Source organism: Nocardioides marmotae (genome assembly GCF_013177455.1).
In the GTDB taxonomy this organism is placed as follows: Bacteria; Actinomycetota; Actinomycetes; order Propionibacteriales; family Nocardioidaceae; genus Nocardioides; species Nocardioides marmotae.
In genome coordinates this window covers 1,808,013-1,922,158 of the sequence record NZ_CP053660.1, presented here as the reverse complement: position 1 = coordinate 1,922,158, position 114,146 = coordinate 1,808,013, and the positions used below count along the sequence as shown (strand labels likewise).

Annotated in this window: 109 protein-coding genes (2 of these 109 cut by a window edge); 31 read left to right on the top strand and 78 right to left on the bottom strand. The window is 72.7% G+C overall.

From position 1 onward, the window contains the following. A protein-coding gene (locus tag HPC71_RS09270) for an NAD-dependent epimerase/dehydratase family protein (protein ID WP_154614510.1) crosses the window boundary here: on the bottom strand, positions 1–347 show its start. It extends 562 nt beyond the left edge of the window; the window shows 347 of its 909 coding nt (coding positions 1–347); it begins with the start codon at positions 345–347; its stop codon lies off the left edge, out of view. Positions 348–403: 56 nt separating this feature from the next. After that, on the bottom strand, positions 404–1,831 hold the full coding sequence (locus tag HPC71_RS09265) for a WS/DGAT/MGAT family O-acyltransferase (RefSeq protein ID WP_154611799.1): 1,428 nt from the start codon (positions 1,829–1,831) through the stop codon (positions 404–406). Positions 1,832–1,941: 110 nt separating this feature from the next. On the opposite strand from HPC71_RS09265, the gene HPC71_RS09260 reads away from it, so the two are divergent. Continuing rightward, complete coding sequence (locus tag HPC71_RS09260) at positions 1,942–3,186, top strand: alpha/beta hydrolase (protein WP_154611800.1); 1,245 nt, start codon at positions 1,942–1,944, stop codon at positions 3,184–3,186. A 415-nt stretch (positions 3,187–3,601) separates the two neighbouring features. Here the strand turns inward: HPC71_RS09260 and HPC71_RS09255 are convergent, their stop codons facing one another. Beyond that, positions 3,602–4,741, bottom strand: a complete 1,140-nt coding sequence (locus HPC71_RS09255; protein ID WP_154614511.1) for a CDP-glycerol glycerophosphotransferase family protein — start codon at positions 4,739–4,741, stop codon at positions 3,602–3,604. Positions 4,742–4,804: 63 nt separating this feature from the next. Further along, positions 4,805–6,886 (bottom strand): acyl-CoA dehydrogenase family protein, encoded by a 2,082-nt coding sequence (locus HPC71_RS09250; RefSeq protein ID WP_154614512.1) that lies wholly within the window; start codon positions 6,884–6,886, stop codon positions 4,805–4,807. A gap of 79 nt (positions 6,887–6,965) precedes the next feature. Here HPC71_RS09250 and HPC71_RS09245 point away from each other — a divergent pair, with 79 nt between their 5' ends. Continuing rightward, complete coding sequence (locus HPC71_RS09245; protein ID WP_253943970.1) at positions 6,966–7,661, top strand: class I SAM-dependent methyltransferase; 696 nt, start codon at positions 6,966–6,968, stop codon at positions 7,659–7,661. Here HPC71_RS09245 and HPC71_RS09240 read toward each other — a convergent pair. Genes HPC71_RS09240 through HPC71_RS09230 form a run of 3 tightly spaced genes read right to left on the bottom strand, consistent with a single transcriptional unit; the run spans position 7,620 to position 10,738 of the window. After that, a complete protein-coding gene (locus HPC71_RS09240) occupies positions 7,620–8,717 on the bottom strand; it encodes a prenyltransferase (RefSeq protein ID WP_154614513.1) in 1,098 nt (365 codons plus the stop codon). The two genes, HPC71_RS09245 and HPC71_RS09240, sit on opposite strands and share 42 nt — an antisense overlap. After that, a complete protein-coding gene (locus HPC71_RS09235; protein ID WP_171896599.1) occupies positions 8,710–9,468 on the bottom strand; it encodes a class I SAM-dependent methyltransferase in 759 nt (252 codons plus the stop codon). The genes HPC71_RS09240 and HPC71_RS09235 overlap by 8 nt, the downstream gene beginning before the upstream one ends. Next, positions 9,455–10,738: a glycosyltransferase family 4 protein gene (locus HPC71_RS09230; RefSeq protein WP_171896598.1), complete on the bottom strand. Its 1,284-nt coding sequence runs from the start codon at positions 10,736–10,738 to the stop codon at positions 9,455–9,457. Before HPC71_RS09230 ends, HPC71_RS09235 begins: the two co-directional genes overlap by 14 nt. A gap of 217 nt (positions 10,739–10,955) precedes the next feature. Here HPC71_RS09230 and HPC71_RS09225 point away from each other — a divergent pair, with 217 nt between their 5' ends. Continuing rightward, complete coding sequence (locus HPC71_RS09225) at positions 10,956–11,558, top strand: TetR family transcriptional regulator (protein WP_154611804.1); 603 nt, start codon at positions 10,956–10,958, stop codon at positions 11,556–11,558. Between the two features lie 182 nt (positions 11,559–11,740). On the opposite strand, the gene HPC71_RS09220 is transcribed toward HPC71_RS09225, so the two are convergent. From HPC71_RS09220 to HPC71_RS09150, 15 genes are all read right to left on the bottom strand, one after another. Then, entirely contained in the window at positions 11,741–12,211 is a 471-nt protein-coding gene (locus HPC71_RS09220; RefSeq protein WP_253943969.1) for a pyridoxamine 5'-phosphate oxidase family protein, read from the bottom strand. A 43-nt stretch (positions 12,212–12,254) separates the two neighbouring features. Next, the gene (locus HPC71_RS09215) at positions 12,255–13,034 is read right to left on the bottom strand and encodes an SDR family NAD(P)-dependent oxidoreductase (RefSeq protein WP_154614515.1); all 780 of its coding nucleotides are present in this window, start codon (positions 13,032–13,034) and stop codon (positions 12,255–12,257) included. 11 nt (positions 13,035–13,045) lie between these two features. Beyond that, complete coding sequence (locus tag HPC71_RS09210) at positions 13,046–13,954, bottom strand: 3-oxoacyl-ACP reductase (RefSeq protein WP_154611807.1); 909 nt, start codon at positions 13,952–13,954, stop codon at positions 13,046–13,048. Between the two features lie 4 nt (positions 13,955–13,958). After that, entirely contained in the window at positions 13,959–14,153 is a 195-nt protein-coding gene (locus tag HPC71_RS09205; RefSeq protein ID WP_154611808.1) for a ferredoxin, read from the bottom strand. Then, positions 14,150–15,208, bottom strand: a complete 1,059-nt coding sequence (locus tag HPC71_RS09200; RefSeq protein WP_253943968.1) for an NAD(P)/FAD-dependent oxidoreductase — start codon at positions 15,206–15,208, stop codon at positions 14,150–14,152. Before HPC71_RS09200 ends, HPC71_RS09205 begins: the two co-directional genes overlap by 4 nt. A gap of 72 nt (positions 15,209–15,280) precedes the next feature. Beyond that, positions 15,281–16,036: a hypothetical protein gene (locus HPC71_RS09195; RefSeq protein ID WP_154614516.1), complete on the bottom strand. Its 756-nt coding sequence runs from the start codon at positions 16,034–16,036 to the stop codon at positions 15,281–15,283. Next, positions 16,033–16,581, bottom strand: a complete 549-nt coding sequence (locus HPC71_RS09190; protein WP_154614517.1) for an Rv1363c family protein — start codon at positions 16,579–16,581, stop codon at positions 16,033–16,035. The genes HPC71_RS09195 and HPC71_RS09190 overlap by 4 nt, the downstream gene beginning before the upstream one ends. Further along, positions 16,578–17,810 (bottom strand): MlaD family protein, encoded by a 1,233-nt coding sequence (locus HPC71_RS09185; protein ID WP_154611811.1) that lies wholly within the window; start codon positions 17,808–17,810, stop codon positions 16,578–16,580. Before HPC71_RS09185 ends, HPC71_RS09190 begins: the two co-directional genes overlap by 4 nt. A 13-nt stretch (positions 17,811–17,823) precedes the next feature. Further along, positions 17,824–19,035: an MCE family protein gene (locus HPC71_RS09180; RefSeq protein WP_154614518.1), complete on the bottom strand. Its 1,212-nt coding sequence runs from the start codon at positions 19,033–19,035 to the stop codon at positions 17,824–17,826. Beyond that, on the bottom strand, positions 19,032–20,201 hold the full coding sequence (locus HPC71_RS09175; RefSeq protein ID WP_154614519.1) for an MCE family protein: 1,170 nt from the start codon (positions 20,199–20,201) through the stop codon (positions 19,032–19,034). Before HPC71_RS09175 ends, HPC71_RS09180 begins: the two co-directional genes overlap by 4 nt. 3 nt (positions 20,202–20,204) lie before the next feature. Beyond that, on the bottom strand, positions 20,205–21,188 hold the full coding sequence (locus tag HPC71_RS09170; RefSeq protein ID WP_154611814.1) for an MCE family protein: 984 nt from the start codon (positions 21,186–21,188) through the stop codon (positions 20,205–20,207). A 13-nt stretch (positions 21,189–21,201) separates the two neighbouring features. Beyond that, the gene (locus HPC71_RS09165; RefSeq protein ID WP_171896597.1) at positions 21,202–22,263 is read right to left on the bottom strand and encodes an MCE family protein; all 1,062 of its coding nucleotides are present in this window, start codon (positions 22,261–22,263) and stop codon (positions 21,202–21,204) included. Continuing rightward, positions 22,260–23,573, bottom strand: a complete 1,314-nt coding sequence (locus tag HPC71_RS09160) for an MCE family protein (RefSeq protein ID WP_171896596.1) — start codon at positions 23,571–23,573, stop codon at positions 22,260–22,262. Before HPC71_RS09160 ends, HPC71_RS09165 begins: the two co-directional genes overlap by 4 nt. A 6-nt stretch (positions 23,574–23,579) precedes the next feature. After that, positions 23,580–24,419: an MlaE family ABC transporter permease gene (locus HPC71_RS09155; RefSeq protein ID WP_154611815.1), complete on the bottom strand. Its 840-nt coding sequence runs from the start codon at positions 24,417–24,419 to the stop codon at positions 23,580–23,582. Between the two features lies 1 nt (position 24,420). Continuing rightward, positions 24,421–25,194, bottom strand: coding sequence for an MlaE family ABC transporter permease (locus HPC71_RS09150; protein WP_154614520.1), 774 nt, complete (start codon positions 25,192–25,194; stop codon positions 24,421–24,423). Between the two features lie 137 nt (positions 25,195–25,331). Between HPC71_RS09150 and HPC71_RS09145 the strand changes: the two genes are divergently transcribed. Together HPC71_RS09145 and HPC71_RS09140 are read left to right on the top strand one after the other, a co-directional pair. Next, the gene (locus tag HPC71_RS09145; protein ID WP_171896595.1) at positions 25,332–25,901 is read left to right on the top strand and encodes a DUF1707 SHOCT-like domain-containing protein; all 570 of its coding nucleotides are present in this window, start codon (positions 25,332–25,334) and stop codon (positions 25,899–25,901) included. After that, positions 25,898–26,629: an ion channel gene (locus HPC71_RS09140; protein ID WP_253943967.1), complete on the top strand. Its 732-nt coding sequence runs from the start codon at positions 25,898–25,900 to the stop codon at positions 26,627–26,629. Before HPC71_RS09145 ends, HPC71_RS09140 begins: the two co-directional genes overlap by 4 nt. 27 nt (positions 26,630–26,656) lie before the next feature. On the opposite strand, the gene HPC71_RS09135 is transcribed toward HPC71_RS09140, so the two are convergent. The 6 genes from HPC71_RS09135 to uvrB form a co-directional block, all read right to left on the bottom strand. Continuing rightward, the gene (locus HPC71_RS09135; RefSeq protein WP_171896594.1) at positions 26,657–27,016 is read right to left on the bottom strand and encodes an MmcQ/YjbR family DNA-binding protein; all 360 of its coding nucleotides are present in this window, start codon (positions 27,014–27,016) and stop codon (positions 26,657–26,659) included. Between the two features lie 17 nt (positions 27,017–27,033). Further along, the gene (locus HPC71_RS09130) at positions 27,034–27,537 is read right to left on the bottom strand and encodes an FBP domain-containing protein (protein WP_171896593.1); all 504 of its coding nucleotides are present in this window, start codon (positions 27,535–27,537) and stop codon (positions 27,034–27,036) included. Continuing rightward, a complete protein-coding gene (locus tag HPC71_RS09125) occupies positions 27,534–28,106 on the bottom strand; it encodes a TetR/AcrR family transcriptional regulator (RefSeq protein ID WP_154614522.1) in 573 nt (190 codons plus the stop codon). Before HPC71_RS09125 ends, HPC71_RS09130 begins: the two co-directional genes overlap by 4 nt. 42 nt (positions 28,107–28,148) lie before the next feature. After that, positions 28,149–28,922, bottom strand: a complete 774-nt coding sequence (locus HPC71_RS09120) for a class I SAM-dependent methyltransferase (protein ID WP_171896592.1) — start codon at positions 28,920–28,922, stop codon at positions 28,149–28,151. 98 nt (positions 28,923–29,020) lie between these two features. Then, positions 29,021–30,307: an MFS transporter gene (locus HPC71_RS09115; protein WP_253943966.1), complete on the bottom strand. Its 1,287-nt coding sequence runs from the start codon at positions 30,305–30,307 to the stop codon at positions 29,021–29,023. A gap of 61 nt (positions 30,308–30,368) precedes the next feature. Then, positions 30,369–32,495 (bottom strand): excinuclease ABC subunit UvrB, encoded by a 2,127-nt coding sequence (gene uvrB, locus HPC71_RS09110; RefSeq protein ID WP_154614523.1) that lies wholly within the window; start codon positions 32,493–32,495, stop codon positions 30,369–30,371. Between the two features lie 90 nt (positions 32,496–32,585). Between uvrB and HPC71_RS09105 the strand changes: the two genes are divergently transcribed. Beyond that, positions 32,586–33,848, top strand: a complete 1,263-nt coding sequence (locus HPC71_RS09105; protein WP_253943965.1) for a phospholipase D-like domain-containing protein — start codon at positions 32,586–32,588, stop codon at positions 33,846–33,848. Between the two features lie 132 nt (positions 33,849–33,980). Here the strand turns inward: HPC71_RS09105 and HPC71_RS09100 are convergent, their stop codons facing one another. Further along, positions 33,981–34,313, bottom strand: a complete 333-nt coding sequence (locus tag HPC71_RS09100) for a hypothetical protein (RefSeq protein ID WP_154614524.1) — start codon at positions 34,311–34,313, stop codon at positions 33,981–33,983. Between the two features lie 269 nt (positions 34,314–34,582). After that, positions 34,583–35,518: an SCP2 sterol-binding domain-containing protein gene (locus HPC71_RS09095; protein WP_154614525.1), complete on the bottom strand. Its 936-nt coding sequence runs from the start codon at positions 35,516–35,518 to the stop codon at positions 34,583–34,585. A 74-nt stretch (positions 35,519–35,592) separates the two neighbouring features. On the opposite strand from HPC71_RS09095, the gene HPC71_RS09090 reads away from it, so the two are divergent. Both HPC71_RS09090 and HPC71_RS09085 read left to right on the top strand, forming a co-directional pair. Beyond that, the gene (locus HPC71_RS09090; protein WP_154611820.1) at positions 35,593–36,513 is read left to right on the top strand and encodes an SDR family oxidoreductase; all 921 of its coding nucleotides are present in this window, start codon (positions 35,593–35,595) and stop codon (positions 36,511–36,513) included. Continuing rightward, positions 36,510–37,049 (top strand): carboxymuconolactone decarboxylase family protein, encoded by a 540-nt coding sequence (locus tag HPC71_RS09085; RefSeq protein WP_171896591.1) that lies wholly within the window; start codon positions 36,510–36,512, stop codon positions 37,047–37,049. Before HPC71_RS09090 ends, HPC71_RS09085 begins: the two co-directional genes overlap by 4 nt. A gap of 192 nt (positions 37,050–37,241) precedes the next feature. On the opposite strand, the gene HPC71_RS09080 is transcribed toward HPC71_RS09085, so the two are convergent. The 11 genes from HPC71_RS09080 to HPC71_RS09030 all read right to left on the bottom strand — a co-directional run bounded on the left by HPC71_RS09080 (position 37,242) and on the right by HPC71_RS09030 (position 49,330). Continuing rightward, positions 37,242–38,777, bottom strand: coding sequence for an acyl-CoA carboxylase subunit beta (locus HPC71_RS09080; RefSeq protein ID WP_216656582.1), 1,536 nt, complete (start codon positions 38,775–38,777; stop codon positions 37,242–37,244). 32 nt (positions 38,778–38,809) lie between these two features. After that, on the bottom strand, positions 38,810–39,901 hold the full coding sequence (locus HPC71_RS09075) for an MlaD family protein (RefSeq protein ID WP_154611821.1): 1,092 nt from the start codon (positions 39,899–39,901) through the stop codon (positions 38,810–38,812). Continuing rightward, positions 39,898–41,109, bottom strand: a complete 1,212-nt coding sequence (locus HPC71_RS09070; protein ID WP_154614526.1) for an MCE family protein — start codon at positions 41,107–41,109, stop codon at positions 39,898–39,900. The genes HPC71_RS09075 and HPC71_RS09070 overlap by 4 nt, the downstream gene beginning before the upstream one ends. Continuing rightward, on the bottom strand, positions 41,106–42,191 hold the full coding sequence (locus HPC71_RS09065) for an MCE family protein (RefSeq protein ID WP_154611823.1): 1,086 nt from the start codon (positions 42,189–42,191) through the stop codon (positions 41,106–41,108). Before HPC71_RS09065 ends, HPC71_RS09070 begins: the two co-directional genes overlap by 4 nt. Next, complete coding sequence (locus HPC71_RS09060) at positions 42,188–43,162, bottom strand: MCE family protein (RefSeq protein ID WP_154614527.1); 975 nt, start codon at positions 43,160–43,162, stop codon at positions 42,188–42,190. Before HPC71_RS09060 ends, HPC71_RS09065 begins: the two co-directional genes overlap by 4 nt. Beyond that, positions 43,159–44,187 (bottom strand): MCE family protein, encoded by a 1,029-nt coding sequence (locus HPC71_RS09055; protein ID WP_154614528.1) that lies wholly within the window; start codon positions 44,185–44,187, stop codon positions 43,159–43,161. The genes HPC71_RS09060 and HPC71_RS09055 overlap by 4 nt, the downstream gene beginning before the upstream one ends. 1 nt (position 44,188) lies before the next feature. Continuing rightward, complete coding sequence (locus tag HPC71_RS09050) at positions 44,189–45,247, bottom strand: MCE family protein (protein WP_230084159.1); 1,059 nt, start codon at positions 45,245–45,247, stop codon at positions 44,189–44,191. A gap of 2 nt (positions 45,248–45,249) precedes the next feature. After that, complete coding sequence (locus HPC71_RS09045) at positions 45,250–46,077, bottom strand: MlaE family ABC transporter permease (RefSeq protein ID WP_171896590.1); 828 nt, start codon at positions 46,075–46,077, stop codon at positions 45,250–45,252. A gap of 1 nt (position 46,078) precedes the next feature. Continuing rightward, entirely contained in the window at positions 46,079–46,840 is a 762-nt protein-coding gene (locus tag HPC71_RS09040) for an MlaE family ABC transporter permease (protein ID WP_253943964.1), read from the bottom strand. Between the two features lie 65 nt (positions 46,841–46,905). Then, on the bottom strand, positions 46,906–48,372 hold the full coding sequence (locus HPC71_RS09035) for an alpha/beta hydrolase (RefSeq protein ID WP_154614530.1): 1,467 nt from the start codon (positions 48,370–48,372) through the stop codon (positions 46,906–46,908). Between the two features lie 25 nt (positions 48,373–48,397). Continuing rightward, complete coding sequence (locus HPC71_RS09030) at positions 48,398–49,330, bottom strand: DNA-3-methyladenine glycosylase family protein (RefSeq protein WP_253943963.1); 933 nt, start codon at positions 49,328–49,330, stop codon at positions 48,398–48,400. 105 nt (positions 49,331–49,435) lie between these two features. Here HPC71_RS09030 and HPC71_RS09025 point away from each other — a divergent pair, with 105 nt between their 5' ends. Next, on the top strand, positions 49,436–50,206 hold the full coding sequence (locus HPC71_RS09025) for an enoyl-CoA hydratase/isomerase family protein (protein WP_154614531.1): 771 nt from the start codon (positions 49,436–49,438) through the stop codon (positions 50,204–50,206). 222 nt (positions 50,207–50,428) lie between these two features. On the opposite strand, the gene HPC71_RS09020 is transcribed toward HPC71_RS09025, so the two are convergent. Next, positions 50,429–53,656 (bottom strand): M36 family metallopeptidase, encoded by a 3,228-nt coding sequence (locus tag HPC71_RS09020; protein WP_171896589.1) that lies wholly within the window; start codon positions 53,654–53,656, stop codon positions 50,429–50,431. Between the two features lie 154 nt (positions 53,657–53,810). Between HPC71_RS09020 and HPC71_RS09015 the strand changes: the two genes are divergently transcribed. The 3 genes from HPC71_RS09015 (at position 53,811) to HPC71_RS09005 (ending at position 56,294) form a co-directional block, all read left to right on the top strand. After that, a complete protein-coding gene (locus HPC71_RS09015; protein WP_171896588.1) occupies positions 53,811–55,358 on the top strand; it encodes an ATP-dependent DNA ligase in 1,548 nt (515 codons plus the stop codon). Continuing rightward, entirely contained in the window at positions 55,355–55,540 is a 186-nt protein-coding gene (locus HPC71_RS09010; RefSeq protein WP_154611831.1) for a hypothetical protein, read from the top strand. The genes HPC71_RS09015 and HPC71_RS09010 overlap by 4 nt, the downstream gene beginning before the upstream one ends. A gap of 67 nt (positions 55,541–55,607) precedes the next feature. Further along, a complete protein-coding gene (locus tag HPC71_RS09005) occupies positions 55,608–56,294 on the top strand; it encodes a TetR/AcrR family transcriptional regulator (RefSeq protein WP_154614534.1) in 687 nt (228 codons plus the stop codon). On the opposite strand, the gene HPC71_RS09000 is transcribed toward HPC71_RS09005, so the two are convergent. After that, a complete protein-coding gene (locus HPC71_RS09000; RefSeq protein WP_154614535.1) occupies positions 56,254–57,720 on the bottom strand; it encodes a sensor histidine kinase in 1,467 nt (488 codons plus the stop codon). The two genes, HPC71_RS09005 and HPC71_RS09000, sit on opposite strands and share 41 nt — an antisense overlap. 94 nt (positions 57,721–57,814) lie before the next feature. Beyond that, positions 57,815–59,095, bottom strand: a complete 1,281-nt coding sequence (locus HPC71_RS08995; protein WP_154614536.1) for an acetyl-CoA C-acetyltransferase — start codon at positions 59,093–59,095, stop codon at positions 57,815–57,817. Between the two features lie 96 nt (positions 59,096–59,191). On the opposite strand from HPC71_RS08995, the gene HPC71_RS08990 reads away from it, so the two are divergent. Both HPC71_RS08990 and HPC71_RS08985 read left to right on the top strand, forming a co-directional pair. Then, complete coding sequence (locus tag HPC71_RS08990) at positions 59,192–60,535, top strand: 3-oxoacyl-ACP reductase (RefSeq protein ID WP_154614537.1); 1,344 nt, start codon at positions 59,192–59,194, stop codon at positions 60,533–60,535. Beyond that, positions 60,535–61,419, top strand: coding sequence for a MaoC/PaaZ C-terminal domain-containing protein (locus HPC71_RS08985; RefSeq protein WP_154614538.1), 885 nt, complete (start codon positions 60,535–60,537; stop codon positions 61,417–61,419). The genes HPC71_RS08990 and HPC71_RS08985 overlap by 1 nt, the downstream gene beginning before the upstream one ends. Before the next feature lie 149 nt (positions 61,420–61,568). Here HPC71_RS08985 and HPC71_RS08980 read toward each other — a convergent pair whose 3' ends face one another. From HPC71_RS08980 to HPC71_RS08965, 4 genes are read right to left on the bottom strand one after another with little or no spacing between them, the layout of a single operon-like run. After that, positions 61,569–62,420 (bottom strand): acyl-CoA thioesterase, encoded by an 852-nt coding sequence (locus tag HPC71_RS08980; RefSeq protein WP_154614539.1) that lies wholly within the window; start codon positions 62,418–62,420, stop codon positions 61,569–61,571. Beyond that, positions 62,417–63,280 (bottom strand): acyl-CoA thioesterase, encoded by an 864-nt coding sequence (locus tag HPC71_RS08975; RefSeq protein WP_171896587.1) that lies wholly within the window; start codon positions 63,278–63,280, stop codon positions 62,417–62,419. The genes HPC71_RS08980 and HPC71_RS08975 overlap by 4 nt, the downstream gene beginning before the upstream one ends. Beyond that, entirely contained in the window at positions 63,281–64,252 is a 972-nt protein-coding gene (locus tag HPC71_RS08970; protein WP_253943962.1) for a PAC2 family protein, read from the bottom strand. Positions 64,253–64,261: 9 nt separating this feature from the next. Continuing rightward, positions 64,262–65,740: an amino acid permease gene (locus HPC71_RS08965; RefSeq protein WP_257866181.1), complete on the bottom strand. Its 1,479-nt coding sequence runs from the start codon at positions 65,738–65,740 to the stop codon at positions 64,262–64,264. Positions 65,741–66,129: 389 nt separating this feature from the next. Between HPC71_RS08965 and HPC71_RS08960 the strand changes: the two genes are divergently transcribed. Both HPC71_RS08960 and HPC71_RS08955 read left to right on the top strand, forming a co-directional pair. Further along, on the top strand, positions 66,130–67,398 hold the full coding sequence (locus HPC71_RS08960; protein WP_154614540.1) for an HNH endonuclease signature motif containing protein: 1,269 nt from the start codon (positions 66,130–66,132) through the stop codon (positions 67,396–67,398). Positions 67,399–67,807: 409 nt separating this feature from the next. Further along, positions 67,808–68,227, top strand: a complete 420-nt coding sequence (locus HPC71_RS08955) for a PLD nuclease N-terminal domain-containing protein (RefSeq protein WP_171896585.1) — start codon at positions 67,808–67,810, stop codon at positions 68,225–68,227. Here the strand turns inward: HPC71_RS08955 and HPC71_RS08950 are convergent. From HPC71_RS08950 to HPC71_RS08930, 5 genes are read right to left on the bottom strand one after another with little or no spacing between them, the layout of a single operon-like run. Next, complete coding sequence (locus HPC71_RS08950) at positions 68,131–69,582, bottom strand: peptidase MA family metallohydrolase (RefSeq protein WP_154614541.1); 1,452 nt, start codon at positions 69,580–69,582, stop codon at positions 68,131–68,133. The two genes, HPC71_RS08955 and HPC71_RS08950, sit on opposite strands and share 97 nt — an antisense overlap. Continuing rightward, entirely contained in the window at positions 69,563–71,467 is a 1,905-nt protein-coding gene (dxs, locus tag HPC71_RS08945) for a 1-deoxy-D-xylulose-5-phosphate synthase (RefSeq protein WP_154614542.1), read from the bottom strand. Before dxs ends, HPC71_RS08950 begins: the two co-directional genes overlap by 20 nt. Before the next feature lie 17 nt (positions 71,468–71,484). Then, the gene (locus tag HPC71_RS08940) at positions 71,485–72,426 is read right to left on the bottom strand and encodes an SMP-30/gluconolactonase/LRE family protein (RefSeq protein ID WP_154614543.1); all 942 of its coding nucleotides are present in this window, start codon (positions 72,424–72,426) and stop codon (positions 71,485–71,487) included. After that, complete coding sequence (locus tag HPC71_RS08935; protein ID WP_154614544.1) at positions 72,423–72,857, bottom strand: NUDIX domain-containing protein; 435 nt, start codon at positions 72,855–72,857, stop codon at positions 72,423–72,425. The genes HPC71_RS08940 and HPC71_RS08935 overlap by 4 nt, the downstream gene beginning before the upstream one ends. Continuing rightward, positions 72,850–73,242, bottom strand: coding sequence for a hypothetical protein (locus HPC71_RS08930; protein WP_154614545.1), 393 nt, complete (start codon positions 73,240–73,242; stop codon positions 72,850–72,852). The genes HPC71_RS08935 and HPC71_RS08930 overlap by 8 nt, the downstream gene beginning before the upstream one ends. 327 nt (positions 73,243–73,569) lie before the next feature. On the opposite strand from HPC71_RS08930, the gene HPC71_RS08925 reads away from it, so the two are divergent. Then, positions 73,570–74,862 (top strand): HNH endonuclease signature motif containing protein, encoded by a 1,293-nt coding sequence (locus tag HPC71_RS08925; RefSeq protein ID WP_154614546.1) that lies wholly within the window; start codon positions 73,570–73,572, stop codon positions 74,860–74,862. A 62-nt stretch (positions 74,863–74,924) separates the two neighbouring features. Here the strand turns inward: HPC71_RS08925 and HPC71_RS08920 are convergent, their stop codons facing one another. The 7 genes from HPC71_RS08920 to HPC71_RS08890 form a co-directional block, all read right to left on the bottom strand. Next, positions 74,925–75,329: a YjbQ family protein gene (locus HPC71_RS08920; protein WP_154614547.1), complete on the bottom strand. Its 405-nt coding sequence runs from the start codon at positions 75,327–75,329 to the stop codon at positions 74,925–74,927. A 29-nt stretch (positions 75,330–75,358) separates the two neighbouring features. Next, complete coding sequence (locus HPC71_RS08915; protein ID WP_154614548.1) at positions 75,359–76,006, bottom strand: thioredoxin-like domain-containing protein; 648 nt, start codon at positions 76,004–76,006, stop codon at positions 75,359–75,361. A gap of 71 nt (positions 76,007–76,077) precedes the next feature. Then, complete coding sequence (locus tag HPC71_RS08910; RefSeq protein WP_154614549.1) at positions 76,078–76,380, bottom strand: thiamine-binding protein; 303 nt, start codon at positions 76,378–76,380, stop codon at positions 76,078–76,080. Next, complete coding sequence (locus tag HPC71_RS08905) at positions 76,377–76,898, bottom strand: SigE family RNA polymerase sigma factor (protein ID WP_171896584.1); 522 nt, start codon at positions 76,896–76,898, stop codon at positions 76,377–76,379. The genes HPC71_RS08910 and HPC71_RS08905 overlap by 4 nt, the downstream gene beginning before the upstream one ends. Beyond that, a complete protein-coding gene (locus HPC71_RS08900; protein WP_154614550.1) occupies positions 76,885–78,201 on the bottom strand; it encodes an NHL repeat-containing protein in 1,317 nt (438 codons plus the stop codon). The genes HPC71_RS08905 and HPC71_RS08900 overlap by 14 nt, the downstream gene beginning before the upstream one ends. 72 nt (positions 78,202–78,273) lie before the next feature. Next, a complete protein-coding gene (locus tag HPC71_RS08895) occupies positions 78,274–78,969 on the bottom strand; it encodes a sulfite exporter TauE/SafE family protein (RefSeq protein ID WP_257866182.1) in 696 nt (231 codons plus the stop codon). 40 nt (positions 78,970–79,009) lie between these two features. Continuing rightward, positions 79,010–81,871 carry an aconitate hydratase gene (locus HPC71_RS08890; protein WP_171896583.1) on the bottom strand — a complete coding sequence of 954 codons (2,862 nt, stop codon included), beginning with the start codon at positions 81,869–81,871 and terminating at the stop codon, positions 79,010–79,012. A gap of 402 nt (positions 81,872–82,273) precedes the next feature. On the opposite strand from HPC71_RS08890, the gene HPC71_RS08885 reads away from it, so the two are divergent. Continuing rightward, positions 82,274–83,851, top strand: a complete 1,578-nt coding sequence (locus tag HPC71_RS08885) for an ABC transporter substrate-binding protein (RefSeq protein ID WP_154614551.1) — start codon at positions 82,274–82,276, stop codon at positions 83,849–83,851. Positions 83,852–83,945: 94 nt separating this feature from the next. Here the strand turns inward: HPC71_RS08885 and HPC71_RS08880 are convergent, their stop codons facing one another. From HPC71_RS08880 to HPC71_RS08845, 8 genes are all read right to left on the bottom strand, one after another. Next, entirely contained in the window at positions 83,946–85,352 is a 1,407-nt protein-coding gene (locus HPC71_RS08880) for an amidase (RefSeq protein ID WP_171896582.1), read from the bottom strand. A gap of 2 nt (positions 85,353–85,354) precedes the next feature. After that, positions 85,355–86,347, bottom strand: coding sequence for an oligopeptide/dipeptide ABC transporter ATP-binding protein (locus HPC71_RS08875; RefSeq protein WP_171896581.1), 993 nt, complete (start codon positions 86,345–86,347; stop codon positions 85,355–85,357). Then, entirely contained in the window at positions 86,337–87,359 is a 1,023-nt protein-coding gene (locus HPC71_RS08870) for an ABC transporter ATP-binding protein (RefSeq protein WP_171896580.1), read from the bottom strand. Before HPC71_RS08870 ends, HPC71_RS08875 begins: the two co-directional genes overlap by 11 nt. Continuing rightward, on the bottom strand, positions 87,356–88,420 hold the full coding sequence (locus HPC71_RS08865) for an ABC transporter permease (protein WP_216656580.1): 1,065 nt from the start codon (positions 88,418–88,420) through the stop codon (positions 87,356–87,358). The genes HPC71_RS08870 and HPC71_RS08865 overlap by 4 nt, the downstream gene beginning before the upstream one ends. Next, entirely contained in the window at positions 88,401–89,360 is a 960-nt protein-coding gene (locus tag HPC71_RS08860; protein WP_216656579.1) for an ABC transporter permease, read from the bottom strand. Before HPC71_RS08860 ends, HPC71_RS08865 begins: the two co-directional genes overlap by 20 nt. A gap of 20 nt (positions 89,361–89,380) precedes the next feature. After that, the gene (locus HPC71_RS08855; protein ID WP_171896579.1) at positions 89,381–90,634 is read right to left on the bottom strand and encodes an NADH:flavin oxidoreductase; all 1,254 of its coding nucleotides are present in this window, start codon (positions 90,632–90,634) and stop codon (positions 89,381–89,383) included. Further along, positions 90,631–92,226 carry a steroid-24-oyl-CoA synthetase gene (gene casG, locus HPC71_RS08850; RefSeq protein ID WP_154614553.1) on the bottom strand — a complete coding sequence of 532 codons (1,596 nt, stop codon included), beginning with the start codon at positions 92,224–92,226 and terminating at the stop codon, positions 90,631–90,633. Before casG ends, HPC71_RS08855 begins: the two co-directional genes overlap by 4 nt. Positions 92,227–92,390: 164 nt before the next feature. Further along, positions 92,391–93,026, bottom strand: a complete 636-nt coding sequence (locus HPC71_RS08845; RefSeq protein WP_171896578.1) for a TetR/AcrR family transcriptional regulator — start codon at positions 93,024–93,026, stop codon at positions 92,391–92,393. A 146-nt stretch (positions 93,027–93,172) separates the two neighbouring features. Between HPC71_RS08845 and HPC71_RS08840 the strand changes: the two genes are divergently transcribed. Genes HPC71_RS08840 through HPC71_RS08830 form a run of 3 tightly spaced genes read left to right on the top strand, consistent with a single transcriptional unit; the run spans position 93,173 to position 95,420 of the window. Then, entirely contained in the window at positions 93,173–94,312 is a 1,140-nt protein-coding gene (locus HPC71_RS08840; RefSeq protein WP_154614554.1) for a 3-ketosteroid-9-alpha-monooxygenase, oxygenase component, read from the top strand. After that, positions 94,309–94,623, top strand: coding sequence for a ferredoxin (locus tag HPC71_RS08835; protein ID WP_154614555.1), 315 nt, complete (start codon positions 94,309–94,311; stop codon positions 94,621–94,623). Before HPC71_RS08840 ends, HPC71_RS08835 begins: the two co-directional genes overlap by 4 nt. Next, the gene (locus HPC71_RS08830) at positions 94,620–95,420 is read left to right on the top strand and encodes an SDR family NAD(P)-dependent oxidoreductase (protein WP_154614556.1); all 801 of its coding nucleotides are present in this window, start codon (positions 94,620–94,622) and stop codon (positions 95,418–95,420) included. Before HPC71_RS08835 ends, HPC71_RS08830 begins: the two co-directional genes overlap by 4 nt. A gap of 7 nt (positions 95,421–95,427) precedes the next feature. Here HPC71_RS08830 and HPC71_RS08825 read toward each other — a convergent pair whose 3' ends face one another. Continuing rightward, positions 95,428–96,237, bottom strand: coding sequence for an IclR family transcriptional regulator (locus HPC71_RS08825; RefSeq protein ID WP_216656578.1), 810 nt, complete (start codon positions 96,235–96,237; stop codon positions 95,428–95,430). Positions 96,238–96,439: 202 nt separating this feature from the next. Here HPC71_RS08825 and HPC71_RS08820 point away from each other — a divergent pair, with 202 nt between their 5' ends. Continuing rightward, positions 96,440–97,309, top strand: a complete 870-nt coding sequence (locus HPC71_RS08820; RefSeq protein ID WP_154614557.1) for an LLM class F420-dependent oxidoreductase — start codon at positions 96,440–96,442, stop codon at positions 97,307–97,309. After that, the gene (locus tag HPC71_RS08815) at positions 97,306–97,764 is read left to right on the top strand and encodes a nuclear transport factor 2 family protein (protein ID WP_171896577.1); all 459 of its coding nucleotides are present in this window, start codon (positions 97,306–97,308) and stop codon (positions 97,762–97,764) included. Before HPC71_RS08820 ends, HPC71_RS08815 begins: the two co-directional genes overlap by 4 nt. Before the next feature lie 25 nt (positions 97,765–97,789). On the opposite strand, the gene HPC71_RS08810 is transcribed toward HPC71_RS08815, so the two are convergent. Beyond that, positions 97,790–98,257: a nuclear transport factor 2 family protein gene (locus HPC71_RS08810; RefSeq protein ID WP_154611857.1), complete on the bottom strand. Its 468-nt coding sequence runs from the start codon at positions 98,255–98,257 to the stop codon at positions 97,790–97,792. Between the two features lie 151 nt (positions 98,258–98,408). Next, positions 98,409–99,341, bottom strand: a complete 933-nt coding sequence (locus tag HPC71_RS08805; protein WP_195849510.1) for a restriction system modified-DNA reader domain-containing protein — start codon at positions 99,339–99,341, stop codon at positions 98,409–98,411. Positions 99,342–99,545: 204 nt separating this feature from the next. On the opposite strand from HPC71_RS08805, the gene HPC71_RS08800 reads away from it, so the two are divergent. From HPC71_RS08800 to HPC71_RS08790, 3 genes are all read left to right on the top strand, one after another. Next, positions 99,546–100,754 carry a hypothetical protein gene (locus HPC71_RS08800; RefSeq protein ID WP_154614558.1) on the top strand — a complete coding sequence of 403 codons (1,209 nt, stop codon included), beginning with the start codon at positions 99,546–99,548 and terminating at the stop codon, positions 100,752–100,754. After that, a complete protein-coding gene (locus tag HPC71_RS08795) occupies positions 100,751–101,827 on the top strand; it encodes a hypothetical protein (protein WP_154614559.1) in 1,077 nt (358 codons plus the stop codon). Before HPC71_RS08800 ends, HPC71_RS08795 begins: the two co-directional genes overlap by 4 nt. A gap of 336 nt (positions 101,828–102,163) precedes the next feature. Further along, complete coding sequence (locus tag HPC71_RS08790) at positions 102,164–102,559, top strand: hypothetical protein (RefSeq protein ID WP_154611860.1); 396 nt, start codon at positions 102,164–102,166, stop codon at positions 102,557–102,559. A 6-nt stretch (positions 102,560–102,565) separates the two neighbouring features. Here HPC71_RS08790 and HPC71_RS08785 read toward each other — a convergent pair whose 3' ends face one another. From HPC71_RS08785 to HPC71_RS08775, 3 genes are all read right to left on the bottom strand, one after another. Further along, positions 102,566–103,657 carry a hypothetical protein gene (locus tag HPC71_RS08785; protein ID WP_154614560.1) on the bottom strand — a complete coding sequence of 364 codons (1,092 nt, stop codon included), beginning with the start codon at positions 103,655–103,657 and terminating at the stop codon, positions 102,566–102,568. Continuing rightward, positions 103,654–104,136, bottom strand: coding sequence for a SigE family RNA polymerase sigma factor (locus tag HPC71_RS08780; protein WP_154611862.1), 483 nt, complete (start codon positions 104,134–104,136; stop codon positions 103,654–103,656). The genes HPC71_RS08785 and HPC71_RS08780 overlap by 4 nt, the downstream gene beginning before the upstream one ends. Before the next feature lie 341 nt (positions 104,137–104,477). Beyond that, the gene (locus HPC71_RS08775) at positions 104,478–105,272 is read right to left on the bottom strand and encodes an ERCC4 domain-containing protein (RefSeq protein WP_253943961.1); all 795 of its coding nucleotides are present in this window, start codon (positions 105,270–105,272) and stop codon (positions 104,478–104,480) included. 391 nt (positions 105,273–105,663) lie between these two features. Here HPC71_RS08775 and HPC71_RS08770 point away from each other — a divergent pair, with 391 nt between their 5' ends. Further along, positions 105,664–106,557 carry an alpha/beta fold hydrolase gene (locus HPC71_RS08770; protein WP_171896576.1) on the top strand — a complete coding sequence of 298 codons (894 nt, stop codon included), beginning with the start codon at positions 105,664–105,666 and terminating at the stop codon, positions 106,555–106,557. After that, positions 106,554–107,426 (top strand): alpha/beta fold hydrolase, encoded by an 873-nt coding sequence (locus HPC71_RS08765; protein ID WP_154614562.1) that lies wholly within the window; start codon positions 106,554–106,556, stop codon positions 107,424–107,426. Before HPC71_RS08770 ends, HPC71_RS08765 begins: the two co-directional genes overlap by 4 nt. A 180-nt stretch (positions 107,427–107,606) precedes the next feature. Here HPC71_RS08765 and HPC71_RS08760 read toward each other — a convergent pair whose 3' ends face one another. From HPC71_RS08760 to HPC71_RS08750, 3 genes are all read right to left on the bottom strand, one after another. Continuing rightward, entirely contained in the window at positions 107,607–108,164 is a 558-nt protein-coding gene (locus tag HPC71_RS08760; protein WP_154614563.1) for a hypothetical protein, read from the bottom strand. A 190-nt stretch (positions 108,165–108,354) separates the two neighbouring features. Next, a complete protein-coding gene (locus HPC71_RS08755) occupies positions 108,355–109,560 on the bottom strand; it encodes a class I SAM-dependent RNA methyltransferase (protein ID WP_154614564.1) in 1,206 nt (401 codons plus the stop codon). Further along, the gene (locus tag HPC71_RS08750) at positions 109,557–111,602 is read right to left on the bottom strand and encodes an APC family permease (protein WP_253943960.1); all 2,046 of its coding nucleotides are present in this window, start codon (positions 111,600–111,602) and stop codon (positions 109,557–109,559) included. Before HPC71_RS08750 ends, HPC71_RS08755 begins: the two co-directional genes overlap by 4 nt. 79 nt (positions 111,603–111,681) lie before the next feature. Between HPC71_RS08750 and HPC71_RS08745 the strand changes: the two genes are divergently transcribed. Next, positions 111,682–112,344, top strand: a complete 663-nt coding sequence (locus HPC71_RS08745) for a potassium channel family protein (RefSeq protein ID WP_171896575.1) — start codon at positions 111,682–111,684, stop codon at positions 112,342–112,344. 6 nt (positions 112,345–112,350) lie between these two features. After that, positions 112,351–113,022 carry a potassium channel family protein gene (locus HPC71_RS08740; protein WP_154611868.1) on the top strand — a complete coding sequence of 224 codons (672 nt, stop codon included), beginning with the start codon at positions 112,351–112,353 and terminating at the stop codon, positions 113,020–113,022. Between the two features lie 19 nt (positions 113,023–113,041). Here the strand turns inward: HPC71_RS08740 and HPC71_RS08735 are convergent, their stop codons facing one another. After that, positions 113,042–113,776, bottom strand: a complete 735-nt coding sequence (locus HPC71_RS08735) for a DUF1275 family protein (protein WP_154614566.1) — start codon at positions 113,774–113,776, stop codon at positions 113,042–113,044. 162 nt (positions 113,777–113,938) lie between these two features. Between HPC71_RS08735 and HPC71_RS08730 the strand changes: the two genes are divergently transcribed. Beyond that, on the top strand, positions 113,939–114,146 hold the start of the coding sequence (locus HPC71_RS08730; protein WP_154614567.1) for an exonuclease/endonuclease/phosphatase family protein. The gene runs 1,697 nt beyond the window's last position; the window shows 208 of its 1,905 coding nt (coding positions 1–208); its start codon is at positions 113,939–113,941; its stop codon lies off the right edge, out of view.

Genomic DNA, 114,146 nt, shown 5'->3' with positions numbered 1-114,146 from the left:
GCGGCCGTCGAGACGTGCACCAGGCGGCGTACCCCGGCGTCGCGGGCGGCCCGGGCGATCGTCGTGGTGCCCTCGACCCCGACGCGGTGCTGGGTCTCGCGGTCCGCGGCCATCGGGTGCACGGTCGTGACGACCGCGCTCGCGCCGTCGACCACCGACGCGGCGAACCCGGGGTCGGAGAACTCTCCGACCCGCTCCTCGACGCCGGACGGCGCCGTCCCGGCCCGACGTACGACGCCGCGGACCCGCGCGCCGCGCTCGACCAGGGCCGCGCAGGTGGCGGCCCCGACGAAGCCGTTCGCGCCGGTCACCACGACGACGGGGGCATCTGCTGCTTGCTCGCTCATGGCGGCCACGATGGCACGCCGCGCCAGGCGCCGCCGGGTCAGCCGGGTCAGCCGGGTCAGCCGACCGAGCTGGTGCCCGACCGGGCGACCGCGGCGCGCAGCGCGTCCAGCTCGACGGGGAAGCGCTGCACCAGGTCCTCGGGGTGCGGCACCGACTCGCGGCACGCGATGACCCCGACGTGCAGGTGGCCGTGGTTCGACATCACCGTGATGTTCAGGCCCGCGCCGTGGAAGACCGGGCCCAGCGGGTAGAGCCCGAGCACCTCGGCCCCGCAGAAGTAGAGCGGCACCGGCGGGCCGGGCACGTTGGAGATCACCAGGTTGTGCACCACGGGGTGGCGCTCGGCCAGGCGCAGCCCGGCGTAGGTCCGCATCGCCAGGCCGAAGGTCCGCGGCGCCGCGAACTCCGCCCAGTCCTGCAGCGCGTCGGCGCTGATCGCGTTGTGGTGCTCCTTGGCGTGCTTGTTGCGGGTCGCCATCTCCTCGAGCCGGACCAGCGGGTCCTCCTCGTCGGTGCCGAGCTTGGCGAAGAGCGCGGAGACCTTGTTGACCCCGGCGGAGCGCTGGGAGGTGCCGTGGACCGAGACCGGCACGGTCGCCAGCAGCGAGTCCTCCGGCAGCTCGCCGCGGTCGGCGAGGTAGGAGCGCAGCGCGCCGCCGGCCACGGTGAGCACCACGTCGTTCACGGTGGTGCCGGTCGCGGCCTTGACCTCGCGCACCTGCTCCAGCTCCATGTCGACCAGCGCGATCGTCCGGTGGCTGGTGATGGTGCCGTTGAAGGAGGTGCGGGGCGCGGTCAGCGGGGCGGCCATGGCGGTGCCGGCCCGGGCCCGCCCGATCGTGCTGGCCACCGACCGCACCGACGGGGTGAGCAGGCGCGCGGCGTGCAGCGGCTTGGTGACGTTGGAGAGGACCGCCCGGCCGAGCAGCTCGAGGTGGTCGGCGTCGCGGCCGTAGCGCTGGTCGTCGGCCGTGCCCAGCGGCGGGGCCTCCGGCTCGAGGCTGCACAGGTGCGAGACCAGGTTCGCGCCGGAGACGCCGTCGACGGTGGCGTGGTGCATCTTCATGAACACCGCGACCAGGTCGTGGCCCAGCCCGGCGTCGTACCCCTCGATCACCCACATCTCCCACAGCGGCCGCGAGCGGTCCAGCGGCAGGCCGGCGAGGTGCCCGGCCAGCTCGGTGAGCTCGGCGAGGCCGCCCGGGCGGGGCAGCGCGAGGCGGTGCACGTGGCGCTCGATGTCGAACTGCTTGTCGCGCACCCAGATCGGGTGGTCCAGGCCCAGCGGCACGCGGCGCAGCTTGCGGGTGAAGGCGGGGGTGTCGCGGACCCGCTCGTCGATCGTCGCCTGGAGCCGGGCGAAGGAGTACTCCTCGGGCATCGTGGACGGGTCGAGCAGGATGAAGCCGCAGACGTGCATCAGCTGCGACGGCGTCTCCAGGTAGAGGAAGCTCGCATCGAGCCCCGACAGCCGGTCGAACATCGCAGGTCCCCCTCGGATAGAACGTGTTCTCAGTGTGCAACGCGCCGCGGCGCGACACGTCACGCGGTCGTCCGCGTGACGCACCTCAATTGCGGACTACTCTCGTCGGCATGTCGTTCCTGCGCCGTCAGATCGTGACCGCCGCGCTCACCGCGAACGCGATCCGGCCCCTGCCCGGCTTCCGCCCCGGCATCCCCGCGTTCATGGCCGGCTGGCTGGTCGGGGAGCTCGCCCCGCACGCGCTGGCGCTCACCGTCGCCGACGCCGCCGCGCACGCCCGCGGCCCGCGGCGCGACGTCCGCGGGCTGGCGCTGGCGGCCGCGAGCACGGCGGGCCTGTCCTACCTCGTCTGGCAGGCCCGCAAGGTCCAGCACCAGGCGGAGGACAGCCTGGTCGAGGCGCTCGGCGCCGACTACGTCGAGCAGCTCGACGCCGAGCCGACGCCCGCCGACCTGGCGGTGCCGTGGCGGCGCCTGGTCAACCCCTTCCGCATGCGCGACGCCCGCGTCCGGGTCGAGAAGAACATCGCCTACGACCCCGCGATCGGGAAGCGCGGTCTCCTCGACGTCTACTCCCCCGCCGACGGCGTGCCCGACGGCGGCGCACCGGTGCTGATCCAGGTGCACGGCGGCGGCTGGACGATCGGCAACAAGGACCAGCAGGGCATCCCGCTCATGCAGCACCTGGCCGGCAAGGGCTGGGTGTGCGTGGCGATCAACTACCGGCTCTCCCCGCGCGCGGAGTGGCCCGCCCACGTCATCGACGTGAAGAAGGCGATCGCCTGGGTCAAGGCCAACATCGCCGAGCACGGCGGCGACCCCGACTACATCGCGATCACCGGCGGCTCGGCGGGCGGCCACCTCGTCGCGCTCGCCGCCCTCACGCCCGGCGACGCGGCGTACCAGCCCGGCTTCGAGGACGCCGACACCTCCGTGCAGGTCGCGGTGCCGCACTACGGCGTGTACGACTTCGCCGGCTCGACCGGCACCCGGGCCGCCGAGCAGCTGCGCGACCTCTTCCTCGCCCCGCGCGTGCTCAAGACGACCTTCGCGGCGGACCCGCAGGCCTTCGAGGACGCCTCGCCGATCCTGCGGATCACCCCCGAGGCGCCCGACTTCTTCGTCCTGCACGGCGCCTACGACACGCTCGTCCCGGTCGCCCAGGCGCGGGCCTTCGTCGAGAAGCTGCGGCGGATCTCGAAGCGTTCGGTGGTGTACGCCGAGCTGCCCGGCGCCCAGCACGCCTTCGACATCTTCCCCTCGATCCGCAGCTCCCACGTCGTCCGCGCCATCGACCGCTACCTGCACTGGCACTGGAACCAGTACCGCCGCGAGCGCGGCCGCGTCGCCGGCTGACGCCCCAGCCACCCGCGGCCGGTTGAGCAGCGAGCGCCAGCGAGCGTGTCGAAACCCCGCGAGAGACCCACCACCCCAGGCCCCGCACACCTCACCGGGCCTCGACACGTCAGGCCCGGCGGCCCTCCCGCCCCACCCCCGCTGGTTGAGCAGCGAGCGCCAGCGAGCGTGTCGAAACCCCGCGAGAGACCCACGACCCCAGGCCCTGCCGACCTCACCGGGCCTCGACACGTCGGGCCCGGCGGCCCTCCTGCTCGACCAGCAGTACGCCCGCGACCCCCGCTGGTTGAGCAGCGAGCGCAAGCGAGCGTGTCGAAACCCCGCGAGAGTCCCACGACCCCAGGCCCTGCACACCTCACCGGGCCTCGACACGTCGGGCCTGGCGGCCCTCCCGCTCGACCAGCGGTGCGGACGCTCAGGCGGTGATGGCGGCGCCGGGGGCGGACTCACCGAGGAGCGCGTCGCGGCGGGCGACGAGCTCGGCGACGGCGTCGAGGAAGCGGACCGTGCTGTCGCCGACGGCGAGGTCGTCGAAGTAGTGGTGCCGCATCGCCACCCGCGCCAGGTGGTGCTCGTCGTGCGCGAGCCGGGCGGTGAGCAGCTCGGTCAGCGCGGACACGTCGACGTCGTCGAGGACGTCGGCGCAGCGGCTGACCGGGACCTCCTGGCGCAGCCGCTCGGCGTCGTGGTGGCGGTCGGTGATGAAGATCGGCCGCTCGGTGCGCAGGTAGAGCCAGTCCAGCCCGACCGAGGAGACGTCGGTGACCATCGCGTCGCAGTCGGGCATCACCGCGAGGATGTCGCCGAGGAGGATCGCGACGTGGCCGGCGTCCGGCTCGCGGCGTACCGCCTCGTCGAGCAGCGCGAGGATCGCGCGGTGCCCGTCGCGCACGCCCGGGGTGGTGCTGGTGACGACCTTGGGATGCGGCTTGTAGACCAGGCGCACGTCGGGCACGGCGAGGATCGCGCGGACGACGTCGGGGCCGATGGTGTCGACCGAGGTGTAGTCGTTGTACTCGGCGTCGCCCTCCCAGGTCGGCGCGTAGAGCACGGTGCGCCGGTCGGTGGGCTCGAGCAGCGGCTCGAGGCGGAGGTCCAGCTGGGGCCGGCCGGTGCGCACGAGGCGCGAGGTGTCGAGCTCCAGCAGCCCTGCGACGTGCCGCTGGACGGCGGCCTCGCCGGCGACGAAGACCCGGTCGTAGGCCTTGGCGTTGTTGCTGGCCATGCTCTGCTTGTCGCTCTCGCCGTGGTTGATGTGCACGTGCAGCGCCCGGCCGTGGAGCAGCGACTGGAAGTTGAGCATGGAGTTGTTGCAGTACAGGACGACCTTCGGGTCGACCGCGGCGTACAGCTCGGTCAGCTCGGGGAACGACACCGCCAGCTCGACGGGCAGGGACGTGTGCGCGGCGAGCAGCTCGGCCGCCGCCGGGTCCCGCGCGACGACGGCCACCGGGTGCTGCTCCTGGAGCAGCTCGAGCACCGGCAGCCACTGCACCAGCTGGTAGGTGCGGGTGGTGTCGTCGGCGAAGTAGGCGAGGATGGCGGCGTCGTGCACCGGAGGATCGTACGGGTCCGCACGACCCGCGCAGAATCGGCCGAAAAGGTGGCCTGACCTGCGCTATCGCGGCAGTCCGAGGATGCGTTCGCCGGCGACGTTCCGCAGCACCTGGGTGGTGCCTCCGGCGATCGAGAGGCACCGGGTGTTGAGCATCTCCCAGACGTCGGCGCGGACGTCCTCGGCGTCGGTCAGCGCCCGGTCGCCGTGCAGCGAGACGACCAGCTCCGAGGCGTCCTGGCGGTTGCGGACGCCCAGCAGCTTGGCCACGCTCGACTCGGGGCCGGGACCCTGGCCGGCGAGCGAGCGCAGCGTCGAGCGGACGCCGAGCAGCGAGCAGACCGTCGAGAGTGCGACCGCCTGACCCACCCGCACCTCCTGGGCGGCGGTGAGGCCGACAGCGGCGAGCTCGACGGCGCGCTCGGTGCTCTTGGCGAGCCGGCTGCCGGCCATGGCGACCCGCTCGTTGGCCAGCGTGGTCCGGGCCAGCCGCCAGCCGTCGCCGGGCTCGGCGACCAGCATGTCGTCGGGCACGAACACCTCGTCGAGGAAGACCTCGTTGAACAGCGCCTCGCCGGTGATCTCGCGCAGGGGCCGCACGTCGATGCCCGCGGAGCGCATGTCGACGAGGAAGTAGGAGATGCCCCGGTGCTGGGGCGCGTCGGGGTCGGTGCGCGCCAAGCAGATCCCCCAGTCGGCGCGGTCGGCGACCGAGGTCCAGACCTTCTGCCCGGTGAGCCGCCAGCCGCCCTCGACCTTCTCCGCCCGCGTGCGCAGGGAGGCGAGGTCGGAGCCGGAGCCGGGCTCGGAGAACAGCTGGCACCAGACCAGCTCGCCGCGCAGCGACGGCGCGACGAACCGCTCGCGCTGGGCGTCGGTGCCGTGCTCGAGGATGGTGGGCAGCGCCCAGCCGGCGATGACGATGTCGGGCCGGGTGACGCCGGCCCGCGCGAGCTCGGTGTCGATGACGAGCTGGGTCACCGCGTCCGCGCCGATGCCGTACGGCGCCGGCCAGTGCGGCATGAGGTAGCCGGCGTCCACCAGGGCGGCCCGCCGCTCGTCCTCGGGGCGGGCCGCGATCGCCTCGACCCGCGCGCGGACGTCGGCCCGGACCGCCTCGTCCCGCCCCTCCAGGTCGACCTCGAGCCGGCGCCGGGTGCCGCCGACCGCGCGGGCGGTGAGCCGGCGGGCGGCCTCGTCGGTGCTGCCGAGCAGGCTGCGCAGCGCGACCGCGCGACGCAGGTAGAGGTGGGCGTCGTGCTCGAAGGTGAACCCGATCCCGCCGAGCACCTGGATGCAGCTCTTCGCGACCTCGACCGCGCCGTCGAAGCAGGTCACCGCGGCGACGTCGGCGGCGAAGGCCCACTGGTCGTCGTCGGCCCCCGCCGTCCCGGGCCGCGCGGCGGACGCGACGTCCCAGGCGGCCCCGGTGATCGCCTCGACGGTCTCGAGCATCTGCGCGCACAGGTGCTTGACCGCCTGGAAGGCGCCGATCTTCTGGCCGAACTGCTCGCGCACCTTGGCGTACTCCACCGCGGTGTCCAGGCACCAGCGGGCCAGCCCGGCGGCCTCCGCCGCGGCGTACGTGACGGCCGTGCGGTGCAGCAGCTCGCGGGAAAGCCCCGGCACCGCGACGCCGGCCGCGGGGTCCTCGACGGTGACGGCGCCGTAGCGGCGGCTGAGGTCCAGGCCCGTGCCGGGGGTGACGGTGACCGCCTCGACGGGCAGCACCCGCCACCCGTCCGCGACCTCGGCCAGCACGTGCGTGGCCGAGGGGACGTCCCAGACCAGGTCGGAGAGGCCGATCGCGACGACGGCTCCCCCGCCGATCGCCGCGGCGACCTCGGTCTCCCCGAGCAGCGCCTGCGCGACCACCGGGCCCAGCAGCGGGCCGGGCACCAGCTCCCGGGCGCAGGCCTCGAGCGCGACCGCCTGGTCGAGCTCCGAGCCGCCCCCGCCGCCGGCCGCCTCGGGCAGCCCGATCGTCGCGACGCCCATCTCCGTCACGGCCTGCCAGGTCGCGGCGAACGGCTCGGCCGCCTCGCCCTCGGCGGCCCGGACGAGCGCCGGCCCGTCCAGGCTCGCCGCCCACTTGCGCAGGCTGTCGGCCAGCTCGACGTGCTCGTCGGAGATCCCGATCGACATGGGTGTCCTTCCAGGCGGTGCGGCCGCCGACGGCCGGGTGCAGAACTAGAACGTGTTCCAACCCTACTAGTCTGGCGCCGTGACGAACACGGCCGACCACGCGACCGCCCAGCCCACCGACGGGCCCACCGACTGGCTCGGCCACGCCCTCGCCGCCAAGGGCTTCATGCCCGAGGACGAGGGCATGCTGCTGCACCGGGTGGCGCTCGAGCGCCTCGCCCACGGGCCGGCGCTGGAGGTGGGGACCTACTGCGGCAAGTCGGCGATCTACCTCGGCGCCGCGGCGCGCGAGGTCGGCGGCCCGCAGGCGGTCGTCTTCACCGTCGACCACCACCGCGGCTCGGAGGAGAACCAGGCCGGGTGGGAGCACCACGACGCCAGCCTCGTCGACCCCGAGCTCGGCGTGATGGACACCCTGCCGACCTTCCGCCGCACCCTGCGGCTGGCCGGCCTGGAGGACCAGGTCGTCGCCGTCATCGGCCGCAGCACCACGGTCAGCGCGCACTGGCGCACCCCGCTGTCGATGCTGTTCATCGACGGCGGGCACGCCGAGGAGCACGCGCAGAACGACTACGCCGGCTGGGCCCGCTGGCTCGAGGTCGGCGGCCTGCTGGTCATCCACGACGTGTTCCAGCACCCGGCCGACGGTGGCCAGGCGCCGTACCACGTCTTCCTGCGGGCGCTGGCGTCCGGCGCCTTCGAGGAGGTCGAGGCGCTGGGCTCCATGCGGGTCCTACGACGGACGGCCGGCGCTCCGGGCGAGCTCGTCGGCTGAGGCGCAGCCGCATTCCAGCGCCAGCTCGGAGAAGTGCGGGGCCAGCGAGGTCCCGCGCATGATCCCCGACCCGGCGCTCGCGTGGCCGGCGACCTCGCCGAGCGCGTCGACGGCGAGGACCACGGCGGCGGCGGTGTACGTCGTCCACTCGTGGGGCCAGTTGACGTCGTCGCCGAAGACCCAGCCGGTCCAGTACTTGCCGTCCTCGGCGCGCAGGTGCTGCATGTCGGCCAGCAGGCCCATCGCGCGGCGGTGGTCGCCGATCGCGTCGAGGGCCATCACCAGCTCACAGGTCTCCGCGCCGGTCACCCACGGGTTGGTGTCGACGCAGCGGATGCCGAGGCCGGGCACGACGAAGTCGTCCCACCGCGTCTCGAGCAGCGCGAAGGCCGCGTCGCCGCGGACCGCGCCGCCGAGGACCGGGTAGTACCAGTCCATCGAGTACGTCGCCTTGTCCAGGAACAGGTCGCGGTGCTCGCGCACGGCGTGGCCGAGCCGGCCGCCGGCCAGCTCCCACTCCGGCTGCGGGTCGTCGAGCAGGTCGGCGAGCGCGACGCCGGCCCGCAGCGACTGGTAGATGCTCGAGGAGCCGGCGAGCAGCGCGCCCTCCTCGGTCGGGGTCCACCGGATCCCGCCGAAGGGCAGCTGCTGGCCGACCACCCAGTCCAGGCCGGCGCGCACGCTCGGCCAGAACCGCTCGACGAAAGCCAGGTCGCGGCGGACCAGCCAGTGGTGCCAGAGGCCGACGGCGAAGTACGCCGACATGTTGACCTCGCCGCGCTCGTCGTCGACCTCGCCGGCCACGATCTTCATCGGCCACGAGCCGTCGGCGCGCTGCATCGTCGGCACCCAGGCGTAGGCGCGCTCGGCGGCCTCGACCTGGCCGCCGACGAGCATCGCCATCGCGGCCTCGACGTGGTTCCAGATGTCGACGTGCTCACCCGTCGTCCACGGGACCGCACCGGAGGCCTCCTGCATCGCCGCGATCGAGGCGGCGGTCTCGGCGACCTGGGAGGCGCTGAGCACGCCCTCGACGTACGGGAGCAGCTCAGACATCGGCACCCGCGGCGGGCTTCTGGAAGTAGAGCACCATGCTCTTGCCGATGAGCGGGTCGAGGACCTTGCCGGCCACCTTGAGCGCGGTGGGCTGCTTCATGATCTCCCAGACCAGCAGCTTGTGGTACGCCTTCGCGAGCGGGTGCTCGTCGTTGGTGACGCCGACCGCGCACTTGATCCACCAGTACGGCGTGTGCAGGCCGTGGGCGTAGTCCTTGCCCAGGAAGACCATCGCGTCGCCGGGGGTGCCGTCGTTGGGGCGGCCGGCCTTGGTGACCTTGTCGATGAGCTCGTGGTCGGTGTAGATGCGGATGTGGCCGCCCTCGGCGTTGTGGTAGTCCGAGGAGAGCTTCCAATTGACGACCTCCGGCAGCCAGCGGGGCACCGAGATCGCCAGGGTGCCGCCGGGCCGCAGCACGCGGACCATCTCCTTGATCGCGTCGACGTCGGCCCAGATGTGCTCGAGGACCTCCGCGGCGACGATCCGGTCGAACTCGCCGTCGGCGAAGGGCAGCTGGAGCGCGTCGCCCTCCTTGACGTCGGCCTCGGCACCCTCGGGCACCTCGCCGGCCTCCTTCATCGCGACGAAGAGGTCGCGCACGTTGGCCAGCTCGTCGGCGTCCATGTCGAACGCGATCACGTCACCGCCGCGGCGGTACATCTCGAAGGCGTGCCGCCCGGCGCCGCAGCCCATGTCGAGCACGCGGTCCCCCGGGCGCAGCCCGAGGCGGTCGAAGTCAACGGTGAGCACGGTGGTTCCTCTCGTCCGACGGACCCGCGGCGCGTTCGCGGCGGTAGTCCTCGATCACTTCCTCGTACGCCGCGGCGACCTTGACCGCCACGGCACGCCAGCTGAACATCTCCTCGACCCGGCGGCGACCCGCGGCACCCATCCGGGCGCGACGCTCGGGGTCGTCCAGCAGCGCGCCGAGCGCGTGGGTCAGCTCGCCGACGTCGCCGGGGGTGACCAGGTCGGCCGCCTCGCCGTCGGGGCCGGTCACCTCGGGGATGGCGCCCGCCCGCGAGACCACCAGCGGCGTGGCACAGGCCATCAGCTCGGCGGTCGGCAGCGAGAAGCCCTCGTAGAGCGAGGGCACGCAGGCGACCTCGGCCGAGCCCATCAGGTCGACCAGCTCGGCGTCGCTGACGCCGCTGACGAACCGGACGCTGTCGCCGATGGCGTACTTGTCGATCAGCTTCTCGGTCGTGCCGCCCGGGCGGGGCTTGGTGATGAGCACCAGCTCCACGTCGCGCTCGGTGCGCAGCTTGGCGAAGGCCTCCAGCAGCGTGGCGATGCCCTTCATCGGGGCGTCGGCGCTGGCCATGGCGAGGATCCGGCCCGGGACCCGCGGCTTGGTCGGCGGCTTGAAGCCGTCCTCGACGCCGAGCAGGATCACCTGCATCCGGGCCGGGTCGACGCCGAAGTCCTTGGCGATGTCGCGCTTGGAGGCCTCGGACGGGGTGAGGATCTTGCGGGCGGCGCGGGCGACCTTGGCCTGCATCCGCAGGAAGCCGTACCAGCGCCACAGCGTGAACTTCCGCCACGGGTTGCGGGTCTGCGCGATGTCGATGCGCCGGTCGAAGGTGATCGGGTGGTGCAGCGTGGTGATGAGCGGCAGCCCCATCTTCTCGATGTCGAGCATGCCGTAGCCGAGCACCTGGTTGTCGTGCACGATGTCGAAGTCCTCGACGCGGTCCCGCAGGACCCGCGCGACGCGGGAGCTGAAGGTCTTCGGCTCCGGGAAGCCGGCCGCGCACATTGTGAGGAACTCCTCGACGTCGATGCGGTCGCGGAACTCGTGCAGCTTGGGCACCCGGAACGGGTCGGGCTGGCGGTAGAGGTCCAGGCTGGGGACCTTGGTCAGCCGTACGTCGGGGTGGTCGAGCTCGGGGTAGGGCTGCCCGGAGAACACCTCCACGTCGTGGCCGAGGTTGGCCAGCTCGCGGGTCAGGTGCCGCAGGTAGATGCCCTGCCCACCGGTGTGGGGGGCGCTGCGGTAGGACAGCATCGCGATCCGCACGCGTCACGACCTTTCTCGACGTTGCCGTTGCCGACATCCGGACACACGCCGGATGCTTGACACGCCGGGCCGGACGAACTGGAACGTGTTCCTATCATGGACTACGTACCGGTAGCCTAGTGCCACATACCGGCGGTCGGGTTCCGGTTCCGCATCACGCCGGTCTAGGCAGGACAATGGGCGTCATGACCGTCACGAGCACCCGAGGACAGCGCCGATGAGCACCATCAACTCCCTCAACGTGGAGGATCTCGGATCCGCCGCGCAGCGCGACCGCCGCAAGCGGATCCTCGACGCCACGATCGACCTCGCCACCAAGGGCGGCTTCGACGCGGTGCAGATGCGCGCCGTCGCGGACCAGGCCGAGGTCGCCCTCGGCACGCTGTACCGCTACTTCCCCTCCAAGATCCACCTGCTCGTCAGCGCGCTCGGCCGGGAGTTCGAGCGCACCGAGGCCGCCCGCCGCGACGTCGAGGTCCCCGGCGACACCGCCTCCGAGCGGGTCATCAACGTCCTCAAGGGCACCACGCGCGGCCTGCAGAGCAGCCCGCACCTGACCGAGGCGCTGACCCGCGCGTTCATGTTCGCCGACGCCTCGGTCCAGGCCGAGATCCACCAGGTCGGCATGCTGCTCACCTCGATGCTCACCCGGGCCATGCACCCCGAGCAGCCCGAGCCCACCGACGACGACATCGCGATCGCCCGTGTGATCGGCGACGTGTGGCTCTCCGCCCTCGTCGGCTGGGTCACCGGCCGGATGACCGCCGCCGAGACCGGCGCCCAGATCGAGCGGGCCGTCCACCTGATCCTGCGCGACTGACGACGTTTTATCGGCCGGCCGATAGAACTGTCGCCGGGCCGATGAAGCTTCAGCGGCCAACCGGCAGCTTTGTCGGCCGGCCGCTGAAGCTGTCGCCGGGCCGATGAAGTTTCAGCGGCCAACCGGGAGCTTCAGCGGCCGGCCGATGAAACTTCCCGTTCCAGGACGATCAGGCCGGCGGGTCAGTCCAGGAACGCGGCGGTGGAGCCACCGAGCTCGAGGGGGTCCAGGCCGAGCTTGCGGTGGTCCCAGCTGCGGACCCGGTCGACGTCGAGGCGGACGACGACGCGGTTCTTGGCCATCAGCTCCACGAACGGGCGGAGCTCCTCGGTGTACGGCGCGTTGTAGCGCTCGAAGACGTTGACGCAGACGTCCCAGACGGTCTTCTCGTCGTCGACCACGACGCCGTTGCCCTCGAGGGAGACCCCGCGCAGCTGGTCGTAGGTGTGGCCGGTCTCGACGAGGAAGCTCATCCGCGGGTCCCGGCGGAGGTTGACGACCTTCTGCGACTTGGCCTTGGTCTCCAGCCAGACGTGACCGTCGAGCCAGGCGTACCACATGGCCACGAGGTGGACCTGGCCGTTCGGGCCCATCGTGGCGACGGTCGAGCTGCGTTGCTGGGTGAGGAAGGTGTCCACCTCGTCGGGGGACATCACTACTTGGGAGCGCTGGTTTGCCATGCCCAGAACCTAGTGCTCAGCCACCGAACGCGTGGGTGGACGTCACACCGCCGTCGATGGCGATCTCGGCGCCGTTGACGTACGCCGACTCCTCGGAGGCGAGGTAGACGTACAGCGGGGCGATGTCCGCAGGCGTCCCGACCCGGCGCAGCGGCACCTTCGAGGCGCCGTACTCCATCGCGGCGTCGCCGCCGTGCACGCGCGTCATGGGGGTGTCGATCATCCCGGGGTGCACCGAGTTGACCCGGATGCCGTGGGGGCCGAGCTCCATCGCGGCGCACTTGGTCATGCCACGGATCGCCCACTTCGTGGCGGCGTACGCCGCACAGCCCGCCATGCCGGCCAGGCCCTCGACCGAGGAGGCGTTGATGATCGAACCGCCGCCGTTCGCGCGCATGGTCGCGGTGACGGCCTGCATGCCGAGGAAGCAGCCGAGCTGGTTGACCCGGAAGAGCAGCTCGACCTCGTCCTGGGGCATCGTGGCGATCTCGCCGAAGCGCAGCAGCCCGGCATTGTTGGCCAGCACCGAGACCGGCCCGAAGCGCGCGTTCGCGTCCTCGACGACCGAGGCCCACGAGGCGGCGTCGCCGACGTCGTGGTGCGCGAAGTGCGCGCGACCGCCGGACTCCCCCGCCACCTGGCCCGCCAGCTGGTCGGCGAGCTCCTGCCCGGCGTCCTTGGCGATGTCGGCGAGGACCACCGCGGCGCCCTCGGCGACGAAGGCGCGGCTGATCGCGGCCCCCTGGCCCATCGCGGCACCGGTGACGATGGCGACCTTCCCGGCGAGACGTCCCATGACCAGCCTCCTCAGACCGTCAGCTGCATGATCGAGTCGGCGGCGAACCCGACCGCGGGGTCGCGGCCGTCGAAGTAGCCGCCGACCTGCTTGGCGAGGTCCTCGAGGTCCCAGACCGACCCGGAGGCGTCGAAGCGCTGCTCGACGACCGGCGCGGCGACGAGCGCCACCATCCCGCCGTACACGACGAAGACCTGGCCGGTGATCGCCTCCGCCGCCGGCGAGGCGAGGTAGGCCACGAGCGGCGCGACGTGGTCGGGCGAGTAGGGGTCGACCTCCTGCCCGGAGGTGTCCTCGCCGAAGACGCCGGCGGTCATCGCGGTGCGGGCACGCGGGCAGATCGCGTTGGCGCGGACGCCGATCCTGCCCAGGCCGCGGGCGGTCGAGAGCGTGAGCGCGGCGATGCCGGCCTTGGCGGCGGCGTAGTTCGGCTGGCCCGGCGAGCCGCCGAGGAAGGCCTCGCTGGCGGTGTTGACGACCCGCCCGTAGACGGGGCCGTCGATCTCCTTCGACCTGCCCCGCCAGTACGCCGCGGCGTTGCGCGAGAGCAGGAAGTGGCCGCGCAGGTGGACCCGGATGACCGCGTCCCACTCCTCGTCGGACATGTTGAACAGCATCCGGTCGCGCGTCATGCCGGCGTTGTTGACGACGATGTCGAGCGAGCCGAAGCCGTCCACGGCGGCGGCGACCATCGCGTCGGCGGTCGAGCGCTCCGCGACGTCGCCCTCGACGACGGTCGCCTCGCCGCCGCGGGCACGGATCTCCTCGACCGCCTCGTCCGCGGCGCCGGGCAGGTCGTTGAGCACGACCTTCGCCCCGGCGGCCGCGAGGGCGAGCGCCTCGGCCCGGCCGAGCCCGGCGCCGGCGCCGGTGACGACGGCGACGCGGCCGTCGAGGGAGAGGTCCTCGCTGCTGGTCATCGGGTCAGCCCTCCAGGGAGATCGCCGCGCGCGGGCAGGCCGCCACGGCTCGTCGGACGTCGCCCTCGGTCTCGGGCGTGGTCTCGTCGGCCTTGACCAGGAGGTAGTCGTCGTCGTCGAGCTCGAAGACCTCCGGTGCCATCGCCTCGCACAGCGCGTTGGACTCGCAGAGGTCGAAGTCGACCTTGATCGTGCTCATGACTGGTTCCCTTCACTGGAGTGGCCGGGGAAGACGTGGGCGGTCGGGTCGATCGCCACCGTCGCGTTGTTGACGGCGGTCGCGGCCTCGCCGAAGCCGACGGCGATCAGCCGGACCTTGCCGGGGTACTCGGTGATGTCGCCCGCCGCGAAGACGCGCGGCAGGTTGGTGCGCATCGCGGAGTCGACGACGACGTGCCGCTTGCGCACCTCGATCCCCCACTCCTGGAGCGGGCCGAGGTCGGCGAGGAAGCCGAGCGCCGCGACCACCGCCTGGGCGGGGTACGTCGTGGGCTCACCGTCGACGGTGATCTCGACCGACTCCAGCGCCCCGGCGCCGTGGAGCGCGGTGACCTCGGCGCGGGTGAGGATCTCGACCGAGGAGTCCCGGACCTGCTGGACGGTCCGCTCGTGGGCGCGGAAGGCGTCGCGGCGGTGCACCAGCCGCACCGAGCCGGCGACCGGCTCGAGGTGCAGGGCCCAGTCGAAGGCGCTGTCGCCGCCGCCCACGATGACGACGTCCTTGCCGGCGTACGGCGCGAAGCTCGGCACGAAGAACTCCAGCCCCCGCCCCAGCCAGCCCTCGCCGGCCGGCAGCGCCCGCGGGCTGAACTTGCCGATGCCGGCGGTCACCAGCACCGCCCCGGCGCTGACCCGGGTGCCGTCGTCGAGGTGGACGACGACCCCGTCGTCGTGGTGCTCCAGGGTGGTCGCGGTGCGGGCCAGCAGGTACGTCGGGTCCGCGGTCGCGGCCTGCTCGACGAGACCGGCCACCAGGTCGCGGCCCTTGACCGCAGGGAACCCGGCGACGTCGAGGATCATCTTCTCGGGGTACATCGCCGTCACCTGGCCGCCGAGCTCCGGCAGCGAGTCGACCACGGCGACCCGGTGGCCGCGGAAGCCGGCGTAGTAGGTGGCGAACAGCCCGGTCGGGCCGGCGCCGACCACGACCAGGTCGACCTCGACCAGCGGTCGGTCAGCGGTCGCGGCGGCGGTCGGGGCGGGGGTCGGGTCGGGGGTCGGGTCGGGGGCGTCGGTCGGCGTGGTGGCGGTCACGGCGGCGATCCTGCTCCTCCCGCCCGAGGGGGTCTACTAGAACGTGTTCCAGTTCGGTCGGGGACAGTTCTATCAGAGCGCGTCGAGGTCCGTCACGACCCAGTCCCCCGCGTCGCGGTGCAGGGTCACCACGACCCGATTGAGGTCGGCCCGCGGCTGCTCGGCGTTCTTGCCGGTCGTGGACTGGTTGACGAACAGCAGCGCCTTGACGTCGTGCTCGCTGGCCGAGATCGCCGAGGCCGCCACGACGCTCGCCTCGACCTTCGCCTCGTTGCGCACGGTGTCCTCGCGGATCGCCTCGAGGGTCTCGCGGTACTCGGTCTGCATCTTCGGCGCGAGCAGCGGCAGCGCGGCCGCCATGTCCTCATCGAGGGTGGCCGCGGAGTACGACAGCACCTTCTCCGCCGCCTCGGACGCCGCGCTGAGGCCGGCCGACTTCGCGCCCTCCGAGGCGAACACCACGCCCCCGGCCAGCGGGGTGGTGCCGGCCGGTACGTCGCCCTCGGGCTCGTCCACGGTCAGCATCCGCACGAAGACCACCGCGAGCGCGACCACCACGACGGCCAGCACGCCGGCGGGCCAGCGGCGGGGGCCGGGGGTCGAGCTGGTGGCGATCGCCGGTGGCGCCGCCACGTCCTCGGCGCGCGCGGCCTCGACCGGCGGCTCCGCGACCGCCTGCTCGACCGGCGGCTCGGGATCGAGGTCGGAGCCGCAGTAGCGGCAGCGGATGGCGGCGGCCTTGATGGTCTCCGCGCAGTACGCGCAGGTCTTGGTGTCGGGGTGGGCGTCGGGCTGGGTGTCGGGCTGGGTCACGGTCGGCTCTCTCATCCCACGAACTGCACGTTGGAGGCCAGCCACTGGCCGTCCTCGCGGACCATGTCGATCTGGAGGCGGTAGTAGCGGGGCTGGCTGGTGCCGTCGGTGGTGACGTTCTGGACCTCGCTGTCGGCGGCGACGTAGACCAGCGCGGAGTCGGCGTCGAGATCCCCGACGCCGAGGGCGACCACCTCGCCGGTGCTGACGGACTTGTTGCGCTTCGCGGCCTCGATGAGCTGCTCGACGTTCGCGGCGTACTGGTCGGCGAACTCGCCGGTCGCGAGGGCCAGCACGTCCTCGGTCAGCGGCTCCATGTCCGCGTGGTCGACCTCGAGGAAGGCCAGCGTCAGGTCGCGCGCGGCCTCGGCGACCTCGCGGTGGGCGGCGGTCAGCTCCGCGTCGCCCCGGCCGGCGCTGCCCGTGACCGCCCGGTCGAGCGCGTCCCGGCCGTCCTCGGAGCGCAGGGCGGTGACCGCGATCGCGGCCGCCAGCCCCACGGCGAGCACGGCCAGCACGGCTGTGAACAGGGTCCATCTCGAGCGCACGGTGGCCCTCACATCCCTTCCTGGGGTCCGATGAGCATCCAGCGCCACGCGTCGTCCCCGAAGACCTCCTGCAGGCCGCCCCGGCTGCCGACCGTCACGGCCGGCTCGTCGGCGAGGGTAGCCCCCGGCGCGACCCGGCTGGTGCTGCCGCCGAAGCGCGGCGCGTACTTCGGGCCGCGCTGGTTGTACGGCGCCCCGGAGCGGCAGGTCGCCGGGTAGGTCTCGTTGTCGGCGAGGTCGCTCGCGGGCCGCCACTGGTCGCTGGGCATGAAGCCCTCGCGGCACGGCCCGGGATTCTGCGCGAGCTGGAGGTTGATGTGGCCGTAGCCGTCCCCGGGCGTGCCGGTGAAGCCGTTGGCGACGATCTTGGGGAACGTCACGAGCAGTTGCTCGACGGCGGGCAGCCGGGTGGTGACGATCTGGTTGAGGGTGACCAGGTTGCCGATGAAGACCGGCATCGTGGGCTCCAGGCCGGCCATCAGCCGCTCGACCTCGCGCACGGCGCTGGCGCCGCCCTCGAGGACGGTGCGCAGCTCGGGGTCCTTGCCGCGCAGGGTGCCGGTCAGGTCGGCCAGCGAGCGGGCGAAGGTGCGGATGTCCTCGCGGTGGCGCTGCTGGGTCTGCAGGACGGTCCGGCCGTTGTCGAGCAGGCGGAAGGTCGCCTCCTCGTTGGCCAGGGCCGCCTCGACGAAGCGCGAGCCGCTGTCGACCATCTCCTCGAGCGGGCCGGCGGTGTCTTGGAAGGCCAGGCCGAGCTCCTCGATGACGGTGGAGAGGTTGCCCTTGTCGACCGAGGCGACCAGGGCGTCGAGGTCGACCAGGAGCTCGTCCTCACCGATCGGCAGGCTCGCGTCGTCGCCGACGAGGACGTCCCCGTCCTCGGCGTACGGGCCCCGGCCGTCCTCGGGGACGATGTCGAGGTACTGCTCGCCGACCGCGGAGAGGTTGTGGACCTCGACCCGGGCGTCCAGCGGGATCCTGGTGCCCTCCTCGAGGGCGAGCTCGGCCTCGAGACCCTCGCGGGTGACCTCCATCGAGGCGACCTTGCCGATCTTGACGCCGCGGTAGGTCACCTCGCTGCCCACGAACAGGCCGCCGGAGTCCGGCAGCGTCGCGGAGATGGTCAACCCGCGGCCGAGCACCCGGTCGACCAGGCCGAGGTAGGTGCCGGTGATGTAGACGATGCCGACGGCGGCCAGCGCGACGAAGAGCGCCAGGCGGACCTTGACCCCGCGCGTCATCCCTTGTCCCCCATCAGCCCAGTCCCCCTGCCAGCAGCCCGCCGCCGGTGCCGACCGAGGCGTCGTGGGTGTAGCCGTCCGTGGCGGTCCGGCCGAGGCCGGGCAGCGTCGGCAGGCCCGGGATGTCGGGCAGCGGGATGTCGGGCAGGTCCGGGAGCCCGGGGATGTCGGGCAGCGGGATGCTCGGCCCGTCGCCGGGCTGCTCGATGAGCTGGGTCAGCCCCTCCAGCGAGACATCGAGGGCGAACTTGGCGTTGGCGTAGTCGCCCTTGACGATCTCGCTGGCCTGCTCGGGGAACGGGAAGCTGATCAGCAGCGACAGACCGCGCGGCAGGGAGTCGCCGGTCTCGTTGAGCCGCTTCAGGATCGGGCGCAGGTGGTCGAGGTCGGCCAGCAGGTTCTCCTTGGTGCCGTTGATGACCCGGGTGCCGACCTCCCCGAGCTCGTCGAGCTGGCCCAGCATCGCGACCAGCTGTTCGTGCTGCTGGTTGAGCACCTCCAGCGCCGGCCCGGTCGCCTCGATCGCGTCGGTGATCGTGCGGGACTCGCGGTTGAGGGTGGCGGCGAGCCGGTTGAGCGACTCCATCGCCGAGACGATGTCGTCCTTCTGCTCGTCCAGTCCGCCGACGAGCTCCTCGAGCTGGCCGAAGAGCGAGCGGACGTCGTCGGTGCGGCCGGAGAGCATGTCGTTGACCTCGTCGCTGATCTGCTTGATCTGGCCGACGCCGCCGCCGCTGAGCAGGAACGACAGGGCGCCGAGCACCTCCTCGACCTCCGGGTTGCGGCCGGTGTCGGCGAGCTCGAGCCGGTCGCCGTCCTCGAGCCGGCCGCGGGCCCGCCCGGTGGGCTCCTCGAGCGCGACGTACTTCTCCCCCAGCAGGCTGGTCTGCCGGATCTCCGCGACGGCGTTGTCGGGCAGCTCGATGTCGCTGCGGATCTTGAGCCGTACGACGGCGTTCCACCCGTCGCGGTCGACCTCGTCCACCTCGCCGACCACGACGTCGCTCACCATCACCGGCGAGCGGGGCACGACGTTGAGCACGTCGTGGAACTCCGCGGTCACCGTGAAGGTCTCCTCGCCGCTGACCGGGCTGCCGGGCAGCGGCAGGTCGTAGGCGCCGTCGAAGTCGCACGCGGCCAGCAGCGGGACCGCCGCCGCGAGCGAGGCCAGGCCGACCAGGGCCCTCCGCTGACGCGGGCGGGATCGGGGGCGGGGACGGGTCATCGGGGACCACCTCCGAGCAGCTCGCGCAGGTCCTGGGCCGGGACGGCCTCGCCGGGCACCCGGGTGTCGGGGGCGGCGGCGCGCGCCGGCCCGGTGGGCAGGCCCAGCCCGAGCGGCTCGAGCAGCGACTCCAGCAGCCGGCAGACGGTGCGCGCGGCCGGGACGCCGGCGTTGGTGACGATCGCGCAGAGGAACCCGTCGAGGTCCTCGACGTTCGGGCCGACCTGGATCCGGGCGTTCTGCGAGCCGGTCTTGGTGTCGAAGCCGAGCGCGAGGTTGCCGAGGCCGAGCGGGCCCTTCTCGATCGCCATGGTCAACGACTCCTGCTCGGCGACGAGCACGTCGAGCACGTCGGTGAGGTCCTCGACCTCGCCGACCAGCGCCTTGCGGTTGTCCTTGACGAAGGCCTCGACGGTGCCGACCGCCCCGGCGAGCGCCTCGAGCGCCTGGCCGAGCTCCTGGCGCTCCCCGGAGAGCTGGTTCGTGGCCCGGGCGAGGTCGCCCATGAACTCATCGACCAGCCCGTCGTTGCGGGCCAGCGTGCGGGTGAAGGCGTCGAGCTGCCGGACGGTGCCGAAGAGGTCGCCGCTGTTGTCGCCGAAGGTGGTCGCGGCGGCGGAGAGGTCGCGGATCAGCTGGTTGGCGGTGCGGCCCTGCCCGTCGAGCGCCTCCGCGCCGGAGGCGAGCAGCGTGTCCAGCGAGCCGTTCCTGTTGGCGCCGTTGGGTCCGAGCGCGTTGGCGAGGGTCGAGAGGCTCTCGTAGATGCGGTCCAGCTCGACCGGACTCGCGGTCTCCGCGAGCGGGATGTCGGCGCCGTCGGCCAGCACCGGGCCCTCGGTGTGCACCGGGGTGAGCTGGACGAACCGGTCGGCCACCAGCGTCGGGGTGACGATGACGGCCCGGGCGTCCGCGGGCACGTCGTAGGAGGCGTCGTACACCATGTCGACGCGCACGGACGTCCCCTCGGGGACCACCGCGGTCACCTCGCCGACGGGCACGCCGAGGATCCGGACCTCGGTGCCGGGATAGATGCTGACGGCGCGGGCGAAGTGGGCGGTCACCTTCTTCTGGCCACCGCCGTCGCCGCCGACGAGCACGAGCACGGTGCCGACCAGCAGCAGCGCGGCGACCAGGGCGCCGGCGGCGCGGAGGGTCAGTCGGGGCACGGGTCAGCTCCTCCGTCCGGGGACGAACTCGCCGGCGAGGCCGAGCAGGTTGACGAGGTAGGCGTCGAACCACGGACCGGTCCCGACGATGTGGCCGAGGATGTCGGCGTAGGGGCCGACCGCCTTGGCGGTCTCGCGCAGCTGCCCGCGCCGGTCGCGGAGCATGGTGGTCACGGTCCGCAGGTCGCGCAGCGCGGGGCCGATCTCGTCCTCGTTGTCCTGGGCGAGCCCCTTGAGCTGCACCGCGAGCGTCCGGGCGTTGACCAGCAGCCGGTGGATGGCCTCCTCGCGCCGGTCGAGCTCGTCGAAGACCTGGCTGCTGCTCGCCATCAGCTCCACCAGGTCGCCGCGGCGGTCGGCGAGCAGGCCGGTGACCGACTCCGCGCGGTCCAGGAGCCCCGCCAGGTCCTCGTCGCGGGTCGCGATGGTGCGCGAGAGCCGGGAGAGGCCGGTGAAGCTCTGCTGGATCTCCGGGGCGGCGCCGTCGAGGGTCTCGGAGATGACGTCCAGCGCCTCACTGAGCTGCTGGTCGTCGATCGACTCGGTCGTCGTGGTCAGGTCGCCGAGCACGTCGACGATGTCGTAGGCCGCCCGGGTGTTCTCGACCGGGATCGTCCCGCCCTCGTCGAGCTGACCCTCGTCGCTGGGGATCACCTCGAGGTACTTCTCCCCCAGCAGGTTGAGCACCTCGACCGAGGCGCGGCTGTCCGGGCCCAGCTCGGTGCCGGAGTCGAGCTCGAAGTCGACGACCACCAGGCCGTCCTCGACCGTCATGGCGTTGACCCGCCCGACCCGCTTGCCGGCGATCTGCACCATCTGCCCCGGCCGCAGCCCGCTCGCGTCGGTCAGCTCGGCGTGGTAGCCGGTGCCGCGGAACCCGGGGAACTTCTGGAGGTTGAACGACGCCGCCATCACCACGAGCAGCACCACGAGGGCCACCACGCCGAAGCGCAGGACCTGGCGGTCGCTCCTGCCGCGCGCGCCCATCAGCGACCGCCCATCACTGGCACCTCGGAGCGGTGCTGTGGAACGACAGGTCGTTGAGCGCGTCCTCGAGCCAGCCGAGGTCGATGCCGAGGATCTTGGGGAGCTTGATGCTGCCCTCGAAGTCGCAGAGGTAGTAGTTGTACCAGGACCCGTAGGTGCCGATCCGGGTCTGGTCGGTCATCGCCTCGGGCAGGCGCTCGAGCAGGCCGGTCAGCACCTCGAGGTTCTCCTTCTTCGCCAGCGTCTTCACCAGGACCCGCAGCTCGCGGACGTCCTCGGCGAGCAGCGGGCGGGCGCGGGTGAGCAGGTCGGCGACGGTGTCGGTGAGCTCGGAGAGGTTCTGCACCGAGGTGCCGATGACCTCGCGGTCCTCGGCGAGGTTGCCCATCCACTCCTCCAGCCCGAGCACCAGCTCGGAGAGCTGGGTGCGGCGGCGGTCGACGGTGCCGAGCAGCCGGTCGAGGTTGGTGATCACCTCGCCGATCAGCTCGTCGCGGTCGGCGAGGGTGGTGGTGAGCGAGGCGGTGCGGGCGAGCAGGCCCTGGACGGTGCCGGACTCCCCCTGGAGCACGTCGATGATGTTCTGCGAGAGCTCGTTGACCGCCGCGGGCTCCAGTGCGGAGAACAGCGGCTGGAAGCCGTTGTAGAGCGCCGTGAGGTCCAGCGCGGGCTCGGTGCGGCTGACCGGCATCCGCGCGTCGTCGCCGAGCCGCTTCCCGCCCGGGGGCCCCTCCTCGAGGGCGAGGTAGCGGTCGCCGACGACGTTGAGGTAGCGGATCTCGGCGCGGCTGGTGGTGGTCAGCGGGACGTCGGCGGCGACGGTGAAGCGGACCATCGCCCGGCTGCGCTCGTGCAGCTCGATCGACGTCACCTCGCCGACCGGGATGCCGGCGATCCGGACGTCGTCGCCCTCCTGGAGCATGCTCGCGCTGGTGAACTCCGCGGTCACGGTGCGCTTGTCGCCGAAGCCGATGTTGCCCATGATCACCGCGAGCAGCCCGGTCACCAGGACCGAGGTGAGGGTGAAGATGCCGAGCTTGACGCCGGCGACGATGGTCGTGGAGTTCCGGCTCACCGCTCCACCACCGTCCCCCGCAGCTGGGGGCCGTAGAGCAGCGCCGAGAGCGAGCCGAGGTCGCGGTAGGACAGCCCCGCCTCGGAGGCCAGCAGCACGTTGACCAGGCGCTGCTCGGGGACGGTGCCGGCGTACCCCTTGGTGGGGTTGCGGTACGTCGAGGGGTCGATGCTCCGGAACGGCAGGGTCGAGCCGACGATCTCGTCCTGGTCGCTGCCGTCGGCCAGCGGCGTGCTGTTGGGGCCGGTCGGGCTCGGCAGCCCCGCGCACCACGGGCCGTGGCCGACCTCGCCGTACTGCGGGCGGTCGCCGGCGTCGTACGCCGGCTTCTGCACCGAGCCGAGCTCGAGCACCTGGTTGACCCGGTCGTTCTTGAAGATCTCCGAGAGCTTGGCGGTGTAGATGTCCAACCCCTTCAGCAGGCAGGGGTACTGCGGGGCGTAGGTGTCGAGCAGCCGCAGCAGCGGCCGGGACAGCTCGCCGAGGCGGATGATGCCGTCCTCGTTCTCGGCCAGCACCCGCGTCGTGGTCTCGGCCATGCCGGTGACGTCCCCGATGAAGGAGGACAGCTGCGCCTCCTGGTCGACCAGCGTGCGGGCCGAGACGGTGGCGTTGCGCAGCAGCCGCAGCACGTCGGGCGTCGCCCGCTCGTAGGTCGCCGAGACGTCCGCGATCAGCTCGAGGTCGCGCTCGAGGTTCGGCAGCCGGTCGGCGAGGCGCCCGGTGAACCCGTCGAGCCGCTCCAGCAGCGCGCCGACCTCCTCGCCGCGGCCGGCGAGTGCCGAGGCGAGCGCGTAGAGGGTGCTGTTGAGCTCCGCGGGCCGCACCGAGCGCAGCAGCGGGAAGAGGTTCGCGAGGATCCGGTTGAGCTCGACGTTGGTCTCGACCCGGTCCTGGGGCACCACGTCGCCGTCGGCGACCGGCTCGGACGAGGGCTCGTCGGGCTCCACCAGCGAGACGTACTTCTGGCCGAACAGCGTCGTCGGCAGGATCTCCACCCGCACGTTGCGCGGGATGTCGCGGGCCGCGTCCGGCTGGAGCGCCAGGTCGATCACCGCCTGCTCGCCGTCCTGGCCGATGGTGTCCACCCGGCCGACCAGCACGCCGTGGAAGCGCACGTCGCCGTTGACGGCCAGCTGCAGGCCGGCCCGGTCGGCCTCCAGCCGCATCCGGGTGGAGCGCTCGAACTCCTTGTTGTAGATCGCCACCGAGAGCCACAGGAGCAGCGCGATGGCGGTCACGAAGACGACCCCGGCGACGAGCAGCCTGCGGTGCTCGGCGGGGGTGTCGTGGTGGACGTTGACCAGCACGCCGCGCTACCCCGTGATCCGCACGGTGGTGGTGGAGCCCCAGATGGCGAAGCTGAGGAAGAAGTCGGCGACGACGGTGGTCACGATGCTGGTCCGGATCGCCTTGCCCACGGCCATGCCGACCCCGGCCGGGCCGCCCGAGGCGGTGTAGCCGTAGTAGCAGTGAATCAGGATGATCGCGACCGCCAGGAAGATCAGCTTGAAGAACGACCACAGCATGTCGATGGGTGGCAGGAACTGCAGGAAGTAGTGGTCGTAGGTGCCGGCGGACTGGCCGTAGATCATCGTGGTGATCAGGCGCGGCGAGAGGTACGACGCACTGAGCGCCACCACGTAGAGCGGGATGACGGCGATGAACGCCGCGACCATCCGGGTCGTGACCAGGAACGGCAGCGACGGGATGCCCATCACCTCCAGGGCGTCGATCTCCTCGCTGATCCGCATGGCGCCCAGCCGCGCGGTGTAGCCGCAGCCGACGGTCGCGGCCAGCGCGATCGCGGAGATCAGCGGGGCCACCTCGCGGGTGTTGAAGTAGGCCGAGATGAACGCGGTGAACTTCGCGACGCCGAGCTGGCTGAGCGAGGCGTAGCCCTGGATGCCGACCTCGGTGCCGGCGAAGAACGCCAGGAACGCGATGACGCCGACGGTGCCGGCGATGACCGAGAGGCCGCCGACGCCGAAGGAGACCTCGGCGAGGGTGTTGGCGATCTCGCGCGGGTAGCGGCGGATCGCGCGGGGGGTCCAGGCGAGCGCCTTGACGTAGAACAGCAGCTGGTCGCCGTACTCCTCCAGGCGCGCGCGGCGCTCCTTGAGCAGGGAGGTCCCGAGGTCGGTGATGGCAGCCATGTCAGAGCCCGTGCTGGGGGACGACTTGGAAGTAGATGGCCGTGATCACCGCGTTGAGGAAGAACAGCAGCATGAAGGCGACGATCACCGACTCGTTGACCGCGCGGCCCACGCCGCTGGGCCCGCCACCGGCGTTGAGGCCCTTGTAGGCGCCCACGATCGCGGCGAGGTATCCGAAGACGGCCGCCTTGACCATCGCGATGTAGAGGTCGGGCAGGCTCGCGAGCGCGGTGAAGGAGGACAGGAACGCCCCCGCCGAGCCGTCCTGGATGATGACGGTGAAGAAGTAGCCGCCGCCGATCCCGGCCGAGATCACCAGGCCGTTGATCATCAGCGCGACGAAGACGGTCGCCATCACGCGGGGCACCACGAGCCGGGCGAGCGGGTCGACGCCCAGCACCTCCATCGCGTCGATCTCCTCGCGGATCTTGCGGGCGCCCATGTCCGAGCAGATCGCCGACCCCGCGGCGCCGGCGATGATCAGCGCGGCCGCGATGGGCGCGGCCTCGCGGACCACCGCGAGCACCGCGGAGGCGCCGGCGAAGGACTGGGCGCCGAGCTGGCCGGTGAGGTTGCCGACCTGCAGGGAGATGACCGCGCCGAACGGCACGGAGACCAGGATCGTCGGCATCAGGGTCACGCTGGTGATGAACCAGGCCTGCTCGATGAACTCGCGCACCTGGAAGCGGGTGGTGAAGAGGCGCTTGGTGACGTCGACGACCATCGCCGTCAATTCACCCGGCCCCCGGATCACGGAGACAGCAGAAAACCCCATCCGCCACACCTCCCCAGTCGTTGACGGCGGGCCCACCGTAGAACCTGTTCTCGTTTCGGGCAACGGTCGTCCACCGAACGGCCACGTCGGGGCTCGCCCCACCTGCGTGACGCCCGAGGCGCGCCTAGGATGCGGACGTGCCCAGCTCCCCGGACCCCGCCTCGACCTGGGCGTCCTTCACCCACGACCCCCGCGCCAAGGCCAACGCCGGCCTGCGTGCCGGCGACGCCGACCGCGAGGTCGTGCTGCGCGTGCTCGGCGAGGCGTACGCCGACGGGCGGCTGACCCGCGAGGAGCACGACGAGCGGGCCACCCGGCTCGCCGCGGCCCGCACCTTCGGCGAGCTGCGCCCGCTCCTCGACGACCTGGTGCCGACCACCCCGGCCCCCGTGCGCGCGTCGGCGGCCCTGGCCACGGCCGGGCCCGACGACCTGCGGCGGATGGCCGTGCGCGAGTGGGAGTCGCACCGCCGCTCGGCGATCCTGGCCTTCATCGGCCCGACCCTCATCTGCTGGGCCGTCTGGGTCGCCACGTCCTTCGGGGGCGGTGTGTTCTCACCGGACTTCCCCTGGCCGCTCATCGTGATGGCCGTGACCGGCTTCCACCTGGTCCGCACCCTGGTCACCCGCCAGGAGCTGATCGCCACCGAGCTCGAGCGGCTGCAGCGCCGTCAGGCCAAGGCGCTGCGCGGCCGGCGCCGGCCGTGAGCCGGCGCGCGGTCCACCGCCGCGACCCCTCGCCCGACCCCTCGCGCGACCCCTCGCGCGACCAGCGGGTCCACGGCGTGCTCGGCCGGCACCCCTCGGCGGTCCTGCTCCTCGTGCAGCTCGTCGCCGTGCTCGGCTACCCGTTCCTGGAGGGCTCGGCGGTGGGCCGCGCGTTCATCGGCGTGGTGCAGATCGCCGTGGTCACCATCGCGCTCTGGGCGGTGCGCCGCACGCCGGCGCTGAGCTGGTCCGCGGCGCTGATCGGCGGCCCCGCGGTGGTCTTCACCGTGCTCGAGGCGCTCTCCCCCGACACCGACTGGATCGTGCTGGTCTCGGCGCTCCTGCACGCGCCGTTCTACTTCTACGTCTCCTACGCGATGATCCGCTACCTCTTCCACGACGACCGGGTCACCACCGACGAGCTCTACGCCACCGGTGCGGCGTTCACCGTCGTCGCCTGGGGGTTCGCCTACCTGTACGCCGCGGCGCAGGTCATCCTCGGCGGCGGCTTCATCGGCACCGACTCCGCCGACGACCGCAGCTGGTTCGAGCTGCTCTACCTGTCCTTCTCGGTGCTCACCAGCGTGGGGCTCTCCGACGTGGTGCCGGTCGAGCCGCACGCCCGGTCGCTGGTCATGGTCGAGATGGTCGTCGGCGTCCTCTACGTCGCGCTCGTGGTCTCCCGTCTCGTCGGGCTCATCGTGGCGCGCCAGCCCCGGCGCGACTGAGCCCTTCCCAGACCCCTCGCCCGGCCCTCACCCCGCGTCCCAGCCCTCCGGGCGGTGCTTGCGCGGCAGGGTCTCGACCACGAGCCGGTAGGACTCGTCGACGGCCTCGAGCAGCTCGTCGTCGGGGATGTCGTAGGACAGGTCGTTCCAGCCGGACCGGCCGATGTAGGCCATCACGTGCGCCCGGCCCGGGTGCCGGTCGAGCCACTCGTCGGCGACCTCGCGACTGCCGGCCTTGATCCCGACGCCGTCGGCGCGCAGGAAGGCGAAGATCTTGGCCCGGCCCTCGGGGCCGACCTTGATGACCGGGTGCTCGTGGCCCCACGGGTCGTCGGGCCACGCACCCGGCTTGGCCAGGCAGTGGGCCTGCATCCGCTCGACGTCCACGGCTCGACCCTAGGACCTCAGCCCGGGGCCCGCACCCGGTCGACGAAGGCCAGCAGGTTGCGCCGCAGCCGCGCCGCGCGCTCCTCCACGGTGAGCGTCTCGGGCACCCGCATGAGCGCCGGGAGCGGTCGCAGGCCCCGGGCGTACGCCGAGCACGCGAGGTCGGCGCACGCGTCGATGCCGACGGTGTTGCCGGCCCGGCCCGAGCGGCCCGCGCGCGGGGCGACCAGCAGCGCGGCGCCCTGGCCGGGGTGGGTCGTCAGGCACAGCGAGCACATCCGGGCCCGCCGCGGCCCGACGCCGCTCGGCGCCCGGCGCAGCTGCACGCCGAGGAGCCGGTCCTCCTCGTCGGCCACCACGAGGTAGGCGTGCAGCGGCGAGCGGTCGTCGACCCAGCCGAGGAAGTCCAGGTCGTCCCACCGGCGCTCGGCCAGGTCGCCCGGCAGGCGCAGCCGGGTGGCCTCCCCGCGGCTGGCGTTGACGAAGCAGGAGCGCAGCGCGCGCTCGTCGACGGCTCTCACGAGGCGCCCCAGCCGGCCAGGGTGGCGTCGAGGCTGTCCACGATCCGCTCCCAGCTCTCCTGGGCGGCCGGCGCGCTGTGGTCGAAGCCGCCCGCGCGCTCGAGGCTGACGAAGCCGTGGACGACGCTGCCCACGAGGCGGACCGCGTGGGTCTCCTCCGGCTCGCCGAGCCGGTAGCCCGCCAGGGCCGCCCGGAGCAGCGACGCCAGGCGCGGGCCGGCGCTGGCCGCGGCCGATGCGGCGTCCAGGCGCCCCCGGGCGGCGTCGTACCGACCGGGGTGGGTGGCGGCGTACTCCCGGTGGACGTCGGCGAGGGCGCGGAGGGCGTCCGGGCCGGAGTGCCCGGCCAGCGCGTCCGCCGCGCGGTCGGCGAGGTCGGCCAGGGCGAGCAGGGTGACCCGCGTGCGCAGGTCCTCGGCGCCGGCGACGTGGCTGTAGAGGCTGGCCGGCTTGACGTCGAGGCGGCGCGCGAGGGTCGAGAGGCCGACCTGCTCGAGGCCGACCTCGTCGGCGAGCTCGGCGGCGGCCGTCACCACCCGCTCGGCGGTCAGGCCCTTCCTAATGGTCATAGGCACCAGCCTATGTCACGTAGGTCCCGGCGCCAGCTCGGCTCACGGCCCGGCGGATCCCGGTCCATCCGGCGTGCAGACGTAGACCTGGATGGCGGCTGCGGCGGTGAGGGGGCCGCGGGACCAGTCGCCGAAGCGTTCGACGGCGCGGAGACCGCCGAGCGCGAGCAGCAGCGGCAGCTCCTGGGGAAAGATGCTCCTCATCTCGAGCGGCGCGACGACGAAGTCGGCCTCGCCGTCGGCGGAGAAGAACCACGTCCCGCGCGTGACCTGTGCGGCCGCGTCGTACCTCTCCTCCACATCGACGTGCACGACGCCCCGATCGGGATCCATGAACGACAACGCGTCGCGCCTGCGTCGTACGCCGTCGGCCTGGGCGAGCAGGTGCACGCTGGGGTTGAACACGTCGAGGACGAGCCGCGCCCCCGGCGCGAGGTGCCGGCGCACCGTCCGGAAGCACGCCACCAGGTCGTCGGCCTCATGGAGGTGGAGCAGTGAGTTGGCGGCGATGAGGACGAGGTCGAACGTCCGGCCCAGCTCGAGCCGGCGCATGTCGCCCTGCAGCCACTCGACCGCCACTCCGCGCTCGTCCGCCTTGCGCCGAGCCTCGGCAAGCATCGCCGGCGAGAGCTCCAGGCCCGTGCACGGATGACCGTCGGACGCGATCGGGATCAGCTTGTGCCCGGTCCCGCACCCGAGCTCGAGGACGCTCCCGCCCTGCCGGTCAGCCTCGGCACGGTAGAAGGCGAGGGCCTCCTCACCTCCGGGGAACAACCGGTCGTACAGCTGGGCATCCGCGTAGAACTGCTCGCTCACCGGGATGCCTCCTCGCTGGCCGTCCGCGGTGTCCCATCACCCACCCGCCACCGCCCCCGCAGCAGATCACGTCCGGCCCGGGCGAGCCACAGGATTCCTCACGGCGGCGGACCGACCGGCAGCCGCAGGGAGGCGGTGTACGCCTCGCGCGTCGTGGTCCGTCGAGCCAGCCGGCGCAGCCGCCAGACCTGGGAGGCGCCGAGCGCCCACAGCACGAACTGCACGGACATCGCCCAGCGGAACGCCTCGGGGGTGAAGCCCGACCCCGCCGGCGTGCGCCAGTCCAGGACCAGACCGATCGCCACCACCAGCACCAGGGTGGAGAGGAAACCGCCCTGGTTGATCAGGCCGATGGAGCTGGCGAGCCGCTCGGGCGGGTTCGAGGTGCGCCCCACGTCGAAGCCGATCAGGCAGGCCGGGCCGCCGACGCCGACGACCACGGCGAGGCCGACCAGCACGCCGAACGGCGCCGCGCCCGGCCACAGCAGGACCACCGCCCAGGCTGCGGCGAGCGCGCCGGTCACCGTGAGGACGATGGTCGAGCGGTGCCAGGGATGGACGCCGGCGAGCCAGCCCAGCCCGGGCCCGGCCACCATCGCGGCCGCCACCACGACCGTCAGCAGGAAGCCCGCCTCGCCCGAGGAGAGCCCCTCGCCGCGGACGAAGAACGGGTAGCCCCACAGCAGGCCGAGCGTGTTGCTGCTGAACGGCGTCGTGAAGTGCATCCAGAACCCCAGGCGGGTGCCCGGCTCGGCCCACGACGCAGCCAGGCTGCGGCGCACCGCGGCCAGCCCCATCGGCTCCCCGCGCAGGTTCCGCACCGTCGGGGTGTCCCGCAGGACCAGCAGCAGGGCGATCATGAGCACCGGGCCGACCCCAGCCGCGACCAGGTAGGCGCCGGTCCACCCCAGGTCGCGCAGCGCCCAGGTCATCGGCACCGCGGCGACCACCGAGCCGAGCTGCCCCACGGTGCCGGTGAGCTGGCTGAACAGCGCGATCCGCCGCGGCGGGAACCAGCTGGAGACCAGCCGCAGCACGCAGATGAAGATCAGCGCGTCGCCCACCCCCACCAGGGCGCGGGCGCCGAGCGCCACCGGGTAGGAGGTGGCCAGGGCGAAGGCGACCTGGCCCAGGGTCATGACCGTCAGGCCGGCCGCGAGCACGCTGCGCGGGCCCCACCGGTCCACGAGCAGGCCCACCGGCACCTGCATGCCGGTGTAGACGAGCAGCTGGAGCATCGTGAACGCCGCCAGCTGCGAGGCGGAGATGTCGAAGCGCTCCGAGGCGAGCAGGCCGGCCACCGCCAGCGAGCTGCGGTGGAAGACCGCGAGGAGGTAGACCAGCAGGCCGACGCCCCAGACCAGGACGGAGATGCGCAGCGGCACCTCCGGGGCACGGCCGCTCAGCTGGTCTCCCCTGCCACGTCGGCAGCCCCTTCCCGTTCGGTCACTTCGTGGCTTCCATCATCTGCCGGAGCTCCTTCTTGAGCTCGGAGATCTCATCACGCAGACGGGCGGCGAGCTCGAACTGCAGCTCCGCGGCGGCGGTCCGCATCTGGTCGGTGAGGTCCTGGATGAGCTGGGCGAGGTCGGAGCTCGGCATGCCGGCGAGGTCCTTGGCGTGCTTGCCCGCGGCGTCCTTGCCGAGCGTCGGGACCGGCTGCTTGACCTTGGCGCCGCCCGCGCGGCCCTTGGCCTCGGTGCCGGCCCAGGTCTCCAGCAGCGCCTGGGTGCTCTCGTCCTCGCGGGCGAGCATCTCGGTGATGTCGGCGATCTTCTTGCGCAGCGGGGTCGGGTTGATCCCGTGCGCCTCGTTGTAGGCGACCTGCTTGGCGCGACGGCGGTTGGTCTCGTCGATGGCGTTCTCCATCGACGGGGTGATCCTGTCGGCGTACATGTGCACCTGGCCCGACACGTTGCGGGCCGCGCGGCCGATCGTCTGGATCAGCGACTTGTCCGAGCGGAGGAAGCCCTCCTTGTCGGCGTCGAGGATCGCGACCAGCGAGACCTCCGGGAGGTCGAGGCCCTCGCGCAGCAGGTTGATGCCGACGAGCACGTCGTACTCCCCCAGCCGCAGGTCGCGCAGCAGCTCGATCCGCTTGAGCGTGTCGACCTCGGAGTGGAGGTAGCGGGTGCGGATGCCGGCGTCGAGGAGGTAGTCGGTGAGGTCCTCGGACATCTTCTTGGTCAGCGTGGTGACCAGGACCCGCTCGTTCTTGTCCACCCGCAGCCGGATCTCGTGGATCAGGTCGTCGATCTGGCCCTTGGTCGGCTTGACCACGACCTCGGGGTCGACCAGGCCGGTCGGGCGGATGATCTGCTCGACGACGTCGCCGCCGACCTTGTCCAGCTCGTAGTCGCCCGGCGTCGCGGAGAGGTAGATCGTCTGGCCGATCCGGTCGAGGAACTCCTCGAAGCGCAGCGGCCGGTTGTCCATCGCGCTGGGCAGCCGGAAGCCGTGGTCGACCAGGTTGCGCTTGCGGGACATGTCGCCCTCGTACATGCCGCCGATCTGCGGCACGGCGACGTGCGACTCGTCCACGACGAGCAGGAAGTCCTCGGGGAAGTAGTCGATGAGGCAGTTGGGCGCCGAGCCGCGCTGGCGGCCGTCGATGTGCATCGAGTAGTTCTCGATCCCCGAGCAGGAGCCGACCTGGCGCATCATCTCGATGTCGTACGTCGTGCGCATCCGCAGCCGCTGGGCCTCCAGCAGCTTGCCCTCCCGCTCGAACTTGGCCAGCTGGTCCTCCAGCTCCAGCTCGATCCCCTTGATCGCCCGCTCCATCCGCTCGGGGCCGGCGACGTAGTGGGTCGCGGGGAAGACGTAGAGCTCCTGGTCCTCGGTGAGCACCTCGCCGGTGACCGCGTGCAGCGTCATCAGCCGCTCGATCTCGTCGCCGAAGAACTCGATGCGGACCGCGTGCTCCTCATAGACCGGGAAGATCTCCAGGGTGTCGCCGCGGACGCGGAAGGTGCCGCGGGTGAAGGACATGTCGTTGCGGGTGTACTGGATCTCCACCAGCCGGCGCAGGATCGAGTCACGATCGTGCTCCTCGCCGACCTTGAGGCGCAGCATCCGGTCGACGTACTCCTGCGGCGTGCCCAGGCCGTAGATGCAGGAGACCGTGCTGACCACGATCACGTCGCGGCGGGTGAGCAGGCTGTTGGTCGCGGAGTGGCGCAGCCGCTCGACCTCCTCGTTGATCGAGGAGTCCTTCTCGATGTAGGTGTCGGTCTGCGGGACGTAGGCCTCGGGCTGGTAGTAGTCGTAGTAGGAGACGAAGTACTCGACCGCGTTGTCGGGGAAGAGCTGGCGCAGCTCGTTGGCGAACTGCGCGGCCAGGGTCTTGTTGGGCTGCATGACCAGCATCGGGCGCTGCACCTGCTCCGCGACCCAGGCGACCGTCGCGGTCTTGCCGGTGCCGGTGGCACCGAGCAGCACGACGTCCTCGACACCGTCCTTGATCCGCTTCGTGATCTCCTTGATCGCCGCCGGCTGGTCACCCGAGGGCTGGTAGTCCGAGACCACCTGGAACGGGGCGACGCGGCGCTCGAGATCGGTCACTGGACGCATGGCTTCGAGCCTACGCGGGGCCGCCGACAGCGCCGGCCCGGCTCCGCTCCCCGCGACAGCGATCTCCGGGCGTGCCCTAGATTGTGCCCCGTGACCGCCCGCCGCCAGCTCGTCCTCGAGCGGACGTTCCGGGTCCTGCGCCGCACCCTGCTGACCGTCGTCGGCGTGCAGCTCGCGCTGGCCGTCGGGATGTCGCTGGTCGACTCCTACCGCCGCCGCGGGAAGAAGCCCCGGCCCTTCCCGTTCACCGAGCCGCGCACCGTGGCCATCGGACGGGGCGAGGTGACGACGTACACCTATGGCCAGCACCTCTACGAGGACATGATCGCCGCGATCGACGGCGCCAAGCGGCAGGTGCTCTTCGAGACCTACATCTGGAAGGGCGACGCGGTCGGCGAGCGGTTCAAGCAGGCGCTGATCGCCGCCGCCGCGCGCGGCGTGGACGTCTACTGCATCTACGACGGCTTCGCGAACCTCGTCGTCTCCCCGCGGTTCAAGCGGTTCCCGCCGTCGCTGAAGGTGCTGCGCTACCCCGTGTACGGCGCCGGGTGGCGCTTCTTCGACCTCGGCCGCTACGGGCGCGACCACCGCAAGGTGCTCGTCGTCGACGACGCGGTCGGGTTCGTCGGCGGCTACAACATCGGCTCGGCCTACGAGACCGAGTGGCGCGACACCCACGTGCGGATCACCGGACCGGGCGTCTGGGACCTCAAGCGCGCGTTCGCCGACTTCTGGAACCTGCACCGGCGCCGCCGGATCGGGCACAGCGAGCGGCCGCTGCTGCTGGAGACCGCCTCGACGTGGGAGCCGATGATCCGGTTCCAGCGCAACGTGCCTCGGCTGTGGATGTTCCCCATCCGCGGGATGTACCTCGAGGCCTTCGACCGGGCGAGCCGCAACATCTGGATCACCCAGGCCTACTTCCTGCCCGACCAGCAGCTCGTCGACTCGCTGCGAGCCGCTGCCAAGCGCGGGGTCGACGTCCGGCTCCTCGTGCCGCTGAAGTCCAACCACATCGTCGCGGACTGGATCTCGCGCGGGTACTTCTCCCAGCTGCTCGACGCGGGCGTGCGGATCTTCCGGTTCAAGGACGCGATGGTGCACGCCAAGACCGCCACCGTCGACGGCACCTGGTCGACGGTCGGCACCGCCAACATCGACCGGCTCAGCCTCCAGGGCAACTACGAGATCAACGTCGAGTTCATCGACGGCGAGCTCGCGCGCACCCTCGAGGAGATCCACCTCGTCGACGAGTCCAACTCCATCGAGCTCACCAGCGGGGAGTGGGAGGCGCGCGACCTGCACCGGCGCTTCACCGAGTCCCTGCTGCGGCCGTTGCGTCCCCTGCTCTGAGCCCCGCTGCTCCGACCGGGCGTGTCCCTGTCGCGCGGGTCGAGCGCGACGTCACCGTGCGGCCCACCCGGCACGCGTGGCGCGTCGAGGTCGCCCACGGCCGCCTCGGCCGCTCCCGCCCATGCGACTGTCTCAGAGTCGGTCGCTGGCGGTCAGAGCGACCGTGCCGACGACGTAGCCGTCACCGTCGCAGGATTCGCCGTTCGGATACGACCTCGTGAGGTGGACGTCTCGCTCGGCGGTCGCGATCACCGTCCCGTCTGCGTCGGACAGCTCGACCGTCACGGCTACTGGCCCCGGCTCGAACCAGCGACCGAGATCATCGAACGTGATGTTCGCGCCTCGGCCTACTGCTCCTTCGGGCACGGGACCGAGACGCTGGGTCGCAGTAGCGCATTCGTTGGCGTCGCAGACCTCGACGGCCACGCTCCCCGTCGACACGAACAGCACGCGCGGGATCTCCACACCTACGCCGTCGAATCCACCGACATCGGAGCACCCACCACCAGCACAGCCCTGCACGCCGAGAGCGACCAGGGCACACAGCAGTGCCAGGCCCCCCGACGTACTCCGCGCGCTTTCGGCGGGTCGTAGACCACGCCTCCTGCGCTCCACTGGCATGGCGGGAGTATCGCGCAGGACTCGGGTAGCCGGGGCCCGCCGACAGGGACACACCCAGCGAGCCCCGCTGCTCTGAGCCGGCCGCTCCGGGCCCACTGGTCCAGCCCGGTGGTCTAGCCCGTCGGGAACCGGATGACCGAGGCGAACTGGAGCGCCTTGGCCTTGTCGCCCTTCACGCCGAGCCGGCCCCGCATGACCCCGGCGACCGCGCCGAGGTGGCCGGTGGCGAGCCGGAGGAAGTCGTGGGCGTCGCAGACGATCGTCGCGTCCCGGCGGCCCTCGTCCTCGTCGGTCACGGCCGCGGCCCCGTCACGGAGCGTCACGACGTAGCGGTCCGGCTCCCCCGGCCCGCCGCCCAGCCGGAAGCCGACGACCAGGTCCAGGTTCGCGGCGCGACGCTCGTCGACGAACGACGGGAGCCGGCGGAAGACCTCCTCCAGCACGACCGGGCGGAAGCCACCGGCCATCACCCGGCGCAGGTGGTCGGTGCTCGCCTCGCCCACCGCCCGGGCGACCTCGTCGGGGTCGAGCGCCGTGGGGTCGACGGCCGCCTCCGCGTGGCCCGGCACGCGGAAGATCCCGCCCACGGCCAGCGCCAGCAGGGCATCCCCCTCCACGTCGAGGCCGCCGCCGAGGTACTCCAGGCCGGCGTTGCGCTCGCCGGAGACCAGCCGCACGAAGCGCAGCAGGCTGGTCGTCAGCACGACGTCGGCGGCCTCCGCGGCATCCCGGTCGGCCACCAGGTCGACCGCGCCCCGGTCCAGCCGGATCGCGTGGCTCTCCAGCAGGCGACTGCCGCGCCGCAGGTCGAACCGGACCGTGCCGGACACCCCGGCCAGGCGGTCGGCGTCGGCGTACTCCTCGAGGCGGCGGAGGATGCCGGGCACCGCGGCGGCCCGGACCTCCTCGCGCCCGATCAGCTCCAGCAGCAGGTCGTCGTCGGAGGCCGTGACGGCGGCGACGAGGGCCTCGGCCGGAGCGTCGGCGAAGAAGCGGTCGGCGGTGGCCCGGTCGGCGGTGCGGAGGGGCTCGAGGAGGGTGGGGGTCACGGGGCCTTGGCTACCACGTCCGAGCCTCGTCGCGACACTGGCCGTGCGGCCTCCTGAGATGGAAGGCTCCGCGCATGCTCCCTCGTCTGCTCCCACGCCGCCGCTCCCGCGCCCGCACCCTCACCGACCAGCACGTCCTCATCACCGGCGCCGCCAGCGGCATCGGCCGGGCCACGGCCGAGCTCGCCGCCCGGCGAGGCGCCGTCGTCCACCTCACCGACCTCGGGGCCGAGCGCCTCGAGGAGGCCGCCGCCGCCATCCGCGCGGCCGGCGGCCGGGTCGGCCACGTCGAGGCCGTCGACGTCTCCGACCACGCGGCGGTCCAGGCGATGGCGCGGCGGCTGACCGCCGAGCACGGCGCCATGGACGTCGTCATGAACATCGCCGGGATCTCCCGCTGGGGCACCGTCCGCTCCCTGGAGCACGAGGACTGGCGGCGCCTGGTCGAGGTGAACCTGATGGGCCCGATCCACGTCATCGAGGAGCTCGTGCCGGCGATGATCGACGGCGGCCGGGGCGGCAGCCTGGTCAACGTCTCCTCCGCGGCCGGCATCATCGGGATGCCGTGGCACGCGGCGTACAGCGCGAGCAAGTTCGGCATCCGCGGCGTCTCCGAGGTCCTCCGCTTCGACCTGCGCCGGCACGGGATCGCGGTCAGCCTGGTCTGTCCCGGCGCCGTCGACACGCCGCTGACCGAGACGATCCACATCTCCGGCGTCGACAAGGCCAGCCCGACCTTCCGCAGGCTCCAGGCGCGCTTCCGCCACGGGGCGGTCTCGCCCGAGCAGGCGGCCGAGGCGATCCTCGAGGGCGTACGCCGCCGGCGCTACTGGGTCTACACCTCGCGCGACATCCAGCTCGCCCACCTCCTCCAGCGCTACCTGCCGCCGGCCTACGTCGCCCTGATGCGGGTGATGAGCTGGGGCGCGAACAAGGCGCTGCCCGCCGTCGAGCAGGCCCGCCGCCCCGAGAGCCTGCCGGAGAGCGCCGCGTGAGCGCACGGATCACCCCCGGCGCCCGGCGCGACGTCGGCGTGGCCACCTGGGCCTTCGCCCACGTGGCCGGAAGGGTCTCGGGCACCGAGCCGCCCGCGGTCTTCCTGACCCTGGGCCGCAACCGGCGGCTCTTCCGCGGGTGGCTGCACTTCGCGGGCCGGATGATGCCGGGCGGGCGGCTCCCCCGCCGCCAGACCGAGCTGGTGATCCTGCGAGTCGCGCACCTGACCGGCAGCGAGTACGAGGCGACCCAGCACCGCGGCCTCGGCCGCCGGGCCGGGCTCACCGACGCCGAGCTCGACCGGGTCGCCGACGGCCCGGACGCGCCCGGGTGGGCGCCGCGCGAGCGGCTGCTGCTGCGGGTCACCGACGAGCTCCACGCCACCGACGACCTCTCCGACGCCACCTGGGCCGACCTGCGCGCCGAGCTCGACGAGCCGACCTGCATCGAGGTGCTGATGCTGGTCGGCCACTACCGGATGCTCGCCACCACCCTCGGCGTCCTGCGCGTCCAGCCGGACCGTCCGCGGCGCTGAGGGGGTCGGTCTCCTCCGGGGTCTCCTGGGCTCCGCCGGGGCGGGGTCGTTTCATCAAGGTATGCAGCCGAACCGCCACTCCCCCGGGTGAGCTCCGCCAGGGAAGTGCGGGTTGACCTGCATACCTTGATGAACCGCCGCCCGAGTCGCGGAGTCGCCCGAGCCGCCGGAGTCCCGGGCGCCGCGCGCCGGCTACCAGGTGTCGACGGTGCGGCCGGAGCCGGTGAGCCGGCCGTCGCGGGCGGCGGCGTCGATGACGCGGGCGATCAGGTGGCGGGTCTCGGCGGGGTCGACGACGTCGTCGATCTCGAAGTGGCGGGCGACGTTGAGCGCGGAGGAGCGCTCCCGGGCGAAGGCGGTGAGCTCCTGGACGGTCCGCTCGCGCTCGGCGTCGTCCTCGATCGCCTCGAGCTCGCGGCGCATGGCGAGCCGGACGGCACCCTCCAGACCCATCGCGCCGAGGTGGGCGCCGGGCCAGGCCAGGGTGAGCAGCGGCTCGTGGGTGCTGCCGCCGAGCATCGCCTGCGCGCCGAGCCCGTAGGCGCGGCGCAGCACGACGCCGACGAGCGGCACGCGGAGGGTCGCGCCGGCGACGAGCAGGCGGGAGGTGTGCCGCACCAGGCCGGTCCGCTCGGCGTCGGGGCCGACCATCATCCCGGGGGTGTCGACGAGCGAGACGACGGGGAACCCGTGGGCGTCGCACAGCTGGAGGAACCGCGCGGCCTTGTCGCCGGCGTCGGCGGTGATCGCGCCGGCCATGTGCCGGGTGTCGTTGGCCAGCACGCCGACGGTGCGACCCTCGATGCGGCCCAGGGCGGTGAGCAGCTCCGGCGCGAAGGCCGGCCGCAGCACCGTCACGCTGTCGACGTCGCAGAGGGTCTCCACGACCGGCTCGACGTCGTACGCCGTGCGCTCGCCGTCGGGGACCGCGTCGCGCAACGGGGTCTGGTCGGGGGCGGTCCACTCCTCGACCGGGCCGAGGAAGTAGCCGAGCAGCCGCCCGGCGACGTCCACGACCTCCTCGTCCTCGGCGAGGACGTCGACGACGCCGTTGGCGGTCATCACCTCGATCGGACCGATGTCCTCGGCGGCCACGTCGCCGAGCCCGCCGCCGGCGATCATCGCCGGGCCGCCCATCCCGAGCGAGGCCCGCCGGGTGGCCACAACGAGGTCGGCGCACCCGGCCACCACGGCGTTGCCGGCGAAGCAGTTGTCGTCCACCACGGCGATCCGCGGCACCCGGCCCGAGAGCCGCGCCCACGCCGCGAACGTGGTCACGTCGAGCGCGGAGACCAGCGGGATGTCGGAGTCCCCGGGCCGGCCGCCACCGCCGGCGGCGAAGAACACCGTCGGCAGGGCGAGCCGCTCGACCACGTCCAGCAACCGGTCGGTCTTGCGGTGCCCGCGCATGCCCTGGGTGCCGGCCATGACCAGGTAGTCGTAGGACAGCACGGCGCACTGCCGACCGCCGAGAGTGGCCAGCCCGCCGACGATGCCGTCCGCGACGGTGCGGTCCAGGAGGTCGTCGAGGTCGCGGCGGCCCTCCTGGGCGGCGGTGACGAAGCGGCCGTACTCCACGAAGCTGCCGGGGTCGACCAGCGCGGCGACGTTCTCCCGCGCGGTCCGGCCGCCGCGGGCGTGGAGCCGGGCGACCGCGTCGGGACGCGCGGCGTCCTCGGTCAGCGCCCGCCGGGCGAGCAGGTCGAGGAGCTCCTGGCGGATCGGCACGCAGCGGAGTGTAGGCGCCGACCGCCGCGGGCTCAGCGGTCCAGCGGGGGCGGGGCGTGCTCGGCGCCGCGCCAGACGGCGTCGTCCATCGCGCACCGCCCGTCCCGGTTCAGCGGCTTCCGGTCGGTGGAGCTGGGGTGGCGGTGCGGGGTGCCGTAGCTGCACTGCTCCTGGCCCTGGAGCAGCAGGTCGATGTCGAGCCAGCCGTTGTTGAACGCCGAGGCGAAGCGGCTCGTGCCGTAGCCCAGCATCCGGGTCAGCTGCCGGACGTGCGGGTCGCGATCGGCGAGGAGGTCGGTGAGGCCGACGAGCTCGACCAGCGCGGGCGGCAGGTCGACGGCCAGGTCGTCCGCGAGCACGCCCATGGTGTCGAGGTCGTCGGGCGCGCGGCGCAGGATGCGGCGGAACTCGGGGTCGAAGCCCTCCAGCCACGACGCGAACCGCCGGGCCGACTCCGAGAAGCCCGCGAGGTCGGCGCGGTGCGCGGAGAGCAGCTCGCCGACCCGCTCGCCGTTGCGCAGCAGCCGGTCGGTCTGCGGCCAGGCGTCGTCGAGGGCGGTGCTGACCTCGTCGAGGGAGACCAGGAGCGTCTCCAGGTCGCCGCCGGTGCCCTGGGTCGCGGCGGCGATCTCGCGCAGCAGCACGCGGACGTCACGGCCGTCGACCCGGTCCAGGAGGTTGTCGAGGCCGGCGGCGGCCGCCGCCATGGAGACCGGTACGTCGGCGGCGCTCGCCCGCACCACGTCGCCGTCGCGCAGGAACGGGCCGCCGTCCTCGTCCGGCTGGAAGTCGAGGAACTGCTCGCCGACCGGCGAGAGGCTGCGCACCGCCGCGCGGGTCGCCCGCGGCACCTCGACGCCGGGCCGCAGCGCGATCGTCGCGACGACGCCCGCCTCCGGGTCGAGCTCGACGTCGGTGACGGTGCCGACGCGCACCCCGCGGTACGTCGCCGGCGAGCCCTCGAACAGCCCGCCGGTGCGCGGCAGCTGCACGCTCACCTGGTCGGCGCGCCCGGTGAGCGGCACGTCGAGGACGACCGTGACCAGGTACGTCACGCAGACCGCGAACGCCGCGACCAGGCCGACCACGCTGAGCACCGGGCGATGCGCCCGCAGCCAGGTCATCGCTCCTCCCCCTGGGGTCGCAGGCCGAGCAGCCAGGGCAGGTCGGTGGCGTCCGCGGCGGCGTCGAGCAGCCCGGAGAGCCCCGACAGACCGGGCAGCGCCGGCAGGCCCGGGAGGCCGGGCAACCCCGGCAGATCCGGGAGCCCGGGCAGGTCTGGCAGTCCCGGCAGCCCCGGGAGACCCGGCTCGCCCGGCTCGCCCGGCTCGCCGGGCTGGTCCGGCCCGGGGACGCCCGGGAGCAGCGGGTCGGTGCCGTCGAGCGCGGCGAGGGCGTCGAGGCGGAAGCGCAGGTTGAGGTAGTCGGTGGGGGCGGCGGCGTCGGCGCGCTCGGCGAAGTCGGCGAGCAGGTCGAGCCCGGGGACGAGCTCGTCGCGGATGGTGAGGACCTCCTCCAGGACGGGACCGAGCTCGTCGACCACGGTGGTGAGGTCGGTGCGGGTGCGCCGCACGAGCCGGTCGGCGACGACGGCGAGCCGGTCGCTTCGGCTCAGCAGCCGGGCCAGGTCGTCGGTGTTGCGGGTCAGCGTGCGGGCCGCCGGGCGCAGGTCGCGCAGGGCGGCGTCGATGGTCGCCTCGCGCTCGTCGAGGGTCCGCGCGGCGTCGGCGAGCCCGTCGAGGACCCGGTCGATCTCGCGCGTGCTGGCCAGCGCCTCGGTGAGGAACCGGTCGGTCTCCGACAGCACCCCGCGGGTGGCGCCGACCCGACCCTCCAGCGCGGTGTTCAGCTCGGAGACGATCGTCTGGAGCTGGCCGAGCCCGCCGCCGTTGACGAGCAGGGACGCCGAGGCGAGGGTGTCCTCCACGGTCGCCGACGTGGTGACCGCCGGCCCGCGGACCACGTCGCCGTCAGCGAGGAGCGGTCCACGGGGAGCGGGCTCCACGTCGACGTACATCTCGCCCAGCGCGGTGGTGTAGCGCAGCCGGAACCGGCTGCCCTCGGCCAGCTCGACGTCGTCCTCGATCGCCATCTCGACCCGCGCGCGGTAGTCGTCCGGCTCGACGTCGACGACCTGGCCCACGACCAGGCCGCGCGACTTCACCGCGGCCCCGACGGGGAGGTTGAGGGCGTCGTCGACGACCGCGGAGAGTCGCCACTCCCCCTCGCCCACGCTCGGGGGCCGGACCCGGTCGACGGTGCTGCAGCCGCCGGCCGCGAGCACCAGCCCGAGGACCAGGGGCACGCACCGGGACACCACCGGGCGGGTCACGGCCGCATCCCGAGGAGCGCGAGGAGGAGGTCACCGATGTCGGGCGACGTGCCGAGCTCGTCGCAGACCCCGGCGGGCAGGACGCCGTCGCACAGCGCGTCGATGACCTCGGGGGCCGGCGCGAGGTGCCGCACCGGCATCCGCACGTCGAGCCGGTCGTCGTCGTCGATGGCGTTGCCGATGTTCTCGAAGGTCAGCGGGGCGACCTCGACGGCCTCGGCGAGATCGGCCTGGTGGACGAGCAGGTTCCGGGTGACGCGGGTCAGCCCGCGCAGCGAGCCGCGCAGCGCCGGGCGGTTCTCCCGGACGAAGACCGCGAGGGAGTCCAGGGCGCCGCTGAGGGAGGTGAGCGAGCGGCCGAAGGCGTGGCGCTCGTCGGCGAGCAGGTCGGTCGCGTCGGCGACGCTGGTGAGGAACTGGTCGACGACCTCGTCGTTGGCGGCGACGAGCGCGGTGAGGTCGTCGAGCCCGTCGATCGTGCCGACGAGCTCCTCGCGGTGCCCGGACAGGCCACGGGCGGCCGCCGAGAGCTCGCGGACGGTCGCGTTGGCGTCCGCCCCGCGGCCCTCGAGCGCCTCGGCGCTCGCCGAGAGGAGCCGGCGCAGCGCCCGGGCCTCGCCGTCCTCGCCGGCCAGGCCGGTGCTGAACCCCTCCAGGGAGGCCAGCACCTCGTCGAACTCCACCGGCGTGCGGGTGCGGTCCAGCGGGATGCGGTCGCCGTCCTCCATGCGGGGCCCGTCGGCGAAGGCCGGGGTGAGCTCGAGGTAGCGGTCGGTCGCGACGGAGCGGGCGACCACCACCGCGCCGGCGCTCGCGGGCAGGTCGGTGCCGGCGTCGACCGCCATCTCGACCTCGACGACGTCGCCGCGCGGGGTGACCGCGGTGATCTCGCCGACCGGCACGCCGAGCACGCCGACGTCGTTGCCGACGAAGAGGCCGGCGGCGTCGTCCAGCTCGGCGGTCAGCCGCAGCGTCGAGGGGCCGAGCGGGTCGCAACCGGCCGTGGTCAGCAGCGCGCCGAGCAGGAGCGCGAGCGCGGCGGCGCGGCGCCGGGGCGCGCGGGCGGGGGCGGTCGGGCTCATCCGCAGGACCTCTCCAGGATGCACTCGAGGTTGTCGGGGGTGGCGCCGGGGACGTACTGGTCCAGCCAGCCGCCGGTGCCGCTCGCGTTCGCGAAGTAGCGGGCCGAGGGCGCCAGGGCGCGCACGGTGTCGCGCACGTCGTCGGCGTGCTCCTCGAGCAGGTCGGTGACGACCACGAGGTCGCGCAGCGTGGGCGCGAGGTCGGCCTCGGTCTCCTCGACCACGGCCGCGAGCTGGGTGCCGAGCTCGGCGAGGTCGCGCAGGAGGGCGTGGATGGTCTGGCGGCGCACGCGGAGGGTGTCGAGGATCGCGTCGGCGTGGCGCATCAGGGCGACCAGGTCCGTGCCGCTGTCGACGAGCCGGCGGCTGACGTCGCGGGTCGCGCCGAGCAGCTCGCCGAGGTCATCGGAGCGCTCGACGACGACGGCGGAGAGGCGACGTACGCCGTCGAGGGCGGGGCCGAGCTCGCCGCCCGCGGCCTCCATGGTCGCGGCCACCTGCGCGAGCGAGCGCTCGATGGTGGCGGTGTCGAACGCGTCGACCTCGGGGACCACCTCGTCGATGACGTCCTGGAGGTTGAAGGGCACGCGCGTGCGGTCGAGCGGGATCGTGGCGTCGGGCAGCTCGCCGTCGCCCGCGGGCGAGACCTGGAGGTAGTGGGTGCCGAGCAGGGTCGCCACCTTGACCTCGGCGCTGGTCCGCGCCCCGAGCCGCAGGTCGCCGTCGAGGGTGAAGGCGACCTCGACCCGCTCCTCGCCGAGCTCGATGCCGGTGACCTCGCCGACGCCGACGCCGGCGACCTGGACCTCCTCGCCGACGCGGAGGCCGCCGGTGTGCTCGAGCACGGCGGTGTAGCGCTCGGCGCCGGGCGCGAGGCGCGCCGCGGCCGAGACGCCGGCGGCGAGCAGCGCCAGCACGCAGAGGGTCACCAGGCCGACCCGCATCGGGTCGCGGTCCGCGAGCGCTCTCATCGGCACGCTCCCGAGTAGGGGCCACCCGAGGCGGGGACCCAGACGGTCTGCTCGGCGAGGTCGACGCCGAGGTTGCAGAGGTAGACGTTGAGGAAGCCGCCGTAGGACATCGTGCGGGCGAAGGTGTCGAAGAGCCTGGGCAGCCGCTCGACGGCGTGGCCCACGCGGTCGCGCTCGTCGGCGAGCAGCCCGCTCACCTCGCGCAGCGCCGCCACGTCACGCCGCAGCCCGGGGCGGAGCTCGCGCAGCAGCCCGGAGGTGCTGTCGACCAGCCCGGCGAGGTTGTCGAGGGAGCGCCCGAAGGTGCGCCGCTCCCCCGCCAGGCCCTGCATCAGCCGGCGCAGGGCGACGACGGTGGCGTCGACGTCCTCGGACTGCTCGTCGAGGTTCTGCAGGACCGGGGTGAGGTTGGCGAGGACCTCCCCGAAGACCTCGTCGCGGTCGGCGAGGTACGACGTGGCCTCGGCCGTGCCGCGCAGGAGCGACTCGACCGTGCCGGACTCCCCCTGGAGCACCGCGACGATGGAGCCGGCCAGCTCGTTGACCTCCGCCGGCTCGAGCACCGAGAACAGCGGCTCGAAGCCGTTGAGCAGCGCGGTCAGGTCGAAGCCGGGGCTGGTGCGCGACAGCGGGATCTCGGCCCCCGCCGGGAGCCTGGCGCCGCGGTCGGCGCCGGGCGCGCTGAGCGCGAGGTACCGCTGGCCGAGCAGGTTCTGGTAGCGCAGCGTCACCCGGGTTCGCTCGTGCACGTCGAGGTCGCCGTCCATGGTGAACCGCACCCGCGCGAGGTCGCCGTCGACGACCTCGATGTCGTCGACCCGGCCGACGTCGACGCCCGCGACCCGCACGTCGTCGCCGGGGCGCAGGCCGCTCACCGACTCGAACCGCGCGGTCCAGGTGCGCGCGCCGTCGGCGGGCGCGTTGGTCATCATCCGGTGCAGCCCGACCAGCAGCACCAGGGAGATCGCCGTGAAGACAGCGAGCCCCACCGCGGCCGGCCGGACCCCGCGCGCACCCCTGGCCACCTCAGCACCCCCGTCCGCGGTGGGCGCCGTAGGAGGGGCAGGCGCCCCGGCCGTACGCCGGCTCCTCGGCGAGCTGGAGGTCGCCGGCGATCCGGAGGTACCGGCCGTGCGAGAGCGCCTCGGTGAAGCCGTCGGCGAAGTCGAGGGTGGACAGCAGCCCCTCGACCAGGTCGCGGCGCCCGTCGTACAGGGCGTCCACGACGACCGCGGTGCGCAGGAGCATGTCGACCAGGCCGCGCTCGTTGGCCTCCAGCACCCGAGCGGTGCGGCCGAAGGTGCGCCCACCGCTGCGCACCAGCGCACCGAACCGGCCCTCGTGCTCCACCACGGTCCGGGCGGCGACCAACGCGTCGTCGGTGGCGTCGAGCAGGTCGGGTGCGTAGGTGGCGAACGCGTCGAGGTTGGTCGCGAGCAGCTCCAGGTTGCGGCGCACGCGCGGCATGCTCGGGTTCAGCCGGCCCAGGTAGCGGTGGAGGGTCACGATGGTGCGGCCCAGCCGCTCGCCGTTGCCGTCCAGCGCGGTCGCCAGGCCGTCGAGCGCGGTGGCCAGGCGGGCCGGGCCGAGGTCGCCGACGACGCGGTCCAGCCCGTCGAGCACGGCCTGGATCTCCAGGGTCTGGTGGCGGCGGTCCTGCTCGATCCGCACCCCGGCGGCCAGGCCGCGCGCGCCCCGGCCGGCGGAGACCAGGTCGACGAAGGAGGTGCCGAAGACGCTGGCGGGCAGCACCCGCGCCGTCACGTCCACGGGTACGTCGCCGGCCAGGTCCGGGTCGAGGTCGACGGTGACCTCGACCTCCCCGTCGCGGTCGGCCCGGTCGAGGGCGGCGACCCGGCCGACGACGACCCCGCGGTGCTTGACGTCGGCGCCGGGGACCAGGGACCCGCCGGCGTCGTCGAGGGCCACGGTGGCGGTGAGCCGGTCGGCGAAGGTGCCGTTGCCGAGCAGGACCAGGCCGGCCACCACGACGGCGAGCACGCTCAGGGCGACGATCCCGCGGGCCACGAGGGTGGCGCGGGAGGGGTCGCGTTCGCGGCCGCGGAGGGCGTCGAGGAGTCCCATGGTCACCCCGAGATCCGGAAGCCGGGGTCGTTGCCCCAGAAGACGAGGGTCAGCAGCATGTCGACGACGACCACGACGACGATGGAGGCGCGGATCGCGCGGCCGGTGGCCTCGCCGACGCCCTGCGGGCCGCCGGCGGCGCGGAAGCCGTACCAGCAGTGGATGAGGGTCACCAGGAGCGCGAAGACGAGGATCTTGACGACCGAGAAGCCCACGTCGCGCGCGGAGATGAAGGTGTCGAAGTAGTGCTCGTAGGTGCCCGGTGACTGCCCGAACAGCACGGTGACCGCCACCTCCGAGGCGATCCAGGAGCCGATCAGCCCGATCAGGTAGAGCGGGAGGATCGCGGTCATCGCCGCGATCACCCGGGTCGAGACGAGGTAGCGCATCGGGTGGACGGCCATCACCTCGAGGGCGTCGATCTCCTCGTGGATGCGCATCGAGCCGATCTGGGCGGTGAACCGGCAGCCGACCTGGGCGGCCAGGGCGAGCGCGGCGACCAGCGGCGCGAGCTCGCGGGTGTTGACCGAGGCCGAGACGAACCCGGTCAGCGGGGCCAGCCCGACCAGCTCGAGGCCGGCGAAGCCCTCGATGCCCAGCGAGGTGCCGGCTGAGAAGGCCAGCAGCACCATCACGCCGATGGTGCCGCCGCCGACGACGAGCGCCCCGGACCCCCAGCTGATGTCGGCCAGCTGGCGCAGGACCTCGGCCCGGTAGAGCCGCAGGGTGGAGCCGGTCGCGGCCAGGGCGCGCAGCGAGAAGGTCGCGGCGTCGCCGGCCGTGGCGAGCAGGTCGGTGCCGGGGAGCCCTCGGCGGTCGATGCGCGCCACGTCAGGCGATCCGTTGCGGGACGAGGAGGACGTAGGCCTGGGTGAGCCCGACGTTGACCAGCGCGAGCAGGATGAAGCTGAGCACCACGGCCTGGTTGACCGCCTCCGCGACGCCCCGCGGGCCGCCGGTCGCGCCGAGGCCCTTGTGCGCGGCCACGATGGTCGCGATGAACCCGAAGATGGCCGCCTTGACCTCGGCGAGCAGCAGGTCGCTGGGGGCGGCGAAGGAGACGAACGAGCCGAGGTAGGTGCCCGAGCTGACGTCGCCGCCACCGACGTTCAGGGCGTAGCCGGTGCCGATCGCGGTGACGGCGACGACCACGTTCAGCAGGAGCGCGACCGCCACGGCGGCGACCAGTCGCGGGGCCACCAGGCGGCGTACGGGGTCGATGCCCATCACCCGCATCGCGTCGACCTCCTCGCGGACGGTGCGGGCGCCGAGGTCGGAGCACATCGCCGAGCCGACCGCGCCGGCGATCATCAGGCTGGTGACCAGCGGGGCGCCCTGGCGCAGGACGCCGATGCCGTTGACCGCGCCGCTGAAGGACGCCGCGCCGATCTGCTGGGCCACCCCGCCGACCTGCACCGAGACGATCACGCCGAACGGGATCGCCACGAGGATGGTGGGCAGCAGCGAGACCCGGACCATGAACCAGGCCTGCAGCACGCACTCCGACCAGGAGAACCGGCGCCCGAGGATGTCGGAGACCGCCGCGCTGGAGGCGGTCAGCGCCAGCAGCGTCATCGCGCCGGTGGTGCGCACGCCGGCGCGGGCACGCTGGCCCAGTCCGGGTCCGGAGACCCTGGCCGGGGATGCAGTGATCGGTGTCACATGGTGTGCAACGTCACGTGCACCTGGGAGTTACGCCCGACCGGACCATCCGTTCCGGCGGCCGTGGGCGTCACCGCGAGGCGCAGCCGGCCGGCCGGGGTGGCCCGCACGCGGGTGGGGCCGGAGCCGGTGCGGTAGCGGACGACGTACGTCGCGCCGGGGCGGAACCAGCGCGGCGTGCGGACCACGGCGGGGGTCTCGGCGACCAGGGTGAACCCGCGCCGGGACGCGCCGCGCAGCTCGCTCCAGGCATGCTCGGCCGGGCGCCGGTTGACCACCCGCCAGCCCCACTGGTCCCAGGTGCGCTCGACGGAGCGGTAGCGCACGGTCGCCGGGCGGGCCCGCTCCTGGGCCAGCACGCGCGCGAGGGCCGGGAGGTACTCCCGCAGCGAGCGCGACCAGTAGGGCCAGGTGTGGGTGCCGTCCTGGTAGTCGGTGAGCCGGTAGGCCACGCCGGATGCATCGGCCGCGTCGGCGAAGAAGTACGTCGAGAGGTGGGTGATCGTCTCGATGGCGACGGCGCCGAGGTCGGGCAGGTCCTCGTCGAGCTCGCCCGGGGTGCCCCGGGCCGTCCACAACCGCAGGTCGGTCGCGGCGAGGTTGTCCACCAGCGAGGCGGGGTTGTGGCCCTCCCAGACGATGGCGTTGCCGACCGGGTCGCCGAAGGCGGCGAACGGCGAGACGCCGTTGAGGCCGCCCAGGATCGCGCCGACCACCGCGGCGCCGACGGTGCGGGCCAGCGGGTTGCGCGCGATGTCCGGCGCGCCGGAGAACGACGCCGCGGAGACGAACAGGTCCGGGTGGCGCGCGGCGTAGCTGAACGCCCCGAAGCCGCCCTGGGAGAGCCCCGCGATCGCGCGGGCGTGCCGTGCGCGCACGGTGCGGAGGTTGTCGTCGATCCACGGCACGAGCTGCCCGATGTGGAAGCTCTCCCAGTTGGCGGTGCCCAGCGCGGTGTCCTGGTCGACCCAGTCGGTCCACCAGGAGCCGCCGTTGCCGTCGTACCCGCCGTCGGGCATGACCACGACCAGCGGCAGGTCGCGGGTGGCGGCCAGGACCCCGCCGGCCTCGACCCAGTCCAGCGCCCCGCCGCCCGTGCCGTGCAGGAGGTGGAGGACCGGGTAGCGCCGGCTCGTGCGGTCGTAGCCGCGCGGCAGGGCGACCACGACGCGGACCGGGCGGGCGAGCTCGGCGGTGCGGACCACCAGGCGCCACTGCCGGGCGCCGACCCGCTCGGCGGAGACGACCTTGATGCCGCGGCCGTCGCGGAACGGTCCGGTGCCGCTCGTCGGGGCCGCCGGGGCTACCGGAGCTGCCGGGGCTGCCGGGGCTGCCGGGGCTGCCGGGGCTGCCGCGGGCGCGACGGCCGGGGCGGGGCCCGCGGTGAGGCCCGGCAGCAGGGCCAGCGCCAGGGCGAGGGCGGCGAGCAGCGGGACGATGAGGGCGAGGATCCGGCGGGTCACGCCGGATCAACGGCGAGGGGCGCGATCAGGTACGGGTGACCCGGGCGGGCAGGTGGGTCCGCGGCGCCATCCGCGCGCCGTGGCGCGGCCGGCGGTGCCCCGCGGCGTAGAGCAGGGCGACCACGCGCTGGCGGTGCGGGCGCCAGGGTTCGAGGTAGGCCTCCATCGCGGCGTCGTCGAACGGCTCGCCGGTCAACGCCCAGCCGATGTCCTTGGCGACGTGGTAGTCGCCGAAGGACACCGCGTCGGGGTCGCCGAGGGCGCGCTGACGCACCTCGGCGGCGGTCCAGCGGCCGATGCCGGGAATCGTGCGCAGCCGGCGCTCGACCTCCTCGCCGGGGAGGTCGGCGAGGCGCTCCATCGCGTCGGCGACCCGGGCGACGGTCACCAGCGCGCGGGAGCGGGCGGGATCGACGTGCATCCGCAGCCACTCCCACGAGGGCACCTGGCGGAGCACCTCGGGCGTGGGCTGGAGCCACAGGTCCCGGTCCGGGCCGGGGCCGGGCGCGCGCTCGCCGTAGCGGCGCACGAGCATCCGGTAGCCCGCGAACGCCTCCTGGCCGGTCACCTTCTGCTCCAGGACGGCCGGGACCAGCGCCTCCATCACCAGGCCGGTGCGGCCGAGCCGCAGGTGCGGGTGCCGGCGCCGGGCCTCGACCAGCACCGGGTGGTCGCGCGGGTCGAAGCCGCTCCAGTCGTCACCGGCGCCGAGCAGGTCGGGCACCGAGGCCAGCGCCCAGTCCGCGCCCGGCCCCCACGCCTCGGCGTGGACCGCGCCGTCGCGCGCGACGACGTGCAGCGCCAGGGTGGCCGGGCCTTCCAAGGTGCGGATCCCGCGCCAGTGCCGCCCGGCGACGTCGATGCGGTAGGTCGGGTCGCCCCCGCCGCGCTGGTGCAGGCGCATCGTCCCGAGCCCGCACGGCCAGTCGGGACGCCACACGCGGGTCGAGGACGTCACGGTCACGACGCTAACCCGGCGTACCGACACCGGCGCAGCCGCACCGCGCGGGACTGCAGGACGGCGCGAGAACACGTTCTACTCCGCGCCGCTAGGGTGCCGCCCATGCTGCAGGTCTCCGACGAGCGCCGCGTGCGCACCCTGACCCTGGACCGGCCCGAGGCGCTCAACGCCTTCAACGAGGCGTTGTACGACGCGCTGGCCGACGCCCTGCTGGCCGCCGCGGAGGACCCGGAGGTGGCGGTGGTGCTGCTGACCGGCAACGGCCGCGGGTTCAGCGCCGGCACCGACCTGCTGGAGATGCACCGGATCGCCACCGACCCGACCTTCGAGCGCGGCCGGCACGGCTTCCCCGGGCTGGTCGACGCGCTGGTCGACTTCCCGAAGCCGCTGGTGGTCGCGGTCAACGGGGTCGGCCTCGGCATCGGCGCGACCATCCTCGGCTTCGCCGACCTCGCGTTCATGTCCTCGACCGCGCGGCTCAAGTGCCCCTTCACCTCCCTCGGCGTCGCGCCCGAGGCGGCCTCGTCCTACCTGCTCCCCCGCCTGGTCGGGCGGCAGGACGCCGCGTGGGTGCTGCTGTCCGCGGAGTGGGTCTCGGCCGCCGAGGCCCAGGCGATGGGCCTGGTCTGGCGGGTCTGCGAGCCCGACGACCTGCTGCCCGAGGCGCGGCGCCACGCCGAGGTGCTGGCCGCGCGGCCGGTGGCCTCGCTGGTGGCGGTCAAGCGGGCGATGACCGCGCCACTGCGGGCCGGGATCGACGCCGCCCGGGAGCGGGAGAACGCCGCCTTCGCCGAGCTGATGGGCGGCCCGGCCAACCTCGAGGCCCTCAACGCGTTCGCCGAGGGCCGCGAGGCCGACTTCACCGGGATGTGACGACCCCGCCACCGACACCCCGCCCTCCAACCCGCCGAGTCGGCACTTCTGGCCCGCCGAGTCCGCACTTCGGGCCCGCCGAGTCCGCACTTCTGGCCCGCCGAGTCCGCACTTCTGGCCGGCGCCACCCCGATCTGCGGACTCGGCCCGCGACAACTGCGGACTCGGCCCGCGAAAGGTGCAGACTCGGCGGCTTGGCGGCTCGGCGGCTTGGCGGCTTGCTCAGCGGGGCTCGCGCACCGTGACGTCGAAGGACGCGCCGGCGCCGTAGATCAGCAGGAACCCGGCGTACGCCGCGCCCGGCGGGATCGTGACCGCCTCGTCGAAGTAGCCGAAGTCGCCGGTGATCGGGGCGCAGTCGGGGCCGTACCAGTAGAGCAGCCACTCCCCGATCGGCACCGAACCGGTGTAGGTGATCGTGTGCTTGCCGTCGGCCGAGCCCTCGGGGAGCTTGGTGAACCACGCGTCGGAGCCGTTGGCCGGCGGCAGGCCCGGGCAGCTGGCGGCCCAGGTGAGCTCGGTGACGCCGGGCCGGTACGGGTCGAGCCCGAGCAGCGAGCCCTGCGTGGGGTTGCCGACGGCGACCGAGCCGGCGCTGGTCACCGGCTTGTCCGGCTTCGGCTCGGTGGGGCTGATCCCGGGGGCGCGGCCGAAGACCTGGACCTCGCTGATGATCGCGGTCGAGGCGTTCTCCGCGCCGTCGCCGAAGGTCGAGAGCGGGGTGACCCGCACGAAGCGCGCCTTCACCGGCCGCTGCAGCCGGTAGGTCTTGAGCATCTGGTCGCCGACCGTGGGGCGGGGCTGCTTGAAGGAGAAGGTCGCCGTGGTGACCGTGCGCCACCGCTTGCCGTCGGTGGAGGTCTGCACGCGCACCTTGTCGGCGGCCGCGAAGCGCGGCAGCGTCGGCGGCTTCATCACGCTGACGTGCACGGTGTCGACGAGCGATGGCTTCTTCAGCCGGGCGATGACCGAGGCCTTCGGCCCGTCGACGTACGCCGCGTCCTGCGGGCCGGTCTGGTAGGAGCTGGCCTCGGTGTCGTCGAACATGCCGGCGGCGGGCAGCGCGGGGTTCTCGCTGCTCACCTTGGTCACCTTCGCGCCCGAGAGCTCCGAGAGGAGGTTGGGGCGCAGGCGGATCGTCTTGTCCAGGGTGCGGCCGCGCTCGATGGTGACCGGGAACCGCTGGATGCCGAAGCCGGGCGCCTGCAGGGTCAGCGTGTAGCGCCCCGGCGTCATCGTGGCGCTCGCCCGGCCGCCCTTGTCGGTCGTGTCGACCGGCGTCGCGCGGGCCTCGAAGACCCCGGGCAGCACGCGTACGCCCGCGACCGGGCCGCCGGCGGAGGCGTTGAGGACCCGCAGCCGCAGCCGGCCGTTCTGCGCGGCCCGCTTGGCGTCGAAGCCCGGCTTCGGGTCGGTGTCGGCCTCGCCCTTCGTGCGGGCCGAGGCGCCCATGCCGCGCTTGGCGAAGACGGCCCAGATGAGGTCGTCGTACTTCTTGCCGTAGCGCAGGCGGCTGGCCCGGAGGATCGCGTCGCGCATGTCGAGGAACGAGGGCTCGGGGGCCGAGATCGGCATCGCGTCCATCACGAGGTGCTGGCTGATGTCGCTGGCCCGGCGCTGGTCGCCGCCGACGGCGCGGAGGATCGCGGTGCGCAGGTCCCACAGGGTGGCGGTCCAGATCTCGCCGTCGGAGTGGACCTCCGGGCCGGAGGTGTCGTAGCCGATGTCGCCGAAGGTGGTCGGGTGCTCGGCGTAGTTCCAGTTGCGGATGCCGCGCTTCTTGTCACCGACGTACGCCGCGGTCACCGCGGTGCGCGAGAGGCCCTCGCGGAAGAGGTGGTTCATCGCGAACCAGTCGCCCCAGCCCTCGCCCATCGAGCCACCCTGGACGACGCCGAGGGCCCCGAGGCCGCCGCCGCCGACGTAGCGGTTGGACAGCCCGTGGGCGTACTCGTGCTGGATGATCGTGGCGTCGAAGTCGCCGTCGCGGTAGGGCCCCTCGAACGCGTCGTCGACGGGGTTCCACAGGTACATGTTGGTGATGCCCGGGATGCCGTCGGGCAGCGTGATCATGTTGGCGTTGTTGCGCCCGAGCCCCAGGATCGGGTCGGTCAGCCCGGTGGCCCCCGACTGCGCGCCGCCCAGGATCAGGTCGCCGCCGAGGCCGCCCTTGCCGAAGTTGTCGAGCTGGAAGTTGCCGGCGGTCTCGGTGAAGCCGAACTCGTAGAACTCGTCGTGGATCCGGTTGTGGTGGTAGAAGAGGTTGACCGCCGCGGCGTTGGCGTCGCGCACCCACGAGCCCGTCGCACCCTTGGTCCCGCGCCACGCGTCGGGGAAGGCGAAGTCGAAGCTGCCGGTCGGCGCGATCGGCCGGATCGCCTGGTCGACGGGGACCAGCGGGACGGTCCAGGCGTTGACCGTGTCGGCGTTGTTGCCCAGCGTGGTGATCCCGGTGCCGAGCAACCCGGTCACGTCGACCCAGCCCTTGGGCGACTGCGGCGTCCGCCCGAAGGACTTGGTGACCGGCTTCCCGCCCTTCGGCGCCCCCGGGTAGTTCTCGTAGACCGTGCCCTCCGCGTGCTGGACGAGCGACTTGCGCAGCAGCGGCTCGCCGCTGGCGGCGTCGACGACCTGGACGTAGGCCTCGTGCATGCTCTTGACGACGAGCACCGCGTACGCCGCCCGGGCGCCGTCGGCCATCGGGAAGGCGATCCGCCGCACCCGCAGCACGTCGGCGAGCGGGCCGGCGTCGAAGACGTCGTAGCCGCCCTGCTTGCGACCGAGCGCCTTGACCACCACGTCGAGCGCGGGCGCGACCGCGTCGAGGACCGTGCCGATCGCCTTCGCCGGGGACAGCTCGAAGGAGCCGACCAGCCGGCTCGGACGCACCGGGTTGCCGGCGTAGCTCACCACCCGGCCGTCGCGGTCGGTCACGACGGTCAGCACGCCGCCGTAGCCGGCCGCCACGCCGCCGAAGGTCTGCGCGAAGCTGACCACCCGCGCGCCGATGCCGGGCAGCTCGTGGTCGCGGACCACCTCCAGCGCGTCGACGTCGTCGGCGTCGATCCCGATCAGCGCGGTCTGCGAGCGCAGCCAGCCGCGGGCGATGTCGACCGGGTCGCCGGCGCGGGGGCCGGTCAGCGGCCCGCTGTCCTTCCACACCGCGCGGGGCGTGCCCGCGGAGCCCCACGTGACCGAGGCGCCCAGGGAGCGGGCGGCCGTGCGCTGGGCGGTGGTCGGGCCGAGGGCGGGAAGCGCCCGGCGGGCGTCGTACGCGAGGGTGCGGAGGTCGCCGACGAGCCCGGCGACCGGGCCCGACGTGCGGGCGGCGGGGGCCGGCGCCGGCACCGGCGCGGAGGCGGCGTCGGCGGAGCCGGTCACGGACAGGGTGGGGGCGGCGATCGCCGCGAGGCCGACGACGGCGGCGAGGGAGGTGCGCGAGCGGACCACGGCGTTCCTGACGTTCGGGCGGAGCCTCGAGGGCCCGGGCGGTGGGCGGTTGCGGGTGTGCGTTGCCTGGCAAACGACGGCCGGGCGCGAGGGGTACGCACGAGTAACCCGGCCTGGACAGGTCGCGGGTTGTGCGCGCCGGTTGAATGGCCCCGTGCTCCTCGCCGACGTCGTGGCCACCTCCCGGGCCGTCGCCGCCACCCGGTCCCGCAAGGCCAAGGTGAGCGCGGTGGCCGAGCTGCTCGGCCGGCTCGACGACGCCGGCCCCGACGAGGTCGCCACGGTGGTCTCCTACCTCGCCGGCTCGCTGCGCCAGCGGCGCACCGGGCTCGGGTGGCGTTCGCTGGCCACGCTGCCCCCGCCCGCGGCCGAGCCGTCGCTGACCGTCACCGGCGTGCACGAGGACTTCGACGCGATCGCCGCGCTGGCCGGCCCGGGGTCGCAGGCCGCCCGGGCGGCGGCCGTCGAGGCGCTCTTCGCCCGCGCGACCCCCGCCGAGCAGGCCTGGCTGCGCGGGCTGGTCACCGGCGAGGTCCGCCAGGGCGCGCTCGACGCGCTGGTCCAGGAGGCGGTCGCGGTCGCCGGCGACGTACCCCTCGCGGCGGTGCGGCGGGCCGCGATGCTCGCCGGCTCGACCGTCGCGGTGGCGACCGCGGCGCTGACCGGCGGCGCGGAGGCCCTGGCGGCGTACGGGCTGGAGGTGGGCCGTCCGGTCCTGCCGATGCTCGCCTCCTCGGCGCCGTCCACCGCCGAGGCGATGGCCAAGGCCGGCGGCGGCGAGGTCGCCCTCGACACCAAGCTCGACGGCATCCGGATCCAGGTCCACCGCGACGGCGACGACGTGCTCGTCGCGACCCGCTCCCTCGACGACATCACCGCCCGGCTGCCCGAGGTGGTCGCGATCGCCCGCTCGCTGCCCGCCGAGCGGTTCGTGCTCGACGGCGAGGCGATCGCGCTGGACGCCGACGGCCGGCCGCGGCCCTTCCAGGAGACCGCGTCCCGCACCGCCCAGGCCTCCGACGGCCGGGTCGCGGTGACGCCGTACTTCTTCGACCTGCTGCACCTCGACGGTCGCGACCTGCTCGACTCCCCCGGCGCCGAGCGGCTCGCCGAGCTCGAGCGGCTCGTCCCCGAGGCCCACCGGGTCGACCGGCTGGTCACCGCCGACGCCGACGCCGCCGACGCGTTCGTCGCCCGGGTGCTCGCCGCCGGCCACGAGGGGGTCGTGGTCAAGAACCTCGCCGCGCCGTACGACGCCGGCCGCCGCGGCGCCGCGTGGGTCAAGGTCAAGCCGGTGCTCACCCTCGACCTGGTCGTGCTGGCCGTCGAGTGGGGCTCGGGCCGCCGCCACGGCAAGCTCTCCAACATCCACCTCGGCGCCCGGGATCCCGAGTCGGGCGGCTTCGTGATGCTGGGCAAGACGTTCAAGGGCATGACCGACGAGATGCTCGCCTGGCAGACCGAGCGGTTCCTCTCCCTGGCCACCTCGCGCGACCCCTACGCCGTGCAGGTGCGGCCCGAGCAGGTCGTCGAGGTCGCCATCGACGGGGTGCAGCGCTCGACCCGCTACCCCGGCGGCGTGGCCCTGCGGTTCGCCCGCGTGGTCCGCTACCGCGACGACAAGCTGCCCGTCGACGTCGACACCATCGACAGCGTGCGATCGCTGCTGACCGGCACCACCACCACCGAGGAGGACGCGTGAGGAACGTGCAGTTCTGGCAGGTCTCGGGCTACGAGGCCAACGCCGACCTGGAGGACGAGCCGCTGCCGCCCGGGCTGCTGCACCGCGGCACCAACACCGCCGACGGCGCCGCCGTGCTCGTCTTCTGGGACGAGGCGATGGGCCGCTGGCAGGAGGTCGACCCCTCGATGGTCGACGCCTGAGGGTGGCCGGTCGCCGATCCCGTCACAGTCGTGCAACTGAGAGTTGCACGCTCGCTACGATCGGCGCATGACCACCGAGCGCATCGACGGGCGCCGCTCCGCGGCGGCCGCGCGTCGCCGGGCGCGGGAGCAGGAGATCATCGCGGCGACGCGGCGGCTCTTCGACGAGCGCGGCGTGCGGGACGCCCAGATCGACGACATCGCCTCGGCGGTCGGGATCAACCGGGCGATCGTCTACCGGCACTTCTCCGGCAAGGAGGAGATCTTCGCGCTGACGCTCGTCTCCTACCTCGACGAGCTGCGGGGCGAGCTGGAGGCCGCGGCCGAGGGTGTCGAGGACGCACCGGCGCGGCTCGCGGCGATCGTGACGGCGTTCGTCGACTACGGCGTGACCCACCCCGCGTTCGTCGACTGCGCCCAGGCGCTGATGCGGCGCACCGGCGCGGAGCTGCTCGACGAGATCAGCGAGAGCGCGCTCTTCCGCCTCGGCCGCGGGATCTCCTCGTGCCTGCGCCAGCTGAGCACGGCGCTGGAGCACGGCGTGGCCACCGGCGACTTCCACGTCGAGGAGCCCGCGCTGCTCGCCAACACGCTGTACGCCAGCGGGCTCGGCGCCCTCCAGCTGGCCCGGCTGGGGATCCTCGTCGACGAGGCCGCGCCCGGCGTGCCGACCGTCGGGGCCATCTCCCCCGAGCAGGTCCGCCACTACCTCGTCACCTCGGCGCTGGCGCTCGCGACCCACCCTCCCGCCTGACGGCGGTCGAGCCCGGCGCGGGGTCGCCGACCGGCGTCCGCCGCCCGGGCACCTCGAACCAGAACGTCGACCCCTCGCCCTCGGTGCTGGCCACCCCCATCAGGCCCCCGTCCCGCTCGACCAGCGACCGCGAGATCGCGAGCCCGAGGCCCGATCCGGGGCGGTGGTGGGCGAAGCGCACGAACGGCTTGAACACCTCCGCCGCCTGCGCCGCGCTCAGCCCGGGACCGTCGTCCCTGATCCGGACCCGGGCCCACTCCGTGCCGAGCTCCCCGCGCGACCAGACGACGTCGACCACGGCGCGGCCGTCGGGCCCGGCGTAGGCCACGGCGTTCCCGAGGAGGTTGGCGAGGACCTGCCGCAGGGCGGTGGACGTCGTCCTGACCTGGACCTCCGGGGGGACCTGGGACTCCAGGTGCACGCCCGCCTCCGCGGCCGGGGCGCGAAGCCAGTGGAGCGCGTCCTGGACCGCCGGGGCCAGGTCGACCCACGTCACCTCCGCCGTCGCAGGTCCGCCGGCGACGCTCAACAGCTCACCCACCACCGAGACCAGGTGGTCCCCCGCCCGGCGGATGGCCGAGGCGTCGTCGATCACGCGGGCGAGCAGGGCGGTGTCGACCGCAGCGGCCGCACCGTCCGGGCTGTCCTCACCGTCGCGCCGCTCCGCCGCCACCGCGTCGGTGACCTCGGCGGCGAGCACCTCGGTCGTCCCCAGCAGCGCCGCGACCGGCGTGCGCAGCTCGTGAGCGACCGTGGAGAAGAACTGCTGCGCGCTGGCGCGGGCGTGGTCGCCCCGCTCCAGCGCATCGGCCAGCGAGCGTCGCGCCCGGACCTGCTCGAAGCGTGCGGTGAGCGCGGCGCCGAGCAGGCGCAGGTCGGCGATCGCGACCGGGCTCCACGGCCCGGGCCGGCCGCGGACGGCGGACAACGACCCGTGGGCCGGGCCCTCGCCGACCAGGATCGTGGCCAGCATCGCCGCCACGCCGTACTGCTCCGTCTCGGTCCGGTCGACCTCGGCGTCGGCCGGCAGCGCTGCGGCGTCGGCGAGCGCGACCACGCGGTCGCGGCGCCCCAGCGCGGAGAGCAACGGTTGGGTCGCCGCCGCCTCGGGCTCGTGCGTACAAGGGAGGACCGAGATGCTCCCCGGCGTCCGGCGCCACTCCCGCAGCCGGGCGCGCCCGCCCAGGGCGACCCACGACGACGGCTCGTCGGGGGTCAAGGACGTCAGGACCGCCGTCACCGTGTCCGCGTCGGAGACGGCCAGCAGGTGCCGGGCCGCGGCCTCCAGCACGTCGTCGACCGAGGCCGGACCCTCGAGGATGCTCGTCGCGAGCGTCGCCGCATCCTCGGACACGGGCAGCCGCGACGCGATGGGCTGCAGGCCGTACGCCGCCATCTCCTCGGGGTCCGTCGGAAGCGAGGTCATGGCGTGGTCCCTGGGGGTCGTGGTGACCCGGGCGCACGTCGGCCCGGCGGCCGCCAGTGTAGGACCGTGGCGGCCGCCGGGCCGAGGAGTCGGCTCAGCGCTCCAGGATCGCGACGACGCCCTGGCCGCCGGCGGCGCAGATCGAGATCAGGCCGCGGCCCGAGCCCTTCTCCGTGAGCAGCTTGGCCAGGTTGGCGATGATCCGCCCGCCGGTCGCGGCGAACGGGTGGCCCGCGGCGAGCGAGGAGCCGCGGACGTTGAGCTTGGCGCGGTCGATCGAGCCGAGCGGCGCGTCGAGACCGAGGCGATCCTTGCAGAACACCGGGTCCTCCCACGCCGCGAGCGTGGAGAGCACCTGGGAGGCGAACGCCTCGTGGATCTCGTAGAAGTCGAAGTCCTGCAGGGTCAGGCCGTTGCGGGCGAGCAGGCGCGGCACGGCGTACGCCGGCGCCATGAGCAGACCCTCGCCGCCGTGGACGTAGTCGACGGCGGCGGTCTCGGCGTCGACGAACCAGGCGAGCGGCTCGAGGCCGTGCTCGCCGGCCCACTCCTCGGACCCGAGCAGCACCGCGGAGGCGCCGTCGGTGAGCGGGGTGGAGTTCGCGGCGGTCATCGTGGCCGACTCACCCTTGCCGAAGACCGGCTTGAGCTTGGCGAGCTTCTCCACGGTGGAGTCCGGGCGCAGGTTGTTGTCGCGCTCGAGGCCGCGGAACGGCGTCACGAGGTCGTCGTTCCAGCCCGCGTCGTACGCCGCGGCGAGGTTCTGGTGGGAGGCGGCGGCGAGCTCGTCCTGCGCCTCGCGGGTGATCCGCCACTCCAGCGCGGTCAGCGCGGCGTGGTCGCCCATGGACAGCCCGGTGCGGGGCTCGCCGTTCTTCGGGATCTCCAGGCCGATGTCGCCGGGGCGGATCTGGCCCAGGGCGGTGAGCCGGCCCTTGGTGTCCTTCGCGGCGTTGACCTTCATCAGCTTCTTGCGCAGCTTGTCGCTGATCGCGACCGGCGCATCGGAGGTGGTGTCGGTGCCGCCGGCGATGCCGGAGTCGATCTGGCCCAGCGCGATCTTGTTCGCGACCTGGATCGCCGCCTGCAGGCCGGTGCCGCAGGCCTCCTGGATGTCGGTGGCCGGCGTGGTCGGCGCCAGCTTCGAGCCGAGCACGGACTCGCGCGCCAGGTTGAAGTCGCGCGCGTGCTTGAGGACCGCGCCGGCGACGACCTCGCCCACGCGCTCGCCCTCGAGGCCGTAGCGGGCGGCGAGACCGTCGATCGCAGCGGTGAGCATGTCCTGGTTCGAGGCGGTCGCGTAGGCGCCGTTCGAGCGGGCGAACGGGATGCGGTTGCCGCCGAGGACCGCGACGCGGCGAGTGCTGTTCTCCATGCTCCTATCCTTGCCGCGATCCCGCGTGATCAGAAGGACATGAGGGGCACGTCACGAAATGTGGACTCGGAGTTACACCTCTAGTTACATGGTCACATGAGCGACCGTTACCGCGACTTCACCTCCTCCCCTCTCGGCAAGCTCCTCGTCAAGAACCTCGGCCTGCCGAGCCCCGCCAAGCTCGAGCGGTACGAGGCCGGTGCACCGCTCGTCTCCGGCACCGTCGGCCTCGGTGGCCGCGGCCGCCTCGCCGAGTCGCTCGCCGGCATCCTCGAGACGGTCGGCATCGACTCGGCCGAGGTCGCCGGCGCGCCCGAGGAGGGTCAGCGGTTCAAGGGCCTGGTCTTCGACGCCACCGGCCTCACCTCCTCCGCGGACCTCGTCGCCCTGCGCGACTTCTTCACCCCGCTGCTGCGCAGCCTGGAGACCAACCCGCACGTCGTCGTGCTCGGCACGCCGCCGGAGCAGGTCAGCGGTGCCGAACGGGTCGCCCAGCGCGCGCTCGAGGGCTTCACCCGCAGCCTCGGCAAGGAGATCGGCCGCGGCGGCACCGTCCAGCTCGTGTACGTCGCCGAGGGCGCCGAGTCCGCGGTGACCAGCACGCTGGCGTTCCTGCTCTCCCCCAAGTCCGCCTACGTCTCCGGCCAGGTCGTCCGGATCGGCGCGCACGGCACCACCGTCGCCGGCGAGGTGGCCGACTGGGAGCGCCCGCTCGCGGGCAAGGTCGCCCTGGTGACCGGCGCGAGCCGCGGCATCGGCGAGTCGATCGCCCGGGTGCTGCACCGCGACGGCGCGACGGTCGTCGGCGTCGACGTACCCCAGGCAGCCGACCCGCTCCAGGCGCTGATGAAGGAGCTCGACGGCGACTGGCTGACCCTCGACATCACCGGCAAGGACGCGCCGCAGCGGATCGCGCACCACCTCGAGGAGAAGCACGGCGGCGTGGACGTCGTGGTGCACAACGCCGGCATCACCCGCGACAAGAAGCTCGCGAACATGGCCGAGGACCGCTGGGACTCGGTGATCGGCGTGAACCTCACCGCGCCGGAGCGGATCACCCGCGAGCTGCTCGACCAGGGCGTCGTCAACGCGGGCGGCTCGATCATCGGCGTCGCCTCGATCGCGGGCATCGCCGGCAACGTCGGCCAGACCAACTACGCCGCGTCCAAGGCCGGCGTCATCGGCCTGGTGGACTCCCTGGCCGACGAGCTCGAGGACGGCATCACCATCAACGCCGTCGCGCCGGGCTTCATCATCACCCAGATGACCGCGGCCGTGCCGTTCGCGACCCGCGAGGTCGGCCAGCGGCTCAACGCGATGTCCCAGGGCGGCCTGCCGGTCGACGTCGCCGAGACCATCGCCTGGTACGCCCACCCCGCCTCCAGCGCGGTCAACGGCAACGTGGTCCGCGTCTGCGGCCAGATGATGCTGGGCGCCTGATGGCCGCCCCCCAGACGCGGGAGGTCTCCGGCGACGCCGGCGGCCTGGCCACGCTGCTCAAGGCGGCGCTCCCCTCGCTCCCGGTCGTCGGGCAGCTGCCGGGGATCAAGAAGGCGTCGGGCGCGGACTTCGCCGGCCTGTCGTTCAGCCGGCCGCCGGTCACGGTCGAGCGCGGGCACGTCGAGCGGTACGCCGCGGTCTGCGGCTTCCCGGTCAAGGACACCGTGCCGCTGCCGTACCCGCACATGCTCGCCTTCCCCCTGCACATGGCGCTGATGAGCGACCCGGCGTTCCCCGCCCCGGCCATCGGGACGGTGCACCTGGAGAACTCCATCACCCAGCACCGCCCGGTCCGGATCGGTGAATCGCTGGCCGTGACCGTCGCCGTCGACCCCGCCCGCCCGCACGCCAAGGGCACGGTCTTCGACTTCCGCACCACCGTCACCGCCGACGACGAGACGGTGTGGGAGGAGACCTCGGCCTACCTGCGCCGCGGCAAGGGTGACGAGTCCGCACCCGCCGGCGCGACCTTCCCCGACGCTCCCGCCGGGGGCACGGTGTGGTCGCTGCCCGGCGACCTGGGCCGGACGTACGCCGCGGTCTCGGGCGACCACAACCCGATCCACCTCTACCCGCTGACCGCCAAGGCGCTCGGCTTCCCGCGCCAGATCGCCCACGGCATGTGGACGCTGGCCCGCTGCACCGCCGCCCTGGAGAACCGCCTCGGCGACGCCGTCCGCGTCGACGTGGCGTTCAAGAAGCCGGTCCTGCTCCCCGGCAAGGTCGCCTTCGGGTCCCGCCCGCTCGACGACGGCTACGCGTTCTCGCTCAGCAACCCCCGGACCGGCGCCCCGCACCTCGCGGGTCGGACCACCGACCTCTGAGCCGGGCTCGCGGGCTGCACGTCGCGGCCCGCACTTTTCTCAGGGGAGTCCTGCACTTCTCAGGGGAGATCTCCCCTGAGAAGTGCAGGGGTCACCGGTTAACCGGGGACTCCTGCACCCTCTCGACCACGGCCCGGACCAACCCGGGATCACCGGCGAGGGCGGATGAGCCCCTCCTGGGCGACGGTGGCGACGAGCGTGCCGTCCTCGGTGAAGACCCGGCCGAGGGAGAGCCCGCGACCGCCCGAGGCCGAGGGAGACCACTGGTCGTAGAGCCACCACTCGTCGGCGCGGAAGGGGCGGTGGAACCAGATGGTGTGGTCGAGGGAGGCCATCATCGTGGTGCGCGGGTCGGCCGGGTGGGCGGCCAACGACGCGCCGAGCAGGCTGATGTCGCTGGCGTAGGCGAACGTCCCGAGGTGGGCGACCGGGTCGTCGGGGAGGCGGTCCTTGACCCGGATCCACATCTGCGCCTGCGCCTGGTGCACCGGGTGGTCGGGCAGCCCGTGCCGGGTGTTGCCGAGGTAGCGCACGTCGATCGCGTTCCACTCCTTGCCCAGCGCGTCGGCGTCCTCGGCCCCGCGGCTGCGCATCAGCTCGACCATGTCGATGCCGTCCTCGGGGCGGCCGACCTCGGGCTGGACGTCCTGGTGCTCCCAGCCCTCCTCGGGCCGCTGGAAGTTCAGCGTCTGGTAGTAGATCGGGCGGCCGTGCTGGCGCGCCACGACCCGCCGGGTCAGGAACGACCGCCCGTCGCGGATCCGCTCGACGTCGTAGACGATCGGCACCGAGTAGTCGCCGGGCAGCAGGAAGTAGGAGTGCAGCGAGTGCACGGCGTACCCCTCGTCGACCGTGCGGGTCGCGGCGACCAGCGCCTGCGCGGCGACCTGGCCGCCGTAGACCCGGGCACGCTCGGAGTCGGGCTGGGCGCCGCGGAACAGGTCGACGTCGATGTCCTCGAGGTCGAGCAGCGTGAGCAGGTCCTGCACCGGCGTGGTCATGCCTGCTCCTTCGTCCGTGGGCGGGGCCTGCGCAGCAGCGCCTCCTGGGAGACCGAGGCGACCAGCGTGCCGTCGGCGGTGTGCACACGGCCGTGCACCAGGCCCCGGCCGCCGCCGGCGAAGGGCGAGTCCTGGTCGTAGAGCCACCACTCGTCGGCGCGGAACGGCCGGTGGAACCACACCGCGTGGTCCAGCGAGGCGATCATCGCGGCCGGGCTGCCGACCCGGATGCCGTGCGGCGCGAGCGCGGCACCCATCAGGGTCATGTCGGAGAAGTAGGTGAAGACGGCCAGGTGCACGAACGGGTCGTCGGGCAGCCGGCCGCGTGCGCGCAGCCACATCCGCTGCCGACCGGGGCGTACGTCGTCGGGCTCGAGCACGCCGTCGGCGCTGGTGCCGACGTACCGCAGGTCCATCACGCCCCACTCGGGGTCGTCCGGCGCCTGGCCGAGCAGCTCCTTGGGGTCCAGGCACTCCTCCGGCGGGGGCACCGTCGGCGCCACCTGCTGGTGCTCCCAGCTCTCCTCGGGGCGCTGGAAGTCGGCCGTCAGCGCGAAGATCGGCCGGCCGTGCTGGCGGGCGAGGACCCGCCGGGTCGCGAACGAGCGGGACTCGCGGATGGTCTCGACGTCGTAGATCGTCGGCGCCGCGGTGTCACCGGGCTGCAGGAAGTAGCTGTGCAGCGAGTGCAGCTCGTAGGCCGGGTCGACGGTGCGACCCGCCGCCACCACCGACTGGGCGGCGGCCTGGCCGCCGAAGACCCGCGGCAGGGAGGAGACGGCCTGGTGGCCGCGGAACAGGTTGGTGTCGATGGTCTCGAGGTCGAGGAGCTCGACGAGCTCGTCGGCGTCGCGCGGCACTCAGCCCTCCCCGTCGTCGTCGCCGCGGGTCTCGTTCCCGGGCCGGGGGTCCTCGTCGAGGGTGGCGAGGAACTGCTCGAACTGCTCCCCGAGCTCCTCGCCGCTCGGCAGCGGCTGGTCCTCGGCCAGCAGGTTGCTGCCGGAGGCCTCGCTGCGCTCGAAGGCGTCGTACTGCCGCTCCAGCGCCGCGACCACCTCGGCGACCTCCCCGTTGGTCTCGAGGTAGCGCTCGATCTCGCCCTCGCGGTCCTCGGCCTCGGCGCGCAGGCCGGAGAGGTCGATGATCAGCCGCCCGCCGCGCTCGACCTGCTCGAGGAGCACGGCCGAGGCCTTCGGGTAGTCCAGCTGCGCCAGGTAGTGCGGGATGTGCGCCACGAAGCCGAGCGCGGGGTGCCCCCACTCCCCCAGCCGGATCTCGAGCAGCGCCTGGGCGCTGCTCGGCACGCGCAGCTCGCCGCGCCACGGGCTCTGGGCCACCGGTTCGGCGTGGTCGTTGGCGTGGTGGGTGATCGCGATCGGCCGCGTGTGCGGCACCGCCATCGGCACCGAGCCCATCGCCACGGTCCGGGTCACCCCGAGCCGCTCGACGACCTCGCGCACCGCGCGCGCGAACGCCTCCCAGCGGTTGTCGGGCTCGGGCCCGTGGAGGAGCAGGTACGGCGTGCCGCCGGTGTCCTTGAGCAGCCGCACGACCAGGCGCGGAGCGTCGTACTGCTCGTAGTGGTCGCGCACGAAGGAGACCGCGGGGCGGCGGGCGCGGTAGTCGTGGAAGGAGTCGACGTCGAACGTCGCCACCACCTTGCCGCCGGGCACGGGTGCGTCGGAGAGGTCGACGAGGTGCTGCGCGGCGCGGGCCGCGGCGTTGCCGGCGTCGAGGAACCCGTCGAGCACGAGGACCATGGTCAGCTCGGTGACGTCGGCGAGCTCGGGCACCTCGTCGACGATGTGCACGAGACGGGGTTCCTGGGTCACCCGCCCAGCCTATGGGGTGGGCTCGGCGTCCGGCTCCCGGGTGGACTGCTGGGCCAGACGGCTGTGCCGCCGGCCGAAGACGAAGTAGACGACGACGCCGAGGGCCATCCAGAGCAGGAAGCGGATCCAGGTCTCCCCGGTCAGGTTGAGCATCAGGTAGATGCACAGCAGCGAGGACAGCGTCGCGACCACGGGCGCCAGCGGCGTGCGGAAGGCCCGCGGCAGGTCGGGGCGGGTGCGGCGCAGCACCACGACGCCGATGCTGACGAGCAGGAACGCGAAGAGCGTGCCGATGTTGACCAGGTTGGCCAACGTCGAGAGGTCGACGAAGCCGGCGATGGCGGCGACGGCGACGCCGGTGATGATGGTGACGCGGTACGGCGTGCCCCACTGCGGGTGGACCTTGGCGATCGAGCGGGGCAACAGGCCGTCGCGGCCCATCGCGAAGGCGACCCGGCTCTGGCCGAGCATGAGGATCATCGCCACGACGACCAGGCCGATGCACGCGCCGACCGCGATCAGGTCGGCCATCCAGTCCACGCCGACCGCGCTGAACGCGGTGGCCAGCGGCGCCTCGTCGTTGGGGTCGATCTCGTCGTAGGGGCGGATGCCGGTCACGATCAGGCTCACCGCGGCGTACAGCGCGGTGACGATCGCGAGCGAGCCGAGGATGCCGATCGGGACGTCGCGCTGGGGGTTCTTCGCCTCCTCCGCGGTGGTCGCGACGATGTCGAAGCCGATGAAGGCGAAGAAGACGATCGCGGCGCCGCTGATCACGCCGGCGACGCCGAAGACGGCCGGCTCGATGCCGAGCAGGCTGGTGATGAGCGGCAGGTCCGCGAAGCCGCCCTCCGAGGCCGGGGCCGGCTTGGACTCCGGGATGAACGGCACCCAGTTGGACGGGTCGACGTAGGCGATGCCGACCACGATGACCGCCGCCACCACGGCCAGCTTGATCGCGACGACGACCTGGTTGACGACGCTGGAGAGCTTGGTGCCGCGGATCAGCAGACCGGCGACCAGCAGCGCCACCACGACCGCCGGCAGGTTGACGACGCCCTCGTTGGCGCTCCCCAGGGACGTCGGGATCTCGAACGGCGTGCCCGCGAGCAGCTCCTGGAGGTAGCCCGAGAAGCTCACCGACAGCGCCGCGGCACCGATGGTGAACTCCAGGACGAGGTCCCACCCGATGGTCCAGGCCACCAGCTCCCCCAGGGTCGCGTAGCTGAACGTGTACGCGCTCCCCGCCACCGGCACCGTCGAGGCGAACTCGGCGTAGCACAGCGCCGCCAGCCCGCACGTCAGCGCGGCGATGAGGAAGCTCAGCGCCAGCGCCGGGCCGGAGTGCGACGCCGCCACCGTGCCGGTCAGCACGAAGATGCCGGCCCCGATGATCACGCCGACGCCGAAGACCACCAGGTCCACCGCACGCAGGTCCTTGCGCAGCCGGGTCTCCGGGTCGTCGGTGTCGGCGATCGACTGCTCCACGGACTTCGTCCTGAACACGCTCACTCCCAGCAGGTATCCCCTCCCTCCCCTTCCCACCCGCCGACCCCGCCGCGAACCGCCGGCGAGGGCGTGGGGCGACGTACGCCGTCCTGGAGCGGCGGGGTGGGTCGTGCCGGGCAGGGCAGCGAGCCATCGCCGAGCGCCGACGAGACCCCGTGACCTCGGCTACGGCCTACGGGCCGTGGGTGGATGGGGCAGCTAGCGGGAGAGGTACGGCGCGTGGTTGCGGTCGGCTCCCGGCTCGCGGTGGGTGCGCTGCGGGGGGCCGCTGGGACGGGTCTGAAACTCGTCCAAGTTGTGTCTCAACATGTGGCCTGACCTGGGGAAACAGTGCTTCGACTGTCGGTGGCGGGTGCTTGAGTAGACCCATGACCAAGGACTCTCGACACCACGCACACACCGTGTGCCGGGCTGTCGCGAAGTCCCGCCGCAAGACGCGCCAGGCGGCGACCGCGGACCTGTGGTCGATGTCGGACGAGGACGTCGAAGCCACCCTCCTGGAGGCCGAGAAGCTCCGCGCGCAGGCCGACGCCCTCGCACTCCGCCTGGTGGCCGAGGCCGACCGTCGTCACGCCGGCGAACGCGCCGGTGCGACCGACACGGCCTCGTGGTGGGCCAACCGGACCCGCCAGGAACGGCGGGTGGCCAAGGGCCGGGCCCGGTTGGCGGAGTCCCTGGACCGGCATTCGCCAACATCCGCTGCCCTGGTCGAGGGAGCGATCTCGGCTGAACACGCCCGGGTGATCACCTCGTGTGTCGACCGGCTGCCCGAGGACCTGGAGGACCCGACCGTCCCGGCGCGGGCCGAGCAGCACCTGCTCGACGAGGCCGCCCACCTGGACCCGAAGACGCTGGCGGTCCTCGCCAAGCACGTCCTCACCGTCGTCGCGCCCGAGATCGGCGAGGCCCGGGATGCACGTGCTTTGGAGCGCGAAGAGCGTGAAGCACGCGCCGCTGCTTGGCTGACGATGTGCCCGGACGGAAGGGGCTCGGTGCGCGGGAAGTTCTCGATCCCCGAGCTGCACGCCGCGATGCTCCACAAGACCCTCCTCGCGTACGCCGCACCGAAGCACCAGGCCGCCACCAAGGACCCCGACCCCGACGCGGCCGAGGAGATCGAGCGCCGGCCCTCGCCCGAGCGGATGGGGGATGCGTTCTGCGAGCTCCTCGAACGCCTCCCCACCGACCGACTCCCGAAGGTCGGCGGACTGAACGCGACCGTCGTGGTCACCCTCGACCTCGACTCGCTGATGGGTGGGCTGGCGCCGGGGGTGCTCGACGACGGACGCGTCATCTCCGCGGCGACCGCCCGCCGACTGGCCTGCGAAGCCGGATTGATCCCGGCGGTGCTGGGCAGCAGGTCCGAGCTGCTGGACCTCGGCCGGAAGACGCGACTGTTCTCCGGCGCCCAGCGCCGCGGGCTCAACCTCACCCAGCCCACCTGCACCGCAGAGGGCTGTGACTGGCCCGCCCACCTGTGCCACGCCCACCACGACGAGCCCTGGTCACACGGTGGGAAGAGCGACCTGGCCAACGCGCGCAACCTCTGTCCGCGTCACCACGCCCGGATTCACGACCCGGCCTTCGAGACCACCCACCTCCCCGGCGGGAAGGTCGCGTTCCACCGGCGGACGTAGACCGACCAGCTGAGAAACCAGGCCCGCCCCGCAGTCCGATCCCTCGACCACCGCAACCACAGCGGTCGACCCGCGCCCACCGCGACCCGAGAAGCAACCGCGCCCAGGTGCCTCGACCACGACGGCGCGCAACCACGTCTTTCTCAAAGTCCTTCTACACCGCACCACCCGCGGCCGGCGGACGCGCCCGCGCCCGCGCCACCAACCCGGAGACCACAAGGCCACGGGCACCTCACCGGGCCTCGACACGCTCGCCAGGGCTCGCTGCTCGACCAGCGGGTGGCCGCCAAGGCTCGCTGCTCGACCAGCGGGTGGCCGCCAGGGCTCGCTGCTCGACCAGCGGAGCCGGCCAGGTCACAGGACGGACACGGTGGGGACGGGACGGGCCGGCCTCGGCGAGACTGCGGCGGTGATCAAGCTGCTTCCCGGGGTGCTCCTCTTCCTGCTGTGGGCCTACTGCCTCGTCGACGCGATCGTCAGCGACCAGGCGCGGGTGCGGTACCTGCCGAAGTGGGCGTGGATCGTGATCGTGTTGCTCTTCCCGCTCGTCGGGTCGATCGCCTGGCTCGTCGCCGGCCGACCCGCCACGGCGCAGCGGCTGAGCCGGGAGCGGGGCGGGGCGCCGGGGTTCCCGGAGTACGAGCGGCCCGGCCGGTTGGCGGCGAGCGACCCGGCGAAGGACGAGGAGTTCCTCCGGCAGGTCCGGGCGCGGGCCGAGGAGCAGCGCCGGCGCTACGAGGCCGAGCGGCGCCGCAAGGCCGAGCTCGAGGGCCGGGCCGGGGCCGAGGGCGAGGGCGACGAGACACCCGAGGGCGCGCCCGGGTCCTGATCCCCGACCTCCGGACCGGAGCCCGGGCCGGCCCCCGGCACGAACGTGGCGACCATCAGACGCGCCGCCCGGTCGGCGAGCTGGTCGGCGGTGAGCCCCAGGACCCGCGTGAGCACCTCGTCCTCGTCGGCGCCGGGTGACCCGAAGGCGTCGAGCAGCGCCCACAGCGCCTCCTCGCCGAACGAGCCGGCGACGTACTCGCAGACCCACCACGACAGGCCGTAGCTCGCCACCGGCGCGTCCCCCGCCGCGGTGAAGGACTCCCCCACCGGGAGCCCGTCGACGCCCTCGACCGCCCGGCCCAGCGCGGCCTCGGCGACGACCCGGTCCGCGGGGTCGACCGGGCGGACCGAGACGTACTCGGCGATCCCCTCGCTCAGCCAGACCGGCGCCTCGTCGTCGCGCTCGCCCAGCGCCACGTGGACCAGCTCGTGGCGCACCAGCCGGTCCCGCTGGGGCCCCGAGCGCGCGAGCATCCGCGGGTGGAGCGCGAAGCGCGTCGCGGCCGCGCCGGCCTGCCCCGGGCCGGCGGCGACGGGGAAGGCGACCCCGTCGAGGCGCTCGGGGTCGCCGCCGGGGAGCTCCTCGATCGTCTGCAGGAACTCCGTCGAGGACAGCGCGTAGACCACGACGGTGCGCCGCCACGGCTCGGGCAGCGCGGCCGAGACGTCCGCGATGCCCCGCTCGACCGAGGCGATCACGCCGGCCGCGGAGCCGACGCTCCCGGCGTCGAAGACCCCGAGCACCCCGAGCCCGCCGCGGACCTGGACCGGCCCGAGGTCCCACGGCTGCGGGCGCACGTCGTGCTCGTCCTCCCACGCGTCGTCGGTCACCGAGGCGAGCAGCATCCGCCGCTCGTTGCGCGGTGCGGGCCGAAACAGGAAGCGGTCGTGGCTGACGACCGGCTGGTCGTCGTACCCGGCCAGCTGCATCGACTGCTCCACCACGACCCAGTAGGCGTCGCCGCGGCGGACGATGTTCTGCCGGTCGAAGGCGTACCCGAGCTCGGCCAGCGGCAGCTGGGCGAGGTTGTCGAACCAGGTCAGCTGCTGCTCGCGCACCTGCGGGGTACGGCGTGCGAGGCCGGCGGCGAAGGCGCGCCGGTCACCACGTCGTACGGCGTCGGCCCGGCGCTCCAGCGCCCGGCGCAGCCCCGCCACGACGTCGGCCGCCGCGGGCGGGCCGGCGGCCTCGGCCGAGGTGGCCGGGTCCTCGTCGCCGCCGACCAGCGAGCAGGCCGGCAGCGCCCCGGCCAGCAGCGCCCAGCAGGCGACCTGGGCCGCGAGCCGCCGAGAGCGGCGGGGGCTGCGGGGCCGGTGGGGCCTGAGGGACCGCTCAGACGGTGTGGTCGGCATCGACGGGTAAACGACCAACGTCCGCGGAGGTCATGTACTCGACGATGTCGAGAGCCAGCGCCTGCGGCGTCAGCCCGATGCGCTCGAGGATCGCGGCGCGCTTGGCGTGCTGGAGGAACTCCTGCGGGATGCCGCGCAGCCGCACCGGCGTGGTGACGCCGGCCTCGACGAGGGTCTGCAGCAGCACGGCGCCGCAGCCGCCCACCACGCCGTTGTCCTCGATGGAGACGACGAGCCGGTGCTCGCGCGCCAGCTCGACGATCGCGGGGTCGACGGGCTTGACCCAGCGCGGGTCGACGACGGTGACGCCGATCCCCTGGGCGACGAGCCGGTCGGCGACACCGAGGGCGACCTCGTTCATCGAGCCGACCGCGACGACCAGCACGTCCTTCGGGCCGTTGCGCACGAGCACGTCGGCACCGCCGGCCTTGCCGATCGCCTCGACGTCCGCCGGCGGCGGACCCTTGGGGAACCGGACCACGGTCGGCGCGTCGTCGACCTCGACCGCCTCGTTGAGCAGCTCGCGCAGGCGCGCGGCGTCGCGCGGGGCGGCGAGACGCAGGCCCGGGACGACCTGGAGGATCGACATGTCCCACATGCCGTTGTGCGAGGCGCCGTCGTCACCGGTGACGCCCGCGCGGTCGAGCACGAAGGTCACGCCGGTGCGGTGCAGCGCGCAGTCCATGAGGACCTGGTCGAAGGCACGGTTGAGGAACGTCGCGTAGACCGCCACCACGGGGTGCAGCCCGCCCATGGCGAGGCCGGCCGCGGAGGTCGCGGCGTGCTGCTCGGCGATGCCGACGTCGAAGGTCCGCTCGGGGAACCGGGCCTGGAAGTGGTCGAGCCCGACCGGGTGCATCATCGCGGCGGTGATCGCCACGACGTCCTTGCGGCGCTGCCCGATCCGGACGATCTCGTCGGCGAACACGTCGGTCCAGATCCGGCCGCGGGCCTTCTCCTCGCCGGTCTCGATGTCGAAGGGCTGCGGGGAGTGGAACTGGTCGGCCTCGTGCTTCTCGGCGGCGTCGTACCCGAAGCCCTTGCGGGTCAGCGCGTGGACGATCACCGGGCCGCCGAAGCGCTTGGCCTTCTCCAGCGCCGCCTCCATCGCGGCGGTGTCGTGGCCGTCGACCGGGCCGACGTACTTCAGGCCGAGGTCCTCGAAGAGCCCCTGCGGCGCGAGCGCGTCCTTGAGGCCCTTCTTCATCGCGTGGAGCGCGTCGTACGCCGCCGGGCCGACGCCCGGGACGGCGTTGAGCCGCTTCTTGACCAGGTCGAGGACCTGCTCGTAGCGCGGGTTGGTGCGCAGCGTGGTCAGTGCGTTGGCGAGCCCGCCGATGGTCGGGGTGTAGGAGCGGCCGTTGTCGTTGACGACGATGACCAGCCGGCTGTCCTTGGCGATCGCGATGTTGTTGAGCGCCTCCCAGGCCATGCCGCCGGTCAGCGCGCCGTCGCCGATGACCGCGACGGTGTGCCGGTCCTCGCCGCGGATCGCGAAGGCCTTGGCCAGGCCGTCGGCGTAGGACAGGGCGGTCGAGGCGTGGGAGTTCTCGACGACGTCGTGCTCGGACTCGGCCTGGCTGGGGTAGCCCGAGAGGCCACCCTCCTTGCGCAGCCCGTCGAACTGCCCGCCGCGACCGGTGAGGATCTTGTGGACGTAGGACTGGTGGCCGGTGTCGAGCACGATCCGGTCGCGCGGGCTGTCGAAGACGCGGTGGATCGCGAGGGTCAGCTCGACGACGCCGAGGTTCGGCCCGAGGTGGCCGCCGATCAGCGAGCAGGTCTGCACGAGCAGGTCGCGGATCTCGGACGCGAGCGCGTCGAGCTCCTCGGGGGTGAGCTCACGCAGGTCGCGCGGACCGGAGATGGAGTCGAGGAGCGACATGCCGCGAGTCTAGGAGGTCACAGGTCGTGCGCCGCGATCGCCGGCTCGTGCAGGCTGCCCATCCAGACCCGGCCGTCGTGCTCGCGCACCCCGGTCACCATGTGGAAGCCGTCGCTGGGCAGGTCGAGGTCGTGGACGAGCCGGCCGGCGTCGTCGTAGGCCTGCACCCGGACGGTGCGCGCGGGCTGGGGCTGCAGCTTCGCGGGGATGCGCGTGACCAGCTTCCGCACCCGCAGCGGCGCGGTCTGGAGCCGCTCGACGACGGTGTCGCGCGGGCTGGCCAGCGTCACCCAGATCAGCCCGTCGCTGCCGCGGGCGATGTTGTCGGGGTAGCCGGGGAGGTTCTGGCACAGCAGGTCGCGCATCCCGGCGCGGTCGCCGGTCAGCCACCGTCGTACGACGGTACGCGCGCCGGTCTCGGCGACGCAGACGAAGTCCTCGTCCTTGCTCAGCGCGACGCCGTTGGCGAAGGCGAGCCCGTCGAGCACGACCTCGACGGTGCCGTCGGTCGCCATCCGCATCAGCCGGCCGGTGCGGGTGACCTGGATGAAGTCGTCCTTCCACCGCTCGATGCCGTAGCGGGTGGAGGAGTCGGAGAACCACACCGTCCCGTCGCCGGCGATCGCGGCGTTGTTGCAGAAGACCATCGGCTGCCCGCCGACCCGGTCGGTGACCGTCTCGACGCCACCGGTCGAGGGGTCGACGCGCAGCACGCCGCGCTTGGCGTCGCACACGAGCAGCCGGCCGTCGCCGTCGAGCTCGATGCCCAGCGGCCGCCCGCCGGTGTGCGCGACGCGGTCGATCCGCGCGCCGTCCGGGGAGACCCGGAAGATGCTGCCGTCCTCGGTGCCGGTGAAGACGCACCCCTCGTCGGGCCCGGAGGTCGCGACGACGACGTCCTCGGCGCCCTGCCCGGGGACGGGGTGGACGGTCAGGCCCGTGCTGCTCGCGGTGGTCATGGGGCCATCGTGCTGTAGAGCTCGCTGGAGAGGAACGCCGGGAGGGCGTCGTACGTCGCCCCGGTCAGCTCCAGCCGCGGCACCACCGCCGGGTCGACGAACACGATGCGGCGTCCCTCGCCGCACACGATGTCGTCGTCGGTGAGGTCGACCTCGGCGACGTAGACCTGCATCGAGCCCACGCCGTACGACGCGTGCTCGGTGGCGAACTCCCGCCAGAACTGCAGCTCCCCCGGCGCCAGCCGTACGCCGGTCTCCTCGGCCAGCTCGCGGTAGGCCGCCTCCTCGAAGCCCTCGCCGTCCTCGACGTGGCCGCCGGGCATCCCCCACGTCTCGGGGTCGATGGCCGCGTGCTCGTCGCGCTCCTGGAGGAGCACCCAGCCGCGGCGGTCGACGAGCAGGACGGCGGCGAAGCGGGTCGGCTCACTCATGCCGCGAACCTAGCCCGGGCAGGCGCGCGGGGAACCGTCGTCCGCGCAGCGCCACCTCGACCAGGCCGGCCGCGCGCCGGACGCCCTCGAGCCGCGCCTGCTCGGTCAACAGCGCGGCGATCGTCGCCTCCACCGCGTCCATCGGCAGCGCGTCGCGCAGCGCGGTCCGCGCCTCCGCCAGCCCGCGCCGGGCGCCCGCCTGGCAGGCCTCGACGTGCCAGGCGGTCAGGCGCGCCAGCGCGACCGGGTGCCGGCGCAGGACCGTGTGCCCGCGGTACTCCGGCGGGCACTGGTCGAGCAGCCATCCCACCGCCGTCCGCTCCCACTCCGGGGCGTCCGGCGGCCTCACCTGCTCGGGCCAGCCGGGTGGAGCGACGTGGTTCATGGCCCCAGGCTATCGAACATGTGTTCGAGGCATCCCGATCGGCTTGGCCCGTCCAGCTGGTCGAGCAGGAGGCGCCCCAGCGCCACCCGCTGGTCGAGCAGGAGGCGCGCTAGCGCCGACGTGTCGAGGCCCCGTGAGCCGAACTTCGGCCTGCAGGCCGTCGGTGGTTGCGGTCTTGGCAGCTATGGGGCGAGGTACGCCGTTTGTTGCGCGCCGTTGCCGGCCACCTGGCCGCCGCTTCGGGTCGGCGGGTTCAGCCAGCGGCGAGCTCGAAAGATGTTCGAGTAGATCCCTTTCATTCGAGCGCGTGTTCGAGTAGAATGAGGCATGGCCTTGATCGCGACGCTCGAGCACCCGCTGGACACCCCAGCCGACGTGCTCGCGTCCGCCCGGGCCGAGCAGAAGGCGGCCGACGCCGCAGAAGCCCGTCTCCTGGAGGCAGCGGTCCAGTGGTGCGTGCTGCACCCGGCGGAGTCGTTGGACGAGGCAGCGACGCGGTCGGTGTTCCGTGGGTTCGGTGACAAGCCCGTCTGCCTCGCGGGTGAGGGTGCTCCGTTCGTGACCGAGTTCGCGGTGGTCGAGTTCGCGGCCGGGCTGGGGAAGTCGGAGGACGCCGGCCGCGCCTACCTCGCCGAGGCGCTCGAGCTGCGGTACCGGCTGCCGAAGCTGTGGGCGAAGGTGACCTCGCTCGATCTGCCCGCGTGGAAGGCCCGGTCGCTGGCGCGGCGGACGCTGCACCTGCCGAAGAAGGGCGCCGCGTTCGTCGACACCCACCTCGCCCCGGTCGCCTCGACGATCGGGCCGGCGGCGTTGGAGCGGTTGCTGGAGGAGGCGTTGGTCCGGTTCGATCCCGACGAGGCGCAGCGGGTGGCGACCGAACGGGCCGAGGCCCGGCACGTCACGATCCAGTCCCGGCAGGTGTCCTTCGACGGGCACGTCGACGTCTGGGCGACCCTCGACCTGGCCGATGCGCTCGACCTCGACGACGCGCTGGCGAAGGGCGCGGCGAGGCTGGAGCAGCTGGGGTGCACCGACACCCTGGATGCCCGCCGGTCAGTCGCCCTGGGTGACATGGCCAGGCGGCAGATGCAGCTCGAGTTCGACACCGACCCCAAGCCCCTCGTGGTCCACGTCCACCAGCACCCGGACGGGACCCTGGATGACATCACCCGCGTGGAGAACATCCGCGGGTTCGTGCTCACCACCCAGCTCGCCGACTGGTGCATAAGAGCTGCACGAGGACAGGCCACGATCACCGTGAAGCCCGTCATCGACCTGGCCGAGCGGATCCACGTCGAGGCCTACGAGGTCCCCGACCGCCTCTCGACCCAGACCCGGCTCCGCGACCTGCACTGCGTCTTCCCCTGGTGCACCCGACCCGCCCACGCCACCAGCCGGATCGACGACGACCACGTCATCCCCCACGCCAGGGGCGGACCGACAGCGACCGAGAACATCGCCCCACTCTGCAGACGCCACCACCGCGCCAAGACCCACGCCGGCTGGTCACAGCAGTCACCCTCGCCGGGAACGTTCCAGTGGCGCAGCCCCACCGGCCTCACCTACCGCGTCGACCACCACGGCACCCACGACCTCGGCCCCGAACCGCCCCCGACATAGCCCAACGCCCCCGACCCCGCCGGACCACCCGACCGGCGGGGCACAGGCACGCCCGCCCGCCCTCAGCCGGCCAGGAAGCTGAACCGGACGTGCCGCTGATGGTTGTCGACGTTGAGGTCGACCAGGCAGATGCTCTGCCAGGTCCCGAGCGCGAGCTCCCCGCCGAGCACCGGCACCGAGGCGTACGGCGGGACCAGCGCCGGCATCACGTGGGAGCGGCCATGGCCAGGGGTGCCGTGCCGGTGGCGCCAGCGGTCGTCGGCCGGCAGCAGGTCGCCGAGGGCGGCGAGCAGGTCGTCGTCGCTGCCGGAGCCGGTCTCGAGGATCGCCAGCCCGGCCGTCGCGTGCGGCACGAACAGGTGGAGCAGCCCGTCCCCGCGGCCGCGCACGAAGTCCGCGCAGTCCCGCGTCAGGTCGAGCACGGTGTCCTCGGCGCCGGTCCGGTAGGTCCTGGTCTCGGAGTCCATGCCCGGTCCGTGCCCGCTCCGGGGGCCGCTCAGACCGTGGCGCCCTCAGTGCCGGTGCCCTCGCCGCCCTGCGGGTCGGGGACGCCGCCGGCGCAGGACGCGAACGGCTCGGGGGCGGTCTCGCCGCCGCCGAAGGTCTCCACGAAGAGCCCCAGCCGCGGGTCATCCGCGCCGACCAGGCGCAGCTGGCGGCCCCAGACCGTGACGACGACGGGAGCGGGCAGGTCCGGGTAGGGCGAGAGGATGCCGTTGGCGGGCAGCTGCTCGGCCAGCGCCGCGACGTCGTCCGCAGAGAGGTCGGGGTCGTAGGTGATCCAGACGGTGCCGTGCTCGAGGTCGTGCACGACGTTCTCCTCGCGCACCGGCTCGTCGTACACGCCGCAGTCCAGCCACCGCGGGTGATGCGGTCCGCCGATCGGCGGGGTGTGGGGGTACGTCACGTCACCGGTGGTGTGCTCGGTGCTGAGGTCCTCGACGGCCACGACCTCGCTGAGGTCGCGCTCGACGTCCGCGGCCTCCTCGGAGCGCATCTGCCCCACCGCGACCGGCACCCCGACCGCGACGAGGAGCAGCGCCGCCACCGCGATCGAGGCCAGCGCGACGACGCTGAACCGGTCCCGCTGCGGCGACGGCGGCCCGGCGGGAGGATCGGTCGGCGGCCCCACCGGAGGGCCCACAGGCGGCCCCACCGGCGGTCCGGCGGGCGGCCCCACCGGCGGCCCCACCGGCGGCCCGGACGGCGGCTGGCTCACGCCTGCTCGAGCGCGCGCTCGACCCGCTCGACCTTGGCGCTGAGCTGGCCGGTGAACCCGGGCCGGATGTCGGCCTTGAGCACGAGACCCACCCGCGGGGAGACCTCGGCGACGACGTCGACGGCCTTCTTGACCACGGCCATCACCTCGTCCCACTCCCCCTCGATGTTGGTGAACATCGCGTTCGTCTCGTTCGGCAGCCCGGACTCGCGGACCACCCGGACGGCGGCGGCGACGGCCTCGGAGACACCCCCGGTCTCGTCGCCGGTGGTGGGGCTGATGCTGAACGCCACGATCATGCCTCCACCGTAGTCGGCGCGCCGTCGACCGCCTGCGGGACCAGCGCCCGCAGCCGCGCCAGCCCCTCGCGGGCCTGCGACTTCACGGTGCCGACCGCGACGCCGAGCGCCTCCGCGGTCTGCTGCTCGGTGAGATCCTCGTAGTAGCGCAGCACGATCACCGCCCGCTGCCGCGGCGGCAGCGCGGCCAGCGCCGACCGGAGCAGGTCGCGGTCGGACGCCTCCCCGGCGCCGTCCCCGAGCGCCCGCACCTCGGGCGGCTCGGCGGTGCTGACCTCCCGCCAGCGGCGCCGCCGCCACCGCGACACGCTCTCCCGGGCCAGCACGCGCCGGACGTACGGCTCGGGTCGGTCCGCGATCCGCGCCCAGTGCGGCACCACCTTCACCAGCGCCACCTGGACGAGGTCCTCGGCGTCCTCGTGGCTGCCGGTGAGCAGGTACGCCGTGCGCAGCAGCGCCCCGCGCCGCGCCACCACGAACTCCTCGAAGCCCGCCCGGCTCGTGTCAGGCCCGGCCACGTCGCCGCCTCAGGGACCACAGGATCCCGATGACCGCGCCGAGGCCCGCGACCCCGGCGCCCACCAGGTACGGCCGGCGCGGGTCGCTCCCGCCGGGCTGGTCGGTCGGCGCGACGAGCGGGTTGCGCCACAGGTCGGCGGCGAGCAGGGGCGCGGCGTACTTCTCGGCCCCGCCGGCCAGGTCAAGAGTCTCGGTCTCCCCGGTCACGACGTCGACGATCGTGGCCGTCGTCCGGAACCGGCCGACCACGACGTGGCGGGCGTCGCGCCAGCCGAGGATCTCCCCCGGCTCGATGTCCAGGGGCAGCGGCCGGTCGCGGGCCTCGGCGACCGAGCGCCCGGCGTACAGCCTCCAGGAGCCGCCCTCGGCCCCGGGCGGACGGCCGATGTAGGCGAACGCCCGGTCATCAGGCCCCCACGAGGCGACGACCACCGACTGCGGGAGGGCGAGCTCGCGGCGCTCGCCGGTGCGGGGATCGAGCCGGTGGACCGTCCGCCCCCGGGACCAGGCGATCCCGGTCGGCGCCGACCCGAACGACGGGACCCACTTCTCCCCCGGTCCCTCGACCGTGGTCCGCTCCCCGGTGCGGACGTCCACGGCCACGAACCGGTGGCTCCGGTCCCCAGCGCCGCCCCCGCCGCGCTTCTCGTAGCTCGTGAGCAGGTACCGGGAGTCCCCGGAGAAGGCGAGGTCGGTCGCGTCGGCGACCCGACGCGCCGCCGGGTCGGCGAGGTCGCGGACCTCGCCGGTGGTCGTGTCGAGGACCGACCAACCCACCTGCGGGCCCGACCCGTCCGGGCGCTCCGGCCCCTCGTGCCGGGTCCACCCGATCCAGCGACCGTCCGGGGAGAGCGCGTACCAGCCGACGAGGGCCCGCGCGTCGACCGAGACACCCGGCAGGTCGATCCACCCGGCCCGGCCGTCCACCGCTGAGACCCCGAAGGCCTCGAGGCCCTGGCGCTCCCCGAACAGGCCCTCGGGCCTGGTGCGGAGGTCGAGGCCGAGCGCGGCGAGCGGTCCGGTGGGCCGCCCGGCATCGGACCAGGTCCCCGGCGGGCGGACGTGCTCGGGCAGGTGCAGCTGCTCGAACGGCACGTCGGCCGGGAGCGGCGCCGGCGGGTCCGTGCGGACCGTGAGGCCGCCGGCCACGACGGCGACCACGGCCGCCACCGCGGCGACCGAGGCCGCGCGACGCAGCCGCGCGCGACGTACGCCGCGCTCCCACAGCGCCGCTGCGGGGGCGCCGGGCGTCCGCTCCGCGGAGTCGGCGAGCTCCGCCAGCCGGTCGTGCAAGGTGCTCATCGGGTCTTCCTCCCTCGTCATCCCCTCACACGCACCCAGGGGCTGCGAAGGAGGGGTCGGCGCGTGAGCTGTCTAGCCCACCAGCGTGCGGACGAGCAGCACGGCCGCGGAGGTTGCGCACACGAGGAGCACTGCGGGCCGCACCCGCGCCTCGGGGAGCCGCGGGCGCAGGACGACGCCGAGCCAGGCCCCGAGGAGCAGGACCGGCGAGAGGGCGAGGGCCAGGAGGAACCGGTCCATCTCGAGCTGGCCGGCGATGCCGAGACCGACGAGCGAGAGCGCGGCGCCCACCCCGAAGTACACCGCCATCGTGGTGCGGATCTGCTGCGGCGGGCGGTGCTGGTAGAGGATCGCCAGCGGCGGCCCGCCGATCGACGTCGCGGTGCCGGAGAGGCCGGAGACCAGGCCGGCGGTCATCAGGGTGCCGCGGTTCAGCGGGATGCGCACGGCCCGCCAGGTGAGTGCAACGGCCACCAGCACCATGACCGCGACGACGACCGCGAGAAGACGTGAGCTGAGGTACGCGACGGCCGCGACGCCGAGAACGGTGCCGACGACGCGGGTCGGCATGGACCAGGCGAGCCCGTCCCAGTCGATCCCGGAGCGCTCGGTGGCGAGGGTGACGACGGGGTAGGTGCAGGCCAGCCAGAGGGTGACCTCGGGCAGCAGCCCGGGGTCGACGAGCGCGACGACGGGCGCCGCGACCAGCCCGAGGCCCAGCCCCACCAACGACTGCACGGTGGCCCCGGCCAACAAGGCCAGGGCCACCGTGAGCAGCGCCGGGAGCGAGAGCCCCAGGAGGGTCAGGTCACGCCTTCCGCAGGTTGCGCAGGACGTACTGCATGATCCCGCCGTTGCGGTAGTAGTTCGCCTCGCCCGGGGTGTCGATGCGGACGACCGCGTCGAACTCCACGTCGCCCGCCTTGACCTTGACGGTCTTGGGGGTGCGGCCCTCGTTGAGCTCGGTGATGCCGGTGATGGAGAACTCCTCCTCACCGGTCAGGCCGAGGCTCTCGGCGGTCTGGCCCTCGGGGAACTGCAGCGGGATGACGCCCATGCCGATGAGGTTCGAGCGGTGGATGCGCTCGTAGGACTCGGCGATGACGGCCTTGACGCCCAGCAGCGAGGTGCCCTTGGCGGCCCAGTCGCGCGAGGAGCCGGAGCCGTACTCCTTGCCGGCCAGGACGACCAGCGGGGTGCCCGCGGCGATGTAGTTCTCCGAGGCCTCGAAGACCGAGGTCACCTCGCCGCCGTTGGTGAAGTCACGGGTGAAGCCACCCTCGGTGCCCGGCGCCAGCTGGTTGCGCAGCCGGATGTTGGCGAAGGTGCCGCGGATCATGACCTCGTGGTTGCCGCGGCGCGAGCCGTAGGAGTTGAAGTCGCGGTTCTCCACGCCGTGCTCGGCGAGGTACTTGCCCGCCGGCGAGTCCTTCTTGATCGCACCGGCCGGGCTGATGTGGTCGGTGGTGACCGAGTCGCCGAGCTTGAGGAGCACGCGGGCGCCCTCGATGTCGGTGACGGCCTCGGGCTCGTCGGGCATCCCGTCGAAGTAGGGAGGCTTGCGGACGTAGGTCGACTCCGGGTCCCAGGCGAAGGTGTCGCCCTCGGGGGTCGACAGCGACTGCCACCGCTCGTCGCCGGCGAAGACGTCGGCGTAGGAGGAGTCGAACATGTCGGAGGTGATCGACTCGCCGATCACCCGCTCGACCTCCTGCGGGGAGGGCCAGATGTCCTTCATGTAGACGTCGTTGCCGTCGGTGTCCTGGCCCAGCGGGTCGTTGAACAGGTCGACGTCCATGGAGCCGGCCAGCGCGTAGGCGACGACCAGCGGCGGGGACGCGAGGTAGTTCATCTTCACGTCCGGGTTGATCCGGCCCTCGAAGTTCCGGTTGCCCGAGAGCACCGAGACGACCGCGAGGTCCTTCTCGTTGACCGCGGCGGAGACCTCGGGGATGAGCGGGCCGGAGTTGCCGATGCAGGTGGTGCAGCCGTAGCCGACCAGGTTGAAGCCGAGCTTGTCGAGGTACGGCGTGAGGCCGGCGCGCTCGTAGTAGTCGGAGACGACCTGCGAGCCCGGCGCCAGCGTGGTCTTGACCCACGGCTTGGTGGTCAGGCCCTTCTCGACCGCCTTCTTGGCCAGCAGGGCGGCGCCGATCATCACCGAGGGGTTCGAGGTGTTCGTGCACGAGGTGATCGCCGCGATCGCGACGGCACCGTGGTCGAGCTCGAACTCGCGGCCGTCCTCGAGGGTCACCTTGACCGGGTCGGACGGGCGGCCGTCGGCGTTGGCTGCGGCGGAGTGCCAGTCGGCCGGGGCCGCGGCGTCGTCGTGGCCGTCGCCGTTGCCGTTGCTGGCCGGCGGGTCGGAGGACGGGAAGGACTCGGCCGAGGCCTCGTCGGCACCGGTGGTGACGCCGTACGGCTTGTCGTTCTGCGGGACGCCCGGCTTGCGGTCCTCGCCGCCGGTCTCGTCGGCGCTGACGTAGTCGGCCAGCGCGATGCGGAAGGCCTCGCGGGCGTCGGAGAGCGCGACGCGGTCCTGCGGGCGCTTGGGGCCGGCGAGCGACGGGACGACCGTGGACAGGTCGAGCTCGAGCTTCTCGGAGTAGCGCGGCTCGGCGTCCGGGTCGTGCCAGAGGCCCTGGGTCTTGGCGTAGGCCTCGACCAGCTTCAGCTGCTCCTCGGAGCGACCGGTGAGCTTGAGGTAGTCGATGGTCTGCTCGTCGATCGGGAAGACCGCGATGGTCGAGCCGAACTCCGGGCTCATGTTGCCGATCGTGGCGCGGTTGGCCAGCGGCAGCGCGGAGACGCCGGGGCCGTAGAACTCCACGAACTTCCCGACCACGCCGTGCTTGCGCAGCATCTCGGTGATGGTGAGCACCAGGTCGGTGGCGGTCGAGCCCTCGGGCAGGTCGCCGTTGAGCTTGAAGCCGACCACGCGCGGGATGAGCATGGAGACCGGCTGGCCGAGCATCGCGGCCTCGGCCTCGATCCCGCCGACGCCCCAGCCGACCACGCCGATGCCGTTGACCATCGTGGTGTGGGAGTCGGTGCCGACGCAGGTGTCGGGGTAGGCCACGCCGTCGCGCACCATGACGGTGCGGGCCAGGTGCTCGATGTTGACCTGGTGGACGATGCCGGTGCCCGGGGGGACGACCTTGAAGTCGTCGAAGGCGCCCTGGCCCCAGCGCAGGAACTGGTAGCGCTCGCGGTTGCGCTCGTACTCGATCTCCACGTTGCGCTCGAAGGCCTCGGGCGAGCCGAAGACGTCGGCGATCACCGAGTGGTCGATGACCATCTCGGCGGGGGCGAGCGGGTTGATCCGCGACGGGTCGCCGCCGAGCTCGGCCATCGCCTCGCGCATGGTGGCGAGGTCGACGACGCAGGGCACGCCGGTGAAGTCCTGCATGATCACGCGCGCCGGCGTGAACTGGATCTCCTTGTCCGGGTGCGCGTCGGCGTCCCAGCCCGCGAGGGCCTTGATGTCGTCGGCGGTGATGTCCGCGCCGTCCTCGGTGCGCAGGAGGTTCTCGAGCAGGACCTTGAGGCTGAAGGGCAGCGTCTCGACGTCCAGGCCCTCCCCCGACACCGCGTCGAGGCGGTAGATCTCGTAGGACTGTCCGTCTACGTCCAGGGTGCTCTTGGCACCGAAGCTGTCCTGACTGGCCACTGCGTAACTCTCCTCGTGACGTCCGGGTGATGCACTACGGGCGGCCGGGCGGGCCGCCAGCGGGCTCTCGCCATCTTGCCGCTGCGCCGGTGACCGAGGAAAGGAAGGTTCCCCTTATCCCGCTGGCCGAGCCGCCCGTGTCGATCCGGTGGATCTCTTGACGTCAAGATACACGATGTCGAGGCGTCTCGGGGACTCGAGGCGATCCGGTCACCGACGTCGGCGCCACATCGAGCACCGGGGCGAGCGTCCCGGTGAGCGGGACGACGGCAGTTGGACTGCAACCCGCACTCCTAGCGTGACGTGGACCACACTCCCGGAAGCCACGCGTCCCGGGTCGACCCACTTGGAGGACCAGTGAGGAACCGCATCACGACACGCGGCCGTGTCGCAGCCGCGCTCATGGCGACAGCGCTGCTGGCGGCCGGGTGTGCCGGCTCGGGCGGCACGGACGAGGAGAACGGTGGCGAGGAGCCCCGGTCGCTGAGCAAGGAGGAGATCTACACCGCCGGCCTGGTCGGCGAGAAGGACTCGGGCGACCCGACCGAGGGCGGCACCCTGACGCTCGCGGACTACTCCGAGGCACGCAGCCTCGACCCCACCAAGACCATCCCGAACGGTGCCGCGGGCGGCAACGCACTCGCCGCCGTCTACGACGTGCTCGTGCGCTACGACCAGCCCTCGAACTCCTTCCAGCCCTGGCTCGCGAAGTCGCTGACATCGCAGGACGACACGACCTGGACCCTGAAGCTCCGCGAGGGGGTGACGTTCTCCGACGGCTCGCCGCTGGACTCCGCCGCGGTCGTCGGCAGCCTCGCCTACTACATGGAGAACGCGGGTTACAACACGCTCCTCCTGGCGACGAACATCAAGGACATGCGACCCGAGGGCGACGACACGGTCGTCTTCACGCTGCAGAAGCCGTGGAGCACCTTCCCCAACATGCTCGCCAGCGGCCCCGGCATGATCATCGCCCCGGCGGCGTACGAGAACGGCCCCGACGCGTTCGAGCCGATCGGGGCCGGGCCGTTCGTCCTGGACGAGTACAAGCCGGCCGAAGAGCTGTTGCTCACCGCCAACCCCGACTACTGGAACGGCGAACCTCCTTTGGAGGCCGTCCGGTTCGTCTGGCTGGCGAGTGACGACGACCGGCTGAGCTCGCTCGCCGACGGAACCGTCGACATCACCAACATCCGCGCGCCGCAGACCGTCGAGAAGGCCCGCAAGGATGGCTTCTCCGGTCTCATGGTGCCGAACGGACTCGGCAGCATCTACTGGCTGAACAACCGCGAGGGGCGCCCTGCCTCGGACGTGCGCGTCCGCCAGGCCATCAACTACGCGATCGACCCGCAGGTCATCGCCGACCGGGTGAACGGTGGCGCCGGCCTCCCCGGCCGCAACATCTACTCGCCCAGTGCGCCGTACTTCTCCGAGATCGAGACCGCCGACTTCGACCCCGAGAAGGCGAAGGCCCTGCTCGAGGAGGCGAAGGCCGACGGGTACGACGGGAAGCTCACCTACATCGGCCAGTCCGACCAGGCCTCGCAGACCCAGGCCGTGACCGCCGAGGGGATGCTCGAAGCCGTCGGCTTCGACGTCGAGACCGACCTCCTGCGCAACATCGCGGACCAGACCGAGCGGATCTACGTCACCCACGACTACGACATCGCTGTCGCGGCCATGAGCGTTCCCGACGAGGACCCGTACTCGCGGCTCGCGACCAACCTCGTCAGCCAGTCCCCGCAGAACCCCTCCGGCTACGCCAACCCGGAGATGGACGCGCTGATCGACCAGCTGCAGTCGGCTTCGGGCGAGGAGGCCACCGACCTGCTCGAGCAGATCAACCAGCTGTGGCAGGAGACGGTCCCGGGCGTGGCGATGGGCGCGGGAGCGTTCTTCATCCCGTGGAACGGCGACGTGCACGGCGTGCAGGCGACGTCGGAGACCCTGCTGCTGCTGGGTGACGCCTGGAAGAGCTGATCGCACCGCACACGACAGGAGCCCCCGGCCGGTCCTCGGCGGGGGCTTCTTCGTCGTCGCGGCGGGCGCGACGGTCCACCAGGGCCGGAGGCCGTCAGCGGTACGACGGCGCCAGCAGCTCCCACGGGCGGGCCGCCTCGAGCTGGGTCCCGAGCGCCAGGAGGGTGCCTTCCGCGCCGAGGTCCCCCATGAAATGGGCGCCGAGCGGGAGACCTCCGGCGTCGAGCCCGGCCGGCACGGACATGGCCGGCATGCCGGTCGCGTTCGCGACGGCGGTGAAGGACGAGTAGTCCCCGCCGCGCTGCCACATCACCGATGGGTCGGTCGTGTCGAGGAACCCGAGCTCCGGGACGGGCAGTGGCAACGTGGGAGTCAGCAGCAGGTCGACACGGCCGAACATCGCACCGAGCTGCCAGCCGACCTGCTGCACGGCCGCCTGGGCGTCGTACACCTGGACGGGTGTCATCGACGCGGCGTAGTGGTCGTAGAGCATGCGGGTGAACGGCTCGAGGTCGTCGTCCTGCAGCGGCCGGCCGAGCTCCGCGAGCCGGTGGGTGACGTCGGCGAGGAGGGAGGCGCCCATCAACACGCCGAAGCCGCCGGTCAGGAGGTCGCTGTCGTAGGCGAGCTCGGTCTCCTCGACCACGTGGCCGAGCTCCTCGCAGAGAGCGGCGGTACGGCGCGCTGCGGCGACCACCTCGAGGGACACCTCGCCGCCGTCTGCGCGACGGGTGGCCAGTCCGATCCGGAGCCGCCCGGGCGCCCCGGCGGCCTGCTCGGCGAAGGGTGCGGACGGCGTCGGCGCCGCGAGCGCATCACCAGGCAGCGGCGCGGACGAGAGGTCCAGCAACAGCGCGCTGTCGCGCACCGACCGCGTCAGCACGTGATTCGCCGGCAGCGGCGCGGCCAGCGTCGTCGGGACCGGGTAGGTCGTCACCCGGCCACGGCTGGGCTTGAGCCCGAAGAGGCCGCAGGCCGAGGCGGGGATCCTGATCGAGCCGCCGCCGTCGTTGCCGTGGGCCACGGGCACCAGACCGGCGGAGACCGCGGCGGCGGCACCGCCGGACGAGCCGCCCGGCGAGTGGGCCGGCGACCACGGGTTCCGGGCCGGGCCGTGCAGGACGGGCTCGGTGCTGGCGTTCTTGCCGAGCTCCGGACTGTTCGTCGTCCCCAGCACGACCATGCCCGCCGCCCGGTAACGACGCACCAGCTCGCTGTCGACGGTCTGCACGTCGCCGGCCCAGAGCCGACTGCCCCGGGCCAGCGGCAGCCCGGCCACCTGCATGCCGAGGTCCTTCACCAGCGTGGGCACGCCCGTGAGCGGCCCGTCCGGGAGACCTGCGTCCACCTCGGCGAGCGCGGCCTCGAAGCGCTCCGCGACCACGGCGTTGAGGACGCCGTCGGCCTTCTCGATGCGGGCGATGGCGTCCTCGACGAGCTCGCGAGGGGACACCTCGCCGGCTCGGACCGCCTCGGCGGCGGCGATGGCGTCGTCGTACACCCTCAGTCCTCCACGTGATGGCAGGCCACGGCGTGGCCCGCGCTGATCTCCCGCAGCTGCGGCTCCTCGGCGGCGCACCGCTCGGTCACGAGCGGGCAACGGGTGCGGAACCGGCAGCCCGACGGCGGGTCGATCGGTGAGGGCAGCTCGAACGCGCGCGTGAGCACCGGCACCTCCGCTGCCGTCAGCTCCGCATCGGAGGCAGTCGGCAGCGAAGCGAGGAGCAGCCGCGTGTACGGGTGCCGCGCGTCCTCGAGCGTCTCCGACGGCAGCACCTCGCAGGTCTTGCCGAGGTACATCACGAGCACGCGGTCGCTGATGTTCTTCACGACGGCGACGTCGTGGGCGATGAAGACCATGCTCAGGCCGAGCCGGTCCCGCGCCTGCTCGAGCAGGTTGAGGATCTGCGCCTGGACCGACACGTCCAGGCTCGAGACCGGCTCGTCGCAGATCAGCACGTCGGGATCCATCGCGATCGAGCGCGCGATGCACACGCGCTGGCATTGACCGCCCGACAGCTCGTGGGGGCGGCGGTCGCGCACCGAGTCCGGGTCGAGACCGACCGAGGAGAGCAGCTCATCGACGAACGTCGCTCGGTCGCGCTCGCCCCAGCCCCAGATCTGGAGGCCCTCCGCGACCAGATCCTTGACCCGGCGCCGCGGGTTCAACGCGGACACGGGGTCCTGGAGGACCAGCTGCATGCGCGCGCGGGCGCGGCGCATCGCGCGGGACCTCAAGCCGGTGAGCTCGACGTCGCCGAGGCGCACCGACCCCGAGGTGGGCGGCGGCAGCTGCATGAGCGCGCGACCGGCGCTCGACTTGCCGCAACCGGACTCGCCGAGGATGCCGAGCGTCTCCCCCGGCAGCAGGTCCAGATGGAGGCCCGACACCGCGTGGACGGTGCCGCCGGCGACAGGGAACTCGACGACGAGGTCGTCGACGGCCAGGACCCGCTCCTCGGCGGGCCGCAGGTGGGCGGTGCCGCTACCGGCCACGGGACATCAGCCCTTCCAGCTCGATCGGGTGGTGACAGGCGACCTGTCGTGGGGGGTCAGGCACGCCGGCGGCGCCAGGCAGCGCCGCGAGCCCCGGCAGCACCTCCCGGCAGCGGTCATCGGCCCGGGGGCACCGCGGACCGAACCGGCAACCGGGAGGCGGCCGAGTCATGTCCGGCGGGTGGCCCTCGATGGTCCGCAGCCGCGTGTGTGGCGGGTCCTTCATCTGCGGGATGGAGCCGAGCAGGGCGTCGCTGTACGGGTGCCGTGGTTCGGTGAAGACAGAGCCGGTCGCACCGGACTCGACCGTGCGCCCGGCGTACATGACCTGGACCCGCTCGGTGCGGCCGGCGACCGCGCCGAGGTCGTGGCTGACCAGCACCATCGCCATGCCGCGATCGGCGACGAGCGCAGCGAGGAGGTCGAGGATCTGCTTCTGCACCGTCACGTCGAGCGCGGTCGTGGGCTCGTCGGCGACGAGCAGGCGGGGGTCGCACGCGAGCGCCATCGCGATGACCACGCGTTGGCGCATCCCGCCGGACAGCTCGTGGGGGTACTGGCGCAGCCGCCGGGCGGGCTCGGGGATCCCCACCTGGCGCAGGAGGTCGACGGCCCGCCCGGTCGCCTCCGCGCGTGAGCACCGCCGGTGCAGCCGCAGCGTCTCGGTGAGGTGGGTCCCGATCCGCTTGACCGGGTTGAGGGAGGTCATCGGGTCCTGGAAGACCATGGCGATCTCAGGGCCCCACAGCCGCCGCCGCTGGGCGGGCCTGAGTGCGTGCACGTCGCGGCCACCGATGCGGACGGTGCCGGTCACCGTGGTCGTCGGGCCGTTGCTGACCAGGCCCATCACGGTGCGCCCGAGGACCGACTTGCCCGAGCCCGACTCCCCGACCAGGCCGAGGGTCTCGCCGGCGTCGAGGGTGAACGAGACGCCGTCGACGGCCCGGACGTCACCGCGCGCGGTGTGGAAGACGGTGCGGAGGTCCTCGACCTCGAGCAGGGGCGTGGTCACAGCTTCGTGCTCCTCGGGTCCCAGCGCTTCTGCGCCCTCTCCCCCAGCAGGTTGAAGGAGAACACGGTCAGGAAAAGACAGACACCCGGCACCACCAGGATGAAGGGGTGGTCCTCCATGACGCCGCCCTGCCCCTCGGCGATCATGTTGCCCCACGTCGGCTCCGGCTGCTCGATTCCGATCCCGAGGAAGGACAACGACGCCTCCGCCACCACAAGCACGGAGATCATCACGACGGCGAGCGAGAGCACCGGCAGCAGCACGTTCGGCAGCACCTCACGCACCATCAGCCGACCCGGCGCAGCGCCGAGCGCTCGGGCGGCGAGCACGTACTCCCGCTGCGCCACGGTGATCGTGTTGGCGCGCGCGAGACGCACCATGCTCGGGATCGTCAAGAGGGACAGGGCGAACGCGATGCTGCGCACGCTCGGGTCGAGGACGGTGCCGAGCGCGATCAGCAGGATCAGCGGGGGCACCGCGAGCAGGGTGTTGGACAGGATCCCGACCACCTGGTCGGTGGTGCCACGCACGAAGCCGGAGACCAGCCCGACGAGCCCACCGACGACGGTGCCGACCAGCACGGCCACCAGCGCGACGAGGAGGGAGGTCCGCGCTCCGTGCACCGTCCGGGCGAGCACGTCGAGGCCGAAGTTGTTGGTGCCCAGCGGGTGTTCGGCCCCGAGACCTCCAGGCTCCGCGAAGACCGGTGACGACAGCCCGGCGACGGCGTCGGCGTGGTTGTTCAGAGGCAGCCACGGCGCGAGTGCCGCCGCCGACACGACCAGCACCAGCCAGGCCATGGCAAGCCCGAACACGACGTCGACCGGCTTGCCGCGAACGGCTCCCGCCACCCGGCCCAGCCCCGTGATGGCGAGGAGGACCCCGGCGACGAGGAGGATCATCCGGACGAGCGTCACGAGCACCGCAGCGCTCGCGGCCCACCAGGCGAGGGCGATCCCGGCGGGCAGCAGGATCACGCCGGCGAGCAGCGCGACGCGTCGGCTGCGGCCGCGCACCGGCGCGGTGACTGTCTCGGTGGTCTCAGGTGTGGGCGCGAGCACGGCGGGTCCTCGGGTCGAGCAGGCCATAGGAACGGTCGATCAGGGCGTTGCTGCCCACGTAGATGACGGCGATGACGAGGACGGCGCCCTGCACGACCGGGTAGTTGCCCTGGTTCGCTGCGTCGATGACGAGCTTGCCCATCCCGGGCAGCGCGAAGAGGTACTCGACGATCACCGTGCTGCCGACGAGCCGGCCGATGCTGAGCCCGAGCACGGTCACCAGCGAGAACGACGACGGACGCAGTGCGTCGCTCACCATGATCCGCAGGGGCGACATGCCCCGCGCGCGAGCGGCGAGGATGAAGTCCTCGTGAAGCGTGGTGACCAGGTCCGCGCGGAGGATCCGCGTGAACATCGCCGCCTCCATCAGCGCGATCGTCAGCGCCGGCAGGAAGGCGTGCGTGAGGTTCGACCAGAGACCGTCGCCGGGCCGGACCCATTCGTTGCGGGGGAACAAGTCGAGCGAGTTCACCAGCACGGCGATCAGCAGCAGCCCGATCAGGAACGACGGCATCGAGAGCAGGGCGAAGGTCACCGCGCTGATGGCGCGGTCCGTGCGGCCGCCCTGGTAGTAGGCCGACCACATCGCCAGGGGCACCGCGATGAGCAGCGCCATCGTCAGGCCGAGCAGCGCCAGCTCGAGGCTGACGGGCATCGCGGACACGATCCGGTCCAGCACGCCGGTCTGCGGAGGCACCAGGGACGTGCCGAGGTCTCCGGTCAGGACACCACCCAACCAGTCGCCGTACCGGCTCAGGAACGGGTCGTTGAGGCCGAGCCGCTCACGGAGCGCCTCGTACTCCTCCGGCGTGCGGCCCTCGCCGAGGATCGCGACCGCCGGGTCCCCGGGGACCAGCGAGAGCAGCAGGGAGACGCCGATGCTGACCAGGAACAGGACGGCCAGCAGCTCCAGCAGGGGAACCAGGGTGCGTCGGGCCACGGGAGGAACCTCGCACCGCATCAGCCGGCGCGGTGTGACGCGTCCCACTCACCGGACGGCTCGGCATAACCCTCGGGCTTGCCCCACGTCGCGGTCCGAGAGGTACGGCGGTCGACGAGCACGCAGCGCGTGCCCGTGTAGTTGGTCGGCATGCACTTGTTGCAGTGGATGCACAGCGATCGGCGGCTCTCGTCGTCCTTGATGCGGTTGACCAGGTCGGGCTCGCGCAGGAGGGCCCGCGCCATCGCGACGAACTCGAACCCCTCCGCCATGGCGGTGTCCATCACCGCACGGCTGGTGACGCCGCCGAGCAGGATCATCGGCAGGCCCACCGCCGCCCGGATCTGCTTGGCGTCCTCCAGCAGGAACCCGTCGGTGTAGGGGTAGTGCTTGAGCAGTCGATGGCCGATCACCTTGACCCCCGCCTTGATCGGCTGCGGCATCACGCCCGCGAACTCCTCGAGCGGGACGTCGCCCTTGAAGAGGTACATCGGGTTGAGCAGCGAGCTGCCCGACGTCATCTCGAGCGCGTCGAGCGTGCCGTCGGCCTCCAGCCACTGGGCGACCGGGATCGCCTCGTCCAGCCAGAAGCCGCCCGGCGCCCCGTCGTCCATGTTCATCTTCGCGATGATCGCGATCCGGTCACCCACCTCCTCGCGGACCGCCGCCATGATCTGACGGGCCAGCCGCGCCCGGTTGCGCAGACCGCCGCCGTACTCGTCGTCGCGACCGTTGAGCTTCGGGCTCAGGAAGGCGCTCGCCAGGTAGTTGTGGCCGAGGTGGACCTCGACGGCGTCGAAGCCCGCCTCCACGGCCAGGCGCGCGGCCCGGCCGTGGGCCGCGACGATGCGCTGGAGATCGGCGACCGTCGCCTCCCTCGACTTGTTCATGGCGATCACGTTGACCCGCGCGCTCGGCGCGAGCGCGGGCGACCGGTTGCTGCGTGCCTCCGCGACCGGCCCGCCGTGGCCGATCTGCACGGAGGCGGCGGCACCCTCCGCGTGGACCGCGTCGGTCAGCGCGCGCAGCCCGGGCATGGCCCCGTCGGTCCACACGACCTGGTGCCGGTCGGTGCGCCCGTCGGTGTCGACTGCGCAGTAGGCCACGGTCGTCATCCCCACGCCGCCCCTGGCGTATGCGGCGTGGAAGTCGATGAGGTCGCGGGTGACCCGGCCGCGGTGGCTCAGACCCTCGTACGTCGCCGCCTTGATCGTGCGGTTGCGCAGGACCAGAGGTCCGATGCGGCCCGGGGTGAAGACGTCCGGTGGAGTCACGGGCTGACCGCCGGCCGGATGACCTTGCCGGTCGCGGTGCGTGGGAGCGGTTCCACTGCGACCCGCCAGCGGGCGGGGACCTTGTAGTGGGCGAGCCCCTCTGCGGCGAACTCCCTCAGGGACGCGATCAGCGCCGCCGGGTCGTCCTCGGGGTCGGACGGCACGACGACCGCCGCCACCTCCTGCCCGAGGTCGTCGTGGGGGACGGCGACGACCACCACCTCGCGAACGCTCGGGTGCTCCGCGAGCAGCCCCTCGACCTCGGCGGGGTAGATGTTCTCCCCGCCGCGGATGATCAGGTCCGAGCGACGCCCGGCCAAGCGGACTCGGCCCTTCTCGTCGAGCGACCCGATGTCGCCGGTCCGGAGCCAGCGCTGCTCGTCGAACGCCGCGGCGGTCGCCTCGGGGTTCTCCCAGTAGCCGAGCATGTTGTAGGCGCTGCGCACGCAGACCTCGCCCTCCTCTCCCGGCGGGAGCGCGTTGCCGAGGGGGGAACGCACCTCGAGCTCGACGCCCTGGATCGGCGTGCCGAGCGTGCCCGGCGACTCCGCCAGGTCCATCGGCGTGGCCACGGTGACCGCGGTGCAGCACTCGGTCAGGCCGTAGCTGTCGACGAGCGCCCCGGCGAAGGGCAGCCGGGCGCGCAGCCGCTCCTTGAAGGCGGCGGTCGACGGGGCGGAGGCCAGCGAGAACGCGTAGAGGGACGAGGTGTCGTAGTCGCCCGTCCGGTCGAAGTCGAGCAGCCGGTTGGCCATGGTCGGCACGGCTCCCCAGTGGGTGACCCTCGCGTCCTGCACCAGCTGGAGGACGCGGGCCGGGTCGAAGGCACCGAGGTGGAGAGCGGCGGTGCTGCCGGTCGCGAGCCGCGGCACGGTGAGGTTGTGCAGGCTGCCGACGTGGAAGAGCGGCATCGCCAGCAGGTACACCTTGTCCTCGGGTGCGACCGGGTCCCCGTACTGCGCGGCCATCGCATCCATGCTGCGGTGGAACTCGATGACGGAGCAGAGGTTGCGGTGGCTGTGCACCGCCCCCTTGGGCCGGCCGGAGGTGCCGGAGGTGAACAGGATGACCGCCGGGTCGTCCTCGGCGACGTCGGCACGCGGCAGCGGCGCGTCGGGGTGTGCCGTCGCCATCCGCTCGTGGGCGGACTCGATGACGACGACCGCCACCTCGCTGGTGCCGAGGCTCGCTCGGCGACGCTCGTCGGCGACGACGAGGACCGGGCGGGTGAGCTCGAGGGCCTGCGCGAGCTCTCGCGGTGACCACCAGGCGTTGCAGCCGACGGCGATCGCGCCGATCGACACCGTCGCCCAGAAGGTCTCGATCCACTCCTGCGAGTTGGCGGCGGCGATCGCCACGCGGTCGCCCTTGCCGATGCCGTGCTCCTGCTTCAGAGCGAGCGCGAGCGAGGAGACACGGCGTGCGTGCTCGCCGAAGGTCACCGCGCGGTCGAGGGTCCGGAGGTAGGTCCGGTCACCGTGATCGACGGACGCGGCCAGCACCTCGTGCAACGCGCGGAACCTCTCCGCGAAGACCCGGACGGGCGCCCCGAGGACGTCCTCCACCACCAGCTCACTGACCTCCGCGCTCATGGCGGGGAGTATTCGCGCTCCGGCCCGGACAGCGGGGGCATGGATCCCGGTGACCGGGACGTCGCAGCAGCCCGCGTTCAGAGCGGTCGTGGTCGAGCGGTCGATCTCCTGCGGCGACCCGCGGCGCACGCCTCGGGTCGCGGAGGTCGACGCCGATCACCCGGTCACGGCAACCGCGCGACCTCGCCGCCGTCGTCATAGCTCGGCCCGAGGAGCAGCCGACTCGCGAGCCGGATGTCCTCGTCGGCCTCGTCCTGGGTGACCACGCCGTTGAGGACCGAGACGAGGATGCCGTACCAGGTCTGCTCGATGATCCGGACCATGCGGTAGTCCTCCTTCCCCGGCTCGTCGACCCCCAGCGCGTTGAGCAGCACGTGGTGAAAGGCGGAGTTGGCCTCGGTGTACTCCCGGCCGCCCTGGAGCTGGGCCATGTTGTTGGCCTGGAGCATCGCGGTGGCCAGCTGGGAGCGCTCGAGCATCTTGCGCCCCGCGGCGATCAGCACCTCCGCGACGGCCGCCGCCCGGGAACCGTCGGCCGCGGCACCGACCACGGCCGTCCCGCCCAGGCGCCGAATCTGGCTGTGCAGCACTCCGACGAACAGGTCGGTCTTCGACGGGAAGTAGCGGTAGAGCGTGGCGATGGCGACGCCGGCCTCCTTCGCCACATCGTTCATCTGCATCCGCTCGAGCCCGTGCTCGGCACCCAGCTTGCTGGCGGCACGCAGGATGCGCTGGTGACGGTCGCGCTGCTCGGCGGAGTTGGGCTCGGCGGGCTGCCGGGCCTCGGTGATTCGCGGCACGCGTCACTCCTGGTCTCGTCGGGACGCCCGCACACGTCCGGACGCCTGCCTATCTTCGGCCCCGCCGGGCGCCGGCGTGCTGGCGGGCTACCGCTGAGTGGGACCGGAGCCGGCGGCCACCGGACGGCCCGCCGCACACTCGCCCCATGACGCGCACCGAGGAGATCCGGCACATCGAGGTGGACGCCGCCCCCCGGCGATTCGCGCGCGGCTGGCACTGTCTCGGGCTCGCCCGAGACCTGGCGGACGGCACGCCCCACCGGGTCGGCGCGTTCGGCCAGAAGCTGGTCGTGTTCGCCGGCTCCGACGGCCGGATCAACGTGCTCGACGCCCACTGCCGCCACATGGGGGGCGACCTCTCGCAAGGCGCCGTGAAGGGCGACGAGATCGCCTGCCCCTTCCACGACTGGCGCTGGGGCGGCGACGGCCGCTGCAAGCAGATCCCCTACGCCCGGCGCATCCCGCTGCGAGCCCGTACGGCGGCCTGGCCGACGATGGTGCAGGACGGCATGGTCTTCGTCTGGAACGACCCCGAAGGCAACGCGCCGCCGACCGATGTGACCATCCCGCGGATCCCCCAGGTCGATGACGACCGTTGGACGGACTGGCTCTGGTACGAGACGGTGATCGAGGGCGCCAACTGCCGGGAGATCGTCGACAACGTCGTCGACATGGCGCACTTCTTCTACATCCACTACTCGTTCCCGACGTACTTCAAGAACGTCTTCGAGGGCACCACGGCCTTCCAGTACATGAACGGTGCAGGACGGGAGGACGTGCGGCCGACGAAGCCGGCGAAGCACAACCCGACGGTGCTCGGCACGACGAGCGTGGCGGCCTACCACGGCCCCAGCTTCATGATCGACGAGGTCACCTACCACTACGAGGACCTCGACGTCGACACCATCCTGATCAACTGCCACTACCCGATCGACGAGAACTCGTTCGTCCTGCAATACGGGATCATCGTGGAGAAGAAGGACGGCATCTCCGACGAGGACGCCGAGAAGATGGCGGAGAAGACCGGCGCGTTCATCAGGTACGGGTTCGAGCAGGACGTCGCGATCTGGAAGAACAAGGCACGCATCGACAACCCGCTGCTGTGCGAGGAGGACGGCCCGGTCTACCAGCTGCGGCGGTGGTACCAGCAGTTCTACGTCGACGTGGCCGACGTGCAGCCCGAGATGTCCGACCGCTTCGAGTTCGAGATCGACACGACGCGTCCCAACGAGGCGTGGCGGGCCGAGGTCGAGCACAACCTGGCGGCGCGCGCCCTCCGGGCATGACCTCGCCGCGGCCTGACGTGCGGCTGGAGGCCGCGCCGATGGAGCCGGTCACCTGCACCGCGTGCGGCGCCGGCGTCACAGCGCGGAAGAGCAGCTGGGACCAGACGACGCTGCAGTGGACCGCCGACGCGCTCGAGCGGTGCACGCAGCGGCGCGCGACCGAGGCCCGATCCGACCGTCCGAACCGAAGCGCGTTCCCGGGTTGCACGGCGGTCCGGGACTCGATCCGGGAGGCGGCGGTGCGCGGTGAGCTCTCGGTGCAGTCCGACGAACCGCTGAAGTCCAACCCCGCTCAGGAGGCCGACCGATGACCGAGCTGGACACCCACGGGCAGTACGGGCCATGGGCGGTCATCGCCGGCGGCTCCGAGGGCGTGGGCGCCGAGCTCGCCCGGGAGCTCGGCGCAGCCGGCATCAACGTCGTCCTGGTCGCCCGTCGACCGGGTCCGCTCCACGCGACCGCCGCCACCGTCCGGTCGCTCGGCGTCGAGGTGCGCACCGTGGTCGCCGACCTCACCACCCCGGAGGCGATCGACGCAGTCGTCGCGGCGACGGACGACGTCGAGGTCGGGCTGGTCGTCTACAACGCCGGCGCCAACGCACACGGCCGGCCGTTCACCGAGGGCGACCTCGGCGCCTTCCGCCGCGTGGTCGACCTCAACATCGGCGCGATGCTCGCGCTGACCCACCACTACGCGAGGCCGATGAGCGAGCGCGGCCGCGGCGGGATCCTCCTCATGGGGTCGCTCGCCGGCTACGTCGGCACCTCGACCGAAGGCGTGTACGGCGGCACGAAGGCCTTCTCCCGCATCTTCGCCGAGGGCCTCTGGGCCGAGCTGCGCGAGCACGGCGTGCACGTGCTGGAGCTGGTGCTCGGGGTGACCCGGACGCCGGCGATGGAGCGGGCCGGCCTGAACTTCGACGTACCGGGCATGCACGTCTCCGAGGCCGCTGCCGTCGCGCGGGAGGGCCTCGCCGCCCTCCCCCACGGGCCGGTACATGTGGTGAGCGGCAACGAGGCGATCGTCGAGCTGCGCTCGACCGGGGAGCGGGCCCGCCTCGTCGCCGGCACCGAGAAGATCATGCGGAACCTCCTCCCGCAGCCCTGACGGCCCGTCAGTCGACGACGCTCAGCCGTCGGCGGCGGTCGTCGACGTCCGGGAAGAGGTCCTCGGAGACCCGCCGGGCGGCGCCGAGCACCAGCGGCGCGACCCGCTCGAGGGCGGCATCCGCCGACACGACGATCGAGATCGCGCCGACCGGCTCACGGGGACCGCGCACGGCGGCGGCGACACAGGCGATGTGGGGGAAGCACTCGCCACGCTCCAGGGCGAGGCCATCTCGGGCGCGGATCCGTCCCAGCTCGCGGTGCAGGGCGTCGAGCCGGGCGATCGTGGCCCCCGTGTGCGCCGGCATGCCGTCGCCCACGAGCGTGTCGACGCGCTCGGGCTCGATCCAGGCGAGCATCGCTTTCCCCAGTCCCGTGCAGTGGGCCGGCGCCGAGCCACCGACCCGCGACGGCACCGAGGTCGCGAAGCGCCCGCCCAGCTTGTCGAGGTAGGAGACCCGCCCCCCGTCGAGGACGCCCAGGTGGATCACCGCACCGGTCGCGAGGAGCAGCTCGTGGAGATAGGGGGACGCAGCCGACCTGAGGTCGGCGTGCTCCGCGGAGCCGCCGCCGAGCACCAGCGAGCGGCGCCCGAGGCCGTAGCCGGCCGACCCGTGCTCGACCCAGTCCAGGCCGACCAGCTGGTCGAGGATGCGGTGGGCCGTGGAGCGCGGAAGACCGGTCGCCCCGGCGATGTCCTCCAGGCCCAGCCGGGTCCGACGCGTCGTGAAGAGGTCGAGGATCAGTGTCATCCGCTCGACCATCGACGGGGGCAGCACGCGCCCCGCGCCCCCCGACACCTCCGTGGTGCCGTCCACCTGATCCATCGTCGACGCCGACATCGGTGCCCTCCCCCGAACCAGAACTGAAACGAATTCTAGTGACGACGCTAACAGTGGCGGGAGATCTCCGGAAGGAGCTTTCTGAAATTCATTCTACTTCCGGTCACCGGGACAGCGGCACGCCCGGCGCCGGGTCCCGGCGCTTGGATGGCAGGAACCTGCGAGACGAGGAGCACCCATGCGCGTGGGCGTCACCAGCCCGGTCGTCACGGCCCTGCCCGGCTTCTTCGGCCCCTGGGAGCCGGCGGCCGGGATCGCGGAGCTGGGTGCGATCGCCGAAGCCGCGGACCGGCTCGGGTTCGACCACCTCACGTGCTCCGAACACGTCGCCGTCCCCGTGCCGATCGCCGCGGAGCGCGGCGGCCGCTACTGGGACCCCCTCGCGACCCTGGGGTACCTCGCCGCACGCACGACGCGCATCCGGCTGGCCACCCAGGTCCTCGTGCTCGGCTACCACCACCCGCTCGAGATCGCGAAGCGCTACGGCACGCTCGACCTGGTCAGCGGCGGCCGCCTGGTCCTCGGCCTCGGCGTCGGCTCGATCGAGGAGGAGTTCGACCTGCTGGGCGCCGACTACGCCGCGCGCGGCGCCATCGCCGACGACGCCCTCCCGGCCCTGCGGGCCGCGCTCTCCACCCGCACGCCCGTGTACGACGGACCCCGGTACTCCTTCTCCGACGTGGTCGTCGAGCCGCACGCCAGCCAGGACCGGGTGCCCTTCTGGATCGGCGGGCACACTGCGCGAAGCCTGCGCCGGGCGCGCGAGCACGGCGACGGCTGGGTGCCGTTCGGCCTCCCCCGCGACCGCCTGCGCGGGATGCTCGCCCAGGCCGCGCTGCCCGACGGCTTCGAGGTGGTCCTGGGCGCCGGGCGCCCGGTGGACCCACTCGGCGAGCCGGACCGGACCGTCGAGGCGCTCGAGCGCACGATCGCGGCGGGCGCCACCGTCGTCAACGTCCACGTCGCCGCCACCACGGCGGACCACTACGTCGAGCAGCTCGCCGCGCTGGCCTCGCTCGCCGACCTCACACCCCAGGAGGAGAAGTGAGCATCGAGGAGCGCCTCCAGCGCCTGGAGGACGTCGTCGCGATCACCCAGCTCGTGGCCTCGTACGGTCCCCTCGTCGACGCCGGTGAGGCGGAGCGGGTGGCGGACCTGTGGACCGAGCAGGGCGTGTACGACGTCGATGAGCTCTACATGGGTAGCCGCGCCGAGGTCGACGCGATGGTCCGCTCCGACGCCCACCAGGGGCTGATCGGCAACGGCTGCAGCCACTTCCTCGGCCCGGCGCACGTGGCCGTCGACGGCGATCGGGCGGTCGCGGTCTGCGAGTCGGTGCTGCTGGTGCGGCGCGGCGACCGCGTGTTCCCCGCCCGCATCGGGGCGAACCACTTCGACCTCGTCCGCACCCCCGACGGCTGGCGCACCACCCGCCGGACCACCCGCGGGCTTGACGGCAGCGCCGACGCACGAGACCTCCTCTCCCGCACCGGGCGGCTGTGACGGAGGCCCGGGCGTCGGGCAGGCCTCAGAAGCGCGAGCGCACCTCGGGACCATGCACCCGCACGCCGCCGGGCTCGTCGAGGTTCCAGGTCAGCTCGAAGGTGCGCCGGTAGCCCGTGCGGAGGATCCGCCACTCCCCCTCGATGCGCGTGTAGACGTCGGAGTAGGTGGCGCCACCTTCGAGGGCGAAGCGGACGGCGTCGACGATGACCTTGTCGTGCAGGTACCACGTCCCCGTCGCCCGGTCCGGGTCGTCCGCGTCGACGTCGATCTCGGGATGGTGCGCCTGGTGCATGGTCAGGACGCCGTCCCCCATGTTGCGGCGCATGTAGTCCACCAGGGACTCGGGGTCGTCGAAGACGAGGCCGTTGTAGTCCGCCGTTGCGTCCGGCGCGAAGCACGCCGCGAACCCGTCCCATTCCTTGGTGTCGAGGCAGCGGAGATAGCGGTACTTCAATCGGGTGATGGCGGCGACGTCGTCGACAGGGTTCATGCGGGCGAACCTAGGAACACCATCGGGATCACGGCCCAGCCGATGCCACTGATCGGGACTACGACAGCGCGCCCCGTGGACCGACATCGCCGCCCATCGCGTTTTCCCCGGCTCAGTGCCCGGTCCACCCTGAGCGGTCACTCCATACCGTCTAGCTCTTTGGCAGTTGCGAGCGCAGGTCGGCCAACTTCGGGCCGGAGAGAGAGCCCACGTGCCAGAGTTCCCACCCGCCATATCCCGCCGAGCTCTGAGCACCGAGCGAGATTCCGGCAGCGAGAGATGGAGCGGTGTATCCGACGCCGTTGACGATGATTTGTCCGTCTGGGGCGACGGTGCCTACGCCGTGCTTGCCAGCCCGAGCGCAGTGCAGTTCTGCGCCTGCATGGAGCAGCCCCTCGGCAAGGAGGTCCGCGACGGTTCCAGGTATCTGTGTTCGGCTGACCGCAGAGGGGGACTGCTCACCTCCGTCGTCCTCCCGGTGGGTGTCGACGCCCGCGAGACGAACTGATGCGAGGATCGAGGACAGAAGCGCGTCCAGCGACATCTGCATGTGCGGGGGCAGGGTCGAATCGCCGTCGGTCTTTCCTTTGACCACGACGATTCCTGAGATCGCGTCGAGTTCTGCGGAGAGTCTCCCCTCGAGGTAGCCCACGTCCGCAGAGGTGAATCCATTGCTGGTGTCGCGCTTGATGAGGACCGCGCGCGACCACCCCGGCACGTGCGCATTCGCCAACTTGTGCTGCATGACTCGAGAGCGGAGGTCAGTCGACTTGCCGACGTAGACACTGTGGGAGCCGTCATCCGCGATCAACACGTAGATGCCTGGAACACGCCACTCGGTCTCGGGGAGCCGGCTGATGTCCCGCCGAGCGATGTAAGCAACTCGGATGGCATGTTCGGCGAAATCGGCAATGATCGCCGCAGCACCGGACGACGGCACTTGGACGTTGGCGGCGATGATCGCATTCACATCCGCTATCTTGCCGCGCCGGGTCGCAGCCGGTACCGCCGGCGCGCAGGTACCCAGTACGTACCGATGAGCTCGATGCGCGCGGTTGCGATCACCCTCAGCCCGCTTGCTCATCCGTCTGCCTGCGCGTGCGCCAACCTCTCCGCGGGACCAGCGAACGAGCGAGCGCGTTAGTTCATCGCGAGGCAGGCGTGGACGGGGTTGTCGCGACTCGCATCACCGCAAGTCAGAGCCGGTGAAGCGGGCGCGACGATGGTCGTCCGGAGCCGACCGCCCTCTGGAGTTTCGCGGTGGCGACCGCCGGGGACGGTGCAGCCCATGAACCACGAGAGCTCGGCCGAGCCGCGGGCCGCCACCGAGCCCACCGCACCCACCGCACCCACCGAGCCCACGGAGCCCACCGGGCCGGCCCGTCCGGCACCGCCCCGGACCGAGGGGCGAAGCCTGTGGCCCCTGGTCGCCCTGCTGGCGGTGCTCGTGGTCGGGCTCTCGGCCGCGCTGGTCGTGGTCCGGGCCGGTGAGGACGACCGGCCCCGGGCCCAGGTCGGCCAGCTCTTCGACGTGCCGTTCGCGGAGGACGACCTGCCGCACTACGGCCAGGTCCTGCTGCCCTGGGCGCGGACGAAGGCCGGGGCGGGGGCCCCTCGCGAGGAGCTGCCCGACCTGCTCGGGGCGGAGGCCAACGTGCGGGCGCCGGAAGGTGGCCGCTTCGTGCGGGTCGAGGTGAAGCTCGAGGAGGACTACAGCATCCCGCTGTCCTCGATCGGCAGGCCCTACGCGCAGGAGACCGAGGTGGTCCTGCGCGCCGACGGACGCGACTACCCCCTGTCCGGGCCTGACGGGCTCGTCCTCGATCCCGACGGCCCCTTCCAGCAGGGAGGCGGGGTCTGGGTGGCCGTCGACGGCAACCCCACCGAGCTCGAGGTGCGCGTCACTGTCGACGGCCTGACCCAGGTCGTGCACGCCTCCGACGGGGCCGTCGAGAGCGGACAGGCGGCCGGCCTCGGGGAGCTCCCGTCCCAGGAGCAGCTCGCCGAGAGGGAGGCGATCCCGTGCGGCACGCCGAGGCGTCTCGACGACAGCGGGCTCAGGGTCAACTTCCGACCGGACCTGGAGTGCCGCGTCCAGCTCACCCTGCGCACGCCGTACGTCGACGGGCTGGGCTGGGCCGAGGAGGGCCGCGAGTTCCTGGTGGTCCACGTCGCCCGTCCCCGCCGCGTCTCCCTGGTCAGTGGACGTGGCGAGGCGACGAGGTTCTGGGATGACGAGGCCCTCGAGTTCTCAGCGCGCCTCGGCGATGCCGAGCCGCTCCGCCCGGCCGCGAACGTCAACGCTCTCAACGAGGGGCTGCTGACCATCTCGGACCCCGATGACCCCGACCAGCTCGTCTTCGACGTCGCGGCAGGGAAGCCGGCCCCCGACCTGCGGTTCGACTACCAGGGACAGGCCGTCGACGGCGAGCCGTTCGTCCGCGAACGGCGGCCCGTGCACTTCCGGTGGACCATCCCGGGCGGGGACCTCTCATGACCACCACCAGCCCCACCCCCGACGCTCGTCGGAGCGACCGCCTCCGCGCGCTGGCCGTGCGCTTGTCGGTCGTGCTCGCCGTGGCCGCCCTCGTCCTCGGCACCATGGTGTGGCGCGCGCTCGACGGCGGACCGACGGTCGCGGCCGACGTGGGTGAGCAGCTGCCGCTGCGCGCGGCGGCCTACGGCCGCACCGTGACGCTGAAGGTGCCCGGCGGCGAGGTCGCGGTGCGGGTCGGCGCCCCCGTCGAGACCCTCGGTTACGGGCTCCTGGAGGTCGACCGCAACGACCCCAGGTGGGACGAGCGGCCGGACCTGGCCGCGCCCGAGGACGGCAGCCTGGTCCCCGCCAGCTGGGAGCCCCCCCTGGCGCCCGGCGGGTCGGTCGAGGTGCGCCTCATCGTCGGCGACCAGCGCGTCGACCTGGTCACGATCGTGCCCGGCGACCTCAGCTCCCTCCGCGACGACCCGACCTCGGTCGCCGTCGGCGTCGAGGGGCGGCCCGGCGTCGAAGACCTCACCGTCGAGGTCGAGTACGACGGCCTGACCCAGACCGCCGACGTCGCGTCGGGCGAGATCGATGCCGGGGTGGCCGAGGCGCTGTACGAACGGGACCGCACCTTCTCGGCCGGATGCGCCGAGGCACCGAGCTCGTGCGAGTTCGTCGCCGCGGACCCCGACTCGCCCCTGCGGCCGACCTGGGCCACGTTCGTCACCAGCGACCTCGTCCTGTATCCCTACGACCCGGCACTCGGGTGGGCCGACGAGGGCACCCTGTGGGGCGCCGTCCGGTTCCAGCCCTTCGGCGTGCGCTCCGCGGAGAACGCGGCCGGTGACACCTGGTCCCCATCCCGGCGGAGCGCGCCTGTGGTCACCCTCGACGGCGCCGAGCCCGTCCGTCGCGAGGGACTCGAGGCCTCGACCCGCGACGTCGCGGGTCGGGTGGTCTTCGCGGTCGACACCGACGCGGAGCCGCGCGAGCTCGTCGTGGAGCAGGTCCTCTCCTTCACCGGCGCCGGAGCGCCGCAGGACCTGCCGATCTGGTCCCGCCTACCCCTGAACGAGGTCGGCTGATAACCGCGCCGCCCATGACCCACCGGGCATCACCGCACGTCAGAGCCGGTTCTCTCCAGCAGCGCCACGCACGTGATCAGCCCGACGAGGATGACGACGTCACGTCGATGGCGCCCAGACCCGGGCCGCCCACGTTGCTGAGCGCGGCCGCCTTGCCGACGAGGGCGCCGACCAGGTTGGGCCGCCGGACGGCTCCCTCGCGTCCAGCGACCGACACCGCGACGGTCTCGCTGCGCTGAAGCGCTTGGGTCCCGCCCGCGGTCGGCAAGGTCGGACTACCCGTGATTGCCTGGCGCAGGCTGGCGCGCTCGCCAATCCCATCCGGTCAGCCACGACGTGAAGGACAACGTCCGCGTCGCTGTCGGCGGCGACCAGGAGGTAGTCCTTGACGAGTCCGTCCACATCGGACTCGCCGAGATATCCCTCGACGTCGGCAGATGCGATGCCTCTCGCCGCCAAGTCGACGACCATGAGCCAACGATCGTCGGCCGGAGGTCGGAAAGATCCCGCGGCGGCCGCCCGGAACAAACGACGCGTGGCTCGGTTGCGGAAAACGGACCGAAGCGACGCCGCGAAGGCACCGACGGCGTCCTCATTGGCGACCGGCTCAACGGCCGGCCCAAGCAGCCGCTGCAACTGCATCCGGGCACGCTGACGCCGAGCCGCTCTGCGGCCTGGGCCACGCTGACTGTTCCCCTGAACACAGTCCTAGAAGACCTTCAAGGAATATGACGGTCACTACTCGACGCCCAGGCCGGTCAGCGTCGTGGGGATGGTGGCACCGTCGCTGTCCTCCCAGCCGTGCCACACCAGGAAGCCGCAGGGGCTGTCGATCAACCGCACCACATCGCTGCGGTCGGTCCCTGCCAGGATGAATGACGGCGGTTCCGGTAGATCGACGCACTCGTTCACCCCGCTCGACTCACGGACGATCGGATCGCCAGGCTTGCTCCACGCACGCTCGAGCTCATCGAGCGCCCTGGCGTCCAGCTCGACGGGCTCGAGGTCCATCGGGATCGACTCGGCTCCCGGCGGGATGTCGCACGCGATCGCCGCGACCAGTCGTTCCCGCCCCGGCCGGATCGGCCCACCGCGCTCCTGCGACGCGCAGGTGAGCTCGTCGTCGAACGGTCGCGAGTAGGTCAGGGTGTCCCGCTGTCGATCCAAGGACGCCAGATAGATCTGCCGAACTGCGTTGCTGTCGACGTCCTGGCCGGCGATCGTGACCGGCTCACAGCCGGCCACACCCACCATCACCCGCGTCCCGTCCGGCCGATAGAACGCGAACGAATACCTTTCGTAGGAGTCCTCGCCGTCGGCGCAGTAATCGGGGAGCCCTGGGGGAATCTTCCGCAGGGCGACTGCGAAGCCCGCAAGATCACTCACCAGCGCATCGGCGTCGTCAAGCTGGGCGACCTGATCGGCGGACGGCTGCCACGCTCGATCCCCGTGCGGATTCAGATCCGGGCACAGACGAATCGCGGCGACTTCTCCCAGGTCGGGCACGACGTGGCTGCTCTCCGCGGGGACCGGCAGACGCGCGGGGCACGGCGGCGGGTCGTAGGGCGCCACTGGACCATCCAGAACATCGCTGGCGGTAGGGGGCTCGGTAGCGATCTCGCTCGGCGACGGAGGCCGACCATCGTCCAGAGTGAGCGTGGTGAGTGCCAGCGATCCCGCGACGATGGCCACCACAACCGCACCCCCTGCCGCAACTGACATGCGGTTGCGCCGCTCACGCGCGGCGCGACGTTCGAGGGCCGCCACGTCCAGATCCGGTGCCTCCGGCACAGCGCGCTTCAGGAGATCTCGCAGGCTCTGCTCACTCATGACTCCTCCAGGAACTCCGACATCCGCAACGTCTTCAGCGCGCGAGCGGTCTGGCTCTTGACGGTCCCGACGCTGATGCCGAGCACATGCGCCGTCTGCGACTCGGTGAGGTCGTCGTAGAACCGCAGGACGATGACCGCTCGCTGGCCCCGCGGCAGCAGAGCCAGTGCGGACAGCACGTCGCGCCGCACCGCGAGGTCGGCGTCGCCGTTCCAACCGGCGGGCAGCTCGGCGGTGGGCACCTCGCCTTCCCATCGGCGGCGCCGCCAGTCCGTGAACGTGGTGACCATCGCGCGGCGGACATACCCGTCGACCGAACCGTCCGCCGCGATCTTGTCCCACCGGCGCCAGCACTTCACCAACGCCGTCTGCACCAGGTCCTCGGCTCGCTGAGCGTCACCAGTGAGCAGCCATGCGCTCCTCCACAGGGCACGGCCACGTGTCGCGACGTACTCCTCGAACGTCGGCGACGCCTCCATGACCCCAGCCTCACGCATCGAGACCTCCTGGCCGTTCAACGAGGTGGGCACGACGAATGGTTGTCCACATCCTCGGGCCGACTTCGAACTGAGCTCCCGGCGAGCCCCAACGCCGGTCCGCACTATCGACGCCGAGATCACGGGTCACAGATGGGCTGAGCGTGAGCGCGATCCTGTCCCACTGGCCGCACTCGATGGACGAAACTGCTCTCTGACCTGCAGCGATGCCATCTGAGAGGCCCGAGGGCGCCGGCACGCCGCTGAGGACGTTTGCGAATCAAAGCGAGCCCAATCCGAGCCCTCGTGTCAGCGGGCACCGGCTGTCGCAGACCACCGCAGTGTCAGATCGCGCCGCGAGCGCGGGCTTCGAGGTACTGATCCATCACTGCCACCGGGATCCGGCCGCGGTCGGAGACGACGATGTCGGGCGCGGACGCCCAGCGACGTACGTCCGACGGGCTCGGCGGTGCGGGCGCGAGCGGCGGAGCCGCCTCGAGGCCGCGTACGGCGAGGTCGCCGATCATCTCCTCCGCCAACCCGGCCCGGGCAGCCGCGAGGAAGCGGTAGGTCCACTCCTGGGCGAGCTTGCGGGTCTCGCAGAAGACGATCGGCACGGCGGGGAATCGGATCTGGCACTCGGCGATCCCGTCGGCCACGACACTCGGCCGAACGTGGTCGAGCTTGAAGACCTGGGAATAGCGCTCCTCGACGACCACCGCGGCGCGCGGGATCGCGGAGAGCTCGGTGAGCTGGAACGTCAGCTTGCCGTTGGTCAGCGAGGAGACGAGGTCGGCCAGCGACTTCCGCTCGACCGTGGCCTGCAGCAACCCGTCGACGATGAGCCCGTAGTCGCCGGAGCTGAGCGGCTCGCGACGGGTCGTCGCCTGCCGGTCGGCGAACGTGAACGGATATCGCTCGCGGATGTCGACAGCGATCTCCAGGTCGGCGACCCCGCTGGCGCGGGCGCCAGGCAGAGCCACCGCCGGACGTGCCTGCCTGGCAGTGCGGGCGGTCTGCCAGAAGATCATCTGACGCCCGCGGGCATTGGTGATGATGATCTGGGAGCGGTTCTCCCGGCCGCGATCGAGCACGAGGTCGATCGCCGCGCCCCGTCGTACGCAGGAGCGCACCGCCACCCTCTCGATGATCTCGGCGTCGACCGGCCACTCCTCGACCCGGTGGCAGTAGACCTTGCCGGTGCGCGGCCAGGTGTCCTTCGCCTTGAGGATGATCCCCCAAGCACGAGCGCCCGGTCCTTCTTGACCGCGGCGACCATCGCGCGCAGGCGTTGGCGGTCCTTCTTCGTCGGCTCATCGTTCCTGCAGTCGCGGGCAGTCAGCAGGCCGGCGAGGATGACGAAGGCGGTCGTGATGGAGGCCTACCTCCACGGCATCTCCACCCGCAGCGTCGACGACCTGGTCGAAGGGGTGTGTACTCAGGTTGTCGGGAAGCCGCGCCCGCCCTCTGTAGCCTGTGACTCGGCGCACCAGCAATTCGAGGCAGCGTGCCGAAGGGGGCCAAGTAGTCGTGCCACTCCTCGTCCCGACAGACGACGGCCGCAGCCTCGAGGTGCTCGACGCGGGGCCGGACGACGGGTTCCCGCTCCTGTACCACCACGGGACTCCCCAAGGTGCGGTGCCTTTCCCGACCCTGGAGCGCGCCGCGGCGGAGCAGGGTCTCCGGGTGATCTCCTACTCGCGCCCGGGGTACGGCGCCTCGTCGCCGCGCCCGGACGGGGCAACGACGGCGCGGGTCGCCGATGACGTCGCGGACACCGTCACGGTGCTCGACCACCTCGGGGTGGGCGACTTTCTCACCATCGGGTGGTCCGGCGGTGGGCCGCGCGCGCTGGCCTGCGCCGCGCTGCTGCCGGACCGGTGTCTGGCGGCCGCGTGCTGCGTCGGCATCGCTCCAGCCGACGAGTACGACGGGGACATTCGCGACGGCATGGCCGAGGAGAACGTCGCGGAGTACACGGCCGTCTTCGCCGGAGTCGAGGCGCTCGAGGCGTTCCTGGAGACCCAGACGGGGTTCTTCACCGTCAGTGCCGACGACGTCGCCGCAGGACTTGGCGCACTGGCGCCCCCGGTGGACCGCGCCGCGCTGGACGGCGAGCTGGCCGGGTATCTCGCAGCCTCGGTCAACGCTGCTGGACGTCAGGGCATCGTGGGGTGGCGCGACGACGACATGACCCACACGCGTCCCTGGGGGTTCGACCTGCAGGCGATCCGAGTACCGGTCTCGGTGTGGCAGGGCCGCCTGGACGCGATGGTGCCGTTCACCCACGCGGAGTGGCTGGCCGTGAACGTCGCCGGGGCGTCGGCGCAGCTGCTCGAGGGAGAGGGCCACCTGTCCCTCATACAGAAGGCCCCAGAGATCCTTGAGGATCTCCGCCAGCTCGGCGGCATACCCACGCCATGATCGAGCGCGAGATCGTGACGGGGCGTCATTCGATCCTGGTCCGGGAAGCTGGGGACTCCGAGGGAACTCCGATCGTCTACTTCCACGGCACGCCCGGGTCGCGACTGGATGTCAGCTTCGGTGAGGAGATCGCCACGGCACTGGGCGTCCGGGTGGTCAGCTTCGACCGGCCGGGCTACGGCGGCTCTGGTCCCGGTCCGTACAGCCTCATCAGCATCGCGCACGATGTCGAGGCTCTCGCGGACGGTCTCGGTATCGGGCGGTTTGCAGCATTCGGGTGGTCAGGGGGTGGACCCTTTGCGCTAGCCGCCGCGGCAGTGCTGGGCGAACGCGTGATCCGTGCGGGCGTGGCTGGTGGGAACGCGCCGTTCCAACAGGTGCCGGGGGCGCTCGAGAGCTTCACCGACAACGACCGCCTTGCTCTCTCCTTCCTCCCCGACGAGCCGGCTCGTGCCGCCGAACAGTTCGTCATCGGCAACGAGGAGATGTTGCAAACCATGATGTCGGTCCGCGACGACGAGCAGGCCCCCTGGATCGACTGGCTCTGGGGCGAGACGGATCCGGGCGTGGTCAGTGACCCGTTCCTGCGCGGAAACCTGTTCTCGGTGCTGCATGAGGGCTTGCGGCAAGGGCCGATGGGAGTTGCCTGGGACAACGTCGCCTGGTGCGGCCCATGGGGTATCGAGGTGGAGGACATCCGATGCCCGGTCCATCTCTGGTACGGCGAACTCGACCAGATGGCTCCACCTGTCAACGGCGAATGGTTGCGGCACCACCTGCCCGACGCCAGCCTCGTCGTCTACCCCGGAGAGGGGCACCTGGTGCCGCTGCGGCACTGGGAGGAAATCGTGGGGACTCTGACCCGCTAGTGAGGTCTCCGCGCGCCCATGGGGCGATCCGCTTGCGGGACTCCTCCCCCATCGCTCGAGCGCCCGTGAGCAAAGTCAGCAGCGCCAGAGTGTCCGAAATGTGCGCGCCGCGGTTGCTTGGGTCCGCCCCGAGTGTCAACCAACGCGGGGGCAGACCCGTAGACCTTGAGCGCGGCTGAGTCAGAAACCGACGGTCAGCGCCACGATCGCCACCACGAGGCCGCCCAGCACGAGCATCACCAGCGTGCTGACGCCGACGTACAGTCCGATGCGCTCGGAGAGGCCTCGCTTCTCCGTCCAGCCGAGCTCTCGCGCGGGCCCTCGGATGAGGTCACGACCCTCGGCGGAATCGAACCGGATGTCGAGGACCTTCGCGTACTCCCCGTGCTCGTTGGTGGCGTAGACCTTCTGGAAGCCCTGGCTCTCCACACGTCCGAGCTGACGAGACAGGGAACCACCGAGCACCGGAACAGGCTGCCCGTCGCGCGACTCCGCTCCGACGCGCCAGTCGACGGTGCGGACGTCGTCGGTGATCGAAAGCGTCTTGGTCGCGCCGTCCTCCACCTTCACGTGGTAGATCCAGGTGCGGGAGAGGTGCTCCTTGTAGAGCAGGGCGTACCAGCTGGCGTCCGCGATGTCGATCTGGACGTCGAACCCGCTCGGCGTCTCGGTCACGACGTACGGCGTCCCCTCGGCGCGCCTCCGGACAGCGGCCACCAGCTCCTCTACGTCGGTCATGGAGACAACCTAGGCGCACCCGGCGCCCCTGCGGCAGCTGCTCGTGCTGAGCGTGCTCTCCGCGCGCCTCCGGGCGGCCCGGCCGCGCGGTCCTACGTGACGCAGAGTCCGGTCTCGTCCAGCGCACAGTGAGCCCAAAGCGAGCCACAAGGCGGTTCGACAGCGGCCGACGGCGCCATTGCGCAACGCGTCACCGCAGGTCAGAGGCGCTTTTCGTGAGCAACGCGACGCATTCCACGTGGTGCGTCATCGGGAAGAGGTCGAAGGCGCGCAGGGCGGTCAGCCGGTAGCCGTGCTCGGCGAAGATCGCCACGTCGCGGGCCAGGGCGGCGGGGTCGCAGGCGACGTACGCCACCGCGCGCGGGGTCCGCGCCACGACCTGCTCGACGATCGGACGGCGCGCGCCCTCGCGGGGCGGGTCGAGGACGACGAGGTCCCACGCCCCGTCGTACGACGCCGCGAGCACCTCGTCGACGCCTCCGGCGGTGACCTCGGCCCCCGGGCAGTTGGTCTCGGCGTGGCCGGCCGCGGTCGGGTCGCCCTCGATCGCGGCCACCCGGCCGGTCTCCCCCACGGCCTCGCCGAGGAAGCGCGCGAAGAGCCCCACGCCGGCGTACAGGTCGAGGACCGACTCCCCGGGCTGCGGCTGCAGCAGGCCGAGCACGGTGTCGACGAGCACCCGCGGGGCACCCGGGTGGACCTGCCAGAAGCCGTCGGCGGCGACCTCGAAGGACTGCGTCGAGGTCGGGCCGACCACCTGCTCGGTCACCGTGCCGGGGCCCGGCTCGCGGGCGTCGGGGTGGGCGATGCGGCAGTCGTCGACGACGACGACCTCGCGGGAGCGGTGCTTGCGCAGGCCGCGCCGGCCGTCGGGGAGGCGGACGTACTGCTGGCGGGTGCGCCAGCGCAGCCCGGCCAGCTGCTCGGGCAGGTCGCCCTCGACGGCCTCGACGGTGACGGGGAGGTCGAGGCCCGCGAGCCGGCGCAGCTGCTCGGCGACCACCTCGGCCTTGAGCGCGCGCTGGCGGCCGAGGTCGACGTGCTGGAAGTCGCAGCCGCCACAGCGGCCGGGGCCGGCGAACGGGCAGGGCGGCACGACGCGGTCCGGGGAGGCCTCGAGGACCTCGACGACGTCGCCGCGCCAGAACCGGTCGCCCTCGGTGCCCTCGGTCAGCTCGAGGAGGACCCGCTCACCGGGGATGCCGTGCCGGGCGAAGACGACGCGCGTCTCCTCCGAGGCGCCGGTGGGGTCGGTCGGCACGCGGACGATGCAGTGGCCGCCGTGGGCGACCGGGCCGACGACGGCCTCGTAGCGGCGGCCGACGACCGAGGCGCCGCGCGCCTGGCGCTGTCGGGGGGCCGGGCGGCCCCGTCGCTGGGGGGGACGCGGGCTCATCGCTGCACCTGTCGATCGTCGGGACGGCGGACGACCCGGCCGCGGCGCAAGTCGCCAGGACGGACCCGGTCGGCCTCTCGACGAACTCTCTCACGGGCGATGGCGGAGGAACGCAGCTGGTAGGGCACGGAGATGACCATCACGCCGGGGCTGAAGAGGAGCCGACCCTTGAGCCGCAGCGCGGTCTGGTTGTGGAGCAGCTGCTCCCACCAGCGGCCGACGACGTACTCGGGGATGTAGACCGCGACGACGCCGCGCGGGTTGGCCTTCCGGATCTCACCGGCGTACTCGACGATCGGCCGCACGAGCTCGCGGTAGGGCGAGTGGAGCACCTTGAGCGGTACGTCGATGCGGCGGTCGTCCCACTCCTCGAGCAGCCGCGCGGTGGCCTCGGCGCCGTCGTCGACGTAGACGCCCTCGAGCACGTTGGGCCGGGTGGCCTTGGCGAAGGCCAGCGCCCGCAGCGTCGGCTTGTGCAGCTTGGAGACCAGCACGATCGCGTGCACCCGCGTCGGGAGGACCTTGTCCTCCTCGTCGGCGGCGAGCTCCTCGGCGACCTGGTCGTAGTGGCTGCGGATGGCCTTCATCAGCAGGAAGAACCCGCCCATCGCCAGGATGGTGATCCAGGCGCCGGCGAGGAACTTGGTGAACAGGATGATCACCAGGACCACGGCGGTGAAGGAGAGGCCGACGGCGTTGATCGCCCGCGAGCGGACCATCCGCCCGCGCGCAGCGGGGTCCCGCTCGGTCTGCAGCGCGCGCGTCCAGTGCCGGATCATCCCGAGCTGGCTGAGGTTGAAGGAGACGAAGACACCGACGATGTAGAGCTGGATCAGCCGGGTCGTCTCGGCGTCGAAGGCATAGATCAGCACGATCGCCATCACCGCCAGGAAGACGATGCCGTTGCTGTAGGCCAGCCGGTCGCCGCGGGAGCCGAGCGCGCGGGGCGCGAACCCGTCCTTGGCGAGGATCGAGCCGAGCACCGGGAAGCCGTTGAACGCCGTGTTGGCGGCGAGCACCAGGATGATCCCGGTGACCGTGACCACGACGTAGAACGCCGGGCTGAACTCCTGGAAGACGGCCCGGGCGATCTGCGCGATCACCGCGTGCTGCTCGTAGCCGGGGCCGACGGGCTCCCCGTCGCGGGTCAGCCGGTCCAGGTCGTTGGGGTCGACGTACCGGATGCCCATCTGGCGGGCCAGGACGATGACGCTGACCATCATGCTGATCGCGATGACGGCGAGCAGCAGCAGCGTGGTCGCGGCGTTCTGGCTCTTGGGCCGACGGAAGGCCGGCACGCCGTTGGAGATCGCCTCGACGCCGGTCAGCGCCGCGCAGCCGGAGGAAAAGGCACGGGCGAGCAGGATGAGCAGGCCCAGGGTGGTGAGCGGCTCCTCAAGGCCGGGCTCGGGCGTGATCGACAGGCCCGCGGACTCGACCTCCGGGAGGTCGCCGAAGGCAAGCCGGACCATGCCGAACACGCACATGCCGAGGATCGCGACCATGAAGGCGTACGTCGGCACCGCGAAGAACGTGCCGGACTCGCGGATCCCGCGCAGGTTCATCGCCATCAGCACCAGCACCGCCACGGCGGCCACCGTGGCCTGGTGCCCGATCAGCGAGGGGATCGCCGCGGCGGCGTACTGCGCCCCCGCCGAGATCGAGACCGCCACCGTCAGCACGTAGTCGACCAGCAGCGCGCTGCCGACGGTCATCCCGGCGGTGCGGCCCAGGTTGACCGTCGCGACCTCGTAGTCGCCGCCTCCGGAGGGGTAGGCGTGGACGGTCTGGCGGTACGACGCCACGACAACGGCCATCACCAGCGCGACGGCGAGCGCGATCTTCCATGACCACACGTAGGCCGACGCCCCGGCGAGGGAGAGCATGATGAAGACCTCGTCAGGGGCGTAGGCCACCGACGACAAGGCGTCGCTGGCGAACACCGGCAGCGCGATCCGCTTCGGCAGCAGCGTCTCCCCGAGCTGGGAGCTCCTCAGCTTGCGTCCCAGCAGGATCCGCTTGGAGACGTCCCCGACACCCACGGGCGGGAACGCTACTCCCCAGCACCCCGCGCGGCGGCTTCTCGGGCGATCATGGCCCGGGCGCGTATACGGTTCCCTCGTGCACGTCGTGATCATGGGCTGTGGCCGGGTCGGCTCGACCCTCGCCCGCAGCCTCGAGGACCGCAACCACACGGTGGCGGTCATCGACACCGAGCCGGACGCGTTCCGGCGCCTGGGGCCGGGGTTCAACGGCGACAAGATCGCCGGCGTCGGCTTCGACCAGGAGGTCCTGGAGAAGGCCGGCATCCGCCGCGCCGACGCCTTCGCGGCCGTCTCCTCCGGCGACAACTCCAACATCATCGCCGCGCGTGTGGCCCGCGAGACCTTCGGCATCCAGCAGGTCGTGGCCCGCATCTACGACCCGGGCCGCGCCGAGGTCTACCAGCGGCTGGGCATCACGACCGTCGCCACGGTGAAGTGGACCGCCGACCAGGTGCTCCGCCGGCTGCTGCCCGCCGGCGCCGAGCCCGACTTCCGCGACCCCTCGGGCACCATCCGCGTCGACCACGTCCCGGTCCCCGCGGTGTGGGTCGGCCAGCGCACGATCCACTTCCAGGAGCAGACCGGCTCCCGGATCGCGTGGATCGACCGGCTCGGCGAGGGGATGCTCCCCACGCGGGAGACCGTCATCCAGGAGGGCGACCTGATCCATCTCGTCGTCCGCGAGGAGAACGCCGAGCACGCCATGAAGGTCGTCAAGCGCGGCCCCCAGGAGGACTGAGCCGCCATGCGCGTCGCCATCGCCGGAGCCGGGGCCGTCGGCCGCTCCATCGCCCGGGAGCTCATCCACAACGGGCACGAGATCCTCCTCATCGACAAGAACCCCGACTCGATCCGCCCCGAGCGGGTCCCGGACGCCGAGTGGCTCCTCGCCGACTCCTGCGAGCTCTCCTCCCTCGAGGAGGCCCGGCTGAACCGCTGCGACGTCGTCATCGCCGCCACCGGCGACGACAAGGTCAACCTGGTGACCTCGCTGCTGGCCAAGACCGAGTTCGGCGTGCCCCGCACGGTCGCCCGGGTCAACCACCCCAACAACGAGTGGCTCTTCACCGAGGCCTGGGGCGTCGACGTCAACGTCTCGACCCCGCGGATCATGTCCGCGCTGGTCGAGGAGGCGGTCACGGTCGGCGACCTGGTGCGGCTGTTCACCTTCCGCCAGGGCAACGCCAACCTCGTCGAGATGACGCTGCCGTCGGACTCGCCGTACGTCGGCAAGCCCAGCGGCCTGATCCCGCTGCCGGAGAACTGCGCGCTGGTGACGATCCTGCGCGACGGCCAGGTCTACGTGCCCGACGCCGAGCAGCCGGTGGAGTCCGGCGACGAGCTGCTCTTCGTGGTGCCGGCCGAGGGCGAGGACGCCCTGGAGCGGCTGCTCGCCCCCTCCACGCACGGCGGCTGACTCCAGGAGGGGTACGTCGTCAGCCGCTCGCGGCGGCGCGGGCGGCGCGGGCGGCGCGCCCGTGGCGGGCGTAACGCTCACCGGCGACGGCGACCGCGGCGATCAGCACGCCGGCCAGCGCGAAGCCGACGCCGAGGTGCAGCCGGAGGCTCGCCGCCCCCGCTGTCGCGCCGAGCAGGATGAGCCCGATGGCGAGCACCCGGCGCGCCGTGCCCCCGGACCGGCCGGCGCCGAGGCGGGAGTCGGCCGCCAGCCCGGTGATCGTGCTGGTGACGACCACCGTGGTCACGTCGCGGACCCCGAGCTGGCGCGCCACGGCCGCCTGCGCCCCCATCGCGGCCGCGGCCAGGGTCGTGGTGGTGACCATGACCGAGGGGCGGGGCTGGTCCCCCACCACCGTCACCGCGGCCGCGAGGGCGAACATCACGGCGGCGACCGAGGCGAGCAGCCCGGTGGTCCGTGGTCGCCACGGGTCGTCGCTCTCGACGGCGAGCAGCCGGCCGGCCAGCGCCGCGCCGGCCATGAACCCCAGCAGGGCGAGCACCGGCCCGAGCACCGGCAGGCCGGTCCCGCCGGCGAGGGCCATGCCGAGGATGACGACGTTGCCGGTCATGTTGCCGGTGAAGACGCGGTCCAGCCCGAGGTAGCCGACCGCGTCGTTGATGCCGGTGGTGAAGGTGAGCACCAGCATCAGCCACAGGTGCATCCGCGAGGCGGGCACGGCCCGCCAGCGCTCGCGTGCGGTGCTCGGCATGGCGGGCTCCTCCGTCGGTTCGGCGGGCCCCCGGGATAACTACAGCGCTGTAGTTGTCGCAGACCGCTTGTGGTGTGACTCGTGTGGCTGGTGTGATCGGTGTGATCGGGCGTACCCGCCCGCCCGAAGGCCGGGCACGGGCGCCCGGCAGGAGGCGGATCGATGGCTTTCCCGGTGCCGGTACGACGCAGCGGGCGACGGTATTCGTCGCTGGCCCGGTCGGTGGTCGCCGGGCTCGCCGCCGCGGCCCTCGGGGCGACCCTGGCGGCGCCCGCCGGAGCCGAGCCCTCAGCGTCCTCCTCGGCACCCGTCGCCCGGACCGCGGTGAACGTGCCGAGCGTCCCGGCCGCCCAGCCCTTCCGAGCGTTCA

Coding starts and splice junctions, on each gene's coding strand:
- HPC71_RS09265 (WP_154611799.1), bottom strand. CDS start 1,831: ATGTTCGACCGGCTGTCGGGGCTCGATGCGAGCTTCCTCTACCTGGAG.
- HPC71_RS09260 (WP_154611800.1), top strand. CDS start 1,942: ATGTCGTTCCTGCGCCGTCAGATCGTGACCGCCGCGCTCACCGCGAAC.
- HPC71_RS09250 (WP_154614512.1), bottom strand. CDS start 6,886: ATGTCGATCGGGATCTCCGACGAGCACGTCGAGCTGGCCGACAGCCTG.
- HPC71_RS09240 (WP_154614513.1), bottom strand. CDS start 8,717: ATGTCTGAGCTGCTCCCGTACGTCGAGGGCGTGCTCAGCGCCTCCCAG.
- HPC71_RS09225 (WP_154611804.1), top strand. CDS start 10,956: ATGAGCACCATCAACTCCCTCAACGTGGAGGATCTCGGATCCGCCGCG.
- HPC71_RS09220 (WP_253943969.1), bottom strand. CDS start 12,211: ATGTCCCCCGACGAGGTGGACACCTTCCTCACCCAGCAACGCAGCTCG.
- HPC71_RS09215 (WP_154614515.1), bottom strand. CDS start 13,034: ATGGGACGTCTCGCCGGGAAGGTCGCCATCGTCACCGGTGCCGCGATG.
- HPC71_RS09210 (WP_154611807.1), bottom strand. CDS start 13,954: ATGACCAGCAGCGAGGACCTCTCCCTCGACGGCCGCGTCGCCGTCGTC.
- HPC71_RS09205 (WP_154611808.1), bottom strand. CDS start 14,153: ATGAGCACGATCAAGGTCGACTTCGACCTCTGCGAGTCCAACGCGCTG.
- HPC71_RS09195 (WP_154614516.1), bottom strand. CDS start 16,036: ATGAGAGAGCCGACCGTGACCCAGCCCGACACCCAGCCCGACGCCCAC.
- HPC71_RS09185 (WP_154611811.1), bottom strand. CDS start 17,810: ATGACGCGCGGGGTCAAGGTCCGCCTGGCGCTCTTCGTCGCGCTGGCC.
- HPC71_RS09180 (WP_154614518.1), bottom strand. CDS start 19,035: ATGACCCGTCCCCGCCCCCGATCCCGCCCGCGTCAGCGGAGGGCCCTG.
- HPC71_RS09170 (WP_154611814.1), bottom strand. CDS start 21,188: ATGGGCGCGCGCGGCAGGAGCGACCGCCAGGTCCTGCGCTTCGGCGTG.
- HPC71_RS09155 (WP_154611815.1), bottom strand. CDS start 24,419: ATGGCTGCCATCACCGACCTCGGGACCTCCCTGCTCAAGGAGCGCCGC.
- HPC71_RS09150 (WP_154614520.1), bottom strand. CDS start 25,194: ATGGGGTTTTCTGCTGTCTCCGTGATCCGGGGGCCGGGTGAATTGACG.
- HPC71_RS09125 (WP_154614522.1), bottom strand. CDS start 28,106: ATGACCATTAGGAAGGGCCTGACCGCCGAGCGGGTGGTGACGGCCGCC.
- uvrB (WP_154614523.1), bottom strand. CDS start 32,495: ATGCGTCCAGTGACCGATCTCGAGCGCCGCGTCGCCCCGTTCCAGGTG.
- HPC71_RS09090 (WP_154611820.1), top strand. CDS start 35,593: ATGCTCCCTCGTCTGCTCCCACGCCGCCGCTCCCGCGCCCGCACCCTC.
- HPC71_RS09075 (WP_154611821.1), bottom strand. CDS start 39,901: ATGACCTGGCTGCGGGCGCATCGCCCGGTGCTCAGCGTGGTCGGCCTG.
- HPC71_RS09065 (WP_154611823.1), bottom strand. CDS start 42,191: ATGAGCCCGACCGCCCCCGCCCGCGCGCCCCGGCGCCGCGCCGCCGCG.
- HPC71_RS09060 (WP_154614527.1), bottom strand. CDS start 43,162: ATGAGAGCGCTCGCGGACCGCGACCCGATGCGGGTCGGCCTGGTGACC.
- HPC71_RS09050 (WP_230084159.1), bottom strand. CDS start 45,247: ATGGGACTCCTCGACGCCCTCCGCGGCCGCGAACGCGACCCCTCCCGC.
- HPC71_RS09025 (WP_154614531.1), top strand. CDS start 49,436: ATGCTGCAGGTCTCCGACGAGCGCCGCGTGCGCACCCTGACCCTGGAC.
- HPC71_RS09005 (WP_154614534.1), top strand. CDS start 55,608: ATGACCACCGAGCGCATCGACGGGCGCCGCTCCGCGGCGGCCGCGCGT.
- HPC71_RS09000 (WP_154614535.1), bottom strand. CDS start 57,720: ATGACCTCGCTTCCGACGGACCCCGAGGAGATGGCGGCGTACGGCCTG.
- HPC71_RS08995 (WP_154614536.1), bottom strand. CDS start 59,095: ATGGAGAACAGCACTCGCCGCGTCGCGGTCCTCGGCGGCAACCGCATC.
- HPC71_RS08990 (WP_154614537.1), top strand. CDS start 59,192: ATGAGCGACCGTTACCGCGACTTCACCTCCTCCCCTCTCGGCAAGCTC.
- HPC71_RS08985 (WP_154614538.1), top strand. CDS start 60,535: ATGGCCGCCCCCCAGACGCGGGAGGTCTCCGGCGACGCCGGCGGCCTG.
- HPC71_RS08980 (WP_154614539.1), bottom strand. CDS start 62,420: ATGACCACGCCGGTGCAGGACCTGCTCACGCTGCTCGACCTCGAGGAC.
- HPC71_RS08960 (WP_154614540.1), top strand. CDS start 66,130: ATGACCAAGGACTCTCGACACCACGCACACACCGTGTGCCGGGCTGTC.
- HPC71_RS08950 (WP_154614541.1), bottom strand. CDS start 69,582: ATGCCGACCACACCGTCTGAGCGGTCCCTCAGGCCCCACCGGCCCCGC.
- dxs (WP_154614542.1), bottom strand. CDS start 71,467: ATGTCGCTCCTCGACTCCATCTCCGGTCCGCGCGACCTGCGTGAGCTC.
- HPC71_RS08940 (WP_154614543.1), bottom strand. CDS start 72,426: ATGACCACCGCGAGCAGCACGGGCCTGACCGTCCACCCCGTCCCCGGG.
- HPC71_RS08935 (WP_154614544.1), bottom strand. CDS start 72,857: ATGAGTGAGCCGACCCGCTTCGCCGCCGTCCTGCTCGTCGACCGCCGC.
- HPC71_RS08930 (WP_154614545.1), bottom strand. CDS start 73,242: ATGAACCACGTCGCTCCACCCGGCTGGCCCGAGCAGGTGAGGCCGCCG.
- HPC71_RS08925 (WP_154614546.1), top strand. CDS start 73,570: ATGGCCTTGATCGCGACGCTCGAGCACCCGCTGGACACCCCAGCCGAC.
- HPC71_RS08920 (WP_154614547.1), bottom strand. CDS start 75,329: ATGGACTCCGAGACCAGGACCTACCGGACCGGCGCCGAGGACACCGTG.
- HPC71_RS08910 (WP_154614549.1), bottom strand. CDS start 76,380: ATGATCGTGGCGTTCAGCATCAGCCCCACCACCGGCGACGAGACCGGG.
- HPC71_RS08900 (WP_154614550.1), bottom strand. CDS start 78,201: ATGAGCACCTTGCACGACCGGCTGGCGGAGCTCGCCGACTCCGCGGAG.
- HPC71_RS08885 (WP_154614551.1), top strand. CDS start 82,274: ATGGCGACAGCGCTGCTGGCGGCCGGGTGTGCCGGCTCGGGCGGCACG.
- casG (WP_154614553.1), bottom strand. CDS start 92,226: ATGAGCGCGGAGGTCAGTGAGCTGGTGGTGGAGGACGTCCTCGGGGCG.
- HPC71_RS08840 (WP_154614554.1), top strand. CDS start 93,173: ATGACGCGCACCGAGGAGATCCGGCACATCGAGGTGGACGCCGCCCCC.
- HPC71_RS08835 (WP_154614555.1), top strand. CDS start 94,309: ATGACCTCGCCGCGGCCTGACGTGCGGCTGGAGGCCGCGCCGATGGAG.
- HPC71_RS08830 (WP_154614556.1), top strand. CDS start 94,620: ATGACCGAGCTGGACACCCACGGGCAGTACGGGCCATGGGCGGTCATC.
- HPC71_RS08820 (WP_154614557.1), top strand. CDS start 96,440: ATGCGCGTGGGCGTCACCAGCCCGGTCGTCACGGCCCTGCCCGGCTTC.
- HPC71_RS08810 (WP_154611857.1), bottom strand. CDS start 98,257: ATGAACCCTGTCGACGACGTCGCCGCCATCACCCGATTGAAGTACCGC.
- HPC71_RS08805 (WP_195849510.1), bottom strand. CDS start 99,341: ATGAGCAAGCGGGCTGAGGGTGATCGCAACCGCGCGCATCGAGCTCAT.
- HPC71_RS08800 (WP_154614558.1), top strand. CDS start 99,546: ATGAACCACGAGAGCTCGGCCGAGCCGCGGGCCGCCACCGAGCCCACC.
- HPC71_RS08795 (WP_154614559.1), top strand. CDS start 100,751: ATGACCACCACCAGCCCCACCCCCGACGCTCGTCGGAGCGACCGCCTC.
- HPC71_RS08785 (WP_154614560.1), bottom strand. CDS start 103,657: ATGAGTGAGCAGAGCCTGCGAGATCTCCTGAAGCGCGCTGTGCCGGAG.
- HPC71_RS08780 (WP_154611862.1), bottom strand. CDS start 104,136: ATGGAGGCGTCGCCGACGTTCGAGGAGTACGTCGCGACACGTGGCCGT.
- HPC71_RS08765 (WP_154614562.1), top strand. CDS start 106,554: ATGATCGAGCGCGAGATCGTGACGGGGCGTCATTCGATCCTGGTCCGG.
- HPC71_RS08760 (WP_154614563.1), bottom strand. CDS start 108,164: ATGACCGACGTAGAGGAGCTGGTGGCCGCTGTCCGGAGGCGCGCCGAG.
- HPC71_RS08755 (WP_154614564.1), bottom strand. CDS start 109,560: ATGAGCCCGCGTCCCCCCCAGCGACGGGGCCGCCCGGCCCCCCGACAG.
- HPC71_RS08740 (WP_154611868.1), top strand. CDS start 112,351: ATGCGCGTCGCCATCGCCGGAGCCGGGGCCGTCGGCCGCTCCATCGCC.
- HPC71_RS08735 (WP_154614566.1), bottom strand. CDS start 113,776: ATGCCGAGCACCGCACGCGAGCGCTGGCGGGCCGTGCCCGCCTCGCGG.